The sequence below is a fragment of the Pseudomonas fluorescens genome, assembly GCF_902497995.1.
GTDB lineage: Bacteria > Pseudomonadota > Gammaproteobacteria > Pseudomonadales > Pseudomonadaceae > Aquipseudomonas > Aquipseudomonas fluorescens_BK.
Map to the genome: position 1 here is coordinate 171,468 of NZ_CABVII010000006.1, position 111,808 is coordinate 283,275.

A 111,808-nucleotide genomic window follows, 5' to 3' on the forward strand; every position below is an offset into this window, starting at 1 on the left:
GTTCAGGTCTGGTCCGGAGGAAGTGAGCTGTTTTTACCCTGGATTGGCGCATAAAAAATGCCCGTATCTTGCGATACGGGCATTTTCTTTAACCGGCCAGCAGATCGCCTGGTTTCACACCGCCTGAGCGATGCCGGTTTTTGTGTGTCTGCGAAGAAACGCTTAGATGGTCAGCGTCCAGTCGTAGTCCACGATCAGCGGTGCATGCTGCGAGAACCGCGGCTGACGTGGCAAACGTGCGCTGCGTACAAAGCGGCGCAGGCCCGGGGTCAGCAACTGATAGTCGAAACGCCAACCGAGGTTGAGCATTTCCGCCTGTTCGTTGTCCGGCCACCAGCTGTACTGGTCGCCTTCGCGGCTGACTTCTCGCAGGGCATCGACATACCCCATGTTGCCGACAATCTCGTCCATCCAGGCACGTTCAGGTGCCAGGAAGCCCGGGGATTGCTGGCTGTCGCGCCAGTTCTTGATATCCAGCTTCTGTTGCGCCACGTACAGCGAGCCACAATAAATGTACTCGCGACGTTTGCGCCGCTGTTTATCCAGGTAACGGGCGAAATCGTCCATTAGCTTGAACTTCTGGTTCAAGTCTTCATCGCCGTTCTGCCCCGAAGGGAGCAGCAAGGTCGCGATGCTGACCTTGTCGAAATCGGCTTGCAGGTAGCGCCCGTAGCGGTCGGCCGTCTCGAAGCCGAGACCGCTGATGACTGCCTTCGGTTGCAACCGCGAATACAAAGCCACGCCACCTTGGGCGGGAACTTCGGCTTCGCAGGCATAAAGGAAGTAGCCATCCAGTTGGAAGGCTGGATCGTCCAGTTCAAAGGCGGAGGCGCGGGTGTCCTGCAGGCAGATGACGTCGGCATTCTGTGCTTGCAGCCAACTGAGCAACCCTCGCTCCACTGCAGCCTGAATACCATTGACGTTCACACTGATGATCCGCATAAATGGCCCCAAAAATCGCGTGCGTGTATGATACACGGCGTCAACCTAATTAGCTAAATCCGTGGTATTTGGGGTTTTTTTCATGCAAGCGTATCAACGCGATTTCATTCGTTTTGCCATCGATCGCGGCGTTTTGCGCTTCGGCGAGTTCACCCTGAAGTCCGGGCGCACCAGTCCTTACTTCTTCAATGCCGGCCTGTTCAATTCAGGGAAGGCCCTGGCGCAGCTGGGTCGTTTCTATGCGGCAGCCATCGTCGAGAGCGGCATTCCCTTCGACGTACTGTTCGGTCCGGCCTACAAAGGCATCCCCTTGGCAGCGACCACTGCAGTGGCCCTGGCCGAACACCATGAGCGTGATTTGCCATGGTGCTTCAACCGCAAGGAGGCCAAGGCCCACGGTGAAGGCGGCAGCCTGGTCGGCGCGCCGCTGACCGGTGACGTGCTGATCATCGACGACGTGATCACCGCGGGTACCGCGATTCGTGAGGTGATGCAGATCATCGCCTCCCAGGACGGCGCCAAGGCGGCCGGTGTGTTGATCGCCCTCAACCGTCAGGAGCGGGGCAATGGCGAGTTGTCGGCGATCCAGGAGGTGGAGCGTGACTTCGGCATTCCGGTGATCAGCATTGTTTCGCTGAACCAGGTGCTGGAATTCCTGGCTGATGATCCGCAGCTCAAGCAACACCTGCCGGCAGTCGAAGCCTACCGCGCCCAATTCGGCGTCTGACCACAGGTATCGTAGGCAAAAAAAGACCCCGCTCAGTCTGGCTGAGCGGGGTCTTTTTTTGTGTGTTGCTTAAGGACGCTTGCGATTGCTGATCAGGGTGCCCACACCGGTATCGGTGAAGATTTCCAGCAAGATCGCGTTAGGAACCCGGCCATCGATGATCAGCGAACTGCCCACGCCGCCTTGCACCGCTTCCAGCGCGCAACGGATCTTCGGCAGCATGCCACCGTAGATAGTGCCGTCGGCGATCAGTTCGTCGACTTGCTGGGTGGTCAGGCCGGTCAGGACCGTGCCCGATTTGTCCATCAGGCCGGCGATGTTGGTCAGCAGCATCAGCTTTTCGGCTTTCAGTGCTTCGGCAACTTTACCCGCCACCAGGTCGGCGTTGATGTTGTAGGACTCGCCGTTGGCGCCAACGCCGATCGGCGCGATCACCGGGATGAAGTCGCCTTTGACCAGCAGGTTCAGCAAGTCGGTGTTGATCCCGACCACTTCGCCCACCTGGCCGATGTCGATGATTTCCGGCTGGGTCATCTCCGGCGTCTGGCGGGTCACGGTGAGTTTTTTCGCACGAATCAGCTCGGCGTCTTTACCGGTCAGGCCGATGGCGCTGCCGCCATGGCGGTTGATCAGGTTGACGATGTCCTTGTTGACCTGGCCACCGAGGACCATTTCCACCACGTCCATGGTCTGCGCGTCAGTGACACGCATGCCATCGATGAAGTGGCTCTCGATCGACAGGCGCTTGAGCAGGTCGCCGATTTGTGGGCCGCCACCGTGAACCACCACCGGGTTGATGCCGACGGCTTTCATCAGCACGATGTCGCGGGCGAAGCCGGTTTTCAGCTCCTCGCTTTCCATCGCGTTGCCGCCGTATTTGATCACCAGCGTCTTGCCGACATAGCGGCGGATGTAAGGCAGCGCTTCGGACAGGACCTTGGCGGTGTTGGCGGCGGCTTCGCGTTCGAGGGTCATTCAGGGCTCCGGCACTTCGATAAAAGGCGCTTTCAATAAATCAAAACGGTAGTTGGAGATCAGGTGCAACACGCTTCAACTGGACTTTGAACACGTCCTTGATGCGTTGCAGTTCCGCCTCGTCATCGGCCTCGAAGCGCAGCACCAGCACCGGTGTGGTGTTGGAGGCGCGAACCAGGCCCCAGCCTTTGGCGTAGTCGACTCGCACGCCGTCAATGGTGGTCAGGTCAGCGCCTTCGCCCCACTTCGCGTCGTGCAATGCATCAATGATGCTGAATTTGCTCTCTTCGGTCACATGGATATTGATTTCCGGCGTAGAAATATCGTTCGGGAAGGTCTCGAACAGCTCCTCCGCGGTGGATTTTTCCTTGCTGAGGATCTCCAGCAGCCGCGCGGCGCTGTAGATGCCGTCGTCGAAACCGAACCAGCGTTCCTTGAAGAAGATGTGCCCGCTCATTTCGCCGGCCAACAGGGCGCCGGTTTGTTTCATTTTCTTTTTGATCAACGAGTGACCGGTCTTCCACATTAGCGGACGACCGCCGTATTCCTTGATCAGTGGCGTCAGGCGGCGGGTGCATTTGACGTCGAAAATGATTTCCGCGTCCGGGTTGCGCGCTACCACGTCACGAGCGAACAGCATCAGCAGGCGGTCTGGGTAGACGATGCTGCCGGTGTTGGTCACCACGCCAACGCGGTCGCCGTCGCCGTCGAAGGCCAGGCCCAGGTCGGCGTTGGTTTCCTTGACCTTGGCAATCAGGTCGACGAGGTTTTCTGGCTTGCCCGGATCCGGATGATGGTTCGGGAAGTTGCCGTCGACTTCGCAGAACAGCGGGATGACTTCGCAGTTCAGGGCTTCGATCAGTTGCGGGGCGATCACGCCGGCCGCGCCGTTGCCGCAGTCGACCACGACTTTGAGGCGACGGGCGAGTTTGATGTCCTGGACGATTTCGGTGTTGTAGCGATCGAGGATTTCGACCTGGGTAATGCTGCCCTTGCCACTGCTCAGGTTGTTGGTCTTGAGGCGTTCGTGCAAGGCCTGGATCTGTTCGTTGGCCAGGGTGTCGCCAGCGATGACGATCTTGAAGCCGTTGTAGTTCGACGGGTTGTGGCTGCCGGTCAGCATGACACCGGATTTGCCGGCCAGTACGTTGGCGGCGTAATACAGCGCAGGCGTTGGCACCAGGCCGACGTCGCTGACGTGGCAGCCGCTGTCGGCCAGGCCCTTGATCAGTTGTTCTACCAGCTCCGGGCCTGACAGGCGCCCGTCGCGGCCAACCGAAACGTTGGGTTCGTCCTGGGCCAGGCTCTGGGAGCCGATGGCGCGACCAAGCCAATAAGCGGTTTCAGCGTTCAAGAATTCCGGGACGGTGCCGCGAATGTCGTAGGCGCGGAAAATGCTGTCGGGAAACTTGGGTGCGACTTGGGCTGGGGTGCTCATTACTGGGAATGCTCCATCTTTAAAGTGGCTGGACCTGCCTGCGAATAACTCGCCGGCTGGCTCAAACTGAAGGGTATGACGGCGTTTTCGGCAGAGAGTTCGTGGTGTGCAAAGGCCATGTCACCCGTATCGGCGAGCCAATGGCCGGCCAAAGCCTTGATTTTGAGCGGTAAACCTTCCAGATGGGTTTGTGCAATTTTCATCCGGAATCTAATGCCCGGGTTTTCGACCGGGCAGGGTACCCGGCCTGAAAACAGGCAATCAGTGGCTGCCGGAATGACCGAAACCGCCAGTGCCGCGCTGGGTTTCGACGAACTCTTCGACCATCTCGAAGTGCGCTTGAACCACCGGCACCAACACCAGTTGAGCCAGGCGTTCGCCGACCACGATGTTGAAATCGGTCTGACCACGATTCCAGCACGACACCATCAGCGGGCCCTGGTAATCGGAATCGATCAAGCCGACCAGGTTGCCCAGCACGATGCCGTGCTTATGACCCAGGCCGGAACGCGGCAGAATCAGCGCCGCCAGGCCAGGGTCGCCGATGTACACCGACAGGCCGGTAGGAATCAGCAGGGTTTCGCCCGGCTTGATCACGGTGTCTTTTTCCAGCATGGCGCGCAGGTCGAGGCCGGCGGAGCCAGGGGTGGCGTACTGCGGCAGCGGGAATTCGGTACCGATGCGGGGGTCGAGGATCTTGGCTTGCAAAGCGTGCATGTAAATTAAACCTGGTTCAGACGTTCGGCGATAAAAGTGATCAGCTGGCGGGCAATCTTGCTCTTGCTGGTCTGGGCGAAAAGTGTGGCATGTAACTGACGGTCGATCACGCTGCAGGCGTTTTCTTCGCTATTGAAACCAATGCTCGGGTTCGCGACGTCATTGGCGACGATCAAATCGAGGTTCTTGTCTTTCAACTTGCGGGCAGCGTAGTCGAGCAGGTGTTCGGTTTCGGCGGCGAAACCGACACTGAATGGACGGTCAGGGCGGGTGGCGATGGAGGCCAGGATGTCCGGGTTACGCACCATCTGTAGCAACAAGCCGTCGCCGTTCGTAGGATCTTTCTTGAGTTTCTGTGGGGCAACGACTTCCGGGCGGTAGTCTGCGACTGCTGCCGAGGCGATAAACAGGTCGCAGGGGATCGCGGCTTCACACGCGGCGAGCATGTCACGGGCGCTGACCACGTCGATGCGGGTGACGCGATCCGGCGTCGGCAGGTGCACCGGGCCGGTGATCAGGGTCACACGGGCGCCGGCTTCTACCGCGGCTTCGGCCAGGGCAAAGCCCATTTTGCCGGAACTGTGGTTGGTGATGTAGCGCACCGGGTCGATGTTTTCCTGGGTCGGGCCGGCGGTGATCAGCACGTGTTTGCCGGTCAGCGCCTGACGCTGGAAGCAGTCCGCCGCGCACTGGGCGAGTTCGATGGCTTCGAGCATGCGGCCCAGGCCGACGTCACCACAGGCCTGGCTGCCCGAGGCTGGGCCGAAGACTTTGAGGTCACGGTTTTCGAGGGTTTGCAGGTTGGCCTGGGTGGCCGGATCGCGCCACATCGCCTGATTCATCGCCGGGGCGACGGCGACCACGGCGTCGGTGGCCAGCACCAGCGTGGTCAGCAGGTCATCGGCAATGCCTTGGGCCAGACGGGCGATCAGGTCCGCGGTGGCGGGGGCGATCAGCACCAGGTCGGCCCATTTGGCCAGCTCGATGTGGCCCATGGCGGCTTCGGCCGCAGGGTCCAGCAGGTCGAGGTGGACCGGGTGCCCGGAGAGGGCCTGCATGGTTAGCGGGGTGATGAACTCACTGCCGCCGCGAGTCATGACCACGCGTACTTCGGCGCCCTGGTCGATCAAGCGACGAACCAGATCGGCGCTTTTGTAGGCAGCAATGCCGCCGCCGACGCCCAGAACGATGCGTTTCCGATACAGCCGCTGCATAGGTCTGCCTTTCAGTTCGTTGATGACTGCATGGCGATACCCCCTCCCCAGGGATGAAATCGCCCGCAAAAAAGATGGGCTACGATATCACAGCGACCGCTATGGAACAGCGGGCGCCCATATTCCAGGGAGGTGCTATGAGTATTCGCGATTGGCCGGCGGCCGAGCGGCCGCGGGAGAGATTGCTTGAACTGGGGGCCGCGAGTCTTTCGGACGCCGAACTGCTGGCCATTTTTTTACGAACCGGCGTGTCCGGCAAAAGCGCAGTGGACCTGGCGCGGCACTTGTTGAATCAGTTTGGCAGCCTGCGCTCGTTACTCGAGGCTGATCAGGCAGCGTTCAGCAGGCAGTTGGGGCTCGGGCCGGCAAAATTCGCTCAGTTGCAGGCGGCACAGGAAATGGGCAGGCGGCATTTGGCCGAACGTGCGCGCCAGAAATCGGCGCTGGAAAATCCGCAGGCGGTTCGTGATTACCTGACGTCGATGCTCCGCCACGAGCCTCATGAGGTGTTCGGCTGTCTGTTTCTGGACTCCAGGCATCAAGTGCTGTCCTTCGAGGCGTTGTTTCGCGGCTCGATCGACAGCACGAGTGTCCATCCCCGGCAGGTGGTCAAGCGGGCCCTGGCCCACAACGCCGCAGCGTTGATTCTCTGCCACAATCACCCGTCGGGTAATACCAGCCCCAGTCAGGCCGATCGCACGTTGACCAAGCGCCTGCAGGAGGCGCTGGAGTTGATCGATGTGCGGGTGCTCGACCATTTCATCATCGGTGACGGCGAGCCGCTGTCCATGGCCGAGTATGGGTGGATGTAGGCGAGGGGAATACGAATCCCATGTGGGAGCGGGCTTGCTCGCGAAAGCGGTGTATCAGGCGACATCAACATTGACTGGGCCGCCGTCTTCGCGAGCAAGCCCGCTCCCACAGGATTTGTGGCGACGCTGATTATTTGAGGTTGACCTTGGAGTAATCCTGGCGGCCGAACGGGCTGACCGAATACCCCTCGACATCCTTGCGTGTCAGTGCGAACGCAGTCGGATGAGCCAGTGGCAGCCAAAGCGCCTGCTGCTGGATCTGCGCCTGGGCCTGTTCGTAGAGCTTGGTGCGCACACCTTGCTCGCTGGTGGTCTTGCCGGCACTGATCTGCTTGTCCAGGTCCTGATTGCAGTAACGGGCGAAGTTGGTGCCGGACTTGAGGGCGGCGCAGGAAAACTGCGGCGTGAGGAAGTTGTCCGGGTCCCCATTGTCACCGGCCCAGCCCATGAACAGCAGGTCGTGTTCACCGGCCTTGGCGCGGCGAATCAACTCGCCCCATTCGATCACCCGAATCTCGGCTTGAATACCGATCTGCGCGAGGTCCGATTGCAGCATTTGCGCGCTGAGGCTCGGGTTCGGGTTGAGCAGGCTGCCGGAAGGTCGGGTCCAGATAGTGGTGTTGAAACCGTCCTTGAGCCCGGCCTTGGCCATCAATGCCCGCGCTTTTTCGACGTCATGCGGGTAGCCCGGCAAACCTTTGGCGTAACTCCAGGTGTTCGGCGGGTATGGGCCATTGGCGGGCTCGGCGGTGTCTTCGAACACGGCCTTGACGTAGTTGGCCTTGTCGAACGCGAGGTTGATCGCCTGGCGCACTTCAGGCTTGTCCAGCGGTGGATGCTGGCTGTTGATGGCGACGAACGCGGTCATGAACGCGTCCGTCTTTTCCACTTTCAAAGTGGGTTCCTTCAACGCCGATTGTACGTCCAGCGGCTTGGGCGACAGAGCGATCTGGCACTCGTTGCGGCGCAACTTCTGCAGGCGCACGTTGGCATCCGGGGTGATGGCAAAGATCAGCGGGTCCACCGACGGCTTGCCACGGAAGTAGTCCGGGTTGGCCTTGTAGCGAATCGAGGCATCTTTCTGGAAGCGCGTGAAGATGAAAGGGCCGGTACCGATCGGCTGGCTGTTGAGTTTCTCCGGGGTGCCGGCCTTCATCAGTTTGTCGGCGTATTCGGCGGAATAGATCGAGGCGAAGCCCATGCTCAGGGTCGCGAGGAAAGTCGAGTCGGGATGGTCGAGGGTGAAGCGCACGGTCAATGGGTCCAGCGCGTCGATCTTCTTGATCAATGCGGGCAACTGCATCGACTGGGCATGCGGGAAGCCACTCTGGGCCACTTTGTGCCACGGGTTTGCAGGGTCGAGCATGCGGTCGAAGCTGAACTTCACGTCTTCGGCGGTCAGATCGCGAGTCGGGTTGAAATAGTCGGTGTGGTGGAACTTGACCTTCGGGTGCAATTTGAAGACATAGGTCAAGCCGTCGGGCGTAACTTCCCAGCTGTCCGCGAGGCCGGCGACCACTTTGCCGCTGGCCGTATCGAAGTCCACCAGGCGGTTCATCAGCACATCGGCCGAGGCGTTGGTGGTGGTCAGCGAGTTGTATTGCACCACATCGAAGCCTTCAGGGCTGGCCTCGGTGCAGACGCTCAAGGCCGCGGCCATAGCCTGTGGGCTCAGCAGCAGCGGGGCAAGCAACAGCGGTAGGGCAGCGAGGCGCATGGTCGGATTCCTTTACAGATCGAAGGCCCATCTGCAAGTGCAGTCTGGAAAAGGCTTACCCTAGTAGGCTCTTTTGCAAATGACTATCCCCTTTTTCATTTTAAGGGGACTATGTGCGATTGATTCAGGTGTGCGGCGGTTGGCAAAACCCTGGATTGGTGGCTCTGCCGATTTTCTGCGACGAGTGGTCGCTATCGACGACAGCCTTTGTCTTGGGCACTCGGAGCCAGAAAAAACGGGTTTTTATCAACTCGGCGCACACGGAATGTTGTTGCTCTTCAGTCTTTCTGGTATAAAGCAGCGCTCTTTTCTAGGGGCCCGGTTCCTTCACTGTAGGTGTAGCCGGTAAGACCTCTAAAGAAACGCGGCGCCTGGCGCCAAATGACTGAGAGATTAAGCGGCCAACCCATGCCGGGTTGGGCATGTGGTTTTAGAGGGCTGAGGCATGTCGAGAGTATGTCAAGTTACCGGTAAGGGTCCGGTGACTGGGAATAACATTTCCCACGCAAACAACAAAACCCGTCGTCGTTTCCTGCCGAACCTGCAGCATCACCGCTTCTGGGTTGAAGAAGAGAAACGTTTCGTGCGTCTGCGCGTATCTGCCAAAGGCATGCGTATCATCGACAAGCGTGGCATCACTGTCGTGCTGGCCGAAATCCGCGCTGCTGGCAAGATCTAAGGGAGCTAATCATGCGTGAATTGATTCGTTTGATTTCGAGCGCCGGTACTGGTCACTTCTACACTACCGACAAGAACAAGCGCACTACTCCGGACAAAATCGAGATCAAGAAATTTGATCCGGTTGTTCGCAAGCACGTGATCTACAAAGAAGGCAAAATCAAGTAATTGATTTTTCCCTCTTACAAAAAAGGCCCGTATCGCGAGATACGGGCCTTTTTTGTTGGGCGCAAAAACTGCCGGTTTTTTCAGCCGCACTGAATGCTGACGATGATTTTGTCGGCATCGGTCAGCAGGCTGATACGACGGGGGACCCGTTTGCGATCCGATGCAAATCCTGGCCCAGTGACCCGGACCGGTGCGCCATTTGCCCTGGCGCGGACTTCTTCGAGCAATTCGGGGGTGTACATCTGGCCAATGGTGTATTGAGCGATCGTGACGTCGCATTGATCTGGATTGTCAGGCATGTTGCCTCCTTGCCAAACGAAACACTCGATGCAGGATATCGGGCGTTTCGTGTTGCTATAAGCGACTGGCCAGCCCACTCAGCCTCAGGGCTGAGCAGTGCAAGGTGCTGTGCAAATCAATTGCCCATGGTGACATGGGTGATGATTTCGTTTTCGACCAGCAGATTGATGCGTGCAGGGTTGTAGTCTTTGGTCATGATGAAGCCGATGCCTCTCGGTCGTACGGCCAGACCGGTCTTGTTGGCGAGTTCTGCACGCAGCTCCTCGGAGTATTGCCGTCCGAGGTACTGGTTTGCGGTGTCCAGGTGTTGTTGCAAATCAATGGTCATGTATTGCTTCCTTGCGATAGCTGGAATGAGCGATTGTGCTCCCGACATCCGTCATGGATGGCGTGGGGGAATAGTGGAATAGCCCCGATGATTTATCACCTGTCGGTCTGTGTCGCGATGTTTTGCCACCCGCCCGGCCAATTGAAAAGCCCATCACGAGGGATGGGCTTTCGGTAGCGCAATGGCTGGTTTCAGGCTTTTTGTTCGAACACCACGTAGATTTTGCGGCACGGTTCCAGCACTTCCCAAGTGCCCCTGAACCCGGCAGGGATCACGAAGCGATCGCCCACGCGCAAGGTCTTGCCGTTGCCGTCGTTATCGCGCAGCACTGAAACGCCCTGAACGATCTCGCAATATTCGTGCTCGGTGTAGTTCACATGCCACTGCCCGACTTCTCCCTCCCAAACGCCTGCACTCATCTGGCCGCAAGGGCTGTTGTAGTGGTTGTACACTGCTTGTTCGGGGTCGCCCTTGAGGACTTTTGCCGGGTCCGGCCGATAGCGATCGGGCTGGGTGGTAGCCTGGCTGAAGTCGACGATGTCCTGGATGCTCATTGTTGTAATCCCCCGTGATTGCGGCGCGAGTGGCTGTAAGGCTCAAAGTCTATGTTTATTAAAATGAACACTGCAACCCCGTTTACCGACCTTGTGTCAAATATATTGAAACAACCCCGGCCACTGGTTTAGGGTGGCAGTTGCCCTGGGCCGAAAGTGCAGGCTGGCCAGGCAGCATTCCTGAGATCGCCCGCGAAGTACGCGGGGCGTTCGCATCCTACAAGAGGAGGACACTCGTATGACCACCCTGACTCGTGCCGATTGGGAGCAGCGGGCTCGCGATCTGAAGATCGAAGGCCGCGCCTACATCAATGGCGAATACACCGATGCCGTCTCCAGCGAGACCTTCGAGTGCATCAGCCCCGTGGATGGCCGTCTGCTGGGCAAGATCGCCAGCTGTGACGCCGCCGACGCCCAGCGCGCTGTTGAAAACGCTCGCGCCACGTTCAGTTCCGGCGTCTGGTCGCGCCTGGCTCCGACCAAGCGCAAAGCCACCATGATTCGTTTCGCCAGCCTGCTGAAACAGCATGCCGAAGAACTGGCGCTGCTTGAAACCCTGGACATGGGCAAGCCGATCAGTGACTCCCTGTACATCGACGTTCCCGGCGCGGCCCAAGCCCTGAGCTGGAGCGGTGAAGCCATCGACAAGATCTACGACGAGGTCGCCGCGACACCGCACGATCAGCTCGGCTTGGTCACTCGCGAGCCGGTCGGTGTGGTCGGCGCCATCGTGCCGTGGAACTTCCCGTTGATGATGGCCTGCTGGAAACTCGGGCCGGCACTGTCCACCGGTAACTCGGTGATCCTCAAGCCGTCCGAAAAATCGCCGCTGACCGCTATTCGCATCGCTGCGCTGGCCGTCGAAGCCGGCATTCCGAAAGGCGTGCTGAACGTACTGCCGGGCTACGGTCACACCGTCGGCAAGGCCCTGGCGCTGCACAATGACGTGGACACCCTGGTGTTCACCGGTTCGACCAAGATCGCCAAGCAACTGCTGATCTACTCGGGCGAATCGAATATGAAGCGCGTCTGGCTCGAAGCCGGCGGCAAAAGCCCGAACATCGTGTTCGCCGATGCGCCGGACCTGCAAGCGGCCGCCGAATCTGCTGCCAGCGCTATTGCCTTCAATCAGGGCGAGGTGTGCACCGCCGGTTCGCGCCTGCTGGTCGAGCGCTCGATCAAGGACACCTTCCTGCCGCTGGTGATCGAGGCGCTGAAAGCCTGGACGCCGGGCAACCCGCTGGACCCGGCGACCACCGTCGGCGCACTGGTGGATACCCAGCAGATGAACACCGTGCTGTCGTACATCGAGTCTGGTCACACCGACGGCGCCAAGCTGGTGGCTGGCGGCAAACGTATGCTTCAGGAGACCGGTGGCACCTACGTTGAACCGACGATTTTCGACGGCGTCAGCAATGCGATGAAAATCGCTCAGGAAGAAATTTTCGGCCCGGTGCTGTCGGTGATTGCGTTCGATACCGCCGAGGAAGCTATCCAGATTGCCAACGACACCCCATATGGCCTCGCCGCAGCGGTGTGGACCAAGGATATTTCCAAGGCTCACCTGACCGCCAAGGCGCTGCGTGCCGGTAGCGTTTGGGTCAACCAGTACGACGGCGGCGACATGACCGCGCCGTTCGGTGGCTTCAAGCAGTCCGGAAACGGCCGCGACAAATCACTGCATGCGTTCGACAAGTACACCGAGCTGAAGGCGACCTGGATCAAGCTGTAAGCCAGTGAAGGAGCCCGGTAGTCAATCGGGCTCCTGAACAACGCAGATCCCTTGTGGGAGCGGGCTTGCTCGCGAAGGCGCCGTAACAGCCAACGATGATGTTGGATGTGATGGCCTCTTCGCGAGCAAGCCCGCTCCCACATTTGTTTTGTGTCGTCTGTGAAAAATAATATCCACAGGAGCGTGGAACATGCGTTGGGCGACTTATTTCGCCGTGTTGGCGTCTGTCTTGAGTGTCGGCCTGGCCCTGGGTGTCAGCATGCCGTTGGTGTCGTTTCGCCTGGAAGGCTGGGGTTATGGCTCGTTTGCCATTGGTGTGATGGCGTCCATGCCGGCCATTGGCGTGCTGCTGGGCGCGAAGATCTCCAGCCACCTGGCGGCGCATCTCGGTACGGCTAATCTGATGCGCCTGTGCCTGTGGGCCGGGGCGTTGTCCATAGGTTTGCTGGCGCTGCTGCCGAGTTACCCGGTGTGGCTGGTGCTGCGGCTGATGATCGGGGTGATCCTGACCCTCGTCTTCATTCTCGGTGAAAGCTGGATCAACCAACTGGTGGTCGAGCAATGGCGCGGCCGATTGGTGGCGCTGTATGGCAGCAGCTACGCATTGAGTCAGCTGGCCGGCCCCTTGCTGCTGGGCGTGCTGGGCACTGAGCATGATTACGGTTTCTGGGTCGGCGTCGGTTTGCTGACCGCGGCACCGTTTCTATTGCTGGGTCGCAGCGGTGCACCGACCAGCGAAGCCTGCAGCGTGACCTTCAGTGACTTGCTGGGCTTCTGCCGCGGCCTGCCGGCGATTGCCTGGGCGGTGTCGTTGTTTGCGGCGTTTGAAGCGATGATCCTGACCTTGTTGCCGGTGTATTGCCTGCGGCAAGGCTTTACCACCGACATTGCCTTGGCGATGGTCAGCACGGTGGTGGTGGGCGATGCCTTGCTGCAGTTGCCGATTGGCGCGCTGGCTGATCGCTTGTCGCGGCGTACGCTGTTCACCGGCTGCGCGGTTGTCTTGCTGGTGTCGAGCCTGGCGATTCCGCTGCTGATCGACACGCTGCTGATCTGGCCCCTGTGGGTGTTGTTTGGCGCCAGTGCCGGCGGTCTGTTCACCTTGTCACTGATCCTGATCGGCGAGCGTTATCGCGACGATGCGTTGGTGCGGGCCAATGCCCACATTGCGCAGCTGTGGGGGATCGGCTGCCTGATCGGCCCGTTGGCGGCAGGTGCCGGCAGTCAATGGATCAGCGGTCACGCCTTGCCGCTGTTGATGGCGGCCGGCGCGTTCGGATTGGTGATTCTGCTGTCGCGGCAAGGGGCGTTTGGCGCGGTCGCCGAGCCTGCTTGACGCAAAACTGTCAGTCAGCCCTATACCCTGTGGGAGCGGCGGTGCGGCGATCCGACTTGCTCGCGAAGACGGCGGCCCAGTCAATATTGATGTCGCCTGACACACCGCTTTCGCGAGCAAGTCGGATCGCCGCACCGCCGCTCCCACAGGGGTTACAACATGCGCTCCAGGCCGACCGTCGTACTGAGCCAGGAATTGAACCGCCGCCACCAGCTCCCTGGCTCTCTGGTCAATACGTGCATTTTGCCGTCGTCTTCAGTCGCCCAGACGACCCGGCCATTTTCCAGCTTCACCTGATAGCTCAGCGGCGGCGCCATACCCTCCAGCGCCGCTTTTTGCACATACGCGGCCAGTTCCGGGCTGTCCACCAGCACGCCGACTTCGGTGTTCCACAATACCGAGCGCGGGTCGAAATTGAACGAGCCAATAAAAGACTTCTGCTGGTCGAAAATCATCGCCTTGCTGTGCAGGCTGGAATCGGAGCCTCGGTAAGAGCTGCCGTAAAATACAGGCCCGCTGCCGCCGCCTTCGCCGGGCTGACGTCGCAATTCGTACAGCTTCACCCCATGCTCCAGCAACGCCTTGCGATAGGGTGCGTAGCCGCCATGCACTGCCGGTACGTCGGTGGCTTCAAGGGAGTTGGTCAACAAGCTCACCGACACCCCGGCATCGGCCCGGCCGGTCAGGTAAACCAGTCCCGGCTGGCCGGGCACGAAGTACGCCGAAATCATGATCAATTCTTTGCTGACACCCGTAAGCGCGGGTGCCAATTGGGTGGTCAGCAGCAAATGCGGATCGGGATCACCCTTCGACAGTACTTTGCTGGGGGCATCCCACAGCGCCTGGTTCCAGGCCCAGATCAATTCGCGGCGCCAGATGTCCATTCGTGGATTGGTGGTGAAGGTCATCAGTTGTTGATACAGCGCATGATTCTGTTTGCGCGTTTCTTCCAGCGATTCTTCCAGGCGGGTGCGGCTGTTCTGCAGATCCGTTTGCGTCGGTTTGTGCGACAGAAACTCATCGATCGGTTTGCTCAGCGCGCTGTTCCAGTATTGATCGAAGCTGTGTCCGAGTTGCTCGGCGACCGGGCCGATGCCGAGCATGTCGATGTCGGTAAAATTCAAGTTGGGCTCGGCATCGAAATACTCGTCACCCAAATTGCGCCCGCCCACGATCGCCGCGCTGTTATCCGCAAGCCACAACTTGTTGTGCATGCGCCGGTGTTGCAACGACAGGTCGAACAGCCGGCCCATGGCCCGCGTCACGCCCGTGGCACGGCCCAGGTGCAGCGGATTGAACAAGCGGATCTCAATTTGCGGATGCGCTGCCAGCGTGCCGATGGTCCAGTCCAGGCCGTCGCTGGTGGTGTCGTCGAGCAGGATCCTCACCCGCACGCCGCGGTCGGCAGCCTTGAGCAATTCGTCCACCAGCATCCGGGTGCTGATCCCGTCATGGACAATGTAGTACTGCAAATCGAGACTGCTCTGGGCGTTGCGAATCAGTTCGGCGCGGGCAGTGAAGGCTTCACTGCTGTTGGACAGCAAGCGAAATCCGGATTTGCCTTCATGGGAAGCCGCCTGGGCTTGAATCGAGCGACCGAACGCCGAGTCGCTGGCAGGCAGCGCCTGGCTCGGTTCGCGCTGAACGTCGAAGCTGGCGCAACCGCCCAGGAACGAGGCGAGTAGCAGAAGAGCGAGCAGGGGCTGTCTGAATCTCACGTGGGAACGTTCCGATTGGCGGCAGGTGTCGGCATATGGACGCTGGTTTCCCGATAAAGGTCAGTCAGTGATGCTGTCAGTTTCAGCGAGCAGCTTGATGGCGGCGGTGCCGACCTTGCGCACCGCTTCTTCGATCTGCGGTGTTGGTTTGGCAGCGTAGTTCATCCGCAGGCAATTGCGGTACTTGCCCGAAGCGGAAAAAATGCTGCCGACGGCAATCTGTACGCCCTGGTCGTGCAAGGCGCGATTCAGTTTCAAGGTGTCGAAGCCCTCTGGCAGTTCAACCCAGAGCATGAAGCTGCCTTGGGGGCGACTGGCCCGTGTACCCGCGGGAAAATAGCGGGTGACCCAATCGATCATCGCGTCGCGATTGCGCTGGTATTGGCTGCGCATCCGCCGCAAATGCGGTTCGAAGTGCCCGGCCTTGAGGAATTCGGCAATGGCGATCTGCGGTTGCGGTGCGGTGGAACCGGTGCTGATGTACTTCATGTGCAGCACCCGTTCCAGATAACGTCCCGGCGCCACCCAGCCGATGCGTAGGCCCGGTGCCAGGGTCTTGGAAAAGGAACTGCACAGCAGGACGCGGCCGTCCTCGTCGAAGGATTTGATCGTGCGCGGTCGCGGATAGGTGTAGGCCAGTTCGCCATACACATCATCCTCGATGATCGCCACGTCGAACCGCTGTGCCAGTGTCAACAGTGCGCGCTTTCGCGATTCGGGCATGATGTAGCCCAGCGGATTGTTGCAGTTGGGGGTCAACTGTATGGCCTTGATCGGCCATTGTTCCAGTGCCAGTTCAAGGGCGTCGAGGCTGATTCCGGTGAGCGGGTCGGTAGGGATTTCCAGGGCTTTCATGCCCAGCCCCTTGAGGGTCTGCATGGCGCCGTGAAAGCTTGGCGAATCCACGGCCACGATATCTCCCGGCTCGCAGATGGCACGGATGCTGGTGGACAGCGCTTCGTGGCAACCGGTGGTGACCACCAGGTCGCTGGCGCTAAACTGGCAGCCGGAGTCGAGCATCAATCGGGCGATCTGCTCGCGCAGTTCGAGGGTGCCGTGGATGTTGTCGTAATACAGACCGGGCATGTCCTGCCGCCGGCTGATCCGTGCCAGGCCGCGCAGCAGCGGTTTCAGGGTCGGCGTGGTGATGTCCGGCATGCCGCGACCCAGTTGCACCACGTCCTTGCGTGGCACCGCGCGAATCAACTCCAGTACCTGATCCCACTGGGAAATATCCACCGGTCGTTGCGCCGGACGGCCAATCGCCGGCAGCTCCGGCAGCTCGCGACTCACCGGCACGAAATAGCCCGACTTGGGTTTCGGCATCGCCAGGCCGCTGTCTTCCAGCATCCGATAGGCCTGTTGCACGGTGCTCAGGCTGACGCCGTGCTCGACGCTCAACGCCCGCACCGACGGCAGCCGGTCGCCGGGGCGATAGAAGCCCTGTTCGATACGCGTGCCGAGCAACTCGGCGAGGTTGACGTAAAGGGTCATGGCGCTGTCTCGGTGTGGGTGGTTCGGTTGACCAATACAGATGAGGCAAAAAATTGCGATTCAGAGGTTAATACAGCGATTCTGTATGGAATTAATACAATTGCGTTGCGTCTGTAATGCTTTTCGCCGTCCGCGCATCATGAAAGCTCTGGCTACCCAAGTAAACAGGAGCGATCAACATGAACGGCTTGAGCGATGTGCGGCTGACGTTACACGGTCAGGAACTGGCGGCAGGACAAAATAACGGTGCGCGCGAGGCGCTGATGCGCAACGCACCGTCCGGTCTGAGTCGCTGGGGACTGTTCTGGCATCGTCTTCACACGCGCAAGGCGTTGCTCTCGCTCACGCCGGAGCAGCTCAGGGATGTGGGGTTGAGTCGGGAGCAGGCGCGGGAGGAGGGGCTTAAACCCTTCTGGCGGATCTGAGTTCTGTGGTGGTCTTTAGATCCATTCGCGGGCAAGCCTCGCTCCTACAAGGACACCCGCAATCCCTGTAGGAGCGAGGCTTGCCCGCGAAGGCGTCCTCAAGAACACAAAATCTTTCAGACCAACTCTTTAAGCCGATGCCACAACATCCCCAACGCCAGCAACGGCGACCGCAAATGCTTGCCACCCGGAAAAGTAATGTGTGGCACCTGAGCAAACAGATCGAACCCACCACTGTGCTGCCCGCTGATAGCTTCAGCCAACAACTTGCCCGCCAAATGCGTGGCATTCACCCCATGACCCGAATAAGCCTGGGCGTAATACACATTCGGCTGATCCTTGAGCCGACCAATCTGCGGTAGGCGATTGGCGCCGATGCCGATCATCCCGCCCCATTGATAGTCGATCTTCACCCCGGCCAGTTGCGCGAATACCTTCAGCATCTTCGGCCGCATGTAGGCGGCGATGTCCTTCGGGTCGCGTCCTGAATAATGACAAGCGCCGCCGAACAGCAAACGTCGATCCGCCGAAAGTCGGTAGTAATCCAGCGCCACACGCTGATCACAGACCGCCATGTTTTGCGGCAGCAGTGAGTGGGCCAGTTCTTCGCTCAAGGGTTCGGTGGCGATGATGTAACTGCCGGCGGGCAGCACCTTGCCGCTGAGTTCGGGGTTGAGATCGTTGAGGTAGGCGTTGCAGCCCAGCACCAGGGTCTTGGCGCGAACCGAGCCCTGGGTGGTATGGATCTTGATCTCGGGGCCGTATTCGATGCGGGTGACGGCCGAGCGTTCGAACAGTTTCGCCCCCAGTTGCTGTGCGGCGCCAGCTTCGCCCAAGGCCAGATTGAGCGGATGCAAATGTCCCGAGCCCATGTCGATCAGGCCGCCCACGTAACGGTCGGAACCCACTACCGAGTGCATTTCGTTGGCTTGCAGCAACCGGGTTTCGTAACGGTAGCCGAGGCTGCGCAGTTCTTCGGCGTCTTCGGCAAAGCCTTCCAGGTCACGAGGTTTGTTGGCGAGATCGCAGTAACCCCAGGTCAGGTCGCAGGGAATTTGAAAACGCTCGACCCGCTGTCGGACGATTTCCACCGCTTCCAGCCCCATGAGTTTCATCTGACGTACACCGTCCGCACCGATCACGTTGGCGAACTGATCGAGACCATGGCCAACGCCGCGAATCAATTGCCCGCCATTACGGCCGCTCGCGCCCCAGCCGATCTTGTGGGCTTCGAGCAGGATCACGCTAAGGCCGCGTTCGGCCAGTTCGAGCGCCGTGTTCAACCCGGAAAACCCGCCGCCGACCACGCACACATCGGCTACCTGCTCGCCTGCGAGCACTGGATAATCGGGTTGCGGCAGGCTGCTGGCAGCGTAATAAGAGCCCGTGTGCTGATGGCTCGGGGCAGATGGCTGAGCACGTGCAGTCATGTGCGTGTTCCTGATTATTGCGTTTAGAAAATTTGACGGAGCATAAGCCGGACTTTCCGACACGGGCAACACTGGTCGGTTGTGGCTGTCTGATTTGGGGCTTTTGCGTCAGAATCCCGGTCTATTCCGCATTCGGTCAAGGCTTCGATGAGCTGCAACAGTCAGAAAATTCGCACCCTGCGCCAGCAGATTCCCTCGTTCGAGTGCGTTCCCGGTTGCCATGACTGCTGTGGGCCGGTGACCACCTCGCCGGAAGAAATGTCCCGCCTGCCGCGCAAGACCCGCGCCGAGCAGGATGCAGCGATGGATGAACTCAATTGCGTGCACCTGGGGCCCGACGGCTGCACCGTGTATGACGAGCGGCCGTTGATCTGTCGGCTGTTCGGCACCACCAAGACCTTGCCGTGCCCCAATGGGCGAGGGCCGGTGGAGCTGATTCATCCGCGTGTGGAGAAGCAGATTCATGAGTACATGGCCAACACTCGGCAGGTGTTGGTGTAGCGGCTGCGTTCCGTCAGTTGGACCGAGTCGCGGCCTTCGCGAGCAAGCCCGCTCCCACATTTGGTCCTTGCCGTACACAAATCCATGCCCACTGAAGATCGAATGTGGGAGCGGGCTTGCTCGCGAAAGCGGCCGATCAGGTTCCGCCTATCTTCAATCCGGAATCGGCAAATTCAAGCTCTCTTTGACCTCTTCCATCACGATATAGCTCTTGGATTCCCGCACATGGGGCAGCTTGAGCAAGATATCGCCCAGCAACTTGCGGTACGAAGCCATCTCGGAAATCCGCGCTTTCACCAAATAGTCGAAATCCCCTGACACCAAGTGGCATTCCAATACGTGGGGCAGTTTCAGCACCGCGCGTCGGAACTCTTCGAAAGTATCGCCGGATTTGTAGTCGAGGCTGATCTCGACGAACACCAGCAGGCTACCCTTGAGATGCTGCGGATTGAGCCGGGCGTTGTAGCCCATGATGATCCCTTCGCGCTCCAGCCGCCGGACCCGCTCGGTACAGGGCGTGGTCGAGAGCCCGACCTTTTCCCCCAGCTCGGTAAAGGAAATGCGCCCGTCCGCTTGCAGGATCCGCAGGATGTTGCGGTCGATCTTGTCCAGCTCACGTTTGGTCTGGGTGTTGGTACGCATAGGGGATGCGCCTCCGTGAAAAGGGTTCTTGCCGAGAATTGTCGCCAAATATAGGCATTTATATAGTGAAAAGCACTGGCTAATCTTTTTTAAACTGCCCACATCTACGGTCTGAACAACAAACGTCAGCGGCAAGCCGCGATGAGGGATATGAAAATGCGCGTTATGGTCTTGGGTAGCGGCGTCATCGGTACCACCAGTGCTTATTATCTGGCGCGTGCCGGGTTTGAAGTGGTGGTGGTGGACCGTCAGCCGGCTGCTGCCATGGAGACCAGTTTCGCCAACGCCGGGCAGGTTTCGCCGGGTTATGCCTCGCCGTGGGCGGCGCCAGGTGTGCCGCTCAAGGCCATCAAGTGGCTGTTGCAGCGCCACGCACCGCTGGCAATCAAGGCCACCGCCGACATCGACCAATACCTGTGGATGGCGCAGATGCTGCGCAACTGCACCGCCAGCCGCTATGCGGTGAACAAGGAACGCATGGTCCGCCTGTCCGAGTACAGCCGTGACTGCCTCGACGAGTTGCGCGCCGAAACCGGCATTGCCTACGAAGGCCGCAGCCTCGGTACGACACAGCTGTTCCGTACCCAGGCTCAACTCGACGGCGCCTGGAAAGACATTGCCGTGCTGAAAGAGTCCGGCGTGCCGTTTGAACTGCTCGACCGCGCCGGCATTGCCCGGGTTGAGCCGGCGCTGGCCAGCGTTACCGACATCCTCGCCGGTGCCCTGCGCCTGCCGAACGACCAGACCGGCGACTGCCAGATGTTCACCACCCGCCTGGTCGAAATGGCTACCAAACTGGGTGTGGAATTCCGCTTCGACCAGGACATTCAGCGCCTCGACTACGCCGGCGACCGCATCAATGGTGTATGGATCGACGGCAAGCTGGAAACCGCTGACCGCTACGTCCTGGCACTCGGCAGCTACTCGCCGCAACTGCTCAAGCCGCTGGGCATCAAGGCGCCGGTGTATCCGCTCAAGGGTTATTCGCTGACCGTGCCGATCACCAATCCGGCGATGGCCCCGACTTCGACTATCCTCGACGAGACCTACAAGGTCGCGATCACCCGTTTCGACAACCGCATCCGCGTCGGCGGCATGGCTGAAATCGCCGGTTTTGACCTGTCGCTGAACCCGCGTCGGCGCGAAACCCTGGAGATGATCGTCAACGACCTTTATCCTCAGGGCGGCGATCTGACCAAGGCGAGTTTCTGGACCGGTCTGCGTCCGACCACGCCGGATGGCACGCCGATCGTTGGCGCCACCCCGTTCAAGAACCTGTTCCTGAACACCGGTCACGGCACGCTCGGTTGGACCATGGCCTGCGGCTCCGGTCGCTTGCTGGCTGACCTGATGGCGAAGAAAACCCCGCAGATCAGCGCCGAAGGCCTCGATATCTCTCGTTATGGCAACAAAACCCAGGAGTCCGCAAAACATGTCAATCCAGCGCCAGCTCACCAATGAGCGCATGAGCCAGATCGTTGTCCACAGCGGCACCGTCTATCTGGCAGGGCAAGTCGGCGACGACATGAGTGCCGGGATTGAACAGCAGACCCGTGAAACCCTCGCCAACATCGAGCGCTTGCTGGACCTGGCCGGAACCGACAAGAGCCGTTTGCTGTCGGTGACGATTTACTTGAAAGACATCGACGCGCACTTCGAAGGCATGAACGCGGTGTGGGACAAGTGGCTGCCCAAAGGCGTCGCACCGGCTCGCGCGACGGTTGAGTCGAAGCTGTGCGAACCGGAAATCCTGGTGGAGCTGTCGGTTGTAGCCGCTCTGCCGTAACTGCTTTGACATAGCTGCTCTGAAATAACTGCTCTGGGATAAGTAGCTCAGAACGATCCCTCTCCCGGTGCTACTGGCGGTTTTATGCCCTCAGCCAGCGCCGGTTTTTCTTCCCATTGACCGACCAGAAGTCTGCCGCCATGCGTCCTGCCCGTGCCCTGATCGACCTTCAAGCCCTGCGTCACAACTACCAGATCGCCCGTGAAGTCACGGGTGCCCGTGCCCTCGCCGTGATCAAGGCCGATGCCTATGGCCATGGCGCAGTGCGTTGCGCCCAGGCACTTGAAGCCGAAGCGGACGGGTTCGCCGTGGCCTGCATCGAAGAGGCCCTGGAACTGCGCGCCGCCGGAATTCGTGCGCCGGTGGTGCTGCTGGAAGGTTTTTTCGAAGCCGATGAACTGTCGCTGATCGTCGAGCATGAGTTCTGGTGCGTGGTGCATTCGCTGTGGCAACTCGAAGCCATCGAGAAGGCAGCACTGAGCAAGCCGATCACGGTCTGGCTCAAACTCGACTCGGGCATGCATCGGGTCGGTCTGCATCCAAAGGATTACCAGGCGGCCTATCAACGACTGCTGGCCAGCGGCAAGGTCGCCAAGATTGTGCTGATGAGTCACTTCGCCCGCGCCGATGAGCTGCACAGTCAAGCCAGTTCCGAGCAAGTGGCAGTCTTTGAAGCCGCGCGCCAGGGGTTGTCCGCCGAGATCAGCCTGCGCAATTCACCGGCGGTGCTGGGTTGGCCGCAGATCCCGAGTGATTGGGTGCGTCCGGGCATCATGCTCTACGGCGCGACGCCTTTCGAGGAAACCAACGCGGTGGCGTCACGTCTGCAACCGGTGATGACCCTCGAATCGAAAGTGATTGGCGTGCGTGAACTGCCAGCCGGCGAGCCGATCGGTTATGGCGCGAAATTCATCACGCCTAAACCGATGCGCGTTGGCGTGGTGGCCATGGGTTACGCCGATGGATACCCGCGTCAGGCGCCGACCGGTACCCCGGTGATGGTCGCCGGGCAGCGCAGTCAGCTGATCGGGCGGGTGTCGATGGACATGCTGTGCATCGATTTGACCGATGTGCCGCAAGCCGGCCTCGGTTCGACCGTGGAGTTGTGGGGTAAAAACATCCTCGCCAGCGACGTGGCCAAGGCCGCCGACACGATTCCTTACCAGATCTTCTGCAACTTGCACCGGGTGCCGAAGCTCTATTGCGGGGCTTAGCCCAAAGCGCCGCGGACCGAAAGTCGCCTCGCCGAACAGGATTCAGGCCCAAGTGTTGTAAATACTGAACGCTGTCGCCATGATAACGCTCAATATTCCAACAACCTGAATCTTGGAGGCGCAAGCTTGGACGTCGGTGAACGACTGCAATCCATCCGTAAGCTCAAAGGCCTTTCCCAGCGTGAACTCGCCAAGCGGGCGGGCGTCACCAACAGCACCATTTCGATGATCGAGAAGAATAGCGTCAGCCCCTCGATCAGTTCGCTGAGGAAAGTGTTGGGCGGGATTCCCATGTCCATGGTCGAGTTCTTTTCCGAAGAGATCCTGCAGGAAAAACCGACTCAGATCGTCTACAAGGCCAACGAGCTGATCGATATTTCCGATGGCGCCGTGACCATGAAACTGGTCGGCCGGGCACACCCGAGCCGGGCTATCGCGTTCCTCAATGAAATCTACCCGCCAGGCGCCGACACCGGTGACGAGATGCTCACCCACGAGGGCGAGGAAACCGGGATTCTGCTTGAAGGAAGGCTGGAACTGGTGGTCGGGCTTGAAACTTTTGTGCTTGAAGCCGGCGATAGCTACTACTTTGAAAGCACCAAGCCGCACCGTTTTCGTAATCCGTTCGATGCGCCGGCGCGACTAATCAGCGCAGCTACACCCGCGAACTTTTAACAAAAGAGGCGCCCTGCCAGCATGGCGGAGGGACCCGAACTGTTTTTCCGCTGCACAACAAGACCCCTTCGACTTTGGGGTTGTTTCAGTGTGGCGGGCTTACCGTTATACTTGCGCCCGCCTGCGAACCGTGGCCGTGGGCGTGACTAGCCACCATTGAGGGTGAACGCGTGAATCTAATTATGAAAATGCTGGCTGCACCAGCAACCGTATTGGCCCTATGGGCAGTCAGCGCTCAAGCTGCGACTAACGATGAAATTGCCAAGCGCCTTGCGCCAGTCGGCCAGGTCTGTGTTCAGGGTCAAGAGTGCAAGGGCATGGAAGTGGCCGCTGCCTCGGGCGGCGGTGGTGGTGCCAAAGCGCCTAAAGATGTCATTGCAAAGCACTGCAATGCTTGCCACGGCACCGGCCTGCTGGGTGCACCGAAAATCGGTGACAAGGCTGCCTGGAAAGAGCGCGCTGATCACCAGGGCGGCCTCGACGGCATTCTGGCCAAGGCCATTACCGGTATCAACGCAATGCCGCCTAAAGGCACCTGTGCCGACTGCTCCGACGACGAGTTGAAGGGCGCCATCAAAGAGATGTCCGGCCTGTAAAACGCCTGCATCTCTCGCGAAAAAGCCGCTTGCGAGCGGCTTTTTTGTGCCTGCGATTTGCCCTTGGGACTATCCTTTGCAGCAAAGGCCCGGCAAGCCCAAGCGAATGCGGTCCACTGTAGGAGCGAGCTTGCTCGCGATGGACTCAAGAGCGCCGCGTTTAACCAGTAAATACGCGTTATCGTTAACGACCATCGCGAGCAAGCTCGCTCCTACAGTGAACGGCATTATGGCAAGCTCGGTCTAATCCCCATTCACGGAACGCAAGGGAGGATCAGATGGTGCAGCTGTGTTCTATCGAGCAGGCGGTCGATGATGTGTTGGCACGGTTGCCTGCGCATATCCACATGGGCTTGCCCCTCGGTCTGGGCAAACCCAACCACTTCGTCAACGCGCTGTTTCAGCGCATTGCACAACGGCCCGAACGGCAGCTGACCATCTACACCGCCCTGTGCCTGGGCCGCCCTTCGTTAGGCGACGGTCTGCAAAAGCGCTTCCTCGAACCCTTCATCGAACGGGTTTTCGGCGACTACCCCGAACTGGATTTCCTGGCAGATCTACATAAAGACAACCTGCCGTCCAACATTCATGTTCAGCAATTTTTCCTGCAGCCTGGCAGCCTGCTCAACAGTGCAGCGGCGCAGCGCGATTACGTCAGCAGCAACTACAGCCACGCCGCCCGGGACATCAACGCCGCCGGCTTGAACCTGGTGGCGCAGCTGGTAGCCAGTCACAGCGAGCATCCCGACCGCCTGAGCCTGAGCTGCAACCCGGACATCACCCTCGACCTGTTGCCGATGATCGCCAAACGCCGGGCAGCAGGGGAAACGATCCTGCTGGTAGGGCAGGTGCACAACGACTTGCCATACATGCCCGGCGACGGGGAAATCGGCATCGATACCTTCGACCTGTTGATTGACGAGAAAGACCGCACGACGCTGTTCTCCACGCCGAACATGCCGGTGGGTTTTCAGGATCACTTCATTGGCCTGCACGCCAGCACGCTGGTGCGCGATGGCGGCACCTTGCAGATCGGTATCGGCGCCATGGGTGATGCCCTGACCGCCGCGTTGCTGGCGCGACAAGCCGACAATGACGGTTACAAGGCATTGCTCGCGGACATCAATCTCAGTCAGTGGGCGCAACTAATCGATCGTGAAGGCGGCGTCGAACCCTTTGCCAAGGGCCTTTACGGTTGCAGCGAAATGTTCGTCAACGGCTTGCTGGTGCTGGCTGATGCCGGGATTGTGCGGCGTAAGGTCTACCCCGATGTGCCGACCCAGCAACAGGCGAATGCCGGCACCCTGGACGAGACCGCTCAGACTGACGGCATCTGCGTCCATGGCGGCTTCTTCCTCGGGCCGCGCACTTTCTACGAGCGCTTGCGCGAGTTGCCCCAGAGCAAGCGGCTCGCATTCAACATGACCCGCATCAGCTACATCAACGAGCTTTATGGTCAGGAAGAGCTCAAGCGTCTGCAGCGCCTCGATGCGCGCTTTATCAATACCGTGTTCACCATGACCCTGTTGGGTGCCGGGGTGGCGGATCAGCTGGAAGACGGGCGGGTACTCAGCGGTGTGGGCGGGCAATACAACTTTGTCGTCCAGGGCCATGCGCTGGAAGGCGCGCGTTCGGTGCTGCTGCTACGCAGTTGGCGCGAGTCGGGTGGTGAAGTCAGTTCGAACATTGTCTGGGAATACGGGCATTGCACGATCCCGCGGCACCTTCGGGACATTGTGGTGACCGAATACGGCATCGCCGATTTGCGCGGCAAGACGGATGCGGCAGTGATCGAGGCATTGCTGAGCATCAGCGACTCACGCTTTCAGCCGGGGTTGATCGAGCAGGCGCAGAACATTGGCAAGTTGCCGAAGAACTTCCGCCTCGATCCGCGGTTTGCGGATAACAATCCGCAGCGTTTGCAGGCGATTCAGGCGCAGCATCCGAATCTGTTTCCGGAGTATCCGCTGGGGTGTGATTTCACCGAGGTGGAGCGGGATGTGTTGCGGGCGCTGAACTGGTTGAAGAGCAAGTTCAAGCTCACGCAGATTTTGGAATTGGGCAAGGCTGCGCTGGATGCGCCAGAGCCTTCGGCGTTTCCCGGGCATCTGGAGCGGATGCAACTGACCAACCCGCAAGGGCTGAAAGAGGATCTGTTTCAGCGGCTGCTGCTCACCGGCCTCAAGGCCACCGCCATTTAGCGGCCAACATAAATCAAATGTGGGAGCGGGCTTGCTCGCGAAAGCGGTATATCAGTCAGGGAATATGTCGACTGACACTACGCATTCGCGAGCAAGCCCGCTCCCACACAAGTTCTGTGGTGTGGCGGCTTACTCGATAAAGGTCACAACGCCACCCGCCAGCGACTGAACGCGAGCCAGGGATTCAACGCGATATCCTTGGGCATCCAGCTCCGCACGCCCCCCCTGGAACGACTTCTCGATCACGATCCCCAAACCAGCCACGGTAGCGCCGGCCTGTTTGATGATCGAAATCAGCGCTTGCGACGCCTTACCGTTGGCCAAAAAGTCATCGATGATCAGCACGCGGTCGCTGCTGGTCAGGTGGCGCGGGGAGATCGCCACCGTGCTTTCGGTCTGCTTGGTGAACGAGTAAACGGTCGCCGACAGCAGGTTTTCGGTCAGGGTCAGGGACTGATGCTTGCGCGCGAAAATCACCGGCACGCCGAGGTTCAGACCGGTCATGATCGCCGGGGCAATACCCGAGGCTTCGATGGTGACGATCTTGGTGATGCCCGAGTCCTTGAACAGCGTGGCAAATTCATCGCCAATCAGCTTCATCAGGGCCGGGTCGATCTGGTGGTTCAGAAAGGCGTCGACTTTCAGGACCTGATCGGAAAGCACGATGCCTTCTTCGCGGATTTTCTTGTGCAGTGCTTCCACAATAGCTTCCTCTGTTGGCGCTACGGGCGCCGAAGGTAGATTGAAAATAGTCGATTCTAGCGCCTTAGCATCGCGCGTATATCCGCCAATGCCGAATTGCCGCGCACGGCTTTGACTTCGGTCGGGGTGTCATCGTTGCCTTCCCAGGCCAGGTCGTCCGGCGGCAGTTCGTCGAGGAAACGGCTTGGTGCGCAGTCGATGATCTCGCCGTATTGCTTGCGCTTGGCGGCGAAGGTGAAGGCCAGGGTCTGACGCGCACGCGTAATCCCGACGTAGGCCAGGCGGCGTTCTTCCTCGATGGTGTCGGCTTCGATACTGGAGCGGTGCGGGAGAATTTCCTCTTCCATGCCCATGATGAACACGTAGGGAAATTCCAGGCCCTTGGAGGCATGCAAGGTCATCATCTGCACACCTTCGGCGCCGTCTTCCTCTTCCTGCTGACGTTCCAGCATGTCGCGCAGTACGAGTTTGCCGATGGCGTCTTCGACGGTCATCTCGCCTTCTTCGTCTTTCTCCAGCGTGTTCTTCAACGCCTCGATCAGGAACCACACATTACCCATGCGGTAATCGGCGGCCTTGTCGCTGGAGCTGTTGGTGCGCAGCCAATTCTCATAGTCGATGTCCATGACCATGCTGCGCAGCGCCGAGATCGGGTCTTCGCCGGCGCACTGCTCGCGGACCCTGTCCATGAAGCGCTTGAAGCGCGACAGGCGATCGGTGAAACGGGCATCCAGGTGTTCGCCCAGGCCGATTTCGTCGGTGGCGGCGTACATCGAGATTTTTCGCCCGGTGGCGTAATTGCCAAGTTTTTCCAGCGTGGTCGAACCGATCTCCCGGCGTGGGACGTTGATCACCCGCAGGAAGGCGTTGTCGTCATCCGGGTTCACGATCAGGCGGAAGTAAGCCATCAGGTCTTTCACTTCCTGGCGTCCGAAAAAACTGTTGCCGCCGGACAATCGATAAGGAACCTGGTGATGCTGCAGCTTCAGCTCGATCAACTTGGCCTGGTAGTTACCGCGATACAGAATCGCGAAATCGCTGTACGGCCGGTCGGTACGCAGGTGCAGGCTGAGGATTTCCACAGCCACGCGCTCGGCTTCGGCGTCTTCGTTGCGGCAGCGGATCACGCGGATCTCGTCGCCGTGGCCCATCTCGCTCCACAGCTGCTTTTCGAATTCGTGTGGGTTATTCGAGATCAGCACGTTGGCGCAGCGCAGGATGCGGCTGGTGGAGCGGTAGTTCTGCTCGAGCATGACGACTTTCAGGGACGGGTAATCGTCCTTGAGCAACATCAGGTTTTCCGGGCGGGCGCCGCGCCAGGCGTAGATCGACTGGTCGTCGTCGCCGACCACGGTGAACTGGTTACGGGTGCCGATCAGCAGCTTCACCAGCAGATATTGGCTGGCGTTGGTGTCCTGGTATTCGTCCACCAGCAGGTAGCGGACTTTGTTTTGCCACTTTTCAAGGATGTCGGCGTGTTCCTGGAAGAGTTTTACCGGCAGCAGGATCAGGTCGTCGAAGTCCACCGCGTTGAACGCCTTGAGCGTGCGCTGATAATGGGTATAAACGATGGCGGCGGTCTGTTCCTTGGGGTTGCGCGCATTTTCCAGGGCTTCGGGCGGCAGGATCAGGTCGTTTTTCCAGGAGCCGATCATGTTCTTGATCTCGTCGACACCGTCGTCGCCCGAGTATTCCTTCTGCATGATGTCGGTCATCAAGGCTTTGACGTCGGTCTCGTCAAAGATCGAAAACCCCGGCTTGTAGCCCAGGCGAACATGTTCCTTGCGGATGATGTTCAGGCCCAGGTTGTGAAAGGTGCACACCGTCAGGCCGCGGCCTTCGCCGCCCTTGAGCAGGGTGCCGACCCGTTCCTTCATCTCGCGCGCGGCCTTGTTGGTAAAGGTCATGGCGACAATGTACTGGGCGCGGATGCCGCAGTTCTGGATCAAGTGCGCGATCTTGCGCGTGATCACGCTGGTCTTGCCGGAGCCCGCGCCGGCGAGCACCAAAAGAGGGCCGCCGACGTAGCTCACGGCTTCTTGCTGCCGGGGATTGAGTCGGGACATACGAAATCAGGGAGTCGTTTGCGAAATGGGCCGGCATTTTAACAGGCTCAGCGAATTGTGCTGCTCTCTCCGACTTGTGACGTAGCGCGCTTTCCTCAATTGCCGGTTTTGTTACTTTCACGCAGGATGCGCACTGAGTTTGCGCCTGATGTTCGACATTCGAATTCAAGGCCGCGTTTGACAACCGATGTCATTTGGTCATTGGTGACCGGCGCTGCATAATGCCCGCCGCCTACATCATTGCAGAGTCTAGGGAGCCAGCTTGTCTACGCCTGTCGAACCCTTGCGTTTGCTGCTACTGGCGGAAGAGCCGGCGTGGGCAGCGTTGTTGCGCGAGTGTCTGGCTCCGATGGGGAGCTCGGCAGTGCTGATCAGCGCGCCTAGCTGGGAGTCGGTCAGCAGTCTGTTCGATGACAACCGCAGCGCGGTGTTATTGACGATCCCGGCCCTTCAGCCTCTACCGGGTCGTTGCAGTCTGCCAACGGTATTGCTGCTCGAACATGAGCCGCTGTCGCCGCCCGATGGTGTGAGTGACTGGTTGGTGCGCGATCTGCTTGATCCGGGCATGTTGCGCCGTTGCCTGCGGCATGTGCGTGAGCGCGGTGTGCTGGAAAATACGCTGCAGCGCCTGGCCGAGCAAGACCCGCTGACCGGCATCGCCAACCGTCAGGGGTTCCAGACCTTGCTGGCGGCGCGGCTGGCGGAAAACGAAGGCCGCGGCCTGGCGCTCGGCCACCTCGACCTCGACAACTTCCGTCACGCCAACGACTCCCTCGGCCATCAGGCCGGTGACCGATTGATCCTGCAAGTGGTGGCTCGGCTCAAAAGCCAACTCGAGGTCGGCGATCAACTGGCCCGGTTGGGCAGCGATGAATTTGCCTTGTTGATCGACACCCGTCGCGCGCCCGAACGCGCCGAGTGGATGGCCGAGCGCATCACCGAAGCGCTGGCCGAGCCCTATTGGATCGACGGCGAAAGCCTGTTGATCGGTTCCAGTCTCGGTATTGCCCACGCCCGGGTCCAGGCCGGTGCCGACCCACTGATGTGGCACGCGCACATTGCCATGCAGCAGGCCAAGAGCACACAGGGCTGCACCTTTCATATCTTCAACGAACGCATCAATCGCAATGCCCGCAGCATGGCTGACCTGGAAAGTGAGCTGCGCCGGGCCTTGCGTCGCGATGAACTGGAGTTGCACTACCAACCACGGCTGAACCTCGAGGACGGGCAAATCGTCGGTCTCGAAGCCTTGGTGCGCTGGCGGCATGCTGAACGCGGCTTGCTGCCACCGAGCGAGTTCGTGCCGCTGGCCGAGCAAAGCGGTTTGATCGTGCCGCTGGGTTACTGGGTGATTTCCCGCGCCTTGCGCGACATGCAGGCGCTGCGCGAACGGGGTTTGCCGGCGCTGCACATGGCGATCAACCTGTCGTTCCGGCAGTTTCAGGACAGCCAATTGCTGTCGACCCTGAGCCGGCTGATTGCCGAGCGCGGCGTCGAGGCGCAGTGGCTGGAGTTCGAACTGACCGAAACTGCGGTCATGCGCCGCAGTGATCTGGTGAAACAGACCATGGATGCCCTGGGGCGCCTGGGCGTACGCTTCTCCCTGGACGACTTCGGCACCGGATTCTCTTCGTTCGTGCACCTCAACAGCCTGCCGATTGCCTTGCTGAAGATCGACAAGAGCTTTGTCGGCGGCATGGAACGGCGTGAAGAGAATCGCAAACTGGTGCATGCGATGATCAACCTGGCACACAACCTCAATCTCGAAGTGGTCGCCGAGGGTGTGGAAACGCCGGAGCAGCTGCAGCTGTTGCGTGGGTTTGGGTGCAATCAGGTGCAGGGGTATCTGATCAGCAAGCCGTTGCCGTTGGTGGAGTTGGTTGAGTATCTGACGTTTGGCGCCAACCAGCAGCCGATGCTGGAAGGCGTGAGCTAAACACAACGCCTTGTAGGAGCGAGCGGTGCGGCGATCCGACTTGCCCGCGAAGGCCGTTACGCGGTGTACCTGATACATCGTGCAATGGCCTTCGCGGGCAAGTCGGATCGCCGCACCGCTCGCTCCTACAGGTCTATGCGATCTCTAAATGCTGCTGCGGCGCCGGCTCCCGCTGAATCATCCGCTTCATCTTCCACTCAAACGCCAGCGTCAGGCTCACCGCCGCGCACGCCAGCCCCAGCGCCAGGCCCCACCAGACGCCAGTCGGCCCCCCATCCAAATGGAAGGCCATCCACCACGCGGCTGGCGCCCCAATCAGCCAATAGCAGCCCAGCCCGACCAGGAACGTGGTCTTGGCATCCTTGAGCCCGCGAATGCAGCCCATGGCGATGGTTTGCGTGCCGTCGAACAGCTCGAACCATGCCGCCACCGCCAACAGGCTCACAGCCAGGTTGATAACCTCGCGGAATGCCGGGTCGTTGTGGTCCAGGAACAGGCCGATCAACTGATTCGGCAGCAGCCAGAAGACCATCGCAAAGCCCAGCATCGCCGCCGCCCCGAAAACAATTCCGACCCGTCCGGCCAGCCGCGCGCCCAACAGTTGCCCCGCACCGTAGTGCTGGCCGATGCGCATGGTGATCGCATAGGAAAGCCCCGCCGGAATCATGAACGCCACCGAGACGATCTGCAGGGCAATCTGATGCGCCGCCAGTTGCGTACTGCCCATGGTGCCCATGCACAGCGCCGCAAAGGCAAACAATCCGACTTCCACCGCGTAGGTGCCGCCAATGGGCAGGCCGAGGCGCCACAGTTCCTTCAGATACTGACGGTTGGGCCGCGACAGGCCCTGGCGCAGTGGATAAGCGTCGTAGGCCGGGTGCCGACGGATGTGCAACGCCAGCGCCAGCGCCATGAAGTTGGCAACGATCGCTGTCACGAGGCCGATGCCCACCAGGCCCATTTTCGGCAAACCGAACATGCCGGTGATCAACGCATAATTGAGCAGGAAGTTGGCCACCGTGCCGCCGAGGCTGATGACCATCACCGGCGTCGCCCGGCCGATGGCGCTGGTGAAACCACGCAGGGCCATGAAGCTCAGGTAGCCGGGCAGGGCGAACGGCAGGACCAACAGGAACTGCCCGGCCGCCTCGACGTTGGTTTCGGTCTGGCCGAACAGCAGCAGCACCGGCTTGAGGTTCCACAGCAGCACACCCGCCACCAGCGCCATCAACCACGCCAGCCACAAGCCGGCCTGGGTCAGCCGCGCCGCGCCGACGATGTCGCCGGCGCCCTGACGGATCGCAACCAGGGTGCCGACCGCCGCAATGACGCCGATGCAGAAGATCGACACGAACGAATAACTGGCTGCACCCAGGCCGCCGCCAGCGAGTGCCTCGGGACTCAGGCGCGCCATCATCAAGGTGTCGGTGAGGACCATCAGCATGTGCGCCAACTGCGAGGCAATCAACGGCCCCGCCAGCCGCAGGATGGCCCAGAGTTCAATGCGCGCTGGATGCTGCATGGTCATCACGCTCGATCGATAAAGTAAGCAGGAAAGCGTCGATTCTCGGCGCTTTGCTGGGTTTTCACAAAGGGATAAAAAGGATGGGTGGCATGATTAAAACTCATGCTAAGAAGTTTCTGTTAACTTCATCTCATTACGCTGTAGGAGTCTTCCTGATGTCCCGTCGTCTTCCTCCCTTATATGCCCTTCGCGCATTCGAAGCAGCGGCGCGACATAGCTCGTTTACCCGCGCCGCCGAAGAATTGTCGATCACTCAAAGTGCGGTCAGCCGGCACATTCGTACGCTCGAAGAGCATTTCGCCTGCCGGCTGTTCCATCGCAGTGGACGCAATCTGCAATTGACCGAGTCCGCGCGGCTGATCCTGCCCGGCATCCGCGAAGGGTTCGCGGCACTGGAGCGCGCTTGCCACACACTGCGTGCCGAAGATGACATCCTGCGCATGAAAGCCCCGTCCACCCTGACCATGCGTTGGCTGCTGGCGCGGCTCAGCCGATTCCGGCATCTGCAATCGGGTAACGAGGTGCAACTGACCAGCGCCTGGATGGACATCGACTCGGTGGACTTCAATCATGAACCGTTCGACTGCGCCGTCATCCTCAGCAACGGGAATTTTCCTCCGGACTGGGAGGCCAGCTTCCTGTTCCCGGAGGAGCTGATCCCGGTCGGTGCGCCGAATCTTCTGAACGATCAACCGTGGGACCTAGCGCGCCTGGCCAATGCCGAACTGCTGCACCCGACACCGGATCGTCGTGACTGGCGCAATTGGCTGGAGCGCATGGGCCTGACCGATCAGGTGTCGCTCAAGGGCGGGCAGGTGTTCGACACGCTGGAGCTGGGCATGATCGCCGCCGCCCGCGGGTACGGCGTATCCATGGGTGATCTGCTGATGGTGGCGGAGGACGTTGCCCAGGGACGGCTGAGCCTGCCGTGGCCGACGGCCGTCGCCAGCGGTGAGAAATATTACCTGGTCTGGCCGAAAACACGCCCTGGGGGTGAGCGTATGCGTCGGCTCAGCGATTTCCTGCAGGGCGAAGTACGGGCGATGGAGTTACCGGAGGTGGAGCGTCTGAGCTGAATCGATGCGGTTTTGGTGGTCACACATCTTGAGCTCACCGCAAATTCCCTCCCTGTGGGAGCTTGCTCGCGATGGGATCGCCTCAACGTTCTGGGTTAACTCAAAGCTTCGAATCGACAGGCGTTCTTAATCTTGTGTGTAGGGCTTGATGAATCGTTTCAGCAGGTCTATAAAAATGGCACAACTCCAAGAAAGGCTGCTGCCATGACTCCGCTCAAACTCCTCATTAGCCTCGGCGCACTGTCCGCCGCCTCCCACGTGATGGCCTGGGACTACGTCCTGCTCGACACCGACAAGGCCGCCCAGAACTGGCAAATCACCAGCCAGCAACTCGGGGTAAAAACCGATAAACCCTTCTCTGTGACCTTGCGCACCTTGCACGGCGGTCGGCAGGAAGGCGTCAGCGTCGTCGACATCGATAACGGCACCATGAAACTTTCGGTGGTGCCGACACGAGGGATGAACGTCTTGCAGGCCTCGGTCGGCACTGTACGCATGGGTTGGGATTCGCCGGTCAAAGAGGTAGTCAATCCAGCCTTCATCGAACTTAACGGTCGCGGTGGCCTTGGCTGGCTGGAAGGCTTCAACGAACTGGTCACCCGCTGCGGCTACGAATGGGTCGGCCACCCCGGCATCGACAATGGCGAGCTGCTGACCCTCCACGGTCGCGCCGCCAACATCCCGGCCAATAAAGTCACCCTGCACATCGACGAAAAACCGCCTTACACCATCAGCCTGCGCGGCGAGCTGAAAGAGCAGGCGTTCAAGAAAGTCGACTTCTCTGTCGCGACCGAACTCGTCACCGAACCCGGCAGTGTGAGCTTCAGCCTCAATGACACCCTGACCAATAACGGCGACTATTCGAAGGAATACCAGGCGCTGTACCACAGCAACTTCAGCACCCCATTCCTCGAGCAGGGCGCCCGCTTTGTCGCGCCGGTGAAACAGGTATCGCCGTTCAACGACAAAGCCAAGGGTGATCTGCCGGACTGGCAAACCTACCGCGCACCCACCAAGGACTACGACGAAACGGTTTACAACGTGGTGCCTTATGCCGACGCCAAGGGCGATACGCTGACCGTGCTGCATAACAAGGCGGGCAGCCTGGGTGTCTCGGTCGGCTTCAACACTCAAACACTGCCCGTGTTCTCCCTGTGGAAAAACACCGATACCCAAGGGCAGGGCTATGTCACGGGTCTTGAGCCGGGGACGAGCTTTTCCTACAACCGCCGGTACCAGCGGCCACTGGGCCTGGTGCCGACGATTGGGCCGAAGGAGCAGAAGCAGTTCCTGATCAGCTACAGCTTGTTGGCGGACAAGGGCGCCGTGGATCAGGCGCTGAAGCGGGTGAGCGACATTCAGGCCGGGCGGGAAACTGAGGTGCGGCAAGTACCGTTGGTGGATCTCACTAAGGGATGACATTGAGTGGCGCTTAGAATCAGGTGAATTTCAACAACAAGCCTTATCTCTGCAAAAAAACGCTTACGAAATGAGGTTTTCCAGAAAAAACGTTTATACGACTATGGGTTCGACGGCCTGTATTGAAGCGCCTCAGCCAAATGTTCGCGTCGAATGCCATCGAGTTGCTCAAGGTCCGCCAATGTGCGCGCTACCTTGAGCAGCCGGTGGGCGGCTCGCAAGGACAAGGTCAAACGCTCGCAAGCGGTTTCCAGCCAGTTTTCATCGGCTGTGGATAGCTTGCAGTGTTTGCGCAGGCCCGGCAGATCAAGGAAGGCGTTCGCACAACCTTGGCGTTTCTGTTGCCGTTCTCGTGCGTTGGCTACCAGCACCGCGGCAGCGGCCGTACTGTCACCGGGTTTAGTCGCGGGATTCAACGCCGTAGTTTCGCGGGCGACTGTCAGGTGCAGGTCGATGCGATCCAGCAGCGGCCCAGACAGTTTGTTGCGATATCGCTGGACCATGTCCGGTGTGCAGGAACATCGGCCACTAGGCTCGCCAAGGTATCCACAGGGGCAAGGATTCATCGCGGCGACCAGTTGGAAGCGCGCCGGGAAGCGTACGCGGTCCCTGGCGCGGGAGATCACGATGTGGCCGGATTCCAGTGGCTCCCTCAGTACCTCCAATACCTTGCGATCAAACTCCGGGAGTTCATCGAGGAACAGCACGCCGTGGTGGGCGAGGGTGATTTCGCCGGGTTGAGGTTTCGAGCCTCCGCCCACCAGTGCCGGCCCGGAGGCGGAGTGATGGGGTTGGCGAAACGGTCGCTGCGGCCAATGGCTCAACGGCACACAACTGGCGACCGATTGAATCGCCGCGACTTCCAGCGCCTCGCTTTCTGCCAATGGCGGCAACAGCCCCGGCAGACGACTCGCCAACAGTGTTTTCCCCGTTCCCGGAGGCCCGCTGAACAGCAGGTTATGCGCGCCCGCCGCCGCAATCAGCAATGCACGCTTGGCCGCGAGTTGGCCCTGCACCTCGTTCAAATCGGGATAGGGTTTACTGGCATGCATCAAGCCATCCGAAACGTAAGGCTCGATGGGCATATGACCATTGAAATGCGCGACCGCTTCCAGCAGATGGTCCACCGCAATCACCTTCAACCCCGACGCCAGGCACGCCTCTTCGGCGTTAGCTCGCGGCACCACTAATGTCCGCCCGGCCTTGCGCGCTGCCAGTGCCGCCGGCAGCACACCGCGAACCGCCCGCACTGCACCGGACAGCGCCAATTCCCCAAGGCATTCCACATCGTCCAGGGTGAGCGTCGGCACCTGAACACTGGCCGACAGAATCCCCAAGGCAATCGCCAGATCAAATCGGCCGCCATCCTTAGGCAGATCAGCGGGAGCGAGATTCAACGTGATGCGCCGCGCCGGAAATTGCAGGCCCGAATTGATGATCGCACTGCGCACGCGGTCCTTGCTTTCCCTTACGGCTGTTTCGGGCAAGCCGACCATCGTCAGGGATGGCAAACCGTTGGCCAGATGGACTTCCACGGTGACGGCGGGTGCATCCACGCCAATCTGGGCGCGGCTGTGGACGATGGACAAAGACATGGTCGTTCCTTGATATGACGGGGGCCGCTTCCTGCGGTGTTTTCAAGGGTAGTCCGGTATGGAGTATTTGGCGGGAGGAGCCGGAGGAAGTTTTCACTGGATGTTGCGACTAGTTTTTCCGGAATTGCCGGTCAAAAAACTGTGTTGAGGATATGGTGGTTCGTTCAACCAGCAGAATTCAGGATTTTCCGCCCGCCAGAAGGCCACTTTGTTCGAGTTTTCTACCATGCGTTGCGGCTACTTCAAGAAAGTGCCGTTGATTGGCTGAAACTTTTCCAGCTAACCGAAACGCTTCGGCGTGAAATTCAACAATTTGGAGCACCCTTGTTATTCGCTTTTTTTGGTTCATACGCACCTCGTGCGATAGTTTGCTTTGTTTGATGATCAGTTGCTTTCCCTTTTCTTCTCATCGTTTTTTTCTGTTTGGATCTGACTGCAGAAGATAGATGAGGAAGCTGGGATTACGTAATCAGGCGAGGGGGACAGACTTTGTAGGAACATACTTACGTAACTGAAAGATGCCTCAGTTGGCCAGCGGGAAATTTCCTAGTGTTGTTTCCGCTTTTACGTAGGTCCAGAAAAGCCGGTATCGTTGATGGACCTACTCCGTCTGCAATTGATAGAATTCAATCAAGGGCTCTTATAGAGCAGGGGTGTTGAGGTTCACTACGATATTGCCTCAATACTGTGGATGTGCAGGATTCGTGGATCCTGTGGTAGCGGCAACCGGTAACAATGGTTGGCTTTCGACCCCTTTCGAGATACGTTTCTCGGACGTGCTAAGCGAGCGCTGCGACTACCAGCCCTGAATACATTGCACCCGAGTTTCAAGGCGAAAAAAGCGTAAAGAGCACGTGCTATCAATCAGGCCATGGAGCTGTTTTTGTAGGACCGTTCCTAAATAGATGAAGGAACCCGGTGAAAGAGCGAGGATGGGCTTGCCTGCTGACAATTGCTGCTTATGATCACGGATAAATGCGTCTTGTAGGAGGTGAAAATGGTCCGGATTGGAATGCGCCCGATTCATCCTGGTGAAATTCTCAGCGAGGAGTTTATGAAGCCGCTGGGCATTACAACGGCGGCTTTGGCTAGCTCGCTGAACGAGCCTGTGGCTGAAGTGAACGACGTTGTAAGGCGGCAGAGTGGAGTCAGTGATGGTCTGGCGAAGAAGCTATCCATGCATCTGAAGACCACACCCGAATTCTGGCTTAATCTGCAGTCAGCCTATGATTTTCGTACATTCCAGATAGAACGTGGTTGGACGGTTAGAGGCAAAGCGATCGCAGCATTCCCTAAGCTCAATTTCACCACGACGTATTGATTGAGTATCTTGGCTCCTCACGATTAGTGCGTGCGGCACGTCTTTCAGTCGAATCCACGACTAATTATCCAATATTAATTATCATTGATTATTTTGGTGAAGAAATCCTACAAGTCTACAAGTGCAGTAAATATGAGTATGGAAAAAATCCAAGGTTTGACTTTTTTGTTGGAGTCAGTTTATTTTGCGACAAAATAAAATGGATCCAATATTAAAGGCGGTGGCTTTGGACATATTGATGGGCTTGATTGCTGCATTATTTTGGGGCGGAACAGACTTTCTTGTAGGATTAAACGCACGTGCTGTCGGGGTAAAAAGAGCCGTGTTTTTCGGTCAGGCATTAGGTTTTATCTTGATGAGTGCTCTTCTGCTCCTATACCCGGCCTATCTTGCCAAGTCTTTGTCGGCTCCAGCGGAAGTCTGGATTTTGGGAGGCATCGCTGCTGTGTTAACGGTTGCCGGCGCCTTGGCTCTATCAAAAGCTTTTGCATTAGGTAAGGCAGCAATTGTTGCACCACTTGTAACGTCGTATGGCGTATTTACCACGGCGCTAGCGTGGGTCAGTGGGGATATTATTGTGCTCACACAGTTAGCCGGAATAGCCGTGTGCGTTGTTGGAGTACTTCTGACCAGTGCGCATAGCAACGCCGACGGTACTGTTAAACGTAAAAACAAGGTTTCAATAGTGTATGGTCTGCTTGCCGCGCTTTTGTATGGTGCAAGTTTCTGGGTTCAGGGGAAATATACCCTTCCCTTACTCGGGCCAATTACCATGTTGTGGCTTGGCTACGCGGTTGGTCTTTTCATTTTGTTCTTTCTGGTGCTGAAAGTCGATGCTGGCGTGAAATTACCTTCTGCGAAAAGTTTCGGTACCTTGACGAGTGCTAGCTTATTAAACTTGGGCGGTTTCTCGGCGTTTTCGTTCGGCGCGATCAGCGGTTCTGTATCGGTAGTGACAGTAATCAGCACATTGTCAGGTGGGATAGCGGCCGTGTTGGGTTATTTTTTCTTTAAAGAGCGTCTTGGCATCATACAGGTGGTAGGCATCATCCTGGTTCTGGTGGGTGCGATAATTCTACATTTGTTTCACTGAGTCTTAGCGCCGATTCTGTCCAAAAATGCTGATTGTTATATGTATGGCATTTCCTTTAAAGCATACGGATTGCTCTGTCAGACCCAACACGCTGCCAAGGAAGACCGACTACCACCACCTGAAGCTGCTCGGGACTCAACTCCATTTGTCCTCCGTATTGCTGGCCAGTCAGTGGCACTGGGTGGTGGATTGGCAAGCTCCGAAATGGGGCGTTTCAAGGAAGATTTACACTTGAAATATTGACTAGAGGTTGGCATTAACGGATCATCATTTTTGAGGACTGCAACTGCGCATTCGTCGGGACTGGGCACCAGCTAAGGCCCCCCCGCATTTTTGGCAGCAGAGAAAGCTGGTTTCTCTGAAGTAGTGACGACGGGCTCGCCTGTCGGATTCTGAACCCAAGGTCGCAAGGCTGGGAGCTAAAGAATCGCTGCGACTACTCCTCAAAATTATCTAAAAGGCGTCCGTTGGACGCCTTTTTTTTATTTCTGATTCGGTATTACTCGTGGTATCTGTCCGACTAGCGTTCCATGTGCACGCTTTTGCGGATACCAAGTCACTACGTAATAACCAAAGCCAGTGACGCGTTCGTGTCTCGGCTCTAGGATCAGTGTTCCCATGGATGTCCTCAATACTGCGATCCGATTTCCGCCGCGCTGTTCTTTGAACTCGCAGTAGATCTGCGCTCCCGGAACGATCATTTTCGACAGAAGAGCTGCTACCCCGTCGATCGTCTGACAGCCATGCTTGAGTAAGTCGGCCTTATGGGCTTCCCACACGTGTATTACGCCAAAACCGCTGTTCACTCGGCGATGAACACCTACACGCAGATAAATCTCCCCTCCCGGCAAGCCGAATTTCGGCATGTCGGGAATGGTGCCAAAGCTAAAACCGCCATCTGGGTGTGGTACTAACGCGTTTTCTTTACGTTTGAGCAGTTCAGACAAGAACAAATCCAGAGCCAGAATGACCGGTTGTATAGCGCCGGTCCTGAGGCGGAGTGATGGGTTGGCGAAACGCTCACTGTCGCCAATGGCTCAATGGCTCAACGGCACACGACTGACGACTGGTTGAATTGTCGCGACGTCCAGCGCCTCGCTTTCTGCCAGTGTTGATACCAGCCCGGGCACACGACTCACCAACAAGGTTCAGTTTCTTTTACCGGCCAGTAAACCAATTGGCTCAAGTTCTTTGCCGTGCTCGGCAGCGACTTTAAAAAAGCGGCGTTGATTGGCCGATATACTTCCGGCCAGCCGAAGCGCTTCGGCGTGAAACTCTGCAATTTGTAACAGTTTTGCCTTTCGTTTTTTTTGGCTCATACACACCTCGTGCGAGTGGCATTTTCTTCTCATTGCTTGCGTCATTGAATATCAAGGCGAAAAGCGTAAAGGAACGGGTGCGTATTGGTAAATCAGGCCATGGAGCTGCTAGTTGTAGGACCGTGCCTAGATCGATGAAGGACGCCGGACTCTGCAATCGACCTATGATTTGCTTACATTCCAATCGAGCATGATTGAACGGCTAAAGGTCAGAGCGATTGCAGCATCCGTGAAGCTCGTTTCCACCATGGAGCACTGACTGCGCGTCGTGGTTGTTCTTCTTCAGGAATTACGTGCGGAACATCCTGCAGCCGAATCCACGGCTGGTTGTTCCAGTGCAGCAAACTCAATGACATCTGCGGCCAATTCAGCCGGCTCAGAATCGGGCGTTCGGTTGAGGCGGGTTGCTGGGCGTCTCTGAGGGCTGGCACTACTTCGTGGGTCAGCCATTCGCGCAGGGCTCGGTATTCGGGGCAGTAGTGATAGACCAGTAGCGCGTAGACGCCGGATTCGCTGATCAGAAGGGTGTTTTCGATGCGGCCGTGGGTGAGTATTTTTGCGGTTTGGCGTTGGTCGGGGTCGAGTTTTCGGAGGGTGCGTTCGTCGAGGAAGAGACGGAGCAGTCGGCCGAGGTCGCGGGCGCTGAACCAGGGTTGGTTTTGCAGGAGGAGGGCGTGGAGGGGGAGTTTGTGACGGGTGAAGATGTGGGGGGTTAGGTAGTTTTCGTCCATCGTGCAGTTCTCGGATTCGAATGAAGAAAACTGCCTCTGATCGTCGCCAAACGAAAAGGGTGGCAGCTATGCGCGGGTTGGCGAACCGGTGAACCCCGAAAACCGGCAGACCCTAAGGTCTCCCACGCAAAGCCGCCATAATTCGAGATGAGGATAATTTCCTGGTTCGAACGTGGTCACGGTGCGTCGGGGCTTTCCGGGTCGCCAAACCCAGTGCTGAACATTCAGCATTGGGTGAGCTTAGGAACCTGGGCTTCGCGGCGCAATCGGACGGCGGTGGTGATGTTTGTAGGACGTTGCTGAGATGTTTGCGGGGCGTGAGATCAAGAGATCGTCCGAACGCGGCTCTAACCTTCGGCAGGTCCTACTGGGGTGGTCCAGCCAGTGTGGGGTGGCGGAAGACCGAGGTGACCCTATTCGCGGGCAAGCCCGCTCCCACAGGGATTGTGGGGTTATTCGGTTGGCGGGTTGAGCTTGGCTTCCAGCTCGGCCACTTTCGCCTCGAGGCTCTCCAGCCGTGCCCGGGTCCGTGCCAGCACTACCATCTGGCTATCGAACTCTTCCCGACTCACCAGATCCAGTTTGCTGAAGCCGCTTTGCAGCAAAGCCTTGAACTGGCTTTCGATTTCGTTTTTCGGCAGCGGAGTGTCGCCGCTGAAGAGCCGGGAGGCGGTGCCGGTCAGGGCGTCGAGGAAGTCTTTGGGCGCGAGCATGGGAAAGGTCCTGGAAACAATGGCGAGCAGTGTATCACGCAGTGTCTATAGTCAATTCCGACCGCAGGGATGCACGCTTTTCGCGCATGGGGACGGACGGCAGCGCACTGTTGTTGTGCGTAATCCTCGGGCCATTCTGGCGCAGGGTCAGCGGGTTGCGATCAAGCCATTGAATTCATGGGTTTTTGTGGAGATGGCAAGCTTTCTGCTTAGGCGGTAGTGACCCATGCACTGATGCAGTCGCTGTGACGAATGCAGTGCGCCAAGCGGAACGGGGAGTTTCGTGAGGAGCGGTTAGCTGGCGTCGGACGGGCAGGTAAGGCCGACGATGCGTTACAAAGCCAGGCACTGCGCTTAGACTTGAGTCGGGTTTGTTTTCCTGGGGCAAGTCCACCAATTCGGGAGAGAGTTTTCATGAAGCTAGTCACTGCCATCATCAAGCCGTTCAAACTGGACGACGTGCGCGAGTCGCTGTCCGAGATCGGCGTGCAGGGTATTACCGTTACTGAAGTCAAAGGCTTCGGGCGGCAGAAGGGTCACACCGAGCTGTATCGCGGCGCGGAATACGTGGTCGATTTTCTGCCCAAGGTGAAAATCGATGTCGCCATTGACGACAAGGATCTGGATCGGGTTATCGAGGCGATAACCAAGGCGGCCAACACCGGCAAGATCGGTGACGGCAAGATCTTCGTGGTCAATCTGGAACAGGCGATTCGCATCCGTACCGGCGAAACCGATACCGACGCGATCTAAGCCGCCACACACCCAACGCCCCAGGAGAAAACAATATGACTCTGCGTAAATTCGCAGGGCTAGGAGCCCTGTTGTCCCTCGTAATGCCCAGCCTGGTCATGGCGGCAGACGAAGTGGCGGCCCCAGTCCTCAATTCGGGTGACACTGCCTGGATGCTGACCTCGACAGCCCTCGTGCTGTTCATGACCATTCCCGGCCTCGCGCTGTTCTACGGCGGCATGGTCCGGTCGAAAAACATTCTTTCCGTGATGATGCAGTGCTTCGCCATTACCGGTCTGATCAGCGTCCTGTGGGTCATTTATGGCTACAGCATCGCGTTCGACACCACCGGCATGGAGCAGGGCGTCGTCAACTTCAACTCGTTCTTCGGCGGCATGGGCAAGGCATTCCTTGCCGGTGTCACGCCTTCGAGCCTGACCGGTCCTGCGGCACTGTTCCCTGAGGCCGTGTTCATCACCTTCCAGATGACCTTCGCCATCATCACCCCTGCGCTGATCGTCGGTGCCTTCGCCGAGCGGATGAAGTTCTCCGCCATGCTGATCTTCATGGGCATCTGGTTCACCCTGGTGTATGCACCGATCGCGCACATGGTCTGGTCCGGCAACGGCGGCCTGATGTGGGACTGGGGCGTGCTCGACTTCGCGGGCGGTACCGTGGTGCACATCAACGCCGGTGTGGCCGGTCTGATCTGCTGCCTGGTACTGGGCAAGCGCAAAGGCTTCCCGACCACCCCGATGGCGCCGCATAACCTCGGTTATACGCTGATGGGCGCTGCGATGCTGTGGGTCGGCTGGTTCGGCTTCAACGCCGGTTCCGCTGCGGCGGCCAACGGCACTGCCGGCATGGCGATGCTGGTCACCCAGATCGCAACCGCCGCTGCGGCACTGGGCTGGATGTTCGCCGAGTGGGTCACCCACGGCAAACCAAGCGCACTGGGCATCGCCTCGGGTGTGGTAGCGGGTCTGGTCGCGATTACTCCGGCCGCAGGCACCGTGGGCCCGATGGGCGCGCTGGTGATCGGTCTGGCAGCGGGCGTGGTGTGCTTCTTCTGCGCCACCACCCTGAAACGCAAACTGGGCTATGACGATTCCCTGGACGCCTTCGGCGTGCACGGCATCGGCGGTATCCTCGGCGCGATCCTGACCGGTGTATTCGCCGCTCCGGCCCTGGGTGGTTTCGGCACCGTTACCGATATTGGTGCACAGGTCTGGATCCAGCTCAAGGGCGTGGGTTTCACCGTGATCTACACCGCGATCGTCACCTTCATCATCCTCAAGGTCCTGGACGCCGTCATGGGTCTGCGTATCACCGAAGAAGAAGAGGCAGTCGGCATCGACCTGGCACTTCACAACGAGCGCGGCTACAACTTGTAAGAACGCGCATAAAAATGTGCCCGGCTTGCCGGGCATTTTTTTGTCTGGAGTTTGTCAGTGAAGCAACTGCTGAAAGGTTTTTTCGTACCCGTTCAGTGGCGTTTCCCGAGGGCGTTTTTGTGCGGCCAATGGCTTACATGATTGAAGGAATATTAGGGCCTTTGTTTTTTCCCAGAGCGCGCTAGAATGCGCCCCGAACGTGCGGAGAACTGTATGTGGCAACAGACTCTGATTACCTTGCGGGCGAGGCCCCGGGGCTTTCATCTGGTAACGGACGAGTTACTCGCCGGCCTGCCTGAAATCAAGGCATGTCGGGTCGGTCTGTTGCATTTGTGGCTACAGCATACCTCGGCGTCGTTGACCATCAACGAGAACGCCGATCCGGCGGTACGTCGCGACTTCGAACGATTTTTCAATCGTCTGATCCCACAAGGAACGGACGGCTATGAGCATAACGACGAAGGCCTGGACGACCTCCCGGCGCACTTCAAGGCCAGCGTGCTTGGCTGTCAGCTCAGTTTGCCGATTCAGGCAGGCCGATTGGCGCTGGGGACCTGGCAAGGCGTTTATCTGGGCGAGCACCGTGATCATGGCGGTGCTCGTAAAGTCCTCGCCACCGTGCACGGTGAAGAGGCATAAGCCGTTGGTCATCAACGGCGGTTGAATTTTTCCGGCAGCCATCGACAGACGGCGAAGCTGGGCTATAACTAATCTGCTTTTCGCAAGTCATGAGGTAGAACATGAGCGACGATGATCTGGAAAACGACGACCTCGAAGTAGGCGACGACGACGAAACCGAAGAAGGCCTTGAAGCGGCGGCAGAAGACGTCGCTGAAGACGACGGCGGTGATACGCCCGTTCCGACTGCCAAAGGCAAGGCCAAGGCTGCGGTGTCGGTCGATGAGCTGCCGAGCGTCGAAGCCAAGAACAAGGAACGCGATGCCCTGGCCAAGGCCATGGAGGAGTTTCTGGCGCGGGGCGGCAAGGTGCAGGAAGTGGAGGCCAATGTGGTCGCCGATCCTCCCAAGAAGCCTGACAACAAGTACGGCAGCCGGCCTATCTGAGCCTTTGCCCTTGCTTGCTGGAAAAGCCCGCCGTCGCTGCGGGCTTTTTCATGGGCGAAGATTAAAGAGGCCGAAAAGCTTCGCGGGCAAGCCTCGCTCCTACAGGATTTTCGTTGTGCGCGATATTTGCGAAAATCCTGTAGGAGCGAGGCTTGCCCGCGAAGGCGATCTCGAAGACGCTACGAAACCGAGTTCCAGCGCGCCAGCAACGCCGGCAAATCGCGCAGGCTACGAATCTCCGCGTCCGGCAAACGATCCGCTTCCCAGGCTTTGCCCGTCGGGTTAAACCAGATCGCCCGTAACCCCGCCTGCTGGGCACCGGCAATGTCATCCCCAGGATGATCACCGATATGCACCGCGGTCTCAGCCGTTGCCCCGCCACGCTGCAACGCCTCATGAAACAGTCGCGCGTCGGGTTTGGCGATGCCGATGTCTTCAGCGCACAAAGCAAACTTGAAGTAATCCGCCAGTCCTAATCGGCGCACATCGGCGTTGCCATTGGTGACCACGCCCAAGGCGTAGTGCTTGGCCAAAGTCTCCAGTGTCGGTTCGACTTCAGGGAAAACTTCGATCTGATGCCGTGCATGCAAAAACACTTCAAAGCCCTCGTCAGCCAGATCCGACGCCTGGCCATGGTCGTAGCCGGCTTCTTCCAGCGCGTGGAACAGCACCCGCCGACGCAGGGCGCTGATGCGGTGCTTGAGGCTCGGTTCGCTGCTCAGAATCCGTTCGCGAATCGTCCACAAATGCTCCACCGGCAGCGCACCCAGATGGGGGGCGTGCTCGGTCAGCCATTCACGCAATACGGCTTCGGCACTGACGATCACCGGGGCGGTGTCCCACAGGGTGTCGTCGAGGTCGAAGGTGATCAATTGGATGGTCATGAATCATCGCCTTTAATGCGTTTGGCCCGTGGGTGGGCGCTGTCGTAAACCGTGGCCAGGTGCTGGAAATCCAGGTGGGTGTAGATCTGGGTGGTCTTGATGTCCGAGTGGCCGAGCAGCTCTTGTACCGCTCGCAGATCCTGTGAGGATTCCAGCAAATGGCTGGCAAAGGAATGCCGCAACATGTGCGGGTGCAGGTTCTGTCCCAGCTCGCGTTCGCCAGCGGCCTTGACCCGCACCTGAATCGCCCGGGGGCCGAGGCGGCGACCTTGCTGGCTGACAAACACCGCATCGTCCGTCGGGTTGGTCATCGCCCGCAATGGCAGCCACTGCTCCAGCGCTTCGCGCGCTTTCTTGCCGATGGGCAACAGCCGCGTCTTGCTGCCCTTGCCGAGCACCTGGACCATCCCGTCCGCCAGGTCCAGCTGATCGAGATTGAGCCCGGTCAGCTCCGAAAGGCGCAATCCAGAGGAATAGAACAACTCCAGAATCGCCTGGTCACGACGCGCCAGAAAGTCATCTTCCACCGCGCCTTCCAGCAATTGCAGCGCGCGGTCGGTATCGAGGGTTTTCGGCAGGCGGCGTTCGCCCTTGGGCGGTGCCAGACCGTTGGCCGGATCGTGGTCACAAAGACCTTCTCGGTTCAGATAGTGATACAGCCCGCGCACTGCCGAGAGTAGCCGCGCCAGGCTGCGGGAAGATTGGCCTTGGGCGTGCAAGCGAGCGATCAGGCTGCGCAGGCGCTGGATGTCCAGGGCGGCCCAACTGTCGATGTTCTGTTTGACGCACCAGCCCAGCACTTTGTCGAGGTCGCGGCGGTAGGCGTACAGCGTGTGGGGCGACACCTGGCGCTCACTGCGCAGGTGTTCGCAGTAAGCGTCCAGTTGCCGTTCCACGATCAGCGTACCGTGCGCAGGGAGCTGTTGACCCGTGGCAGCACGCGCCCCATGACTTCGGCGATGTAGCTGAGGAACAGCGTGCCCACCGAACTCTTGTAGTGTTGCGGATCGCGGCTGGCGATGGCCAGTACGCCATGGATGCCTTGATGGTTGATGGCAACCACGGCGGTGGAGCCGATCTGCTTGCGCTGTTCTTCGCCGAACAGGAAGTCCAGTTCGTGCTCACGCAGGCTGCCGCTGACGCTTTTGTTTTCCGAGAGCAAGCCGCCAATGGCCGTTTGCGCGTCGGCATGGGTCACCCAGCGGCCGACCGGCATCGGGTTGTCACCCAGCAGGATCAGGCTGACAAAGGGCACCTGGAAGTCCTGGCGCAGGCTGTCTTCGACGCTGATCACCACGTCTTCCAGGCTGGTGGCATCCATCAGCGCGAGAATCAGGCGGCGGGTCTTGTCGAAGAGGCGGTCGTTGTCGCGAGCCACGTCCATCAAATGCGAGAGGCGATGACGCAACTCGATGTTGCGGTCGCGCAGGATGGTCATCTGGCGTTCGACCAGGGACACGGTGTCGCCGCGCTGGTGCGGAATGCGCAAGGCAGGGAGCAATTCTTCGTGCTCGACGAAGAAATCCGGATGAGCCTCCAGGTACGCGGCAATCGCCGCCGCCTCAAGGCTTTCGGAAGGGGATTCGTCGGGCTGTAGGGCGGGAACCTGAGGCTTATCTTTCATGGATTTGACTCTCTCAAAGACGCACTTGTCCTTCATAAACGCGCACTGCCGGGCCGGTCATCATTACCGGTTGGCCTGGGCCTGCCCATTCAATGGACAGACGCCCGCCAGGCAGGTCGATCAATAGGGGCGAATCCATCCACCCCTGGCTGATCGCGGCCACTGCGGCAGCACAGGCGCCGGTTCCGCAAGCCTGGGTTTCCCCGGCCCCACGTTCCCAGACGCGCAACTGCGCACGATTGCGGTCGATGACCTGGAGAAAACCGACATTGACCCGCGACGGAAAGCGCGGATGGTGTTCGATTTTCGGCCCCAGTTCATGCACCGGTGCGTTGTTGATGTCGCTGACCCGCAGCACGGCATGGGGATTGCCCATGGACACGGCGGCCAATTCGATCGCCGTACCCTCGACGTCAACCCGATAATTCAGGGCCTGTTCCGGCGCGTCGAACGGAATGTCGGCCGGCACCAGGCGCGGCGCGCCCATGTTGACACTGATCTGGCCGTCGCTGCGAATATCCAGTTCGATGATGCCGCTTTTGGTCTCGACACGGATCTGCCGTTTCGCGGTCAGGCGCTTGTCGAGCACGAAGCGGGCGAAGCAGCGCGCACCGTTGCCGCACTGTTCCACTTCGGAGCCGTCGGAGTTGAAGATCCGATAACGGAAATCCACCTCCGGGTTGCTCGGTGCTTCGACGATCAGCAACTGGTCGAAACCGATGCCCGTGTGCCGATCGCCCCATTGCTTTGCATGTTTGGGCAAAATATGCGCGTGCTGGCTGACCAGGTCGAGGACCATGAAGTCATTGCCCAGGCCGTGCATCTTGGTAAAACGCAGCAGCATGGTTTTACTCCGGCAGCAGGCTTTCGCCAGCGAACAACTCGGCTACCGTCTCACGGCGACGCACTTCAAATGCCTGATCACCGTCCACCAACACTTCGGCGGCACGGCCGCGGGTGTTGTAGTTGGAACTCATGACAAACCCATAGGCGCCGGCCGAATGCACGGCCAGCAGGTCGCCTTCTTCCAGGGCCAGCTGACGATCCTTGGCCAGGAAGTCGCCGGTCTCGCAGATCGGCCCGACGATGTCGTAGGCGCGGGCCGCGGTATTGCGCGGGCGCACGGCGGTGACGTCCATCCAGGCCTGGTACAGCGCCGGGCGGATCAGGTCGTTCATGGCCGCGTCGACGATGGCGAAATCTTTGTGTTCGGTGTGCTTGAGGTACTCGACCTGGGTCAGCAGTACGCCGGCGTTGGCGACGACAAAACGGCCCGGCTCGAACACCAGCGCCAGGTCACGACCGTCGAGACGTTCGCGCACGGCTTTGATGTAGTCGGCAGCCAAGGGCGGCTCCTCATCGCGATAACGCACGCCCAGACCACCACCGAGATCGATGTGATGCAGGTAGATCCCGCACTCGCCGAGGCGGTCGACCAGGCCCAGCAGGCGGTCGAGGGCATCGATAAAGGGCGGCAGGGTGGTCAGTTGCGAGCCGATGTGGCAATCGACGCCGACCACTTCCAGGTTGGGCAGCTGCGCGGCGCGGATGTACACATCTTCGGCGTCGGCGATGGCGATGCCGAACTTGTTCTCTTTAAGACCGGTGGAGATGTACGGATGCGTGCCGGCATCGACGTCCGGGTTCACACGCAGCGAGATCGGTGCGCGCACGCCCAGCTCGGCGGCGACAACCTGCAGGCGCTCCAGCTCGTCGGTGGATTCGACGTTGAAGCAATGCACGCCGACTTCCAGGGCGCGACGCATGTCGTCACGGGTCTTGCCGACGCCGGAGAACACGATCTTGTCGGCGCTGCCGCCAGCAGCCAATACGCGCTCCAGCTCGCCACGGGAGACGATGTCGAAACCGGCGCCCAGACGCGCCAGGACATTCAGTACACCCAGGTTGGAGTTGGCCTTGACCGCAAAACACACCAGGTGCGGCATGCCGGCCAGCGCATCGGCGAACGCCAGGTACTGGGCTTCGATGTGTGCGCGAGAGTAGACGTAAGTCGGTGTGCCAAAGCGTTCGGCGATGGCGGACAGGGCAACACCTTCCGCGAACAGCTCACCGTCACGGTAGTTAAAAGCGTTCATGATGTTCCCTTATTGGTAGACGTCGTGCTTGTGTGCTTTAGACGCAGGCTGCTGTTGCGATGACTTGGCCTGCTCGACAGGATCCTGGTTCTCATCAGGCAGGTACAGCGGGCCTTTTTGACCGCAGGCCGACACAAGGCAGGCGACCGCGGCGAGCGCAGCAAGGGAAGAGATCAGGCGCTTCATGGCGAAATCCTTGAAAATGCATTAATTGCGCCGGAGTATACCGGCCACCCGGCAGCTTGCCTATGCGACGGGGCTCCCGTCTGGCGGGGCTTGGGCTGCTGCCTGCCAGCCAGGTGAAATCCCCTGTGGGAGCGGGCTTGCTCGCGAAGGTGGAGTGTCAGTCGACATTGATGCTGCCTGACACGCCGCCTTCGCGAGCAAGCCCGCTCCCACAGGGAACGTGTTTGATGTACCTATATTGGCTGTTGATCGTTATCCTTTGCATTCGCCGTGGCTCGCCCGTATCTTGCGGCGCTTGAGCGTGAGTAGACACTTTTTCGAGGTTGCCGCAATGAGTTTGACCGAAGCCCGTTTCCACGATCTGGTCGATGCCACCCAGCAATCGTTGGAGGATATTTTTGACGAGAGTGACCTGGATATCGATCTGGAAAGTTCGGCCGGTGTGCTGACCGTCAAGTTCGAAAACGGCACGGCGCTGATCTTCAGCCGCCAGGAGCCGTTGCGTCAGCTGTGGCTGGCGGCAGTGTCCGGTGGCTTCCACTTCGACTATGACGAAGAAAGCGAACGCTGGATGTGCGACAAGAGCGAAGAGCAATTGGGCGAAATGCTCGAGCGCATCGTCAAGCTGCAGGCTGACGTCGAACTCGATTTCGAAGGCCTGTGAGACCGTGACCCAGCCTGCGCTCGTTCGTCCGCCCAAGCCGCTCTACAGCAATGTCAGCCCGGCGGTGCCTTCGCCGTGCAGCGGTGTATGTCGGCTGGATGAGCAGAAGGTCTGCCTCGGGTGTTTTCGCCACGTCGAAGACATCCGCGAATGGCGCTCGGCGGATGACGAGCGCCGGCGGGTTATCTGCGCCCAGGCTGCCCAGCGCAAATCCTGCGCCTGACGCATAACCATGTGGGAGCGGGCTTGCTCGCGAATGCGGTGTGACAGGCAAAATTGATGTCGACTGATACACCGCATTCGCGAGCAAGCCCGCTCCCACAGGGTTGCTACTTCGCCCGCCTGCAATTTCCTCTGTCGGGGCCGTGGTCGCCGCTCACTTGTATATTTATTGAGCTGTGGTAGTGTCCGGGTACGCCTCAACCCATCGAGGCTCGTGAAAACCCCGCCTTTTTCTGGCGGGGTTTTGCTTTTTTCGTGCAGAAGAAAGGAGTCTGCCCTGATCATGACCGCACCTTCCATCACCCTTACCCGTCTGGACGTACAACGTCTGGAGCGCCTGATCGACAGCCTGGATGACACGCTGCCGGGCGTTATCGCGCTGCAAACCGAACTGGATCGCGCCGATACCCTGGTCGGTCACGATGAAGTGCCCGCCGATGTCGTGACCATGAATTCCCGTGTGCATTGCCGTGAAGAGAGCAGCGGCAAGGATTACCACCTGACGCTGGTTTACCCCAAGGATGCCAATGCCGACGAAGGCAAGATTTCCATTCTGGCGCCGGTAGGCAGCGCATTGCTCGGCCTCAAGGTTGGCCAGCATATCGATTGGCCGGCTCCGGGCGGCAAGACCCTCAAGCTGACCCTGCTGGAAGTCGAATCACAGCCTGCCAATGGCGGCGCCTTCCCGGAATGACATGCCCCTCAGATCTGCTCGAGCGCTTCGTTCAATGCGCGCTCCAGATCGGCCTTGTAGCGCAAATACAGATTGCTTGAATGCTGACCATCACCGAGCAGGCCGGACAGGTCCAGGTCGGTGATGTAGCAACGGTAGCGCGCGGTCTCGCGACGCTGCCCGACGATTTCCCTGACGACCACGCTGAACAGCTGGTCGCCATGTTCCAGCTCTGAATACTCCCGCTGATTGCAATACAACGTGACCTGCACCTGCCCCGGTGCGGTTTTGCCGACGATCGCCTGCACGTCGTAGAACGGTTCGTTGGCCGGGGTTTGCGGCGCCGGCCGGGCTTCGACCCGACGGGCCCGCACGGGGCCCGAAGGCAGTAGCTGGAAATACAAGGTGTCCCGGCTCAGGGGCTGGGCCGCGTCCATCGGCAGCAAGGCGTCGCGCCGGAATTGGATCGATTGCAGGAATCTGTGCAACGGCACTAGCAGGCTTTGCTCATCGCGGTAGGGCACACGTTGGTGCCACAGGGCATTGAATTCATCCAGTACGTACAGATGGGCGTGGAACTCGCTGGTCCGGTAGAACACCTGAACGCATTCGGGCTGCCCCATCGGCAATACCAGCGCCAGATCCTGGTCTTCAAGTGCCATCGGGTCCAGGTGCAACGGGCTGTAGCTGGCGAGGTCTGCGCCCAGGTATTCGACCAGCGCCGGCAGCGAGGCGAGGACGACGTGGTTGACATGGCCGGGCACCAGTTCCAGCACGTGGAAATGCTGCTGGACCTGAATCAGGTAGCGCTGATTGAGTTCGCTCAGCAGCAGGTTCTGCGCGGTGTCGATAATTTCTTCGACCCGCCGGGCGATGAATTGCGCACGGTTGTGGCAGAAGCAATGAACCCGCAGCCTGGGCTGTGGCAGCCCCTTCGGCAGGTTGTTGAGGTAATCACGTACGCAGGCGAGCAAGGCGTGGGGGCCATCAAAACGGCTGATCAGTACCTCGTTCCAGCTGTTGAGCGTGACCTGGTCCAGGGTCAGCACCAGGTTTTCCCGAACCCCGGCATAACTCAGGGAATCGGTACGCTCGGTGGTCATCAGGATATTCAGGTCGCGGTGGTGCTTGAGCGGATCGATGCCGACGTTTACCAGGATCAGCACTTCGTTCGGCACACTCGCGCGCAATAGCGGTTCTTCGGCGACGGGCGCCAGGGGCAGGGCGATGCTCTGTTGCAGGCAGCCGAGCAGGTTGAACAGTTCGAATTCGCTCAGGTCGCTGCTGCCGGGATGCAAGGCCAGGCGGGTGCTGCTGTCGATGACGCCATTGCGGTGGCACCAGGTCAGCAGTTCCAGCAGTTGGCGGCTGCGCTTGATCGGCGCGAAATGCTCCCACTCATGGGCGGTCAGGCTGCCGTTATACAAACCCCATTGAGTTTGTCCGGACTCTTTCTTGTCCGGCGCCTGCACCAGGGTCAGGGTGTCTTCGGCCAGGTCCGGGGCGATGCCCGGGTTGATGAACTCGACCTTGTTCGCCTTGCGCTCGAAGGCCGCATACAGCCGTCGACCCAGCACGTTGAGCTCGCGTTTGTTGATCAGGCTGACGGTGTGTTCATGGCGGGCGAACCGGGTCAGGAAGCGGTAGCTGTAAGTGAGCTCATTGACCAAGGCTCGGCGCTCAGCGCCGACTTGACGAACCTTCCACTGGCTGCGGCTATCGAGCAGGGCCAACTGGCGCTGATCCCAGTGCCATTCGTGGGCCAGGCGCTCAAGCAGCGAACGTTGCCAGCTCCCGCTGCGACTGCTGCTGCCGGTAAGCTTGCGATTCACCTTCAAATACAGCGCGCGCCGCACCAGCTCCAGCCGTTCCGGCTCGTCACGGGCGCTGAGGTATTCCTCGAGGCGTCGGTAAAGCATGACGTAGGGATCCAGCTCATCGAGGTCGAGCTGGTTGGCGAATACGGCGTGTTTGAAGCGCAGGCTGAGGCACTGGACTTGGGGGTGTTCGCTGGCATAGACCTCGGTCAGCAGTAGCTTGAGCACCGACTTGTACGGCGATTCGATGCCCTTGAATAACTGCCACAGCCCGGCGCCGATGAATTCGCCGGGCGGAATGTACGCCAGGGGCCCCAGGTCCAGGGTTTCGTCGGCTCGAATGAAGCGTTTGGACAGCAATGCGTGGGTGTAGCGTTCGTAGGCGACCTCTTCGTAAACCGGTACCAGCCACCAGATGGGCGTGCGTCCGGCCAACCAGATCGCGGTGCGGTAGAACTCGTCCAGCAGCAGATAGTGCTGGGTGCTGCCGCAGTCTTCCGAGCTCAGTTGATTGTCGCGCTCGCCGAGCACGAAGCGGGCCGGGTCGATCAGGAAAAAATGCGCCTCGGCGCCTTGGCTGATGGCCCAGGTTTCGAGCAGTTGGCACTTTTTACGCAGCTCGGTCAGTTCGCTTTCGCTCAAATCCGGTGCGTGACAGACCCATACGTCCATGTCGCTCTGATCGGCCTGGGCCAGGGTACCGAGGCTGCCCATCAGGAACAGGCCGTGAATCGGTCGGGGCGGATTGCTGCCGTGGCGCGGTTTATAGGAAAACGAGCGGGTGAGGCGCTGGGCTTCGGCGAGGACGTTGGCGTCCGGGTCGTAGTTCGACAATCCGGCCGGCGTGCTGCCCGAAACGTAACCTGGCAGCAGCGGATGATTGACGTGAAAAAACAGCGGCAGCAGGGTCAGCACGCCTTGCTGGCGGGTTGAAAGCCCTCCCATGGCGCGCGCCATGCGGCCCTCATTGAGCTTCAGGAACCGTGCACGCAGTTGGCTCAGAACCTTACGGTCGATGCCTTCTTCCAGGTCGGGGCGGATTTCATGGGTGCGGGTCATGTCAGCTCAAACCGGCTCGATTGGCCCGGACGTGGAAGGCCTCAGGATGAGGGGCAGTTTAGCGCCTCGGCCCCGGGACTTTTAAGCTGATTTTTTTTGTTTTCCTGGCGTCAGATTTCTATCGTTGAGCGCGGCAGGTAGCCGGCAGGTAGCCATGCCGGTAAGCAGGTGTGCCCGCGGAAATCCCGTAACAGGGGTTTCCGTGGGCGACGCGGTGAAACTCAGGCTGTTTCCTGGACGCTCAGAATAGTCAGAACGGTTTGTATATTTTGCGCGGCATCACGGCCCAGGCTGGTCAGGTATCCGCCATCGGGCTGGTCGATCAGGTCTTTCTCGTACAGGCGTTGGGCGGCGGCAATGGCTTTCGGGGCAGCGGTCTGATGAATTTTCAAACCTTCCTGGGAACTGTCCAGGTTGAAGAGTGCGAGGATTTCCAGTTCGGCAACCAACTCAGGGGTAAGCGACATAAGGACTCCAGACTTTCTAGGAATTGGACGACAAGCGCCCCTAAGGTGAGCCCACTCGTGCCGCATGTCCAGTGCTCGCGACAGGGTTTTTTCAACTCGGCCGGCATTTCCCGATTGGGGGGCTGTAGGAGCGAGGCTTGCCCGCGAAGGCTTCACCGCGGTATGCCTGAGGAACCGCGTTATCGTTCTTCGCGGGCAAGCCTCGCTCCTACGGTCGGGGGGCGGGGGTTACTTCTTTTCCGGTGGCAGCTCTGGAAGAGCACGCAGCGCTGTTTCGTACCATTCGGTGTTGAACGCGCGGTCTTCTTCGAGGATCGCATCGATTTCCACCGCCAGGACATGGGCCATCAGATTGAGGATTTCCTCACGCTCGTAACCCACCAGGGTCAGCTTGTTGAAGGTCGCCTTGGCGGCCGGTGGATTGTCGCTTTCGATCTGGTTTTCGATGGCTTCGATCAGGGTGTTTTCGGCGAACTCTTCGTCGTCGATATCAATATCGTTTTGCTCGCTCATGGCAGGCTCCTCAAGGAAAGACCGCCAGTTTACCTGCATTCAGCGCTGTGATGCTGCTGGCAAGAAGCGCCCGGGCGTTCTATAACTGGCGTTGCCAACCCCTTGCACGGCCTGGAGGCTATGTGATGCTCAAGCTTTATGGATTTTGTGTCAGCAACTACTACAACATGGTCAAGCTGGCGTTGCTGGAGAAGGGATTGCCGTTTGAAGAGGTGCCGTTTTATGCCGGTCAAAGCCCCGAAGCGCTGACGATCAGTCCGCGCGCAAAGGTTCCGGTGCTGCGGGACGAGCAAGGTTTTATCAATGAAACCAGCGTGATTCTGGAATACATCGAGCAGAGCCAGAAAGGCACGCCGCTGCTGCCGAGCGATCCTTTCGAGCGGGCGCAGATTCTGGCGCTGGCCAAGGAAATCGAGCTGTACATCGAATTGCCGGGGCGTGCCTGCTATGGCGAAGCGTTCTTTGGCATGACCGTGCCGGACGCGATCAAGGACAAGACCAAAGCCGAGTTGCTGCTGGGCTTTGCCTCGCTGGCCAGGCACGGCAAATTCGCCCCGTACGTGGCAGGTGACAGCCTGAGCATTGCGGATTTGTATTTCCTGTACAGCGTGCCGTTGGCCTGTGCGGTGGGGAAGAAGCTGTTCGATATCGATCTGCTGGCTGAGATGCCGGCGGCCAAGGCGTTGCTGGAGCGGCTGGAGCAGAATCCGAACGTGCAGCGGATCGCGGCGGACAAGGAAGCGGCGATGCCAGCGTTTATGGCGATGGTTGCGTCCAAGAGGTAGGTTTTTAGCGTTTTTGAAATCGCTTTCGCGAGCAAGCCCGCTCCCACATTGGACCGTGTTGTTCACAGATTTTGTGTACGACACAGATCAAATGTGGGAGCGGGCTTGCTCGCGAAGCTTTTAGCTTTTAGCGGCTGGCGAGCAATGCGTGACCGCGCGCCACTGCCTTCGTGACCTGCGCCGGCGCAGTCCCGCCGATATGGTCGCGGGCGTTCACCGAGCCTTCCAGGGTCAACACGGCGAACACGTCCTGATCGATCTGGTCACTGAACTTGCGCAGCTCCTGCAGGCTCATTTCCGCCAGGTCCTTGCCGCTTTCCACGCCGTACTTCACCGCATGGCCAACGATTTCGTGGCAGTCACGGAACGGCAGGCCACGACGCACCAGGTAGTCGGCCAGGTCGGTGGCGGTGGAGAACCCGCGCAGGGCCGCTTCGCGCATCATCGCGTGCTTGGGTTTGATCGCCGGGATCATATCGGCAAAGGCCCGCAGCGAATCGCGCAGCGTGTCGGCGGCGTCGAACAGCGGTTCCTTGTCTTCCTGGTTGTCCTTGTTGTAGGCCAGAGGCTGGCCTTTCATCAGGGTCAGCAGGCCCATCAGCGCGCCGAACACGCGGCCGGTCTTGCCACGCACCAGCTCGGGTACGTCCGGGTTTTTCTTTTGCGGCATGATCGAGCTGCCGGTGCAGAAACGGTCCGGCAGATCGATGAACTGGAACTGGGCGCTGGTCCACAGCACCAGTTCTTCGGAGAAACGCGACAAGTGCATCATCGCGATGCTCGCCGCGGAGCAGAATTCGATGGCGAAGTCACGATCGGACACGTTGTCCAGCGAGTTGCCGCCGACGGCATCAAAGCCCAGCAGTTGGGCGGTGTATTCGCGATCGATCGGGTAGGTGGTGCCGGCCAGCGCGGCGCTGCCCAATGGCATGCGGTTGGTGCGCTTGCGGCAGTCGACCAGGCGCTCGTAGTCGCGGCTGAGCATTTCGAACCAGGCCAGCATGTGGTGCCCGAAGGTCACGGGCTGCGCGGTCTGCAGGTGAGTGAAACCGGGCATGATGCTGCCGGCTTCGCGCTCGGCCTGTTCCAGCAAGCCGGTTTGCAGGCGGGTGATTTCGGCAAGGATCAGGTCAATCTCGTCGCGCAGCCACAGACGGATATCGGTAGCGACCTGGTCGTTGCGGCTGCGACCGGTGTGCAGCTTTTTACCGGTCACGCCGATGCGGTCGGTCAGGCGCGCCTCGATGTTCATGTGCACGTCTTCGAGGTCGATGCGCCAGTCGAACTGGCCGGCCTCGATTTCACCCTGGATCGTCTTCAGGCCATCGGTGATGCTGTCGCGCTCGGCATCGGTCAGCACGCCGACCTTGGCCAGCATGGTGGCGTGGGCGATCGAACCCATGATGTCGTGGCGATACAGGCGCTGGTCGAAGGTGACGGAGGCGGTGAAGCGGGCGACGAAGGCGTCGACGGGTTCACTGAAGCGGCCGCCCCAGGACTGATTGGTCTTGTCAGTGCTCATGAATTCGCTCGTATCGGCTGAAGAAAGATGGCGTTGAAAGCTGTCGCGGATAATAACAGGGTTGCCAATCCTGTCGCTGACACTGGTCGACAGGTTTTTTTCTTGAAGCGTCAGTCCATACTTGAAACAAGCCACACGTAAATTGCGCAACGATATTTTTCAATTGAGCAATATCGTCCCGACAAACGTCTACAGTTGGACAGTAGGATCAGCGCACTTCCGGGCGCTGCAGCTGACCATAAAAAGAGGGGTATTCATATTGTGTATCAGAAAACCCTGTGGCGATGCCTCGCCAGTGCGGGCCCGGGCCGCCAAACGCACGCCAGATGAAAATTTAGCCGTCCGACCGGCGGCACTTTTTGGCTCTCGCGCTAGTCTTAGCGTGGATCGCGGTGACGGACGTCACTTCACCTGTCTACGCTATCCTTGTGCGAGACTCACGCAGGAATACAGCGCAATATGAATGTCCTGATCGTTGATGACGAACCCCTGGCCCGCGAGCGCCTGAGCCGAATGGTCGGCGAACTCGAGGGATACAGTGTCCTGGAGCCCAGCGCCACGAACGGCGAAGAGGCGTTGGCACTGATCGACAGCCACAAACCGGATATCGTGTTGCTCGATATCCGCCTGCCGGGCCTCGATGGCCTGCAAGTGGCTGCACGATTGTGCGAACGCGAAACCCCGCCCGCCGTGGTGTTTTGCACAGGGCCCGATGAATTTGCCGTGGAAGCCTTACAGGCAAGCGCCGTAGGCTATCTGGTGAAACCTGTGCGTACAGAACAGTTACATGAAGCGTTAAAGAAAGCCGAACGCCCCAATCGTGTCCAGCTCGCCGCCCTGACCCGCCCGGCTGCCGAGAGTGGCAGCGGCCCTCGCAGTCATATCAGCGCCCGTACCCGCAAAGGTATCGAACTGATCCCGTTGGGTCAGGTGGTCTACTTTATTGCTGATCATAAATACGTGACCTTGCGGCATGAAGGCGGCGAGGTGCTGCTGGATGAGCCACTCAAGGCCCTCGAAGATGAGTTCGGCGATCGTTTCGTGCGCATCCACCGCAATGCGCTGGTCGCCCGTGAGCGTATCGAACGCCTGCAACGCACGCCTCTGGGACATTTCCAGCTGTTCCTCAAAGGCTTGAACGGTGACGCGCTGATCGTCAGCCGCCGCCATGTGGCGGGCGTTCGCAAAATGATGCAACAGCTTTAATTCGCCGGTCCCAGGCGAATTTCACACCCGATTACCGGACATCCAGGGCCAGGGAGGGCAGGCATTATCCGATACAAGTCAAAGTGGATTTGGCTGAGCTGTTATTATCCGCCGTATCTATTCAGTACGGATTGATTGATCCATGTCCTCTCGCGAAATCCGCATCGCCACCCGCAAAAGTGCTCTCGCCCTGTGGCAGGCCGAATACGTCAAAGCCCGTCTGGAAGAGGCTCATCCCGGACTGCTCGTGACCTTGGTTCCCATGGTCAGTCGTGGCGATAAACTGCTCGACTCGCCCTTGTCGAAAATCGGCGGCAAGGGCCTGTTCGTCAAGGAGCTGGAAACCGCGCTGCTGGAAAACGAAGCCGACATCGCCGTGCACTCCATGAAGGACGTGCCGATGGACTTCCCCGAAGGCCTCGGTCTGTTCTGCATCTGCGAACGCGAAGACCCGCGCGATGCATTCGTCTCCAATACTTACGCGAGCCTGGATGAGTTGCCCCAAGGCAGCATTGTCGGTACCTCCAGCCTGCGCCGCCAGGCCCAGTTGCTGACCCGTCGCCCGGACCTGGAAATCCGCTTCCTGCGCGGCAATGTCAACACCCGGCTGGCCAAGCTCGATGCCGGCGAATACGACGCCATCATCCTGGCTGCCGCCGGCCTGATTCGTCTCGGCTTTGAAGATCGCATCACCTGCGCCATCAGCGTCGACGACAGTCTGCCGGCCGGTGGCCAGGGCGCAGTGGGCATCGAATGCCGCAGCGTCGACAGCGACATCCACGCCTTGCTGGCGCCGCTGCACCATCAGGACACTGCCACCCGCGTCACCGCCGAACGTGCCCTCAACAAGCACCTCAATGGCGGCTGCCAGGTGCCGATCGCCTGTTACGCCATCCTTGAAGGCGAGCAGATCTGGTTGCGTGGCCTGGTGGGCGATCCGAGCGGCGGCCTGCTGCTCAGTGCGCAAGCCCGTGCGCCACGCAGCGATGCCGAAGCCTTGGGCGTGCAAGTGGCCGAAGACCTGCTGAACCAGGGCGCCAACGACATCCTGAAAGCGGTCTACGGCGAGGCAGGTCACGAGTGACTGGCTGGCGCCTGTTACTGACACGTCCCTCGGAGGAGTCAGCGGCGCTGGGCAATGCTTTGGCGCAAGTGGGGATTTTCAGCAGCAGCTTGCCGCTTTTGGAGATCGATCCGATTCCTGTCTCTGACACAATGCGTGAGGTGATCCAGGGCCTGGAGCGCTATTGCGCGGTGATCGTGGTCAGCAAGCCGGCCGCCAGAATGGCTGTGGACCTGCTCGAGCAGTATTGGCCGCAACCTCCTTGCCTGCAGTGGTTCAGCGTGGGCGCGGCGACCGCGCAGATCTTCGAGGCTCACGGGGTGGGCGTCAGCTTCCCGGTCGAGGGCGATGACAGCGAAGCCTTGCTTGAACTTCCCAGGCTGCGCGAGGCTATCGCACGGGCCGATCCACGGGTGCTGATCATGCGCGGGGAGGGTGGGCGCGAGCTGCTGGCTGAGCGTTTGCGTGAGCTAGGTGCTAGTGTCGAGTACCTGGAGTTGTACCGGCGAAAACTGCCGCATTATCCGCCAGCGGCGCTGCCTGGGCGGATCCGGGCGGAACGCTTGAACGGGCTGGTGGTCAGCAGTGGACAGGGTTTTGAGCACCTGCGGCAGTTGGCCGGCGATACCTGGCCGCAATTGGCGCGGTTGCCGTTGTTTGTTCCAAGCCCCAGGGTTGCCGAGCTGGCACGTGCCGCCGGGGCCGAAAAAGTTGTGGATTGTCGTGGCGCCAGTGCCGCGGCTTTGGTAACGGCGTTGCGGGAGCATCCCGAACCCGTTCTCTAATGCAAAGGATGGATACGTGAGCGAAACAGCCTTGCCTAAAGATGATATCCGGCCAGTGCTTGATGCACCGGTTGAAACGCCTCCACCTGCTGACGTGCAGCGCCGAGGCAATGGGCTGGCCATTGTCGCGCTGCTGCTGGGCGCCGCCGGTGTTGCCGTGGGGGGATGGGGCGTCTGGCAGGTGCGTCACCTGCAAGCCAATAACCAGCAGCAACTGAATCAGGTGCAGGCGTTGAACGATCAGGCGCAGAGCCTGAAGCTCAATGAGCAACGCCTGACTGCGCGCCTCGAACAACTCCCCGCCGCCGACGAGCTTGAAGCACGCAGTCGTCTGGTGGTCCAACTCCAGGGCGATCAGCAACGCCTGAACCAGCGACTGGAAACCGTCCTCGGCGCCAGCCGCAAGGATTGGCGCCTGGCCGAAGCCGAGCATTTGTTGCGTCTGGCCAGCCTGCGGCTTTCCGCGTTGCAGGACATCAGCAGCGCCCAGGCCCTGGTGCAGGGTGCCGATGAAATCCTGCGCGAACAGAACGATCCGGGTTCCTTTGCCGCTCGCGAGCAGGTAGCCAAAACCCTGGTGGCGTTGCGCAGCACGGAACAACCGGACCGCACCGGGCTGTTCCTGCGCCTGGGGGCACTGCGCGATCAGGTGATCAGCCTCACCGAACTGGCGCCCGAGTACAAGGATCGTGGCGAATCCTTGCTGGGCCTGACCGCCGATGGCGATGGCGCCAGTCGCTGGGCGCAATGGTGGGATCAGATCTCGCGCTACATCCGCATCGATTTCAATGCCGACAAAAATGTGCGTCCGTTGCTGGCAGGGCAAAGCCTGAGCCAGGTGCGCCTGGCCCTGAGCCTGGCCCTGGAGCAGGCGCAGTGGGCCGCACTCAATGGCCAGGCCGCCGTTTACACCCAGGCGATGGCCGAGGCGCGGGACGTGCTCAAGGGCAACTTCAACCCGGACAACCCTCAGAGCAAAGTCATGCTTGAGCAGGTGGGTGAGTTGAGCAAGCAGCCGGTGAGCGTGGTCACACCGGATCTGACCGGTACGCTGAGCGCGGTCCAGGGTTATCTGGAGCGGCGTAATGTCAACGCCGAGGATTCGGTCAAGCCGATGGCCAAACCTGCCGCGCGCATCGAGCCGGAGACTACGCCATGAAACGCCTCTATGTGATCGTGTTCCTGGTCATCGCCGCTGCCGCCGCACTGGGGCTGGCGATTGCCGAGCATTCCGGCTACGTGCTGATCGCCTACAAGAGCTTTCGCTACGAATCGAGCCTGTGGGCGACGCTGGCCCTGGTCGCTGTGCTCTGGCTGGTATTCTGGGGGATCAAGGCATTGATCGAATTGGTGATGACCTCCAGCGGCGTGGTCAATCCCTGGTCGCGGCGCAATCGCAGTCGCCGGGTGCAAGTGGCGATCGAACACGGTCAGCTGGACCTGGCCGAGGGTCGCTGGGTCAGTGCACAACGTCATCTGCATCGGGCCGCCGAAGCCGAGCGCCAACCGCTGCTTTACTACCTTGGCGCTGCCCGCGCCGCGAACGAACAAGGTCACTATGAGGAATGCGACAAGCTGCTGGAGCGCGCCCTCGAACGACAGCCTCAGGCCGAGCTGGCAATCGCCTTGAGTCACGCTCAATTACAGACTGATCGCGGCGACACCGACGGCGCCCTGGTGACTCTGGAGGCCATGCACGAGCGTCATCCGCATAACGTCCAGACCTTGCGCCAGTTGCAGCGCCTGCATCAACAGCGCGGCGACTGGTCGGCGCTGATTCGCCTGCTGCCGGAACTGCGCAAGGACAAAGTCCTGCCCCCGGCCGAACTGGCTGAACTTGAACGCCGGGCCTGGGGGGAAAACCTGTCCCTGGCCGCGCATCGGGAAGAGGACGGAACGGTAGGATTGCAATCGCTCAACCGTGCCTGGCAGCAGCTCACCTCTGCTCAGCGTCAGCAGCCGCAACTGGTACTCGCCTATGCCGAGCAACTGCGGCAACTGGGGGCCCAGGTCGAAGCCGAAGAAGTCCTGCGCACGGCGCTCAAGCGTCAGTACGACAGTCATCTGGCGCGTCTGTACGGGCTGGTTCGCGGCAGTGATCCAGCGCGTCAACTGCACACCGCGGAAAGCTGGCTCAAGGATCATCCCGCCGACCCGAGCCTGCTGTTGACCCTGGGGCGCTTGTGTCTGCAAAGCAGTCTGTGGGGCAAGGCCCGGGACTATCTGGAGAGCAGCCTGCGCGTGCAGCGCAACCCGGAGGCTTGCGCGGAACTGGCGCGATTGCTGGCGCAACTGGGCGACACCAAGCGCAGCAACCAGCTGTTCCAGGAGGGCTTGGGCATGTTGGATGAGCGCCTGCTGGCGGCGCCGTTGCCGGTACCGGCCCACGCTTGATGCGTTCCGGGACCTGTAGGAGCTGGCTTGTCGGATCGCCGCACCGCAGCGAAGAGGCCATCACCTCCTACATTGATGTTACCTGACACGCCGTCTTCGCCAGCAAGCCGGCTCCTACCATCGTGCAGCGATGACTGACAGAAAACCTGTGGTGGGTGAACTCGCCACAGGCAAAATCCATATCGCAGAGTGTGCCTTTGGTGAGCGAATTTTTACCTTTTAGTCCGCCAGCGGAATAATCCTACAAAGGACTACACCTGATCCTCTCGCTTCTGTCGGGAATTCCCTACACATCTGCTGAACTGTCCCTGCCGGCCTGCCTTGAAAGGCTAACGCGCTTTACTCTACCGTAACCGCCTGTCTCCACTGTTACGGAAAAGCCATGTCTTTGGCCTGCTCACGCTCCTTGTTTTTCATGGCTTTCATTGCAGGTGCCCTGGCCCTGGGTGTTTCCTATTACCTGGAATATGCAGTCGGCCTCCAGCCTTGCGGGTTGTGTCTGTTGCAACGGATTTGCCTGGCGCTGCTCACGGGGGGCTGCCTGATGGCTTCGGTGCATGGTCCCGGACGCTTCGGTACTTTCATGTATTGGCTGCTCGGTCTCTGCTGCAGTCTGGCAGGTACGGTCGCCGCGTTGCGGCAGGTGCTGTTGCAAGGCGATCCGGTGCATCGGCTTTCGAACTGCATACCCAATCTGGCGGACCTGTTCGCAACCACGCCCTGGTTGTTCGTTGTGCAGCAGATGTTCGAAGGAACGGCCGAATGCACGCACATTTCCTGGACATTGTTCGACCTGAGCATTCCGGAGTGGAGCCTGCTGTTCTTCGTCGCGATGATGATCCTGGGTGTTTGCCAGCTGTTGCGGCTGGTCTGGGCCGCGTGTCGGCGACCGCTCAGCGGCGAGTCGTCGCACCGGGCATTGGTGGGTGATTAAACACTTGTATGAACTTTATCTCCTGCGTACCTTGAAGCCATTGTCGCGCGGGCATAATCTGGCCCGCACGTGTCATTGGAATTATGTTGCTCGAATGACGCTCTGCCTGGCCGATATTTGATGTTCAAGTGTGCGACAGGTGTAGGGCAGCATGACCCACAAGGGAAGAGAGACCGCCATGCTCGAAAGTTGTCAGAATGCTCAGGAACGTTGGGGTGGAGTTCATCTGCTGATCGACCGCTGGTTGCAGGAGCGTCACGAACTGGTTCGGGCCTATGATGCACTCGGCGCCAAGCCTGAGGCTCTGGGTGAAAACCGCAAACCGCTGCAGGAATTCTGCGGAGTGCTGGTCGACTATGTGTCCGCCGGGCATTTCGAGATCTACGAACAGCTGACGGGCGAAGCCAAGGCTTTCAACGACAAGCGCGGCCTGGAGCTGGCCGAGACGATCTACCCGCGCATCGACGTCATCACAGAGAAACTGCTCGCGTTCAACGACCTGTGTGATGCGGGTAAATGCGTCGCAGAGAAGTTCAAGGAGCTGGGTGGCCTGTTGCACGAACGCTTCGAACTGGAAGATTGCCTGATCGAAGTACTGCACACGGCTCACAAGGAAGAGGATCCGGTTCAGGCCTGAACCCTTTTCCGGCAAGACCTGCCTTCCTGCAAGAAGTTGAAAACGGTGCGCTATGCGCGCCGTTTTTCGTTTGTGCCAGTCAGCCCGTAGCCCCGCGCAATTCGACTTCGAACACCAGCGGCGTGAACGGCGCGATCAGGTCGCCAGCCCCGTCGGCACCATAGGCTTGAGCCGATGGAATCACCAATCGCCACTTGGCGCCGACCGGCATTCGTTGCAATGCACTGCGCCATCCGCTGATCACGCTGTCGAGACTGAACCATTGCGGCTGACTGTTCTGATCGAACACTGAGCCGTCGGGAAGGCGACCGATATACACCACCTGGACCTTGCCGTTCGGGCCGGCTTTTGCGCCCGTGCCCGGAGCCAGTTCCGTCAGCAATATTCCGTCTGCCAATTCGCGAACCCCGGGTTTGGCTTTTTCCTCGGCGAGAAAGCGCTGCTCTTTTTCAAGGGCGACTTCGCTTTGCGGTATGGCCGGTCGCTCGGCAACCTGGGCTTCGTGCTCGGCAAGAATCTGTTCGATTTGCTCGTCTTTCAGTGCCAGGGGTTTGCCTTGATAGGCTTGCTGCAAACCTTCGACCAGCGCTTGAAGTTGCAGGTCGGGGACCTCTTGGCGCAAGCGTTCGCCAAGGCTTGCGCCCAGGCTGTACGCGAGATCGCGGGCGTCGTTTTCCGTAGATTTTTCGGCGGCCTGGGCCACGGAAAAAAACACGCAAAGCGATAAAAAAAGGTAACGCGACATGGGCACTCTCCGACCTGAGATGCGATGGATTATGCCAGTGTGAATGCGCTTGCCGGTGAACTGGTTTTGCGCAAGCGCAGAACATTTTCCATCCGTAGCAACACAGTGCTTTCGATACTGTCAACATGCCCTAGCGGCGGTAGCAGCAGAGGTCTAGTATGACCGCACCCACGTCCGCCAGGAGGTAAACCATGTCGGCCACCAAGAAGCCTGTAAATACCCCGTTGCACTTACTCCAACAACTCTCGGGCAGCCTGCTCGAGCATTTGGAAACCGCTTGCTCCCAAGCCTTGGCTGATGCTGAAAAACTGCTCGCCAAACTGGAAAAACAACGGGGCAAAGCACAGGAAAAACTGCACAAGTCCCGCACCAAATTGCAGGACGCTGCGTCGGCCGGCAAGGCCAAGGCGCAGACCAAAGCCAAGGACGCAGTGAAGGAGCTTGAGGACCTGCTCGACGCCCTCAAGGATCGTCAATCCGAAACCCGCAGCTACATCCTGCAACTCAAGCGCGATGCTCAAGAAAGCCTGAAACTGGCCCAGGGCGTCGGTCGTGTACAAGAAGCTGTCGGCAAGGCGTTGTCCCTGCGCTCAGCCAAACCTGCTGCGGCACCTGCCAAGAAAGCCGCTGCCAAACCGGTTGCTGCAAAAGCATCGGCCAAGCCTGCTGCGGCTCCTGTTAAAAAAACCGCCGCCAAGGCACCGGTGAAAGCCGCAGCAAAACCAGCCGCTAAACCGGCGGCGAAAAAACCGGTTGCTGCCAGCGCTGCGAAACCAGCTGCTGCAACCACGGCTGCCAAACCTGCCGCCAAGCCAGCCGCTGCGAAAACAACGGCCGCTAAACCTGCTGCAAAAACCGCCGCTGCGAAACCGGCCGTGGCGAAAACCGTAGCTGCCAAACCTGCTGCTAAAACTGCCGCTGCGAAACCTGCTGCCAAGTCTGCCGCAAAACCAGCTGCAAAAACCGCTGCCAAGCCGGCGGCAAAACCAGCTGCAAAAACCGCTGCCAAAACAGCTGCCGCCAAGCCAGCGACTGCCGCGAAAACTGCCGCAGCAAAACCTGCCGCCAAGCCTGCAGCCAAACCGGCCGTGAAAAAACCGGCCGCCGCTACCAAGCCGACCCCTGCGCCCGCTGCCAAGCCAGTGACTCCAGCGCCGTCTCCTTCGGCTTCGCCTGCAGCAACCACCTCGACCACCACGCCTGCGCCAACGCCAGCCGCTTCGTCGAGCACCAGCACCACCCCAACCAGCGCTTCCTAAGTGCCGGTTGCCGCGACGCGCAGCTGATGCAGCGCGTCACGGCCCAGGTGGGCGGCGCCTGCCGTCACACCTTCCAGCCAGGCCGATAGATCGGTCGCCTCATTCTGCGGCCAACTGTGCGCCGATCGCTCCAGCCGCAATAACAGATGTCGCTCGGCTTCGAGCTCCAGTGCCTTCACCTGTTCGCGCAACGTATTCAGTTCCATGTCCTTGGCAGCAGCGGATTTCCACTGCGTGCGCAATGTCCGTAGCGGTTGTACAACATCTGAGTCCCATGGCTCGGCCACGTTGCGAAGCAGCTGCAATCGTTGCGCGTTACAGGCGACACCCCGCTGTGCCAACCACAGTCCACAGAGCAGCAGGCACACATTGACACCCGTCGACTGCAATTTCAGGCACGCGGCTTCGACGCCAGGACGGGCGTAAGTGTCAAGGGAAAAGCTCCACAGGTCAGAGGACATAGTGCTACTCGCGCCAGTTGCGAGCGAAGCTGGTAGACTCCGCCGCCATTATGATTCGACTTCAGAACCTGACTTTACAGCGTGGCCCGCAACGTCTGCTAGAAGACGCCGAGCTGACCCTGCACGCCGGCCACAAAGCCGGCCTCATCGGTGCCAACGGCGCCGGCAAATCGAGCCTGTTCGCCTTGCTCCTGGGTGACCTGCATCCGGACTCGGGTGATTGCTTCTTGCCGGCGGACTGGCGCATCGCCCACATGCGCCAGGAGATCGACACCCTTGATCGGATCGCGGTCGACTACGTGCTCGATGGCGACCTGCGCCTGCGCGAGGTGCAACGCGACCTCGCCGCCGCCGAAGCGGCCCATGACGGTGCCGCTCAGGCCCGCCTGCACGCTGAACTCGACAGTGCCGACGGTTACACCGCCGACGCCCGGGCGCGCAAGCTGCTGGCCGGTTTGGGGTTCACCAACGATCAGATGGATCGACAGGTAGGAGATTTCTCCGGTGGCTGGCGGATGCGTCTGAATCTGGCGCAGGCTTTGATGTGCCCCTCGGACCTGTTGCTGCTCGACGAACCCACCAACCACCTGGACCTCGACGCCATCATCTGGCTCGAAGAGTGGCTCAAAAGCTATCCCGGCACCTTGATGCTGATTTCCCACGACCGCGACTTCCTCGATGCCGTGGTCGATCACGTGGCCCACGTCGATCAGCGCAAGATCACCCTGTACCGCGGCGGTTATACCGCATTCGAACGCGCCCGTGCCGAGCGTCTGGCCCAGCAACAGCAGGCCTACGAGAAGCAGCAGGTGCAACGTGCGCACATGGAAAGCTATATCGCCCGGTTCAAGGCCCAGGCCACCAAGGCCCGACAGGCCCAGAGCCGGATCAAGGCGCTGGAGCGGATGGAAGAGCTGTCCGCCGCCCACGTCGATTCCCCGTTCGACTTTGTCTTCCGCGAGTCGACGAAGATCTCCAGTCCGTTGATCGACCTGTCCGACGCGCGTTTGGGTTACGGCGACAAAACCGTGCTGGAGAAGGTCAAGCTGCAACTGACCCCTGGCGCGCGAATCGGTTTGCTCGGCCCCAACGGTGCAGGTAAATCGACCCTGATCAAGAACCTCTCCGGCGAGCTCGAGCCCCTGGCCGGTCGTCTGACCCGCGGCGAGAACACCGTGGTCGGTTACTTCGCCCAACACCAGTTGGACTCCCTGGATTCCAAGGCCAGTCCGTTGCTGCACCTGCAGCGTCTGGCGCCGACCGAGCGCGAGCAGACCCTGCGTGACTTCCTCGGCGGTTTCGACTTCCGTGGCGCGCGGATCGACGAACCGGTGCTGAATTTCTCCGGTGGCGAGAAGGCCCGCCTGGCCTTGGCGTTGATCGCCTGGGGCCGGCCGAACCTGTTGCTGCTCGACGAACCGACCAACCACCTGGACCTGGAAATGCGCCTGGCGCTGACCATGGCGCTGCAGGAGTTCACCGGTGCGGTACTGGTGGTTTCCCACGATCGTCATTTGCTTAAAAGCACCACCGACAATTTCTACCTGGTGGCGGACGGCAAGGTCGAGGAATTCGACGGCGACCTCGAAGACTACACCCGGTGGCTGGTGGAGTACCGTCAGCGCAATGCTCCGGTCAGTAATACCCCGGTCAATCCCGACAAGACCGACAAGAAAGCCCAGCGCCAGGCGGCTGCGGCACTGCGTCAGCAGCTGGCACCGCACAAGCGTGAGGCTGACAAGCTCGAAGCCGAGCTGGGCAAACTGCACGAAAAACTGGCGAAGATCGATGCCAGCCTCGGCGACAGCGACATCTACGAACCGGCGCGCAAGAACGATTTGCGTGATCTGCTGGCTGAACAGGCCAAGCTGAAAGTGCGTGAAGCCGAACTGGAAGAAGCCTGGATGGAAGCCCTGGAGTTGCTCGAAAGCATGCAGGCGGAGCTGGAGGCGCTGTCCTGATGGAAGCCTTCAAACTGCCGCTGTCGGCAATGTGGATCGAGCCGCTCTGGCTCTTCGGACAAATCCTGCTGATTTTGTTGGCGGGTTATTTCGCCCAACGCTTCGTCGCCAAGTGCCTGACCCGCCTGGGCGAGCGCTATCCATTGCCGCCGCAGTTGCTGATGCCGCTGCGCGGTGGTCTGCGCTGGCTGATCATGGGCAGTGCGTTGATCTTCGTGCTGGAACGCCTTGGCGTGTCGGCCACGGTGCTCTGGACCGCGTTGTCCGGCTTTGTCGCAGTGGCGGCGGTGGCATTTTTCGCCATGTGGAGCGTGCTCTCCAACCTGCTCTGCGCCATTCTGATCTTTACCGTCGGCCCCTTCCGCATCGGTGACGTGGTCGAGTTGGTGGACACTACCGACAAGCTCGGGGTCAAGGGGCGGGTGGTGGCGATCAATCTGCTCTACACCACATTGATCGAAGCCGAAGAGCTCGGCACCGGCAGCGCCATGGTGCAAGTGCCGAACAGCCTGTTCTTCCAGCGTTCGGTTCGGCGCTGGCGTGGCAGTGATGTATTCCCTTCGAACGGGTTCGAAAAGTAGGCCGTCTGTTGTCTGATACACCGCTTTCGCGAGCAAGCCCGCTCCCACAGTTGACCGCGTTCCAATGTGGGAGCGGGCTTGCTCGCGAAGGGGCCCTCACAGTCGCAAACGCTGGTCGGCAGTTGCTCTGTCCTGCAAAAAATCGGTAGTCATCAGCCCAAAGCCGCATTAGCTTAGACATCTGTCACAAGTCCGAGTCGAGGTGTGCAATGGAGCTTCAAACATGGCTGGCGTTTTTTGCCGCCTGCTGGGTGATCAGCCTTTCTCCCGGAGCCGGCGCCATTGCGTCGATGTCCAGCGGCCTGCAATACGGTTTCTGGCGCGGTTACTGGAACGCCTTGGGCCTGCAATTGGGCCTGGCGGTGCAGATCGCGATTGTCGGCGCCGGTGTTGGCGCCATTCTCACCGCTTCGGCCACGGCCTTCTACGCGATCAAATGGTTCGGCGTGGCCTATCTGGTTTTCCTCGCGATCAAGCAATGGCGAGCGCTGCCCAGCGACATGAGCGATGACGCGGCCGTGCGGCAGATTGGCAAGCCGATGGCCCTGGTGTTCCGTGGTTTCCTGGTGAACATCAGCAACCCCAAGGCGCTGGTGTTCATGCTGGCGGTGTTGCCGCAGTTCATCGACCCTCACGCACCGCTGCTGGCTCAATACCTGATCATCGGTGTGACCATGGTCTTTGTTGACCTGATTGTCATGGCCGGTTACACCGGGCTGGCGTCCAAGGTGTTGCGGATGCTGCGCACCCCCAAGCAGCAACGACGCATGAACCGCACTTTTGCCGGGCTGTTCATTGGCGCGGCGGCGTTCATGGCGACGCTGCGCAAAGTGGCCGTCTGAATCTGTCAGGCACAAAAAACCGACCTTCGATGTAATACCCTGTAGGAGCGAGCTTGCTCGCGATGGTCTCAAGGGCAACGCGTTTATTCAGAACGAGCGCGTTATCGTTGACGTCCATCGCGAGCAAGCTCGCTCCTACAGGGTCGCTTTTCTATTCGTTTAATTTTTGCAGGCGTCGCGATATCAGCGAACAAAGCTTGAGTGAATGTCATTCGAAGTGAACAATATGTAACTTCGTATTTCCAATTGAGATTCATTTCATGATTGCCCCGTCCCGACTCCTGGCCTGGCTGCTATTTCCCCTGGCGGCCTTGTGCAGTTCCCAGCTGCTGGCCGACACCGTGGAAGGCGCACCGCAAGCGCTGCATTTGCTCGATTACATTGGCGCGGACTACCCGCAAACCGTGCAATCGGGCAAGGTCATCGACGAGTCTGAATACCGCGAGCAGCTGGAATTCATCAAGGTGCTGCAAGGCTTGATTGTCGCGCTGCCGGCCAAGCCGGAGAAGTCCGGGCTCGAGCAGGGTGTCAGTTCATTGCGCAGTGCGATCACAGCGCGTCAGGACGGCGCGGACGTCGCCCGCCAGGCACGGCAACTCGGCGCGAAGCTGGCGGTGGCCTATGAAGTCAGCCAGGCCCCGATCATCACCCCGGACCCGGCTCGCGCAGTGTCGCTGTACGCCCAGCACTGTTCGGTCTGCCATGGCGATACGGGTGCCGGCGATGGCCCCGCGGGCGTCGGCCTGATACCGCCGCCGGCCAATCTGCGTGATGCCGCGCGCCTGGACCACCTGAGCCTCTACGCCATCTACAACACCTTGGGCCTGGGTGTCGAAGGCACCGATATGCCAGCCTTCGCCGATCAGCTGGACGATCGCCAGCGTTGGGATCTGGCGACTTACATCGCCAGCTTCAGTGCCGATCCGGCCGCCGCCAAAAACGTGCAGGCCTACAACATCGCGGATCTGGCGCGTCAGACTCCGGCAGAAGTGCATGCCGCCGACGGCCCACAAGCCGCGGCGACCTTCCGTGCCCAGCGCGCTCAACCGCCACAGGTCAAGCGTGGTCCGGCGCAATTGCTCGACTACACCGCCGAGACCCTGGACAAGAGCCTCGCGGCTTATCGCGCCGGCGATCACGATCAGGCCTATGACCTGTCGGTGGCGGCGTACCTGGAAGGCTTCGAACTCGTCGAAAGTTCCCTGGACAATGTCGACGCCAACGTGCGTAAAGACACTGAAAAATCCCTGATGGCTTACCGTCAATCGTTGCAGGACGGACTGCCCGTGGCCCAGGCCCAGCTGCGCCTGGACGCGGCCAAGGCCAAGTTGAAGGAAGCCGCCGGCCTGCTGGGCAGCGATGGTTTGAGCTGGTCCCTGAGTTATATCTCCGGCTTGCTGATTTTGCTGCGTGAAGGACTGGAAGCGATTCTGGTGCTGGCGGCGATCCTGGCGTTCCTGCGCAATACCGGCCAGCAATCGGCGGTGCGCAGCGTCAACGTCGGCTGGGGCCTGGCCTTGTTGGCCGGCCTCGGGACCTGGGCACTGGCGGCGTACGTGATCGACGTCAGCGGCTCGCAACGGGAGTTGCTCGAAGGTGCGACGGCGCTGTTTGCCAGCGTCATGGTGCTCTGGCTCGGCGTGTGGATGCACGACCGTCGCCATGCAGCGGCCTGGCAGGATTACATCAAGAGCAGTCTGGTGGGCGGCGGCGGGCGTTTCGGGTTTGCGACCCTGGCGTTCTTCTCGGTGTATCGCGAACTGTTCGAAGTGATCCTGTTCTATGAAACCCTGTGGCTGCAGGCCGGCCCGGCAGGTCATGACGCGGTGCTGGCCGGTGGTGCGACGGCGCTGGTGTTGCTGGTCGGCCTGGCCTGGGTGATCCTGCGCGGCTCGGCGAAGCTGCCGCTGTCGTTGTTCTTCAGCATCAACGCCGGGCTGCTGTGCGCGCTATCGGTGGTGTTTGCCGGGCACGGCGTGAAGGCGTTGCAGGAAGCCGGGATCTTCGGCACGCGGCCGGTGCCGTTCTTTGACTTCGACTGGCTGGGAATCCACGCGGATGCGTATTCGCTGAGTGCGCAGGTGGTGGCGATCCTGGCGATCATCGTGCTGTACAGTCGTAGCCGGATGGCTGAGAAGCGGCGGGTGCAGGTTTCTTAAGGGCATTCGCTGCGCTCACATTCGCGGGCAAGCCTCGCTCCTACAGGTCAGCGTTGCACCCCACATTCGGTATGTCACGCTGACCTGTAGGAGCGAGGCTTGCCCGCGAAGCTTTTAACGGAGAAAAATGATGCGTGTCTGGATCGATGCCGACGCCTGCCCCCGGGCAGCCAAGGATCTGGTGGTGAAATTCGCCCTCAAGCGCCGGTTCGAAGTGGTGCTGGTGGCCGGGCAGCCGCAGATCAAGCCGGGACTGGCCCTGGTGAAGCTGATCGTGGTGCCCAGTGGTCCGGATGCGGCCGACGACTACCTGGTGGAACACGCGGTTCCCGGTGAGCTGGTGATTTGCAGCGATGTACCGCTGGCGGACCGGCTGGTGAAGAAGGGGGTTGCAGCGCTGGATCCACGTGGCAAGGAGTTCGATGCACAGAACATGGGCGATCGACTCGCGGTGCGCAATCTGTTCACCGATTTGCGCGAGCAGGGGCAGATGAGCGGCGGCCCGGCGCCGTTTGGCGAACGTGAGAAACAGGCGTTTGCCAATGCGCTGGACCGGATTCTCACCCGGCTATCGCGCAAATCCTGAGCTTGCTTGGATCAATGTGGGAGCGGGCTTGCCCGCGAAAGCGGTGTGTCAGACAACATAGATGTTGAATGTTAGACCGCATTCGCGAGCAAGCCCGCTCCCACATTTAAGCGGTGTCAGGCCTCGTTTTCGTGGGTCAGTTCGAGCACGCGGTCGACCAGTTTGTTGATGCCGGAAGCCGCCTCGCTAATCGATTGCGCCAGCATGTACGCCGGAGTACTGACCAGCTTGCGCGCCTTGTCTTCAACGATTTCAGTCACCGCGCAGTCTGCGTGTGTCGCCCCCATCTTGTTCATCGCGGCGGCAGTGTCGGCATCATTACCGATGGTGCAGGTCACGCCCGGCCCATAGATTTTCGCTGCCAGCGCCGGCGAGATGCAGATCAGCCCGACCGGTTTGCCCGCTTCGGCAAAGGCTTCGGCCAGCGCCAGGACTTCCGGTTGCACGGTGCAGCCCGCGCCTTCGGTGGCGAAGTTGGAGAGGTTCTTGGCCGCTCCGAAACCGCCAGGCACGATCAACGCATCAAATTCTTCAACGTCCGCTTCGCGAATATCCTTGATCTTGCCCCGGGCGATTCGCGCCGACTCCACCAGCACATTGCGCGACTCGGGCATTTCTTCGCCGGTCAGGTGGTTGATCACATGCAACTGCGTAATGTCCGGTGCGAAACACTGCACCTGGGCGCCACGCTGGTCCAGGCGCAGCAGGGTAATCACGCTCTCGTGGATCTCGGCGCCGTCGTAGACGCCACAGCCGGAAAGGATCACTGCAACTTTTTTGCTCATGGGCTTTTCTCCAGATTCATGGCGTTAAATGTCCACTAATTTGTCACTCGTTGCCATAGGGATAATTCGCGACTACAAATAGGATCTGTCCTCAAGACTCCGATCAGGGCGCGACATGGACTTCATTCTGTATGCGGTGCCGTTTTTCTTTGTGCTGATCGCCATCGAGCTGCTGGCCGACCGTTGGCGCGGGGTGAGCAATTACCGGGTGGCCGATGCGATCAACAGCATCAGCACCGGCGTCTTGTCGACCACTACCGGCCTGTTGACCAAAGGCGTGGGGCTGGTGACCTACGCATTTGCCCTCGAGTATCTGGCGCTGTTCGAGCTCTCGGCCGACCGCGTCTGGGTCTGGGTGTTCGCCTTTGTCCTTTACGACTTCTGCTACTACTGGCTGCATCGCCTGGGCCACGAGCGCAATATCCTCTGGGCGGCGCATTCGGTGCATCACCAGAGCGAGGAATACAACCTCTCCACAGCCCTGCGCCAGACCAGCACCGGCTTTCTCCTGAGCTGGATCTTCTACCTGCCCATGGCCGTGCTCGGCGTGCCGCTGCTGGTGTTCGTCAGCGTCGCCGCGTTGAACTTGCTGTATCAATTCTGGGTGCATACCCGGCACATTCCCAAGCTCGGCTGGTTCGAGTGGTTCTTCGTCACACCGTCCAATCATCGGGCTCACCATGCACAGAACGCTCTCTACATGGATCGCAACTACGGCGGCGTGTTCATTATTTGGGACCGTCTATTTGGCTCGTTCCAGGAAGAGGACGACAAAGAGCCGGTGATTTTCGGCGTGACCACGCCGCTGGCGAGCTGGAATCCGTTGTGGGCGAACGTGCAGTTCTACGTGCAATTGTGGGATGACGCACGGCGAGCCGGGAGCGGGTGGGACAAGTTGCGGATCTGGTTCATGCGCACCGGTTGGCGGCCGGTGGATGTGGCGGCGAAGTACCCGATGAACAAGCCGGACCTGAGTCAGTTCCGCAAATTCGAGGTGCCGCTGGACGGGCGACAGCAGCTTTACGTGGCGTTGCAGTTTTGCGTCTACATCGCGCTGGGCAGCTACTTGATGAACCTTGCGCAGCATCTGCCGACAGCCGCCCTGATGCTCGGCTGGAGTGCCGTGGCGCTGGGTTTGTTCGTGTTGGGCGTGGCCCTGGAGAATCGCCCGTGGGCGTTGAAGCTGGAGCTGTTGCGACTGGCATCGAACCTGCCGCTGGTATGGCTGGCGCCAGGGGTCGGGCTGTGGCCGGCCAGTGCGGTGGGCTGGGTCGGGCTGCTCAGCTACAGCCTGCTCAGCGTTATCGGGCTCTACTGCTGCAGAAGCCGCGTCACTCGACTGGCGTCGTAGGACCGTCGGCTTTGGTTTGTTCGGCTTTCAGGGCTTGCTCGTCGGCGTAGATCTTCTTCGCCAGGCGGGCATTCTTGAAGCGCCGCCGCAGCCACAGGCAAAAGCCTACGACCAGCAGGGCGCCCAGCACCCAAAGTTCGTACTTCTTGACGCTGCCAAGCATGCCTTCGAGCACCGCGCCGAAGTGATAGGCCGCGGCCGCCAGCGCGGCAGCCCAGATCGCGGCACCGATCCCGTTGAGCAGCAGATAACGTCCCGGCGGATAGCCCGACAGGCCGATCGCCACCGGCATCACCGTGCGCAGTCCATAAACAAAGCGGAAACTCAGCACCCAGATGTCCGGGTGCCTGCGGATATGTTCCAGCGCGCGGTCGCCCAGCAATTGCCAGCGCGGTTTGCGTGCCAGCAACTTGCGGCCGTGTTTGCGCCCCAGGAAATACCACAGCTGATCACCGGCATAACTGCCGAGGAACGCCACGATCATCACCACTTTGAGGTCCATGTATCCGCGGAACGCGAGGAAGCCTGCGAGCACCAGAATGGTTTCGCCTTCGAAAAACGTGCCGAGAAAAAGGGCGAAGTAGCCGAATTCCTGAAGAAATTGTTGGAGCATTGTCTGGATGCTGGCGAAATGAACGCGCAGCCTAACCCTTCGTGCACATTCATGAAAGTGTCCAAATGTGTCTCGACGTGAACATTTCCTACAAGGAGAATGGAATGCGACTACCTGTCAAGGGTGCACATAACTGTAATACGACGGTCATAATGGTCGCTTATAACTGTCACGCTCGCCCCCAGCGCGGGCTCAGGAGTCTGCCGTGAGCTTTACCCCCGCCAACCGTTTGTTTCCTGCAACCCGTCTGCGTCGCAACCGTCGTGATGATTTCTCGCGTCGCCTGGTCCGTGAAAACGTTCTGACCGTCGACGACCTGATCTTGCCGGTGTTCGTGCTGGACGGTGAAAACCGTCGCGAATCGGTGGCCTCAATGCCGGGCGTCGAGCGCCTGACCATCGATTTGTTGCTGGAAGAAGCGGCCAAGTGGGTCGAGCTGGGCATTCCGGCATTGGCCCTGTTCCCGGTGACGCCACCCGAGCTGAAATCCCTGGACGCCGCCGAGGCCTGGAACCCCGAAGGCATTGCCCAGCGCGCCACCCGCGCACTGCGTGCGCAGTTCCCTGAGCTGGGGGTGATCACCGACGTTGCCCTGGACCCGTTCACCACCCACGGTCAGGACGGCATTCTCGACGAAGAAGGCTACGTGCAGAACGATATTACTGTCGACGCACTGGTCAGGCAGGCCCTGTCCCACGCCGAGGCCGGCGCTCAGGTGGTTGCCCCGTCGGACATGATGGACGGTCGCATCCAGGCGATCCGCGAAGCCCTCGAGCTGGCCGATCACGTCAACGTGCGGATCATGGCTTACTCGGCGAAGTACGCCAGCGCCTATTACGGCCCGTTCCGCGATGCGGTCGGTTCGGCGCTGAACCTGGGCAAGGCCAACAAGGCCTCCTATCAGATGGACCCGGCCAATAGCAATGAAGCCCTGCACGAGGTCGCGGCGGACTTGTCAGAAGGCGCGGACATGGTCATGGTCAAGCCAGGCATGCCGTATCTGGACATCCTCTATCGGGTCAAAGAAGAATTCAAAGTGCCGACTTTTGTTTATCAAGTCAGCGGCGAATACGCCATGCACATGGCTGCGATTCAGAATGGCTGGTTGAGCGAAGGGGTTATCCTCGAATCCCTGACCGCTTTTAAACGTGCAGGCGCTGATGGCATCCTGACTTACTTTGCCGTCCGCGCCGCTCAATTGTTACGAGAGCAACAATAGCCCTCCCAGGAACATTCCATGACTACCGAAGGACTCACTGAAGTCGCCGTAAAAGAGGCTCAACCTGTGGTGGAGCAAATCGACGAAACCCCGCCGGAACTGGAGCCTGCTCCCTCCGCGGTGGTGGCCGAGCCTGTCGCGGCGACGCCGGCGATTGCCATCCCCGGTCTGGATGACAGCAGCCTGTACATCCATCGCGAGCTATCGCAACTGCAGTTCAATATCCGCGTGCTGGAACAGGCGCTGGATGTGTCCTACCCGTTGCTGGAGCGGCTGAAATTTCTGCTGATCTTCTCCAGCAACCTGGACGAGTTCTTCGAAATCCGTGTGGCCGGCCTGAAGAAGCAGATCACCTTCGCCCGTGAGCAGGCTGGCGCCGATGGCCTGCAACCGCATCAGGCCCTGGCCCGCATCAGCGAACTGGTACACGGTCACGTCGACCGCCAGTACGCGATCCTCAACGACATTCTGTTACCGGAACTGGAAAAGCATCAGGTCCGCTTCATCCGTCGGCGTCACTGGACCACCAAGATCAAAACCTGGGTACGTCGCTATTTCCGCGACGAGATCGCGCCGATCATCACCCCGATCGGCCTCGACCCGACGCACCCGTTCCCGTTGCTGGTGAACAAGAGCCTGAACTTCATCGTCGAGCTCGAAGGTATCGACGCCTTTGGTCGCGATTCCGGTCTGGCGATCATCCCGGCACCCCGTCTGCTGCCGCGTGTCATCAAGTTGCCGGAAGAAGTGGGCGGCGCTGGCGACAATTATGTATTCCTGTCGTCGATGATCCACGCTCACGCCGATGACCTGTTCCAAGGCATGAAGGTCAAGGGCTGCTACCAGTTCCGCCTGACCCGAAACGCCGACCTTTCCGTCGACACCGAAGATGTCGAAGACCTGGCTCGCGCCCTGCGCGGCGAGTTGTTTTCCCGACGCTACGGTGACGCGGTGCGTCTGGAAGTCGCCGACACCTGCCCGAAACATCTGTCCGACTACTTGCTCAAGCAGTTCAACCTGCACGAGACCGAGTTGTATCAGGTCAACGGTCCGGTCAACCTGACCCGTCTGTTCAGCATCACCGGCCTGGACAGCCAGCGCGAGCTGCAGTACCTGCCGTTCACGCCGCAGATCCCGAAACTGCTGCAGAACAGTGAGAACATTTTCAGCGTGATCAGCAAGCAGGACATTCTGCTGCTGCACCCGTTCGAGTCGTTCACCCCGGTGGTCGATCTGTTGCGCCAGGCTGCCAAGGACCCGCACGTCCTGGCGGTGCGCCAGACCCTGTACCGCTCCGGCGCCAACTCGGAAATCGTCGATGCACTGGTCGATGCGGCGCGCAACGGCAAGGAAGTCACCGCGGTGATCGAATTGCGTGCACGCTTCGACGAAGAGTCCAACCTGCAACTGGCCAGTCGTCTGCAAGCGGCCGGTGCGGTGGTGATTTATGGTGTGGTCGGTTTCAAGACCCACGCCAAGATGATGCTGATTCTGCGTCGCGAAGCCGGGGAAATTGTCCGCTACGCCCACCTGGGTACCGGCAACTACCACGCGGCCAACGCCCGTCTGTATACCGACTATAGCCTGCTGACGTCCGACGATGCCTTGTGCGAAGACGTGGGCAAACTGTTCAGCCAGCTGATCGGCATGGGCAAGACCCTGCGCATGAAGAAGTTGCTGCACGCGCCGTTCACCTTGAAAAAGGGCATGCTCGACATGATCGCCCGGGAGACTCAGTTCGCTCTCGACGGCAAACCGGCGCACATCATCGCCAAATTCAACTCGCTGACCGATCCGAAGATCATTCGCGCGCTGTACAAGGCCAGTCAGTCCGGGGTGCGTATCGATCTGGTGGTGCGCGGCATGTGCTGCCTGCGGCCGGGTATCGCCGGGGTCTCGCACAACATCCACGTACGCTCGATCATCGGGCGTTTCCTGGAACACACCCGGGTCTTCTACTTCCTTAACGGCGGGGAGGAGCAGATGTTCCTGTCCAGTGCCGACTGGATGGAGCGCAACCTCGACAAGCGCGTCGAGACTTGCTTCCCGGTGGAAGGCAAGAAGCTGATCATGCGGGTCAAGAAGGAGCTGGAGCTGTATCTGACCGACAACACCCATAGCTGGAGCCTGCAGGCGGACGGTCGCTACATCCGCAACACACCGACCGGCAACCAGAACCCGCGCAGTGCGCAGGCGACGCTGCTGGAGCGTTTGGGCAGCCCGATTCTGGCCGTCCGATAACACGCAAAACCTGTGGGAGCGGGCTTGCTCGCGAAAGCGGAGTGTCAGTCGACATCAATATTGACTGACACTCCGCTTTCGCGAGCAAGCCCGCTCCCACATTTGAATTGCATTGCCTGATGAATCGTGGGCAAAAAAAGGCCTTCCGAAGAAGGCCTTTTTTAGTTTCAGCGCACGTTCAGCACAAAGCCCACCCGGGTCAGCCATTCCGCTTCGAGACCGAAGTCGGCCTGGGTCAGCTGATTTTCGTCCAGCCAGTTGTCCGGGAACAGCACATCAAGGCTGTCGCCGTTGGCGTGCAGCACGACCTGAGGCATTTGCTGGGTGCCGCGGATGTGATGGAACAGGATCGCAAAGCGCAGCAGCACGCACAGTCGAATCAGCTTGATGCCTTCATCGCCGAACTCGGCAAACTTGTCCCGGGGAATATTGCGCCGGTGACCGCGGACCAGCAATGCGAGCATCAGCTGGTCTTCGCGGGAGAATCCCGCCAGGTCCGAATGCTCGATCAGGTAGGCGCCATGCTTGTGGTAGTGATAGTGAGCGATGTCCAGGCCCACTTCATGAACCTTGGCGGCCCAGCCCAGCAGTTCGCGCCAGATGCCGTCATCCAGGCCCCAATCCTCGGCCACCTGATCGAACGCGTGCAACGCCTTGCGTTCGACCCGCGCCGCTTGTTCCAGGTCGACGTGATAACGCTCCATCAGCGAGCTGAGGGTGCGCTCACGGACGTCTTCGTGATGATGGCGGCCCAACAGGTCATAGAGCACACCTTCGCGCAGGGCGCCTTCGCAGTGGTCCATGCGTTGCAGTTCGAGGGCGTCGAAGATGGCTTCGAGAATCGCCAGGCCGGCCGGGAAGATCGCCCGACGGTCAGGCTTGATGCCGTCGAAGTCGATCTTATCGACGTCGCCGAGCTTGAACAGTTTGCGCTTGAGCCAGGACAGGCCTTCGGCGTTCACTTCGCCCGCACCATGCCCACCGGCCTTCAGTGCCAGGCCAATGGCGCGAATGGTGCCCGAGGAGCCGATGGCTTCATCCCAGGTCAGGCGGTGCAGGGCGTGCTCGATGCTCATGATCTCCAGCCGCGCCGCCGTGTACGCCTGGGCGTAGCGGGCCGGGGTGATCTTGCCATCCTTGAAATAGCGCTGGGTAAAACTGACGCAGCCCATCTGCAGGCTTTCGCGCAGCAGCGGCTCGAAGCGCTGGCCAATGATGAACTCGGTACTGCCGCCGCCGATGTCGGCCACCAGGCGCTTGCCCGGCGTGTCGGCGAGGGTGTGGGAAACGCCGAGGTAGATCAGGCGCGCTTCTTCACGGCCGGAGATGACTTCCACCGGGTGGCCGAGGATTTCTTCGGCGCGGCGGATGAATTCGATGCGGTTACGGGCTTCACGCAAGGCGTTGGTCCCCACGATTCGCACGGCACCGGTCGGCATACCGTTAATCAGTTGGGCAAAACGCTTGAGGCAATCTAGCCCGCGTTGCATGGATTCTTCGCTGAGCTGGCGCTCTTCATCGATGCCGGCGGCCAGCTGAACCTTCTCCCCGAGACGTTCGAGAATACGGATTTCGCTGTTCTGGGCCTTGGCCACGACCATGTGAAAGCTGTTGGAGCCCAGGTCGATTGCGGCGATCAGGGACAGATTCTTGGCTTGGGATTGCGGCATGGTCAGGGGGTCTCGGTCGATAACCCTCACATCGTGCCACGATCAAACGCTGGCGCCAACGCGTAGGAGCTGCCGAGAGCTGCGATCTTTTACCACGGGGGCATTTGCAGTGCTGCTGATGGCCTCTTCGCGAGCAAGCCCGCTCCCACAGGTTTTTGCGTCGAACACATGATTGCGTTCCAACAGAGAACCCTGTGGGAGCGGGCTTGCCCGCGAAGGCGGCCTCAAAGGCACTAAATATCCTTCAGCCTGCCGCTTCCACCGTCCCGATGAAATTCGCCAGCTCCGCCGTCTGCGGATTGGCAAACAGAATCTTCGGATCCCCAGCCTCATGCACCTTGCCCAGATGCATGAACACCAACTTATCCCCGACCTCCCGGGCAAAACGCATTTCATGGGTGACCATGATCAGCGTCATGCCCTCTTTGGCCAGCTGCCGAACCACGCTCAGCACTTCATTGACCAGTTCCGGGTCCAGCGCCGAAGTAATCTCATCACAGAGCAAAACCTTCGGCGACATCGCCAACGCCCGGGCAATCGCCACTCGCTGTTGCTGCCCGCCGGACAGCCGATCCGGAAACGCATCGAATTTTTCCCCCAGTCCAACCCGTTCCAGCATCTCCCGCGCCAGTTCAGCGGCCCTGGCTTTTGGCACTTTCTGCACCACTTGCGGTGCAAGCATGACGTTTTCGCCCACGGTGAGGTGCGGGAACAGGTTGAACTGCTGGAACACCATCCCGACTTTCTGCCGCAGGCTGCGCAGGTCGGCGCGGGCGGCGTCGAGGTATTCGCCGTCGACTTCGATCACGCCGTCGTTGATCGATTCCAGGCCATTCAATGTCCGCAACAAGGTGGACTTGCCCGAGCCGCTGCGACCGATGATCGCCACCACCTGGCCTTCCTCGACACTCAGGTCGATGCCTTTGAGCACATGGTGGTCGCCGTAATATTTATGCAGGGCCGAAATTCTAAGCAGAGGCATGCAGTCTCCTTTCCAGATAGCGCGCACTGAGGGACAAGGGGTAGCAGAGCAAGAAGTAACCGAGCGCTACCAGGCCATAGACCATGAAGGGTTCGAAGGTCGCGTTGGCGAGCATGCCGCCGGTCTTGGTCAGTTCGGTGAAGCCGATGATCGAGGTGACGGCGGTGCCTTTGACCACCTGCACCGAGAAACCCACGGTCGGCGCCACGGCGATGCGCAGCGCCTGTGGCAGGATCACGTGGCGCAGTTGCTCCAGCGGGTCGAGCGCCAGGCTCGACGAGGCTTCCCACTGGCCATTGGGGATCGACTCGACACAACCGCGCCAGATCTCAGCCAGGTAGGCACTGGTGAACAGCGTCAGGGAGATTGCCGCGGCCATCCACGGCGAAATCTCCACCCCGGCCAGTGCGACGCCGAAGAACACCAGGAACAGCTGCATCAACAGCGGCGTGCCCTGGAACAGTTCGATGTAAGTGCGGGCGAAATTGCTTGGCAGGGATTTTTTTGAAATGCGCATCACCATGATCAGCAAGCCGATCAGCCCGCCGCCGACAAACGCCACCAGCGACAGTGCCAACGTCCACTGCAGGCCCGTGAGCAGGTTGCGCACGACGTCCCAAAACGTGAAATCGCTCATTGGCTGGTCCTTGCGCTGCTTCTTGATATAAACCGGCGACCGAGCCAGTTCAGCAACTGGCGGATCAATAAAGCCATGCACAGGTAAAGCAGGGTGGTCAGGGCGTAGGTTTCGAAGGCGCGGAAGTTGCGCGACTGAATGAAGTTGGCAGCGAAGCTCAGCTCTTCGGTGGCGATCTGCGAACAGACGGCCGAGCCGAGCATGACGATGATGATCTGGCTGCTCAGGGCCGGCCAGACCTTGCCCAGCGCCGGCAGCAACACCACGTGGCGAAAGGCTTCGAAGCGGCTCATCGCCAGTGCGGCGGCGGCCTCCAGCTGACCGCGGGGGACCGCTTGAATGCCGGCGCGGATGATCTCGGTCGAATAGGCCCCGAGGTTGATCACCATCGCCAGCACCGCGGCCTGCCATTCGGAAATCTGCACACCCAGGGACGGCAGGCCGAAGAAGATGAAAAACAACTGCACCAGAAACGGCGTGTTGCGGATCAACTCGACGTAGACGCCGAAAATCGCGGAGAACGGGCGAATGTTCCACGCCCGCACCAGCGCCCCGACAATGCCCAGGCCTACCCCGAGCACGGCACCGATGGCGGTCAGTTCAAGGGTGAACAGGGCGCCGTGCAGCAGCAGATCGGTGTTTTGCACCACTGGAATGAAATCGAACTGATAGGACATATTCAGTCTCCCCTGCGGCGATCAGAGATCGGCCGGCAGCGGCTCTTTGAGCCAGGTCCGGGAGTTCTTTTCCAGCGCACCGTCGGTTTTGGCGGTGGCGAGGATCTGATTGACCTGGCCCAACAGCGCGGGCTCGTTCTTGTTAACGCCGACGTACACCGGCGAATCCTTGAGTTTTACTTTCAGCGCCGGCACGCGTTTCGGGTTGCGCTCGCTGATCGCCACCATCACCACGTTGCCGCTGGCGATCAGGTCGACTTGCCCGGCGAGGTAGGCGGCGATGGTCGAGTTATTGTCTTCGAAGCGCTTGATGATCGCGCCTTCGGGAGCGACTTTGCTCAGCTCGATGTCTTCGATGGCACCACGGGTGACGCTGATGGTCTTGCCCTTGAGGTCGTCCAGGCTTTTGATATCGGCGTCTGGCGGGCCGAATACGGCGAGGTAGAAGGGTGCGTAGGCGCTGGAGAAGTCGATGACTTTCTCGCGCTCGGGGTTCTTGCCCAGGCTGGAAATCACCAGATCCACCTTGCCGGTGGTCAGGAACGGGATGCGGTTGGTGCTGTTGACCGGGGTCAGTTCGAGTTTGACCTTGAGTTGGTCGGCCAGCAGTCTGGCGGTGTCGACATCGAGGCCGCGTGGCTTCATGTCCGGGCCGACCGAGCCGAACGGCGGGAAGTCCTGGGGCACGGCGACCCTGAGGACGCCGCGTTTGACCACATCTTCCAGGCCATCGGCGTGGGCGGGGGCCTGACTCAGCATCAGGCTGGCAAAAAAGACAGCGAGGAGGGCGCTGTAACGCTGGGTCATGACAAATCTCCGAATTGGCGGGAAGTGATTTCTGCGATTCAACAGAGCACGGGTCGTGCCAAGAGTGGGTTCCAGGGGTTCCAGGCCGCGGTTTTACTGGGATTGTCGGTCTTACTGGTCTGAACAGTTGTGGCGCCTTGCGCACCCTCCTGGCGCATTGGTGAAAGGCACCGAACCCCCATGGGGCACGACTTGCCGGGCGTCGCGAATAGCTTTACAACTAACCGCTCATTTGCCTGGTTCGTCTGAAAACCATGAACTCGATCTCCCAAGCCGTACCTGAAGTGGCGCTGCAAGCCATCCGCAAACTGATCACCGAACAAGGTTTCGGACCGGGGGACGCGCTGCCTTCGCAACGGGACCTGGCGCTGCAATTGGGGGTCAGTCGGGCGTCGCTGCGCGAGGCATTGTCGTCCTTGAGTGCCCTGGGAGTGATCAGCGTCCAGCCGGGCAAAGGGGTGTTCGTGCAGTCACCGGTTGATTTGCCGCGAGGTGATGCGACGCTGAGTTGGCCATTTGCGGCGCAAGCCTCGCCCCTGGATATATTCCAGTTGCGCTATGCCCTGGAAGGCTTTGCGGCCGGCTTGGCGGCGGTGACCCTGAGCACTCACGAGCTCGATGCGCTGGACGATAATGTCGCCGCCATGCGCATCGACTTGAAGGCCGGCGACTTCGAGGCAGCGGCGCGACTGGATTTCGAATTTCACCGGCGCATCCTGTTGGCCAGCGGTAATCAGGCGATGCTGAGCATCCTGACCGCCAGCGCCGACATCTTCCTGGAGAGCCAAAAGCTACCGTTCATCCGGGCCGAGCGGGCCATGGAAACCTGGCAGGAGCACCGTAAAATCCTCCGTGCACTGGCCCGGCGGGCATCCGGTGCCGCGCAGAAGGCCATGCAAGAACATGTGCGAAACGCAGCCCTGCGCACTGGAATTGCCTTCGTCGCTCCCGCCACCTCATGACTTGAGCTATACCCAAACTCATGCACCACCATAGCGAGACTCAATCATCTGCGGCTTCCTGAACAGGGGAAGGGCGGCTATGATGGGCCACGTTTTTTATTGCTTATAACCCGGAGACATCCATGAGCAGCGATCTTATCAAGCACGTCACCGACGCAAACTTCGAAGAAGAAGTACTGAAGGCTGCTGGCCCTGTGCTTGTTGACTACTGGGCTGAGTGGTGCGGCCCTTGCAAGATGATCGCTCCGGTTCTGGACGATATCGCCAGCACCTACGCTGGCAAGCTGACCGTTGCCAAGCTGAACATCGACGAGAACCAGGAAACCCCGGCCAAGCACGGCGTACGTGGTATCCCGACCCTGATGCTGTTCAAGAACGGCAACGTCGAAGCGACCAAGGTTGGCGCACTGTCGAAGTCGCAGCTGGCGGCTTTCCTCGACGCCAACATCTAAGCGTCGTTATAAAGTGTCCGAAAAAGGCCCCGCAGTTTGCGGGGCTTTTTCGTTATTGAGGGCTAGACGCTCCGAAACTCAGGTGGTACATTCGGCCCCGCACTGGTTTCTCCAATGCCCCCTGCTAGCCGTCGCCGACGCACTCCTTTTCGAATTAGTTCGCGATCCTGTCGCCTTCTCTGCGGCGCGGCCTCATTAAGCCAAAAGCTTAATTTCCCCCCTCCATAAATGATTACGTCATTCCTATATGAATCTGACTGAACTCAAGCAAAAGCCGATTACCGAACTGCTCGAATTGGCCGAACAGATGGGCATAGAAAATATGGCCCGTTCGCGCAAGCAGGACGTGATTTTCTCCCTGCTCAAAAAGCACGCGAAAAGCGGCGAGGAAATCTCCGGTGATGGCGTGCTGGAGATTCTCCAGGACGGCTTCGGCTTCCTGCGCTCCGCTGACGCTTCCTATCTCGCCGGTCCGGACGACATTTACGTCTCGCCGAGCCAGATCCGTCGCTTCAACTTGCGCACCGGTGACACCATCGTTGGCAAGATCCGCCCTCCAAAGGAAGGCGAGCGTTATTTCGCACTGCTCAAGGTCGATACGATCAACTACGATCGTCCCGAGAACGCGAAAAACAAGATTCTCTTCGAGAACCTGACCCCGCTGTTCCCGACCGTGCGCATGAAGATGGAAGCCGGCAACGGTTCCACCGAAGACTTGACCGGTCGTGTCATCGACCTGTGCGCCCCGATCGGCAAAGGCCAGCGCGGTCTGATCGTTGCACCGCCGAAAGCCGGTAAAACCATCATGCTGCAGAACATCGCAGCGAACATCGCACGTAACAATCCTGAAGTTCATCTGATCGTCTTGCTGATCGACGAACGTCCGGAAGAAGTGACCGAAATGCAGCGCACCGTGCGCGGCGAAGTGGTTGCCTCCACGTTCGACGAGCCGCCGACCCGCCACGTGCAGGTTGCCGAAATGGTGATCGAGAAGGCCAAGCGCCTGGTCGAACACAAGAAAGACGTGGTGATCCTGCTCGACTCCATCACCCGTCTGGCCCGTGCCTACAACACCGTGATCCCGAGCTCCGGCAAAGTGCTCACCGGTGGTGTCGATGCCCACGCCCTGGAGAAACCGAAACGTTTCTTCGGCGCCGCGCGGAACATCGAAGAAGGCGGCTCGCTGACCATCATCGCCACCGCGCTGGTTGAAACCGGCTCGAAGATGGACGAAGTGATCTACGAAGAATTCAAAGGCACGGGCAACATGGAACTGCCGCTGGATCGTCGTATCGCTGAAAAACGTGTGTTCCCGGCCATTAACATCAACCGTTCCGGCACCCGCCGCGAAGAGTTGCTGACGGCCGACGACGAGCTGCAACGCATGTGGATCCTGCGCAAGCTGTTGCACCCGATGGACGAAATCGCTGCCATCGAGTTCCTGGTCGACAAGCTGAAAACGACCAAGACCAACGATGAGTTCTTCCTGTCGATGAAACGCAAGTAAATCGCAGAAAGTCAGCAAAAGCCGGGGAAACCCGGCTTTTTGCTATCTGATTTTTGATGAACCGGCAGTTCGTGGTTCTGAATAGAGGGGTTCGGCGCTAAACTGCCACCCCCGAACGGCACGGCCAACACGAGGCTCACGCATGCAGTATCGCGACTTGCGCGACTTTATCAGCGGTCTGGAAAAGCGCGGCGAACTCAAGCGCATCCAGGTTCCGGTGTCCCCAGTGCTCGAAATGACCGAGGTCTGCGACCGCACCCTGCGCGCCAAAGGTCCAGCCCTGCTTTTCGAAAACCCCACGGGTTATGACATCCCGGTGCTCGGCAACCTGTTCGGCACCCCTGAGCGCGTGGCGCTGGGCATGGGCGCAGAAGCGGTCAGCGAATTGCGCGAGATCGGCAAGCTGCTGGCGTTCCTCAAGGAACCCGAGCCACCGAAAGGCCTGAAAGATGCCTGGTCCAAGCTGCCGATCTTCCGCAAGATCATTGCCATGGCGCCGAAGGTGGTCAAAGACGCGGTGTGCCAGGAAGTGGTCATCGAAGGCGACGACGTCGACCTCGCCATGCTGCCGGTGCAGACCTGCTGGCCGGGCGACGTCGGCCCGCTGATCACCTGGGGCCTGACCGTCACCAAAGGTCCGAACAAGGATCGCCAGAACCTCGGCATCTACCGTCAGCAAGTGATTGGCCGCAACAAGGTCATCATGCGTTGGCTGAGCCACCGTGGCGGCGCGCTGGATTACCGCGAGTGGTGCGAGAAGCATCCTGGCCAGCCGTTCCCGGTGTCCGTGGCCCTGGGCGCTGACCCGGCGACCATTCTCGGTGCCGTGACGCCGGTGCCGGACAGTCTCTCCGAATACGCCTTTGCCGGACTGCTGCGCGGCAATCGCACCGAGCTGGTGAAGTGCCGTGGCAACGACCTGCAAGTGCCGGCCACCGCCGAGATCATCCTCGAAGGTGTGATCCATCCGGGCGAAATGGCCGACGAAGGCCCGTACGGCGACCACACCGGTTACTACAACGAAGTCGACAGCTTCCCGGTGTTCACCGTCGAGCGCATCACGCACCGGATCAAGCCGATTTACCACAGCACCTATACCGGCCGTCCGCCGGATGAGCCGGCGATCCTCGGCGTGGCGCTGAATGAAGTATTCGTGCCGATCCTGCAGAAGCAGTTCCCGGAGATCACCGACTTCTACCTGCCACCCGAAGGCTGCTCCTACCGCATGGCCATCGTGACCATGAAAAAGTCGTATCCCGGTCATGCCAAGCGGGTAATGTTGGGTGTCTGGTCGTTTTTGCGACAGTTCATGTACACCAAGTTCGTTATCGTCACTGACGACGACATCAACGCACGGGACTGGAACGACGTGATCTGGGCCATCACCACGCGCATGGACCCCAAGCGCGACACGGTGATGATCGACAACACGCCGATCGACTACCTCGACTTCGCCTCGCCGGTTTCCGGCCTGGGTTCGAAGATGGGGCTCGATGCCACGCATAAATGGCCCGGCGAAACCACTCGCGAGTGGGGCCGGGTGATCGTCAAGGACGAAGCCGTGACCCAGCGGATCGATGCCATCTGGAATCAGTTAGGAATAGATTGATGCGTGTAACCTTGCAGCCCTCTGGAGCAGTGCTGGATATTCTGCCCGGCGAGCGGATTCTCGATGGCGCGCGGCGCCTGGGCTATGAATGCCCGCAAAGCTGTCGAAACGGCAATTGCCACGTGTGCGCCGCACTGCTGGTGGAAGGGCGGGTCGAACAGACCGGTAATGTGCGCGATCATGGCGAGTTCTACACTTGCATAGCCGAGCCGCTGGAAGACTGCATCGTGCTGTGGGATGGCGTGCTCGCGCTGGGAGAACTGCCGGTGCGCAGCTTGTCGTGTCAGGTCATTGAATGCAGGGACGTCGGCGGCGATACCTTTCGCGTGAGTCTGCGGGCTCCGGCCGGCAAACCGCCACGCTATCACGCCGGCCAGTACCTGATGATCGAGCGCGAGAATGGCGAGAAATCGGCGTTCTCCCTGGCCTCGGCCCCCCATGGCGGACGCGACCTGGAAATTCACGTCTTGGCGCGCGAAAGCAGTGCGCTGAGCCTGATCGAACAGCTGCAACGTAACCCGATGGTGCGGATCCAGATGCCGTTTGGCGATACCCATCTGGCGGAGTTGCCGGACGGCCCGCTGGTGCTGATCGCCGCGGGTACCGGCATGGGTCAGATTCATAGCCTGATCGAGCATTGCCGCGCCACGGGCTTCAAGCACCCGGTGCACCTGTATTGGGGCGTGCGTCGTCCTGAAGATTTTTATGCCATCGAACATTGGGATGAATGGCTGCAACTGCCCAATCTGTTCCTGCATAAAGTCGTCAGCGATCAATGCGGCTGGCAGGGGCGCTGCGGCATGTTGCATGAAGCGGTGTGTGAGGATTTCCCTGATCTGAAACCCCTGCATGTGTACGCCAGCGGCTCTCCGGCGATGGTCTACGGCACGCTGGACGCCTTGGTCGAAGCGGGAATGGATGCCCATCAGATGCGTGCGGATGTGTTTGCGTACGCGCCTCGATCTTGATCCGCGATTTTGATCCGCGATCTTGATTGTGTTTAATCCTTATACCTTTCTATATAGCCGATCGGTATTTATAAATTTTTATAAATACCGGTAGGTTATATATCAGACAGGCACTTATTAAAAAATGTGCCATGGCATTTAAATTGCCTCGAAACATATGTGCCTTATTGTTACAGCGCTGCGTTCTATTAAGTAATCTTGACCCGCGGGGAGCTGAACGCAATTCGCCATGAGCGCCATTGAATCTGCTTTTTTGAATCTGGCTTACCCTCCGCGGCTCGATCTGGGGCCGCAGCTTACGCACGAACAATTGCTCAGCTCGATGCAAACGACCATGGCGCGCCATAAGGGCGGGCCGGTGTGGCTGTTCGCCTACGGCTCGCTGATCTGGCGCCCTGAATGCCCGGCAGTGGAGCGCGTACGCGGTCGGGTGCATGGCTACCATCGTGGTTTGTACCTGTGGTCCCACGAGCATCGCGGCACGCCGGAAGTGCCTGGCCTGGTGTTCGGCCTGGATCGCGGCGGTTCTTGCAGCGGGTTTGCCTATCGCTTGCCCGAAGAACAACTCGACGCGTCTCTTTACGCACTTTGGCAACGCGAGATGCCATTCCCGTCCTATCGCCCACACTGGCTCAACTGCCGTCTCGAAGACGGAAACCAGGTTCAGGCATTGGGATTCGTTTTGGAGCGGCACCTGCCCAGCTATGCCGGCAACTTGCCGGATCATGTGCTGAGCCATGTGTTCGAAAACGCTTGCGGGCGTTACGGCACTACCCGCGATTATGTCGAGCAGACCGCCAGCGCCCTGCGTAGCCACGCCATGCCAGACCGGAATCTGGAGGCGCGGCTCAAGCGCTGCAAATCAGCGGCCGATCAGGCGAGTGCTTCGCGGCTCTGACTGGCGACTTGTTTGTGCCACAGGGTCGGGGCGAGGAAGGCCATCGCCAGCAGGCACGCGCCGATCAGCAAGACGAAACCGCCGTCCCAGCCGAAGTGGTCCACGGTGTAGCCCATGGCTGCACTGGCCGCGACCGACCCCCCCAGATAACCGAACAGCCCGGTGAAGCCCGCCGCGGTACCGGCCGCTTTCTTCGGTGCCAACTCCAGGGCTTGCAGGCCGATCAACATTACCGGGCCGTAGATCAGAAAGCCGATTGAAACCAGCGCGATCATGTCGACGGTCGGGTTGCCGGCCGGGTTGAGCCAGTAAACCAGGGTCGCCACGGTGACCAAGGCCATGAACACCATGCCGGTCAGGCCACGGTTGCCACGGAAGATCTTGTCCGACATCCAGCCGCACAGCAGCGTGCCCGGAATCCCCGCCCACTCATAGAAAAAGTACGCCCACGAGGTTTTATCCACGGTAAAGCCCTTGGCTTCCTTGAGGTAGGTCGGTGCCCAGTCCAGCACGCCGTAGCGCAACAGGTAGACGAAGACGTTGGCCAAGGCGATGTACCAGAGCATTTTGTTGCGCAGCACGTATTTGACGAAGATTTCCTTGGCGCTGAATTCTTCTTCGTGGCTGGCGTCGTAGCCTTGCGGGTAGTCGTTCTTGTACTTCTCGATCGGCGGCAGGCCCACCGATTGCGGGGTGTCACGCATGGTGACGAAGGCAAACACCGCCACTGCCAAGGCGACCGCCGCCGGCACGTAAAACGCCGCATGCCAGTCATTGAACAGGCCCATGCCGAGCAGGAACAGCGGGCCGATCAGGCCACCGCCAACGTTGTGCGCCACGTTCCACAAGGACACCACGCCACCGCGTTCCTTCTGCGACCACCAATGCACCATCGTCCGCCCGCTCGGCGGCCAGCCCATGCCTTGGGCCCAGCCGTTGATGAACAGCAGGATGAACATGATGGTCACGCTGGAGGTTGCCCAGGGCGCGAAGCCGAAAATGAACATCACACCGGCCGATACCAGCAGGCCGAAGGGCAGGAAGAAACGCGGATTGGAACGGTCGGACACGATGCCCATCAGGAACTTGGACAGGCCGTAGGCAATGGCGATGGCCGACAGCGCCAGGCCCAGCTCGCCGCGGGTATAGCCCTCTTCGATCAGATAGGGCATGGCCAGGGAGAAGTTTTTGCGCAGCAGGTAATAGCCGGCGTAGCCGATAAAAATCCCGGCGAAGATCTGCCAGCGAAGGCGTCGGTAGGTGTTGTCTATTTTTTCTTCAGGCAATGGAGCCTGATGTGCGGCAGGACGAAAGAAAGCAAACATTCAAAAGCTCCAGATTTGTTGTTTTGACTGCGGATGCGAATGTTACAGTTTCGTTACTGAAAATAGCATCGCTTCGCAGTGGCCAAACAGTGGAAATTTTGGAGGTCGTGTGTTCTTTTGCGAACATGTCGCTCAGATGTAGGTGAAGGACGTTGTAGGAAGGGTTACCACGCCGATCTTTTGCGCCGGATGCGTACTTGTTTTTGGGAAGCGTCCTTCGTTCAAAGGAGAGGTTGCGACGTTCTGTTTCAGGTCGCTGCTGCGTAAGCTTTTTAAGGGAGTTCTGGTGTTTCGATCATGGAGGGAAGGGGTTATGCGGTGGTTTGCGTTTGTACTGTTGCTGGGTTTATCGGTTGATGCCAGGGCAGGGGAGTTCTTTCTGATACCGGTAAACAACCCTAAGCCGATTTATCCCGCGGCGCTTCTGAGGGCTGGCATAACCGGCAATGTCCGAGTCGAGTTCACCGTGAATGCCGATGGTTTGGTCAACAAGGTGAGAATCCTGGAAAGCGATCATCCTGATCTGGCCGAAGCGTCCAGAGTCGCGATAGAGCAGTGGCGGTTCAAGCCCTGGGTGGTGGATGACGACAAGCCTGCGAAGCAGGAAATTATCGCACCGATGGTATTCCGCCTGGATCTCGACTCGCCGATCCACACCAACCTGTGGCTCAAGAAATTGAAATGTAGCGACGTCAATGAGCAACTGCTGAATGTCCCGGAGCATGCATGGGTGGATGCCGCGCCGTTTCATTACACCCGGGCGTATCTGTCGAACGTGTTTCACATCACCCAATTGCCGAAGGAACAACGCCTGGAATGGATCGCCAAGCTGAACAAACGCGTGCCGACCATTGTCAGGAGTTGCCGCAGCGGCCCGGTGCGCAAATACATGAGTTTGCTGCCGGAGGAGATCCGCAAGTTGCTGTAGCTCCCAGTTCGTGATGAGGCGGTCTGAACAACTTTTCGAAGTTCAGCCCGCACCACTGGATTCAGCGCACCTGCACCACCACTTTGCCGACTGCCTTGCGCTGGCCCAGATCATTGATCGCCTGCGCCGCATTACTCAGCGGATACACCTGCGACACCAACGGCTTCAACTTGCCCTCGGCGAACCAGCCAAACAATTGCTGGAAGTTCGCTGCATTGTCCTGTGGCTGACGCTGGGCAAAGGAACCCCAGAACACGCCGACCACCGCGGCACCTTTAAGCAGGGCGAGGTTCACCGGCAGTTCCGGAATGCGTCCGCTGGCGAAACCGACCACCAGCAGGCGGCCGTTCCAGGCGATGGCGCGGATGGCCTGGTCGAACAGGTCGCCGCCAACCGGATCGTAGATTACGTCGGCGCCCTGGCCGTCGGTCAGCCGCTTGATTTCGTCCTTGAGACTGGTTTCGCTGTAGTTGATCAGCTCATCGGCGCCGGCCGCCTTGGCCACGGCGAGTTTTTCCGCGCTGCTGGCGGCGGCGATCACCCGGGCGCCCATGGCTTTACCGATCTCCACCGCGGCCAGGCCGACACCGCCGGACGCGCCGAGTACCAGCAGGGTTTCACCCGGTTGCAGATGGCCCCGTTGCTTGAGCGCGTGCATCGAGGTGCCGTAGGTCATGCTGAAGGCGGCGGCGGTGTTGAAGTCCATGGACGACGGGATCGGCAGTACGTTATAGCCCGGCACCGCGACTTCTTCGGCAAAGCTGCCCCAGCCGGTCAGGGCCATGGCCCGGTCGCCGACTTTCAGGTGGCTGACCTTTTCGCCCACTGCACTGACCACGCCCGCCGCTTCGCCACCGGGGGAAAACGGGAAGGGCGGCTTGAACTGGTATTTGCCCTCGATGATCAGCGTGTCCGGGAAGTTCACCCCGGCGGCGTACACCTCCAGCAGGATTTCATTGTTCTTCGCGACAGGGCTGGCGACGTCTTCCAGCACCAGCGATTCGGCAGGGCCGAAGGCTTTGCACAGCACGGCTTTCATCAGGGCTATTCCTTTGGGAGTGATGGCCGATAAGTGTAGGTGTGTGAATCGAAGGGTCAACGAGCATGCCCCGCCCTGATAGGCCGCCATAAGCTTGTGCTGGTGCGGCGGGTCGATATGCTAGGCCGCAAACCGGATAAGGAGCGAAGTGTGAAAACGTGGATCATGTTGTTGCTGGCCCTGTCGCTGCCCGTGGCAGCGGTGGCCGAAGAAGCCGGGGAAGGTGAAGCGCCGAAGGTCAATTACATCACCTTGAGCCCGCCGTTCGTGGGTAACTATGGGCTGGACGGTACGCCGAAGCTCAAGGTCTACAAGGCTGATGTGGCGTTGCGGGTGACCGGGGATGAGGCGACCAGGCTGGTAAAAGCCAACGAACCGTTGATTCGTAATCAGCTGGTGGCGCTGTTTGCGCAGCAGACCACCGAGGCGATGAACAATGTCGAGGCCAAGGAGAAGCTGCGCCAGGAGGCCTTGAAGCAGGCTCAGCAAGTAATGAACGACGAGACGGGCAAGCCGGTGGTTGAGGATTTGTTGTTCAACAACCTCATCATTCAATAAGATTTTCGCTGTCCTTGCGGGCCTCTTCGCGAACAAGCCCGCTCCCACATTTGGTCTCCAGTGGTTGCAAGTTTTGCATCCGGCACAGAGCTAATGTGGGAGCGGGCTTGCTCGCGAAGGCAATCTTGCAGTCACCGCATGATTCAAGGCCGTAATGCAATCACCGCTGCCCATTGCTCAGCGGTAACCGGCATCACCGACAACCGCGACCCTTTCTGCACCAGCGGCATCTCGGCCAACGCCGTCTGCTGTTTCAGATAATCCAGCTTCAACACCCTGGTAAACGTCTCCACATGCGCGACATCAATCGCGCTCCAGGCGTTTTTCTCTGCCGTTGCCTTCGGATCGTAGTAATGACTTTCCGGCTCCAGCGCCGTCGGGTCCGGATACGCGGCTTCGATAATCTTGCCGATCCCGGCAATTCCCGGCTCGGGGCAGCTGGAGTGATAGAAGAAAAACTCATCGCCTACCGCCATGGCCCGCAAAAAATTACGCGCCTGATAGTTGCGAACCCCGTCCCAGCGCGATGTGCCGAGCTTCTCCAGATCCTTGATCGAGAATTCATCGGGCTCGGATTTCATCAGCCAATAGGCCATGGTTTTTGCTCCTTGCGAGGTGAGTTGGCAAGTTGTCCGGCAATTTTATGACAAACCGACGGTCGGTTGGCGCCAGTGTTTGCGTGTCGGTTCACGTTGTCGCAGAATGCGCGCCTTCTCAGCTAGACGCTGCTGCACGGCCATAACGGAAACCGCTGCTGTCATCGTGTTGATGTGCCTTTGGGAGGGCAATCGATGAAACGCAAACCGGATTTACTATGGATTTTGGTGATTATGTTCGGCCTCGGCATGGTGACCACCGGCTATGCCCAAAGCCTGTGGAACAACACGCCCGATGCACCGATCGAGATCGCGCAGCAACAGCCGTCGGCCTTCAAGCGCTAAAGCTGTCTTTCGACGCCGCTGATAGCAGTGGCGTCTAGCCTGCGTAATACCAGGCCTTGTCCGTCACCGTTCCCTGCAACGACACATCCCAGCTCGCCTGAGCCAATCGCTCGACCTTCTGACATTCATGGGCCAGCCCCAATAACGTCGGCTTGCGCCAGTTTTTGCGCCGTGCCAGGTACGCCAGGCTTCGATCGTAGAATCCGCCGCCCATGCCCAGGCGTCCGCCGACATCGTCAAACCCGACCAATGGCAATAGCACCAGGTCCAGCGCCCAGACTTTGCGTTGCCGGGCGAGGTTGTGCCGGGGTTCAAGAATGCGGAAACGATTGGGTTTGAGCTTTTCGCCAGGGCGGATTCGCTGGAACACCATTTTGGTGCGCGGCCAGGCACTGAGCACCGGCAAATAAGTGGCCTTGCCTCGACGCTGTGCTGCTCGCAGCAGCACACGCGGATCAATTTCACCGTCGGTAGGCAGGTACAGGGAGATATGTTTGGCGCGCCGGAACAATGGTTGCTGGGCCAATTGCTTGTACAGCCCGCGAGCAGCCTGGCGCTGTTGACCGGGAGTCAATGCGCGGCGGGCCTTGCGCAGCATGCGTCGAAGTTGCGGGCGGGGCAGCAGCGCAGGTTCGGTCATGGATTCGGGCTTCGACAGGTCGGGTATGCAAAGCGTACCCGTAAAAAAGCCGATGCCGGTATTTAAACCGGCATCGGACTGCAATCAGGCTCCCCGGATGTACCGCTGCTGACTTAGCCCTTGAACCCGAAAGTTCAAGGTGGAAGATGCAGTAGGCTTTAAGGCTTTCCGTCTAGCGGACATGCACACCAGCCCAACGTGCAACCTCCAGGGTAGTGCGAATCGGCTCAGGGACGTGGTCAACTGGCAAGCACCCCAGGGAGTGTTGCGAGTATACCTCAAGCGGTGAGACGAATCAGCCCTTGGTTGCGTCCGGATCGGTGGCGAGCACCAGATCGACGCGATCCAGCAGGTCGCGAACCTGCTCACGGGTCGAGCCGCTGGCCTGCACATCCGGTCGTTCTTCCTTGTGCAGGAGGTCGTGAGTGATGTTCAGCGCAGCCATCACGGCGATGCGATCGGCGCCGATGACTTTGCCGCTGCTGCGGATTTCGCGCATCTTGCCGTCCAGGTAGCGGGCGGCGCTCACCAGGTTGCTACGCTCTTCCTGGGGGCAAATGATCGAATATTCTTTGTCGAGGATCTGCACGGTAACGCTATTGCTTGAACTCATGAGTCTTGCTCCAGGGCTTTGAGGCGCGAAATCATCGACTCGACCTTACGCCGGGCGATTTCATTTTTTTCAACGAGGTGCGCTCGTTCCTCGCGCCAGGTCTTTTCCTGAGCTAATAAGAGTCCGTTTTGACTCTTTAGTTGCTCGACGCGGGTAATCAGCAGTTCGAGTCTAGCCATCAGCGCTTGCAGGTCGGTGTCTTCCATTGTCTTCACTGTCTGATGGGGGTTGGACTGTAGGAGCGAGCTTGCTCCGGGCGGCGATCCGACGATGAGCCCGAGAACGCCGCGGGGTGTCAGGTACCCAGCGTTATCGTTGGCGACCATCGCGAGCGTGCTCGCTCCTACAGGTGTAGTCGATGTAGGATACAAGGCCTTCATTCTAGACATAGCGCCGTCTGGCGCCTAGCTGCCCATATGCCCATTCAGAATTCCCCGTACCAAGCCTTCGCCACCCTGCTGACTTCCAGCGGTCATAACGTCTCGCCTGCCGAACTGCATGGCCTGCTGCTCGGCCGCAGTTGCGCCGGTGCCGGTTTCGATGTCGAAGGCTGGCTGATCGATGCTGCCGAACTGCTCGAAAACGAGCCGCAGGATAATGTCCGCAACGCCCTGATCGGCTTGCAGGAGATGGTCAAAGGCGAGCTCACTGGCGACGACGTGACCGTCGTTCTGCTGCTGCCGACCGACGACGAGCCGCTGGCTGACCGTGCCGCTGCACTGGGCCAATGGTGCCAGGGCTTCCTCAGTGGTTTCGGCCTGAACTGCCGTGACAGCAGCATGTTGAGCACCGAGGCGACCGAAGTGTTGCAGGATCTGGCGGCCATTTCTCAGGTGCAAGACGCCCTGGAAGAGTCCGACGATGGCGAGAGCGACTACATGGAAGTCATGGAATACCTGCGCGTCGCGCCGCTGCTGCTGTTCACCGAAACCAAGAAGCCGGACGCGCCGGCTGCCGCCAAACCGTCGTTGCATTGATCGCGAGCCAGGAATAGCCATCTGCCCATGATTCATATCCCGAAATCGGAATACAGCCGGCGCCGCAAGGCCCTGATGGCGCAGATGGTACCCAACAGCATCGCCATCCTGCCCGCCGCCGCGGTAGCCATCCGCAACCGCGACGTCGAGCACGTCTACCGTCAGGACAGCGACTTCCAGTACCTCAGCGGGTTCCCCGAGCCGCAAGCCGTCATCGTGCTGATGCCCGGTCGCGAACATGGCGAATACGTGCTGTTCTGCCGTGAGCGCAATGCCGAACGCGAGCTGTGGGACGGCCTGCGTGCCGGCCAGGAAGGCGCGATCCGCGACTTCGGGGCTGACGACGCCTTTCCCATCACCGACATCGACGACATTCTGCCGGGCCTGATCGAAGGTCGCGACCGGGTGTATTCGGCCATGGGCAGCAATCCTGAATTCGATCGGCACCTGATGGACTGGATCAACGTGATCCGCTCTAAAGCGCACCTCGGCGCCCAGCCGCCGAACGAATTCGTTGCCCTGGATCATCTGCTGCACGACATGCGCCTGTATAAATCGGCGGCAGAGGTGAAGGTGATGCGCGAGGCTGCTCGAATTTCCGCCCAGGCCCACATCCGCGCGATGCAGGCCAGCCGGGCCGGGCTGCATGAGTTCAGCCTCGAAGCCGAGCTCGATTACGAGTTCCGCAAGGGCGGAGCGAAAATGCCGGCCTACGGTTCGATCGTCGCCTCGGGGCGCAACAGTTGCATCCTGCATTACCAGCAGAATGACGCGGTGCTCAAGGACGGCGATCTGGTGCTGATCGATGCCGGTTGCGAGATCGATTGCTATGCCAGCGACATCACTCGCACCTGGCCGGTCAACGGTAAGTATTCGCCCGAGCAGAAGGCGATCTACGAGTTGGTGCTGGCGGCTCAAGAAGCCGCCTTTGCTGAAATCGCCCCGGACAAACACTGGAACCAGGCCCACGAAGCCACGGTCCGGGTGATTACCGCCGGGCTGGTCAAGCTGGGCCTGTTGCAAGGTGACGTCGACGAATTGATCGCCCGCGAAGCCCATAAAGCTTTTTACATGCACCGCGCCGGCCACTGGTTGGGCATGGATGTGCACGACGTCGGCGAGTACAAGGTCGGCGGCGAATGGCGTGTGCTGGAAGTCGGCATGGCGCTGACCGTGGAACCGGGCATCTACATTGCCCCGGACAATCAGAACGTGGCGAAGAAATGGCGCGGCATTGGCGTGCGCATCGAGGACGACGTAGTGGTCACCAAAACCGGCTGTGAAATCCTGAGCCATGGCGTGCCGAAAACGGTCGCCGAGATCGAGGCCTTGATGGCCGCCGCACGGACACGAGCGGCATGAGTCGAGTCAATCTGGCAATCATCGGTGGCGGTCTGGTCGGCGCCAGCCTGGCGTTGGCCTTGCAGGCCGGGGCCAAGGCCCGTGGCTGGAAGATCGTGCTGATCGAACCCTTTGCTCCGGGCGACACCTACCAGCCGAGCTACGATGCCCGTTCTTCGGCGCTGTCGTATGGCGCTCGGCAGATTTATCAACGGCTGGGCGTGTGGCAGGAAATTTCCCGCCGCGCCGAGCCGATCAAGCAGATTCATGTCTCCGATCGCGGACGGTTCTCCACCGCGCGCCTGTCGGCGATGGAAGAGGGCGTGCCGGCGCTGGGCTATGTGGTAGAAAACGCCTGGCTCGGCCAATGCCTCTGGCAAGGCCTGGACAAGGACGTGATCAGCTGGCGTTGTCCGGCGGAGGTCACGGGCATGGAGCCGTTGACCGATGGCTATCGCCTTGTCCTCAATGATGAAACCATCCTGGAATGCGACCTTGCAGTACTCGCGGATGGCGGCCGTTCCGGTCTGCGCGAGCAATTGGGGATCGGCATCAGGAAACGCCCCTATAACCAGAGCGCGCTGATCGCCAACGTCACCACGAGTGAAGCGCACAACGGCGTGGCCTTCGAGCGTTTCACCGACGACGGCCCGATGGCGTTGCTGCCATTGCCGGACAACCGCTGCGCTTTGGTCTGGACCCGGCTGGGCATGGACGCGCAACGGCTGGCGGCGCTGGATGAGCGAAGTTTCCTCAGCGAGTTGCAGGGCGTGTTCGGTTATCGTCTCGGTACCTTGAAGCAGGTGGGCGTACGGCATCTGTATCCGCTGTCATTGATCGAGGCCGAAGAGCAGGTGCGTCCGCATCTGGCGATTCTGGGCAACGCCGCTCACAGCCTGCACCCGATTGCGGGGCAAGGTTTCAATTTATCCCTGCGCGATGCCCAGGCATTGGCCGATGCGCTGCTGACCAGCGAAAACCCGCCCGGCGATTTCGCCACCTTGCAGGCCTATCGGGAACGCCAGCGTCTGGATCAGAGCCTGACCGTGGGCTTCTCCGATCAGGTCACCCGCTTGTTCGGCAGCACCCAGCCGCTGGTTTCCCTGGGGCGCAATATCGGCCTGCTCGGTCTCGATCTGCTGCCACCGGCCAAGCGCTGGTTCGCGCGACAGGCCATGGGCCTGGGTACGCGTCCTGATGTTTAAGTATTTGCAGGTCGATATTCACGACGGCTCCGGCACTCTGGTGGCGCGGGCCGAGAAAACCCTTTACGTGCGGCTCAAGCCGCAAGCGAGACAGGCTTAAAGCATGGAAATGCGCGCAGATCTGCTGATTGTCGGGGCCGGAATGGTTGGCAGCGCCCTGGCGCTGGCGTTGCAGGACAGCGGGCTGGAAGTCTTGCTGCTGGACGGCAGCCCGATGAGCGTCAAACCTTTTGACGCACAGGCTCCGTTCGAGCCGCGGGTGAGCGCGTTGTCGATCGCCAGCCAGCGGATTCTCGATCGCCTGGGCGTCTGGGACGGTATTGCCGAACGACGCAGCAGCCCTTACACCGACATGCATGTCTGGGATGGCAGCGGTACCGGGCAGATCCATTTCTCGGCGACCAGCGTGCATGCGCCAGTGCTCGGGCATATCGTCGAGAACCGTGTGGTGCAGGATGCCTTGCTCGACCGCCTGCACGACTGCGACCTGGGGATGCTGGCCAATGCGCGCCTGGAGCAGATGCGCCGCTCCGGTGACGACTGGCTGCTGACGCTGGCCGATGGCCGCACCTTGCGCGCGCCGTTGGTCATCGCCGCCGATGGTGCCAACTCGGCCGTGCGGCGCCTGGCCGGCGTAGCGACCCGCGAGTGGGATTACCTGCACCACGCGATCGTGACCAGCGTGCGCAGCGCCGAACCTCATCAAATGACCGCCTGGCAGCGTTTCACCGATGACGGTCCACTGGCGTTTCTGCCGCTGGAGCGTGACGGTCAGCAGGACTGGTGTTCGATCGTCTGGTCTACCACTCCGAGCGAAGCGGAACGTCTGATGGCGCTGGACGACACAGGCTTCTGCAAGGAACTGGAGCGCGCCTTCGAAGGCCGGCTTGGCACGGTGCTCAGCGCCGACCCGCGACTGTGCGTGCCGCTACGTCAGCGCCATGCCAAGCGCTATGTGGCCGAAGGCCTGGCGTTGATCGGCGATGCGGCCCACACCATTCATCCGTTGGCCGGGCAGGGCGTGAACCTTGGTTTCCTTGATGCCGCCGTCCTGGCCGAAGTGCTGTTGCAAGCGGCTGCCCGTGGCGAGCGCCTGGCGGATGTGAAAGTGCTGAGTCGTTATGAGCGTCGGCGCATGCCGCATAACCTGGCGTTGATGGCGGCGATGGAGGGTTTCGAGCGCTTGTTCCAGGCCGATCCGTTGCCGGTGCGCTGGTTGCGTAATGCGGGGTTGAAGATGGTTGACCAGATGCCGGAGGCCAAGGCGTTGTTTGTGCGCGAGGCGTTGGGGTTGATTGGGGATTTGCCGGCGTTGGCCAAGGCCTGAGATCTTCGCTGCGGCTGATGGCCTCTTCGCGGGCAAGCCTCGCTCCTACAGGTTATGTGCTGTTTTCACTGCGCAGGAAATACCTGTAGGAGCGAGGCTTGCCCGCGAAGGCGTCGGCACATCCACCACAAATTTCAAACCGTGCAACATCTGGTAACTCCTCTAGCAACTGTTCGATTGAGAAGGTAAATGTGAGTCCTTATCATTTGGCCTCACTTCTTCAATCGAGAGACCGCCCCCATGTTGGCACCCAAGCGTCTATTGACCGCACTGGCCCTGACCCTGATCGGCAGCACCATTGCCCAGGCCGCCGACGAGGTGGTGGTTTACTCCTCGCGTATCGACGAGCTGATCAAGCCGGTGTTCGATGCCTATACCGCGAAAACCGGCGTGCAGGTGAAGTTCATCACCGACAAGGAAGCGCCGCTGATGCAGCGGATCAAGGCCGAGGGCGAGAATGCCACCGCCGACCTGCTGCTGACCGTCGATGCCGGCAACCTCTGGCAGGCCGAGCAGATGGGCATCCTGCAGCCCTTCACTTCGAAAACCATCGACGCCAACATCCCGCTGCAATACCGCTCTTCCACCCACGCCTGGACCGGCTTGAGCCTGCGGGCGCGGACCATCGCCTACTCCACCGATCGGGTGAAACCCGGCGAGCTGACCACCTACGAAGGTCTGGCCGACAAGAACTGGGAAGGTCGCCTGTGCCTGCGCACGGCGAAAAAGGTCTACAACCAGTCCCTGACCGCCACCATGATCGAAGTCCACGGAGCCGACAAAACCGAGAAGATCCTCAAGGGCTGGGTCAACAACCTGTCCACCGACGTGTTCTCCGATGACGTTGCGGTGCTGGAAGCGATCAATGCGGGCCAGTGCGACGTGGGCATCGTCAACACCTACTACTACGGCCGTCTGCACAAGCAGAAGCCTGACCTGGCGGTGAAGCTGTTCTGGCCCAACCAGGGTGATCGCGGCGTGCACGTCAACCTGTCGGGCATCGGTCTGACCAAACACGCTCCGCACCCGGAAGCGGCCAAGGCGCTAGTCGAGTGGATGACCACGCCTGAGGCGCAGAAGATCTTCGCCGACGTGAACCAGGAATTTCCGGCCAACCCTGCCGTGCAGCCTTCCGCTGAAGTGGCGAGCTGGGGCAAGTTCGTCGCCGATACCTTGCCTGTGGAAATTGCCGGCAAGCGTCAGGCAGAAGCGATTCGCATGATGGATCGGGCTGGCTGGAACTGAGTCCGCCGTTATACTGCGCGCCTTTGCGACCCTGATCGTTCCCACGTTCCGCGTGGGAATGCATCCACCGACGCTCCGCGTCGAATCGTGACGCAGAGCGTCATCAGATGTATGCCCACGCAGAGCGTGGGCATAATCATTTAAACGAGAGCTTTTCCTTGGCCCACCCCGCCCAACGTCGCTGGTATCCCCTGGTCTTCGCCATCGCTGCGCTGGTCCTGCTGCCCCTCAGTGTCTTGCTGTTGTCATGGCAAACCATCGACCAACAGATCTGGTCCCACCTCTGGGATACCCAGATGTCGCGCCTGCTGGGCAACACCCTGACGTTGGTACTCGGCGTCGGCATCGGCGTAACGCTGGTGGGCGTGAGCCTGGCCTGGCTCACCAGCCTCTGCGAATTCCCCGGCCGGCGTTGGCTGGACTGGGCCTTGATGCTGCCGTTCGCGATTCCCGCTTATGTGTTGGCATTCGTTTTCGTTGGGTTGCTGGATTTCGCAGGCCCGGTGCAAACCCTGCTGCGCGAATGGTTCGGCAGCGCAATCAGATTGCCGCGGGTACGCTCCACCGGCGGTGTGATTCTGGTGCTGGTGCTGGTTTTCTATCCCTATGTGTACCTGTTGGCGCGGACCGCATTCCTGGCCCAGGGCAAAGGGTTGATGGAGGCGGCGCGGGTTCTCGGGCAATCGCCGTGGCAGGCATTCTGGCGGGTGGCCTTGCCGATGGCTCGCCCGGCCATCGGTGCAGGCGTCGCGTTGGCGCTGATGGAAACCCTGGCCGATTTCGGCGCCGTATCGGTGTTCAATTTCGACACGTTCACGACCGCCATCTACAAAACCTGGTACGGCTTTTTCAGCCTTTCGACCGCCGCGCAACTGGCCAGCCTGCTGTTGCTGGTGGTGATGGTCGTGTTGTACGGCGAGCGTCGTGCTCGCGGGGCGAACCGGGCGAGCAACGAGCGACCTCGGGTCAAGGCGTTGTATCACCTGCATGGCTTCAAAGCGCTGGCCGCCATGAGTTGGTGCGGCCTGGTATTGGCCTGTGCCTTCGTGATTCCGATGCTGCAACTGGTGGTGTGGTTCTGGCAGCGCGGGCGCTTCGATCTGGATGAGCGTTACGCCGGGCTGATCGTCCATACCTTGTACCTGGGTGGCATGGCGGCGCTGATCACCGTCGGTGTCGCCTTGGTGCTGGCGTTTGCCCGTCGCCTGGCACCGAGCCGGGCGATCCGGTCCGGCGTCAGCCTGGCCAACCTCGGCTACGCCTTGCCCGGTTCGGTGCTGGCAGTGTCGATCATGTTGGCGTTCAGTTACCTGGATCGCCAGCTGGTGATTCCGCTCTCGAGCTGGCTCGGTGGCGCCGGTAAACCCTTGCTGCTCGGCAGTCTGTCGGCATTATTGCTGGCCTATCTGGTGCGTTTCATCGCCGTGGCTTACGGACCGCTGGAAAGCAGCCTGGCGCGAATACGGCCATCTTTGCCTGAAGCGGCACGTAGCCTAGGCGTGAGCGGGCCACGACTGTTTTTCAAAGTGTATCTGCCGTTATTGCTGCCCGGCACCTTGAGCGCCGCGTTGCTGGTGTTCGTCGACGTGCTCAAGGAAATGCCTGCAACCCTGCTGATGCGCCCGTTTGGCTGGGACACGCTGGCGGTGCGTATCTTCGAAATGACCAGCGAAGGGGAGTGGGCGAGGGCGTCGTTGCCGGCACTGACGCTGGTCCTGGTCGGCTTGTTACCGGTCATCGGATTGATAAGACGGTCGGCACATCGAAACAGCTAGGTGTCAGTCCTACACCTTGAGGCTACAATGCGCGGCATTCGGTGCGGTCCGTCCTACGGACCCGGTAGCTTAAATCGGCTGAAAGCCTTTTATTTCAAGGCATTCACCCCGTGCAGCACCTGTCTGCACCTTCGCCACGCCCGGAAGGAGAAACCCATGGGACAGCGTACGCCTTTGTATGACCTTCATCTCGCCCTCGGCGCGAAGATGGTCGATTTTGGCGGTTGGGATATGCCCTTGCATTACGGCTCGCAGGTCGAGGAACACCATCAGGTGCGCCGCGATTGCGGGGTTTTCGATGTATCCCACATGACCGTGATCGATGTCCTAGGCCCCCAGGCCAAGGCCTGGCTGCAGTATTTGCTGGCCAACGATGTCGAACGCCTGCACAGCCCCGGCCGTGCCTTGTACAGCACCATGCTCAATGAGCGCGGGGGCATCGTCGACGACATGATCGTCTATCGCCTCGAGGACGGTTATCGGCTGGTGGTCAACGCCTCCACTCGAAATCAGGACCTGGCCTGGATGCAAGCCCACCTCGGCGACTATGAAGTCCAGCTCAATGAGCGCTCGGAGTTGGCGATGCTGGCCATTCAAGGTCCCCAGGCCCGGCAAAAAATTGCTGAACTGGTGACCCAGTCTCGCGGCAACCTGATCGAGCTGCTCAAGCCGTTCGAAGGCCAGTCCGACGGCGACTGGTTTATCGCGCGCACCGGTTACACCGGTGAAGATGGTCTGGAAATCATTTTGCCGGCCGACCAGGCGCCAGGCTTCTTCAACGATCTGGTGGGTGCGGGCATTTCCCCGATCGGCCTCGGCGCACGGGATACCTTGCGTGTCGAAGCCGGCATGAACCTTTACGGTCAGGACATCCATCAAGACGTTTCACCGCTGGCCTCCAACATGGCCTGGAGCATTGCCTGGGAGCCGGCCACACGTCAGTTCGTTGGTCGCACCGCCCTGGAAGCCGAGCGGGCCGGTGGCGTACAGCATAAACTGGTCGGTCTGGTCCTTGAGGAACGCGGGGTTTTGCGCGCTCATCAGGTGGTTCGCATCGCCAATGTTGGCGAAGGGGAGATCACCAGTGGTAGTTTCTCTCCTACGCTAAGCAAGTCGATAGCACTGGCGCGCGTGCCGATGGCAACTGCCGACCGCGCCGAAGTGGAAATCCGTGGCAAATGGTACCCGGTCCGAGTGGTCAAACCGACCTTCGTACGCCATGGCAAAACCTTGATCTAACCTTTTCTGGCGGGCAACGACCGCTGACATTTTTCTTGAGGACACAGAATATGAGCGATATCCCTGCCGACCTGCGTTTTGCCGAAAGTCACGAATGGGCCCGCCTGGAAGCCGATGGCACCGTCACCGTGGGCATCAGCGATCACGCTCAGGAAGCCTTGGGCGACGTGGTGTTCGTTGAGCTGACCGAAGTCGGCACAGTCTTCGCTGCCGGTGATCAATCCGGTGTGGTGGAGTCGGTTAAAGCCGCGTCCGATATCTATTCTCCGGTTGCCGGTGAAGTGATCGCGATCAACGAAGACCTGAGCGCTTCCCCGGAACTGCTCAACTCCGATCCGTACGGCGCGTGGATCTTCAAGCTCAAGCCAAGCAACGCCGGCGATCTGGACACGCTGCTCGATGCGGCTGGCTACAAGGCTGCCATCGGCGAATAAGCGCCAAGCATCATCCCCAAAGCCCCGACTCGTCGGGGCTTTTTTGTGAGCGCTGAAGATCCAGTGTGGGAGCGGGCTTGCTCGCGAAGGCGGTGTATCAGGCAGCATTTATGTTGACTGACACACCGCCTTCGCGAGCAAGCCCGCTCCCACAGAGTAAGTGTCAACCTCCACAGGTTCGCTGTCGGCAGTGACTGCTATGCTGGTTTGACCGTGTTGCATCGACGTTGAGCGCCAGTCAAGAGAGAGCCCGTCATGTCCCAGTTGCCGTCCTTGAGCCAGTTACGCGACCCCAATGCCTTCCTCCGCCGCCACCTCGGGCCCGATGCCGCCGAGCAGCAGGCAATGCTCGACAGCCTCGGCCTCGGCAGCCGGGTCGAGCTGATCGAGCAGACGGTGCCGCCCGGAATCCGCCTGAACCGGGCGCTGGACCTGCCCCCCGCCCTCGACGAAGAAGCCGCGCTGGCCAAGCTGCGGGGTTACGCCGAGCAGAATCAGGTCTGGACCAGTCTGATCGGCATGGGTTACCACGGCACGCTCACGCCCACCGTCATTGTGCGCAACGTGCTGGAAAATCCCGGCTGGTACACCGCCTACACGCCCTATCAACCGGAGATCGCCCAAGGGCGGCTCGAAGCGCTGCTGAATTTCCAGCAGTTGACCATCGACCTGACGGGGCTGGAACTGGCCAATGCCTCGCTGCTGGATGAAGCCACCGCAGCGGCGGAAGCCATGGCACTGGCCAAGCGTGTTGCCAAGTCCAGAAGCAACCTGTTCTTCGTCGACGAAAACTGTCATCCACAGACGATTTCCGTGGTGCAGACCCGTGCCGAAGGTTTCGGCTTCGAACTGATCATCGACACTGTGGATAACTTGAAACAGCACCAGGTATTCGGCGCGCTGCTGCAGTACCCCGATACCCACGGTGAAATTCGCGACCTTCGGCCGTTGATCGACCACCTGCATGCCCAGCAAGCCCTGGCCTGCGTCGCCACCGACCTGCTGAGCCTGCTGTTGCTGACGCCGCCGGGAGAGTTGGGCGCCGACGTGGTATTCGGTTCGTCCCAGCGCTTTGGTGTGCCCATGGGTTACGGCGGTCCACATGCGGCATTTTTTGCCAGTCGTGACGAGTACAAGCGGGCGATTCCCGGGCGGATCATTGGTGTTTCGAAAGATGCTCGCGGCAACACGGCGTTGCGAATGGCCCTGCAAACCCGCGAACAACACATCCGTCGGGAGAAGGCCAACTCGAACATTTGCACCGCTCAGGTGCTGCTGGCCAACATCGCCAGTTTCTATGCGGTCTATCACGGTCCCCAAGGGCTGAAACGGATTGCCCAGCGCGTCCACCGACTGACCTGCATCCTGGCTGCCGGCCTGGAGCGACACGGCATAACCCGCCTCAACCAACACTTCTTCGATACGCTGACCCTGGAGGTCGGCGGAACCCAGACGGCGATTATCGAAAGCGCCCAGGCGGCACAGATCAACCTGCGCATTCTCGGGCGCGGGCAACTGGGTTTGAGCCTGGACGAAACCTCTGACGAAAGCACAGTGGCGAAGTTGTTCGATGTATTCCTCGGCGCTGATCATGGGTTGAACGTCGAGGAACTGGATGCTGAAACATTGATCGGTGGCATTCCCGCGGGGCTGCTACGGACCTCACCTTATTTGCGTCATCCGGTATTCAATGCTCATCACAGCGAAACCGAGATGCTGCGTTACCTCAAGCAACTGGAGAACAAGGACCTCGCGCTCAACCAGTCGATGATCCCGCTGGGCTCCTGCACCATGAAGCTCAATGCCACCAGCGAAATGATCCCCATCACCTGGCCGCAATTCGCCAATTTGCACCCGTTTGTGCCAAAAGAGCAGGCAGTCGGTTATTTGCTGATGATCGAGGAACTCGAGCGCTGGCTCTGCGCGATCACTGGTTTCGATGCGATCTGCATGCAACCCAATTCAGGCGCCCAGGGCGAATACGCCGGATTGCTGGCGATTCGCAAATACCATGAGAGCCGTCACCAGGGCGCCCGGGATATCTGCCTGATCCCGTCCTCGGCCCACGGCACCAACCCCGCCTCGGCGCAAATGGCCGGGATGCGGGTGGTGATCGTCGAGTGCGACGAGGCGGGTAACGTCGACCTCGACGACCTGAAAGCAAAAGCCACGGACGCCGGGGACAAACTCGCCTGCCTGATGGCGACGTATCCTTCGACCCACGGCGTGTACGAGGAAGGCATCAGCGAGATCTGCGAAGTCATCCACAGTCATGGTGGCCAGGTGTACATGGATGGCGCCAACCTCAATGCGCAGGTCGGGCTCGCCCGGCCGGCGGACATTGGCGCCGATGTGTCCCACATGAACCTGCACAAGACCTTCTGCATTCCCCACGGTGGAGGCGGGCCCGGAATGGGACCGATTGGCGTGCGCGCACATCTGGCGCCGTTCGTGGCCAATCACCCGGTGGTACCGATCGAAGGGCCACTGCCGGAGAACGGCGCAGTCAGCGCGGCACCCTGGGGCAGCGCGAGCATTCTGCCGATCAGCTGGATGTATATCGCCATGATGGGCCCGCAACTGGCGGATGCCAGCGAGGTGGCGATCCTCGCCGCGAATTACCTCGCGCAGCATTTGTCCGGTGCTTTTCCGGTGCTCTATACAGGACGCAACGAACGGGTGGCCCACGAATGCATCCTCGACCTGCGACCGCTCAAAGTGTTGACCGGGATCAGTGAGGAGGACGTGGCCAAGCGCCTGATGGATTACGGTTTCCACGCGCCGACCATGTCGTTCCCGGTGCCAGGGACGTTGATGGTCGAGCCGACCGAGAGTGAATCGAAGGCCGAGCTGGACCGTTTTATCGCAGCGATGCTGAGCATCCGCGCGGAAATCACCGAGGTGCAGAACGGCAACTGGTCGGCCGAAGATAACCCGCTGAAACGTTCGCCGCACACCTTGGCTGACATCACCGGGGTGTGGGAGCGGCCTTACAGCATTGAGCAGGCGGTGACGCCGGATGCGCGCACCAAGGCGCACAAGTATTGGCCGGTGGTGAATCGGGTCGATAACGTCTATGGCGACCGCAATCTGTTCTGTGCGTGTGTGCCGGTGGATGAATACCGCTGAAATTCCGGTACACCTAACCTCTGTGGGAGCGGGCTTGCCCGCGATGAGGCCGGTACAGTCAATATCTCTGGTGACTGACATATCGCCATCGCGGGCAAGCCCGCTCCCACAAGGTTTTGCGTCGGGCAAAAAAATGCCGCACATGTGAGCGGCATTTTTTGTTCAGCAGTAAAGCTTATTCCGACGCGACCGCATTCTTCGCCAGGATCGCATTGGCCAATTCCATGTCCGTGGCCTGCAGGCCCGGGTTGTCGGCGCGGACCTTCTGCATCGCAGCTTCCAGATACGGGCCGCGGATGCCGCCGTCACTGGCAACGAAGCTGCCGGCATCGTCCTGGGCGGCAATGATCAGCTTGTGATCCTTGAAGGTCAGGTAAGTCGAGCCGGTGGTCGCACCGGAAGAGATGACGTTACGCCAAAAGCTATCGGCCATCGCCGAACCTACAGGAAGGGACAGCAATGCGATGGTAGCGACAGCAAGTTTGAGACGCATATTGGGTGACTCCACTGGGTTAACTGGCGGATTTGATTGCCAATCACCCTGTCGAGTTCCATCACCCCCCTTGTCCCTCCAGACTATTTCTGTTCACTCTGCGGCGTCACCCGCAGCACTTCTTCGATCGTCGTCAAACCCGCGGCCACTTTCTGCGCCCCCGACAGCCGCAGGCTGCGCATGCCTTCCTTGAATGCCTGGCGTCGTACCGCCATCAGATCGGTGTCGGGGTTGATCAGCGCTTTGACCCCGTCAGTCAGCTGCATGATTTCGTATACCCCGGCACGCCCGCGATAACCGGTGTCGCGGCATTCCAGGCAGCCGATGGCGCGTTGGGCGTTGCCGGGTAATGGCGCTTGCCAGGGTCGGGTCAGGGTTTGCCAGTCTTCTTCACTTAATGCCAGCGGTGCCTTGCAGTGCGGGCACAAGGTCCGGACCAGTCGCTGAGCCATGACGCCGAGCACGGTGGCCTTGATCAGGTAATGGGGCACGCCGAGTTCCAGCAGACGGCTGATGGCGCTGGGCGCGTCGTTGGTGTGCAACGTCGAGAGCACCAGGTGACCGGTGAGGGCCGCCTGGATCGCCATTTCCGCGGTTTCCAGATCGCGGATCTCGCCGATCATGATGATGTCCGGGTCCTGGCGCATCAGCGCGCGCACACCGGCGGCGAACGTCAGGTCAATGTTGTGCTGGACCTGCATCTGGTTGAAGGCCGGCTCGACCATTTCGATCGGGTCTTCGATGGTGCAGAGGTTGACCTCAGGCGTCGCCAGTTTCTTCAGGGTGGTGTAGAGCGTGGTGGTTTTGCCCGAACCGGTCGGCCCGGTCACCAGAATGATGCCGTTGGGCTGGCTCGTCATGTCCTGCCAGCGGCGCAGGTCGTCGACTGAAAACCCAAGCTGGTCGAAATCCTTGAGCAGCACTTCCGGGTCGAAGATCCGCATGACCATTTTTTCGCCAAACGCCGTCGGCAACGTCGACAGACGCAGCTCGACTTCGCCGCCGTCCGGGGTCTTGGTTTTCACCCGGCCGTCCTGGGGTTTGCGTTTTTCCGCGACGTTCATTCGCCCCAGGCTCTTCAGGCGGCTGACAATGGCCATGGTCACCTGCGGCGGGAACTGATAGACGTTGTGCAGCACGCCGTCGATGCGAAAACGCACGGTGCCTTGCTCGCGCCGGGGTTCGATGTGGATATCGCTGGCCCGCTGCTGGAAGGCGTACTGGAACAGCCAGTCGACGATGTTGACGATGTGCGCATCGTTGGCGTCCGGCTCCTGGTCGCTGGCGCCGAGGTTGAGCAACTGTTCGAAGTTGCCCAGGGTGCTCGTTTGCTGGTCGGCATTGGTCGCGCCGCTGACCGATTTGGCCAGGCGGAAGAACTCCACGCTGAAGCGCTGGATGTCCACCGGGTTGGCCACCACGCGCTTGATGGGCAGTTTCAGCACATGGGTCAGGTCCGCTTCCCAACCGTTGACGTATGGCTGGGCGCTGGCCACGGTCACCGCCTCCCGGTCGACGGAGACGGCGAGAATCTTGTGGCGCTGGGCGAAGGCATAGGACATCAGCGGAGTCACGGCCGCGACGTTGATTTTCAGCGGATCGATGCGCAAGTAAGGCTGGCCGGCCTGCTGCGACAGCCACAGGGTCAGGCTTTCCAGATCCAGGTGTTTGCCGGGCCGGCTGAGGTCATCCAGATGCTGGCTGGCGATGAATTCCAGCGGGTGCATCTGGCCGTTGGCGGCGTGGCGGCGTCGGGCATTGAGCGCGTGCTCGGCCGAATCCTGGCTGATAAAGCCTTGGGCAACCAACTCACGCAGTAACTCATTGAGATCCAGCCAGCGGTCCTGAATGGCAAGTTGAACGGACATGCGGGCTCCTCGTGAACAACAGTTCGCAAAGGATAGTCGCGGACCCGCACACCGTTGGGCCACTACCCGACGAAGCCGTGTCAGGTTTTTTCAGCCTACTGCCTGAGCCGCTGCGACCCACGCCGAATCAGCCGTTTGCAGATCCACCGAGCGGACGCTGATCAGGTTACGCAGTTTTTCCGCGATCGCCTGGGCACGGTGCCAACTCACTCAACGCCCACG

Annotated in this window: 110 protein-coding genes, 1 other RNA gene and 4 pseudogenes (1 of these 115 running past the window's edge); 64 read left to right on the plus strand and 51 right to left on the minus strand. The window is 60.0% G+C overall.

Translation table 11 applies throughout. From position 1 onward, the window contains the following. Positions 1–162: 162 nt before the first annotated feature. A complete protein-coding gene (locus tag F8N80_RS09475) occupies positions 163–942 on the minus strand; it encodes an exodeoxyribonuclease III (RefSeq protein ID WP_007934608.1) in 780 nt (259 codons plus the stop codon). Between the two features lie 82 nt (positions 943–1,024). Here F8N80_RS09475 and pyrE point away from each other — a divergent pair, with 82 nt between their 5' ends. After that, the gene (gene pyrE / locus F8N80_RS09480; RefSeq protein ID WP_064680437.1) at positions 1,025–1,669 is read left to right on the plus strand and encodes an orotate phosphoribosyltransferase; all 645 of its coding nucleotides are present in this window, start codon (positions 1,025–1,027) and stop codon (positions 1,667–1,669) included. A 69-nt stretch (positions 1,670–1,738) separates the two neighbouring features. Here the strand turns inward: pyrE and argB are convergent, their stop codons facing one another. From argB to coaBC, 5 genes and pseudogenes are all read right to left on the minus strand, one after another. Next, on the minus strand, positions 1,739–2,644 hold the full coding sequence (argB, locus tag F8N80_RS09485) for an acetylglutamate kinase (protein WP_045059191.1): 906 nt from the start codon (positions 2,642–2,644) through the stop codon (positions 1,739–1,741). 40 nt (positions 2,645–2,684) lie between these two features. After that, positions 2,685–4,088 (minus strand): annotated as a pseudogene (locus tag F8N80_RS09490) (phosphomannomutase/phosphoglucomutase); the annotation flags it as partial. Next, complete coding sequence (locus F8N80_RS09495) at positions 4,082–4,285, minus strand: hypothetical protein (protein WP_191632890.1); 204 nt, start codon at positions 4,283–4,285, stop codon at positions 4,082–4,084. The pseudogene F8N80_RS09490 and the gene F8N80_RS09495, both read right to left, overlap by 7 nt. A 58-nt stretch (positions 4,286–4,343) precedes the next feature. Then, positions 4,344–4,799: a dUTP diphosphatase gene (dut, locus tag F8N80_RS09500; RefSeq protein ID WP_019580468.1), complete on the minus strand. Its 456-nt coding sequence runs from the start codon at positions 4,797–4,799 to the stop codon at positions 4,344–4,346. 5 nt (positions 4,800–4,804) lie between these two features. Beyond that, on the minus strand, positions 4,805–6,013 hold the full coding sequence (gene coaBC / locus F8N80_RS09505) for a bifunctional phosphopantothenoylcysteine decarboxylase/phosphopantothenate--cysteine ligase CoaBC (protein ID WP_150745151.1): 1,209 nt from the start codon (positions 6,011–6,013) through the stop codon (positions 4,805–4,807). Positions 6,014–6,150: 137 nt separating this feature from the next. On the opposite strand from coaBC, the gene radC reads away from it, so the two are divergent. After that, positions 6,151–6,825 (plus strand): RadC family protein, encoded by a 675-nt coding sequence (gene radC / locus F8N80_RS09510; RefSeq protein WP_150745152.1) that lies wholly within the window; start codon positions 6,151–6,153, stop codon positions 6,823–6,825. Positions 6,826–6,955: 130 nt separating this feature from the next. Here the strand turns inward: radC and F8N80_RS09515 are convergent, their stop codons facing one another. Continuing rightward, positions 6,956–8,542: an ABC transporter substrate-binding protein gene (locus F8N80_RS09515; protein ID WP_150745153.1), complete on the minus strand. Its 1,587-nt coding sequence runs from the start codon at positions 8,540–8,542 to the stop codon at positions 6,956–6,958. A gap of 445 nt (positions 8,543–8,987) precedes the next feature. On the opposite strand from F8N80_RS09515, the gene rpmB reads away from it, so the two are divergent. Continuing rightward, on the plus strand, positions 8,988–9,221 hold the full coding sequence (gene rpmB, locus F8N80_RS09520) for a 50S ribosomal protein L28 (protein ID WP_003176907.1): 234 nt from the start codon (positions 8,988–8,990) through the stop codon (positions 9,219–9,221). 11 nt (positions 9,222–9,232) lie between these two features. After that, positions 9,233–9,388: a 50S ribosomal protein L33 gene (gene rpmG, locus F8N80_RS09525; protein ID WP_007894709.1), complete on the plus strand. Its 156-nt coding sequence runs from the start codon at positions 9,233–9,235 to the stop codon at positions 9,386–9,388. A gap of 80 nt (positions 9,389–9,468) precedes the next feature. Here the strand turns inward: rpmG and F8N80_RS09530 are convergent, their stop codons facing one another. The 3 genes from F8N80_RS09530 to F8N80_RS09540 all read right to left on the minus strand — a co-directional run bounded on the left by F8N80_RS09530 (position 9,469) and on the right by F8N80_RS09540 (position 10,570). After that, positions 9,469–9,687: an I78 family peptidase inhibitor gene (locus F8N80_RS09530; protein ID WP_150783750.1), complete on the minus strand. Its 219-nt coding sequence runs from the start codon at positions 9,685–9,687 to the stop codon at positions 9,469–9,471. Positions 9,688–9,803: 116 nt separating this feature from the next. Beyond that, positions 9,804–10,016, minus strand: coding sequence for a hypothetical protein (locus F8N80_RS09535; protein WP_150745155.1), 213 nt, complete (start codon positions 10,014–10,016; stop codon positions 9,804–9,806). Positions 10,017–10,207: 191 nt separating this feature from the next. Next, positions 10,208–10,570, minus strand: coding sequence for a cupin domain-containing protein (locus F8N80_RS09540; RefSeq protein ID WP_150745156.1), 363 nt, complete (start codon positions 10,568–10,570; stop codon positions 10,208–10,210). Between the two features lie 238 nt (positions 10,571–10,808). Between F8N80_RS09540 and F8N80_RS09545 the strand changes: the two genes are divergently transcribed. Both F8N80_RS09545 and F8N80_RS09550 read left to right on the plus strand, forming a co-directional pair. Next, positions 10,809–12,302, plus strand: coding sequence for an aldehyde dehydrogenase (locus F8N80_RS09545; protein ID WP_150745157.1), 1,494 nt, complete (start codon positions 10,809–10,811; stop codon positions 12,300–12,302). A gap of 190 nt (positions 12,303–12,492) precedes the next feature. Next, positions 12,493–13,638 (plus strand): MFS transporter, encoded by a 1,146-nt coding sequence (locus F8N80_RS09550; RefSeq protein ID WP_150783751.1) that lies wholly within the window; start codon positions 12,493–12,495, stop codon positions 13,636–13,638. A 152-nt stretch (positions 13,639–13,790) separates the two neighbouring features. Here F8N80_RS09550 and F8N80_RS09555 read toward each other — a convergent pair whose 3' ends face one another. Both F8N80_RS09555 and F8N80_RS09560 read right to left on the minus strand, forming a co-directional pair. After that, a complete protein-coding gene (locus F8N80_RS09555; RefSeq protein WP_150745159.1) occupies positions 13,791–15,356 on the minus strand; it encodes a phospholipase D family protein in 1,566 nt (521 codons plus the stop codon). Positions 15,357–15,416: 60 nt separating this feature from the next. Then, the gene (locus F8N80_RS09560) at positions 15,417–16,850 is read right to left on the minus strand and encodes an aminotransferase-like domain-containing protein (RefSeq protein WP_150783752.1); all 1,434 of its coding nucleotides are present in this window, start codon (positions 16,848–16,850) and stop codon (positions 15,417–15,419) included. 179 nt (positions 16,851–17,029) lie between these two features. Between F8N80_RS09560 and F8N80_RS09565 the strand changes: the two genes are divergently transcribed. After that, the gene (locus tag F8N80_RS09565; protein ID WP_150745161.1) at positions 17,030–17,275 is read left to right on the plus strand and encodes a DUF1127 domain-containing protein; all 246 of its coding nucleotides are present in this window, start codon (positions 17,030–17,032) and stop codon (positions 17,273–17,275) included. Positions 17,276–17,391: 116 nt separating this feature from the next. Here the strand turns inward: F8N80_RS09565 and F8N80_RS09570 are convergent, their stop codons facing one another. Next, positions 17,392–18,705: an NAD(P)/FAD-dependent oxidoreductase gene (locus tag F8N80_RS09570; protein ID WP_150745162.1), complete on the minus strand. Its 1,314-nt coding sequence runs from the start codon at positions 18,703–18,705 to the stop codon at positions 17,392–17,394. Between the two features lie 147 nt (positions 18,706–18,852). Here F8N80_RS09570 and F8N80_RS09575 point away from each other — a divergent pair, with 147 nt between their 5' ends. Further along, positions 18,853–19,206 (plus strand): YkgJ family cysteine cluster protein, encoded by a 354-nt coding sequence (locus F8N80_RS09575; RefSeq protein ID WP_150745163.1) that lies wholly within the window; start codon positions 18,853–18,855, stop codon positions 19,204–19,206. A gap of 153 nt (positions 19,207–19,359) precedes the next feature. Here the strand turns inward: F8N80_RS09575 and F8N80_RS09580 are convergent, their stop codons facing one another. Then, entirely contained in the window at positions 19,360–19,848 is a 489-nt protein-coding gene (locus F8N80_RS09580; RefSeq protein WP_003206849.1) for an Lrp/AsnC ligand binding domain-containing protein, read from the minus strand. Positions 19,849–20,004: 156 nt separating this feature from the next. Between F8N80_RS09580 and dadA the strand changes: the two genes are divergently transcribed. The 6 genes from dadA (at position 20,005) to F8N80_RS09610 (ending at position 26,320) form a co-directional block, all read left to right on the plus strand. Beyond that, on the plus strand, positions 20,005–21,309 hold the full coding sequence (gene dadA / locus F8N80_RS09585) for a D-amino acid dehydrogenase (protein ID WP_150745164.1): 1,305 nt from the start codon (positions 20,005–20,007) through the stop codon (positions 21,307–21,309). Further along, a complete protein-coding gene (locus tag F8N80_RS09590; RefSeq protein ID WP_109626698.1) occupies positions 21,281–21,634 on the plus strand; it encodes a RidA family protein in 354 nt (117 codons plus the stop codon). The genes dadA and F8N80_RS09590 overlap by 29 nt, the downstream gene beginning before the upstream one ends. Before the next feature lie 140 nt (positions 21,635–21,774). Further along, a complete protein-coding gene (gene alr / locus F8N80_RS09595) occupies positions 21,775–22,848 on the plus strand; it encodes an alanine racemase (RefSeq protein WP_150745165.1) in 1,074 nt (357 codons plus the stop codon). Positions 22,849–22,974: 126 nt separating this feature from the next. Beyond that, positions 22,975–23,523 carry a cupin domain-containing protein gene (locus F8N80_RS09600; protein WP_008150195.1) on the plus strand — a complete coding sequence of 183 codons (549 nt, stop codon included), beginning with the start codon at positions 22,975–22,977 and terminating at the stop codon, positions 23,521–23,523. Between the two features lie 182 nt (positions 23,524–23,705). Continuing rightward, positions 23,706–24,119 (plus strand): c-type cytochrome, encoded by a 414-nt coding sequence (locus F8N80_RS09605; RefSeq protein ID WP_150745175.1) that lies wholly within the window; start codon positions 23,706–23,708, stop codon positions 24,117–24,119. Between the two features lie 278 nt (positions 24,120–24,397). After that, positions 24,398–26,320: an acetyl-CoA hydrolase/transferase C-terminal domain-containing protein gene (locus tag F8N80_RS09610; protein WP_150783753.1), complete on the plus strand. Its 1,923-nt coding sequence runs from the start codon at positions 24,398–24,400 to the stop codon at positions 26,318–26,320. Between the two features lie 129 nt (positions 26,321–26,449). Here the strand turns inward: F8N80_RS09610 and F8N80_RS09615 are convergent, their stop codons facing one another. Both F8N80_RS09615 and rep read right to left on the minus strand, forming a co-directional pair. Further along, positions 26,450–27,022, minus strand: a complete 573-nt coding sequence (locus F8N80_RS09615; protein WP_020799401.1) for a xanthine phosphoribosyltransferase — start codon at positions 27,020–27,022, stop codon at positions 26,450–26,452. A 56-nt stretch (positions 27,023–27,078) separates the two neighbouring features. Then, positions 27,079–29,088, minus strand: coding sequence for a DNA helicase Rep (gene rep / locus F8N80_RS09620; RefSeq protein ID WP_150783754.1), 2,010 nt, complete (start codon positions 29,086–29,088; stop codon positions 27,079–27,081). 262 nt (positions 29,089–29,350) lie between these two features. On the opposite strand from rep, the gene F8N80_RS09625 reads away from it, so the two are divergent. Further along, positions 29,351–31,024, plus strand: a complete 1,674-nt coding sequence (locus tag F8N80_RS09625) for a putative bifunctional diguanylate cyclase/phosphodiesterase (RefSeq protein ID WP_150745169.1) — start codon at positions 29,351–29,353, stop codon at positions 31,022–31,024. Positions 31,025–31,157: 133 nt separating this feature from the next. On the opposite strand, the gene F8N80_RS09630 is transcribed toward F8N80_RS09625, so the two are convergent. Beyond that, entirely contained in the window at positions 31,158–32,546 is a 1,389-nt protein-coding gene (locus F8N80_RS09630) for a NorM family multidrug efflux MATE transporter (RefSeq protein ID WP_150783755.1), read from the minus strand. A 158-nt stretch (positions 32,547–32,704) separates the two neighbouring features. Here F8N80_RS09630 and F8N80_RS09635 point away from each other — a divergent pair, with 158 nt between their 5' ends. Together F8N80_RS09635 and F8N80_RS09640 are read left to right on the plus strand one after the other, a co-directional pair. Next, entirely contained in the window at positions 32,705–33,625 is a 921-nt protein-coding gene (locus tag F8N80_RS09635; RefSeq protein WP_150783756.1) for a LysR substrate-binding domain-containing protein, read from the plus strand. 204 nt (positions 33,626–33,829) lie between these two features. Then, positions 33,830–35,044, plus strand: a complete 1,215-nt coding sequence (locus tag F8N80_RS09640) for an aldose 1-epimerase family protein (RefSeq protein WP_150783757.1) — start codon at positions 33,830–33,832, stop codon at positions 35,042–35,044. Between the two features lie 101 nt (positions 35,045–35,145). Here F8N80_RS09640 and F8N80_RS09645 read toward each other — a convergent pair whose 3' ends face one another. After that, the gene (locus F8N80_RS09645; protein ID WP_150783758.1) at positions 35,146–36,639 is read right to left on the minus strand and encodes a YifB family Mg chelatase-like AAA ATPase; all 1,494 of its coding nucleotides are present in this window, start codon (positions 36,637–36,639) and stop codon (positions 35,146–35,148) included. Positions 36,640–36,817: 178 nt separating this feature from the next. Continuing rightward, positions 36,818–36,988 (minus strand): hypothetical protein, encoded by a 171-nt coding sequence (locus F8N80_RS31145; protein ID WP_191632891.1) that lies wholly within the window; start codon positions 36,986–36,988, stop codon positions 36,818–36,820. 648 nt (positions 36,989–37,636) lie between these two features. Here F8N80_RS31145 and F8N80_RS09650 point away from each other — a divergent pair. Beyond that, the gene (locus tag F8N80_RS09650; protein WP_150783759.1) at positions 37,637–37,960 is read left to right on the plus strand and encodes a HigA family addiction module antitoxin; all 324 of its coding nucleotides are present in this window, start codon (positions 37,637–37,639) and stop codon (positions 37,958–37,960) included. Between the two features lie 238 nt (positions 37,961–38,198). Next, the gene (locus F8N80_RS09655; RefSeq protein WP_150783786.1) at positions 38,199–39,053 is read left to right on the plus strand and encodes a DMT family transporter; all 855 of its coding nucleotides are present in this window, start codon (positions 38,199–38,201) and stop codon (positions 39,051–39,053) included. 482 nt (positions 39,054–39,535) lie between these two features. Here the strand turns inward: F8N80_RS09655 and F8N80_RS09660 are convergent, their stop codons facing one another. The 4 genes from F8N80_RS09660 to F8N80_RS09670 form a co-directional block, all read right to left on the minus strand. Beyond that, the gene (locus F8N80_RS09660) at positions 39,536–40,000 is read right to left on the minus strand and encodes a hypothetical protein (RefSeq protein WP_150783760.1); all 465 of its coding nucleotides are present in this window, start codon (positions 39,998–40,000) and stop codon (positions 39,536–39,538) included. Positions 40,001–40,201: 201 nt separating this feature from the next. Next, positions 40,202–40,372, minus strand: coding sequence for a hypothetical protein (locus tag F8N80_RS31150; RefSeq protein WP_191632892.1), 171 nt, complete (start codon positions 40,370–40,372; stop codon positions 40,202–40,204). 209 nt (positions 40,373–40,581) lie between these two features. Next, entirely contained in the window at positions 40,582–41,103 is a 522-nt protein-coding gene (locus F8N80_RS09665; protein WP_150783761.1) for a BRO-N domain-containing protein, read from the minus strand. 452 nt (positions 41,104–41,555) lie between these two features. Continuing rightward, on the minus strand, positions 41,556–41,816 hold the full coding sequence (locus F8N80_RS09670) for an accessory factor UbiK family protein (protein WP_150748691.1): 261 nt from the start codon (positions 41,814–41,816) through the stop codon (positions 41,556–41,558). Positions 41,817–42,230: 414 nt separating this feature from the next. On the opposite strand from F8N80_RS09670, the gene glnK reads away from it, so the two are divergent. The 4 genes from glnK to sutA all read left to right on the plus strand — a co-directional run bounded on the left by glnK (position 42,231) and on the right by sutA (position 45,006). Beyond that, positions 42,231–42,569 (plus strand): P-II family nitrogen regulator, encoded by a 339-nt coding sequence (gene glnK / locus F8N80_RS09675; RefSeq protein ID WP_002555808.1) that lies wholly within the window; start codon positions 42,231–42,233, stop codon positions 42,567–42,569. 35 nt (positions 42,570–42,604) lie between these two features. Beyond that, complete coding sequence (locus F8N80_RS09680) at positions 42,605–43,942, plus strand: ammonium transporter (RefSeq protein ID WP_150783762.1); 1,338 nt, start codon at positions 42,605–42,607, stop codon at positions 43,940–43,942. A gap of 213 nt (positions 43,943–44,155) precedes the next feature. Next, the gene (locus F8N80_RS09685) at positions 44,156–44,581 is read left to right on the plus strand and encodes a secondary thiamine-phosphate synthase enzyme YjbQ (protein WP_150748693.1); all 426 of its coding nucleotides are present in this window, start codon (positions 44,156–44,158) and stop codon (positions 44,579–44,581) included. A 101-nt stretch (positions 44,582–44,682) separates the two neighbouring features. Beyond that, positions 44,683–45,006, plus strand: a complete 324-nt coding sequence (gene sutA / locus F8N80_RS09690; RefSeq protein WP_090178135.1) for a transcriptional regulator SutA — start codon at positions 44,683–44,685, stop codon at positions 45,004–45,006. 179 nt (positions 45,007–45,185) lie between these two features. Here the strand turns inward: sutA and F8N80_RS09695 are convergent, their stop codons facing one another. The 6 genes from F8N80_RS09695 to lptM are packed head-to-tail and all read right to left on the minus strand — an operon-like array spanning position 45,186 to position 49,796. Beyond that, positions 45,186–45,890 (minus strand): HAD family hydrolase, encoded by a 705-nt coding sequence (locus F8N80_RS09695; RefSeq protein WP_150748694.1) that lies wholly within the window; start codon positions 45,888–45,890, stop codon positions 45,186–45,188. Continuing rightward, positions 45,887–46,786: a tyrosine recombinase XerC gene (gene xerC, locus F8N80_RS09700; protein ID WP_150748695.1), complete on the minus strand. Its 900-nt coding sequence runs from the start codon at positions 46,784–46,786 to the stop codon at positions 45,887–45,889. The genes F8N80_RS09695 and xerC overlap by 4 nt, the downstream gene beginning before the upstream one ends. A gap of 2 nt (positions 46,787–46,788) precedes the next feature. Next, positions 46,789–47,514 (minus strand): DUF484 family protein, encoded by a 726-nt coding sequence (locus tag F8N80_RS09705; RefSeq protein WP_150783763.1) that lies wholly within the window; start codon positions 47,512–47,514, stop codon positions 46,789–46,791. Positions 47,515–47,527: 13 nt separating this feature from the next. Further along, the gene (dapF, locus tag F8N80_RS09710) at positions 47,528–48,358 is read right to left on the minus strand and encodes a diaminopimelate epimerase (RefSeq protein WP_150748697.1); all 831 of its coding nucleotides are present in this window, start codon (positions 48,356–48,358) and stop codon (positions 47,528–47,530) included. Between the two features lie 4 nt (positions 48,359–48,362). Beyond that, the gene (gene lysA / locus F8N80_RS09715) at positions 48,363–49,610 is read right to left on the minus strand and encodes a diaminopimelate decarboxylase (protein WP_150748698.1); all 1,248 of its coding nucleotides are present in this window, start codon (positions 49,608–49,610) and stop codon (positions 48,363–48,365) included. Positions 49,611–49,619: 9 nt separating this feature from the next. Further along, entirely contained in the window at positions 49,620–49,796 is a 177-nt protein-coding gene (lptM, locus tag F8N80_RS09720; RefSeq protein ID WP_150748699.1) for an LPS translocon maturation chaperone LptM, read from the minus strand. 331 nt (positions 49,797–50,127) lie between these two features. Between lptM and cyaY the strand changes: the two genes are divergently transcribed. The 3 genes from cyaY to rnk all read left to right on the plus strand — a co-directional run bounded on the left by cyaY (position 50,128) and on the right by rnk (position 51,376). Then, positions 50,128–50,460: an iron donor protein CyaY gene (gene cyaY, locus F8N80_RS09725; protein ID WP_150748700.1), complete on the plus strand. Its 333-nt coding sequence runs from the start codon at positions 50,128–50,130 to the stop codon at positions 50,458–50,460. A gap of 4 nt (positions 50,461–50,464) precedes the next feature. Beyond that, the gene (locus tag F8N80_RS09730; RefSeq protein ID WP_150783764.1) at positions 50,465–50,683 is read left to right on the plus strand and encodes a DUF1289 domain-containing protein; all 219 of its coding nucleotides are present in this window, start codon (positions 50,465–50,467) and stop codon (positions 50,681–50,683) included. Between the two features lie 282 nt (positions 50,684–50,965). Continuing rightward, positions 50,966–51,376 carry a nucleoside diphosphate kinase regulator gene (gene rnk / locus F8N80_RS09735; protein ID WP_150748702.1) on the plus strand — a complete coding sequence of 137 codons (411 nt, stop codon included), beginning with the start codon at positions 50,966–50,968 and terminating at the stop codon, positions 51,374–51,376. A gap of 8 nt (positions 51,377–51,384) precedes the next feature. On the opposite strand, the gene F8N80_RS09740 is transcribed toward rnk, so the two are convergent. The 3 genes from F8N80_RS09740 to F8N80_RS09755 form a co-directional block, all read right to left on the minus strand. Further along, a complete protein-coding gene (locus tag F8N80_RS09740) occupies positions 51,385–54,231 on the minus strand; it encodes a class I adenylate cyclase (RefSeq protein WP_150748703.1) in 2,847 nt (948 codons plus the stop codon). Between the two features lie 221 nt (positions 54,232–54,452). Then, complete coding sequence (locus F8N80_RS09745; RefSeq protein ID WP_150748704.1) at positions 54,453–54,698, minus strand: TIGR02647 family protein; 246 nt, start codon at positions 54,696–54,698, stop codon at positions 54,453–54,455. A 228-nt stretch (positions 54,699–54,926) separates the two neighbouring features. After that, the gene (locus tag F8N80_RS09755) at positions 54,927–55,211 is read right to left on the minus strand and encodes a hypothetical protein (protein WP_150748705.1); all 285 of its coding nucleotides are present in this window, start codon (positions 55,209–55,211) and stop codon (positions 54,927–54,929) included. A gap of 125 nt (positions 55,212–55,336) precedes the next feature. On the opposite strand from F8N80_RS09755, the gene F8N80_RS09760 reads away from it, so the two are divergent. After that, entirely contained in the window at positions 55,337–55,996 is a 660-nt protein-coding gene (locus tag F8N80_RS09760; RefSeq protein ID WP_150783765.1) for a glutathione S-transferase family protein, read from the plus strand. Positions 55,997–56,123: 127 nt separating this feature from the next. On the opposite strand, the gene argH is transcribed toward F8N80_RS09760, so the two are convergent. Further along, positions 56,124–57,518: an argininosuccinate lyase gene (gene argH / locus F8N80_RS09765; RefSeq protein WP_150783766.1), complete on the minus strand. Its 1,395-nt coding sequence runs from the start codon at positions 57,516–57,518 to the stop codon at positions 56,124–56,126. 343 nt (positions 57,519–57,861) lie between these two features. Between argH and F8N80_RS32140 the strand changes: the two are divergent. From F8N80_RS32140 to rsd, 8 genes and pseudogenes are all read left to right on the plus strand, one after another. Further along, positions 57,862–57,981, plus strand: a pseudogene (locus tag F8N80_RS32140) (sensor histidine kinase); the annotation flags it as partial. Next, positions 57,978–58,724, plus strand: coding sequence for a LytR/AlgR family response regulator transcription factor (locus tag F8N80_RS09770; RefSeq protein ID WP_150748708.1), 747 nt, complete (start codon positions 57,978–57,980; stop codon positions 58,722–58,724). The pseudogene F8N80_RS32140 and the gene F8N80_RS09770, both read left to right, overlap by 4 nt. A gap of 142 nt (positions 58,725–58,866) precedes the next feature. Further along, positions 58,867–59,808, plus strand: coding sequence for a hydroxymethylbilane synthase (gene hemC / locus F8N80_RS09775; protein WP_150783767.1), 942 nt, complete (start codon positions 58,867–58,869; stop codon positions 59,806–59,808). After that, positions 59,805–60,572, plus strand: coding sequence for a uroporphyrinogen-III synthase (locus F8N80_RS09780; RefSeq protein ID WP_150783768.1), 768 nt, complete (start codon positions 59,805–59,807; stop codon positions 60,570–60,572). The genes hemC and F8N80_RS09780 overlap by 4 nt, the downstream gene beginning before the upstream one ends. A 16-nt stretch (positions 60,573–60,588) precedes the next feature. Beyond that, complete coding sequence (locus tag F8N80_RS09785; protein ID WP_150783769.1) at positions 60,589–61,731, plus strand: uroporphyrinogen-III C-methyltransferase; 1,143 nt, start codon at positions 60,589–60,591, stop codon at positions 61,729–61,731. Then, entirely contained in the window at positions 61,728–62,966 is a 1,239-nt protein-coding gene (locus F8N80_RS09790; protein WP_150748712.1) for a heme biosynthesis protein HemY, read from the plus strand. The genes F8N80_RS09785 and F8N80_RS09790 overlap by 4 nt, the downstream gene beginning before the upstream one ends. A gap of 382 nt (positions 62,967–63,348) precedes the next feature. Continuing rightward, on the plus strand, positions 63,349–63,900 hold the full coding sequence (locus tag F8N80_RS09795) for a disulfide bond formation protein B (protein WP_150749160.1): 552 nt from the start codon (positions 63,349–63,351) through the stop codon (positions 63,898–63,900). A gap of 178 nt (positions 63,901–64,078) precedes the next feature. After that, a complete protein-coding gene (rsd, locus tag F8N80_RS09800; RefSeq protein WP_150749164.1) occupies positions 64,079–64,537 on the plus strand; it encodes a sigma D regulator in 459 nt (152 codons plus the stop codon). Between the two features lie 79 nt (positions 64,538–64,616). Here the strand turns inward: rsd and F8N80_RS09805 are convergent, their stop codons facing one another. After that, on the minus strand, positions 64,617–65,282 hold the full coding sequence (locus tag F8N80_RS09805) for an FKBP-type peptidyl-prolyl cis-trans isomerase (RefSeq protein ID WP_150749161.1): 666 nt from the start codon (positions 65,280–65,282) through the stop codon (positions 64,617–64,619). A gap of 191 nt (positions 65,283–65,473) precedes the next feature. Here F8N80_RS09805 and F8N80_RS09810 point away from each other — a divergent pair, with 191 nt between their 5' ends. After that, positions 65,474–66,541 (plus strand): AlgP family protein, encoded by a 1,068-nt coding sequence (locus F8N80_RS09810; RefSeq protein ID WP_150783770.1) that lies wholly within the window; start codon positions 65,474–65,476, stop codon positions 66,539–66,541. On the opposite strand, the gene F8N80_RS09815 is transcribed toward F8N80_RS09810, so the two are convergent. Next, entirely contained in the window at positions 66,538–67,002 is a 465-nt protein-coding gene (locus F8N80_RS09815; protein WP_150749163.1) for a TIGR02444 family protein, read from the minus strand. The two genes, F8N80_RS09810 and F8N80_RS09815, sit on opposite strands and share 4 nt — an antisense overlap. Before the next feature lie 50 nt (positions 67,003–67,052). On the opposite strand from F8N80_RS09815, the gene F8N80_RS09820 reads away from it, so the two are divergent. The 5 genes from F8N80_RS09820 (at position 67,053) to F8N80_RS09840 (ending at position 73,131) form a co-directional block, all read left to right on the plus strand. Further along, a complete protein-coding gene (locus F8N80_RS09820) occupies positions 67,053–68,963 on the plus strand; it encodes an ATP-binding cassette domain-containing protein (protein ID WP_150783771.1) in 1,911 nt (636 codons plus the stop codon). Further along, the gene (locus F8N80_RS09825; RefSeq protein WP_150747930.1) at positions 68,963–69,544 is read left to right on the plus strand and encodes a mechanosensitive ion channel family protein; all 582 of its coding nucleotides are present in this window, start codon (positions 68,963–68,965) and stop codon (positions 69,542–69,544) included. Before F8N80_RS09820 ends, F8N80_RS09825 begins: the two co-directional genes overlap by 1 nt. 209 nt (positions 69,545–69,753) lie before the next feature. After that, positions 69,754–70,386, plus strand: a complete 633-nt coding sequence (gene rhtB / locus F8N80_RS09830; protein ID WP_150747929.1) for a homoserine/homoserine lactone efflux protein — start codon at positions 69,754–69,756, stop codon at positions 70,384–70,386. 260 nt (positions 70,387–70,646) lie between these two features. Beyond that, a complete protein-coding gene (locus F8N80_RS09835; protein WP_150783772.1) occupies positions 70,647–72,545 on the plus strand; it encodes a cytochrome c/FTR1 family iron permease in 1,899 nt (632 codons plus the stop codon). A gap of 130 nt (positions 72,546–72,675) precedes the next feature. Continuing rightward, positions 72,676–73,131, plus strand: a complete 456-nt coding sequence (locus tag F8N80_RS09840) for a YaiI/YqxD family protein (RefSeq protein ID WP_150747927.1) — start codon at positions 72,676–72,678, stop codon at positions 73,129–73,131. 116 nt (positions 73,132–73,247) lie between these two features. On the opposite strand, the gene elbB is transcribed toward F8N80_RS09840, so the two are convergent. Then, a complete protein-coding gene (gene elbB / locus F8N80_RS09845; protein WP_150783773.1) occupies positions 73,248–73,916 on the minus strand; it encodes an isoprenoid biosynthesis glyoxalase ElbB in 669 nt (222 codons plus the stop codon). Positions 73,917–74,031: 115 nt separating this feature from the next. On the opposite strand from elbB, the gene F8N80_RS09850 reads away from it, so the two are divergent. Further along, complete coding sequence (locus F8N80_RS09850; protein WP_150783774.1) at positions 74,032–75,267, plus strand: sterol desaturase family protein; 1,236 nt, start codon at positions 74,032–74,034, stop codon at positions 75,265–75,267. Here the strand turns inward: F8N80_RS09850 and F8N80_RS09855 are convergent. Further along, positions 75,248–75,880 carry a DedA family protein gene (locus tag F8N80_RS09855; RefSeq protein WP_150765595.1) on the minus strand — a complete coding sequence of 211 codons (633 nt, stop codon included), beginning with the start codon at positions 75,878–75,880 and terminating at the stop codon, positions 75,248–75,250. The genes F8N80_RS09850 and F8N80_RS09855 overlap by 20 nt on opposite strands. A 205-nt stretch (positions 75,881–76,085) precedes the next feature. Between F8N80_RS09855 and hemB the strand changes: the two genes are divergently transcribed. Both hemB and ppk1 read left to right on the plus strand, forming a co-directional pair. Then, on the plus strand, positions 76,086–77,099 hold the full coding sequence (gene hemB / locus F8N80_RS09860; RefSeq protein WP_150783775.1) for a porphobilinogen synthase: 1,014 nt from the start codon (positions 76,086–76,088) through the stop codon (positions 77,097–77,099). Between the two features lie 18 nt (positions 77,100–77,117). Further along, positions 77,118–79,340, plus strand: coding sequence for a polyphosphate kinase 1 (ppk1, locus tag F8N80_RS09865; protein WP_150747922.1), 2,223 nt, complete (start codon positions 77,118–77,120; stop codon positions 79,338–79,340). A gap of 167 nt (positions 79,341–79,507) precedes the next feature. On the opposite strand, the gene ppx is transcribed toward ppk1, so the two are convergent. From ppx to F8N80_RS09895, 5 genes are all read right to left on the minus strand, one after another. Next, the gene (ppx, locus tag F8N80_RS09875; protein WP_150783776.1) at positions 79,508–81,010 is read right to left on the minus strand and encodes an exopolyphosphatase; all 1,503 of its coding nucleotides are present in this window, start codon (positions 81,008–81,010) and stop codon (positions 79,508–79,510) included. A 244-nt stretch (positions 81,011–81,254) separates the two neighbouring features. Beyond that, a complete protein-coding gene (locus F8N80_RS09880; protein WP_150783777.1) occupies positions 81,255–81,992 on the minus strand; it encodes an amino acid ABC transporter ATP-binding protein in 738 nt (245 codons plus the stop codon). Beyond that, positions 81,979–82,629, minus strand: coding sequence for an amino acid ABC transporter permease (locus F8N80_RS09885; protein WP_150783778.1), 651 nt, complete (start codon positions 82,627–82,629; stop codon positions 81,979–81,981). The genes F8N80_RS09880 and F8N80_RS09885 overlap by 14 nt, the downstream gene beginning before the upstream one ends. Next, a complete protein-coding gene (locus F8N80_RS09890; RefSeq protein ID WP_150747918.1) occupies positions 82,626–83,306 on the minus strand; it encodes an amino acid ABC transporter permease in 681 nt (226 codons plus the stop codon). Before F8N80_RS09890 ends, F8N80_RS09885 begins: the two co-directional genes overlap by 4 nt. 21 nt (positions 83,307–83,327) lie before the next feature. After that, positions 83,328–84,113, minus strand: coding sequence for a transporter substrate-binding domain-containing protein (locus tag F8N80_RS09895; RefSeq protein ID WP_150783779.1), 786 nt, complete (start codon positions 84,111–84,113; stop codon positions 83,328–83,330). A 254-nt stretch (positions 84,114–84,367) separates the two neighbouring features. On the opposite strand from F8N80_RS09895, the gene F8N80_RS09900 reads away from it, so the two are divergent. The 6 genes from F8N80_RS09900 (at position 84,368) to F8N80_RS09925 (ending at position 90,509) form a co-directional block, all read left to right on the plus strand. Continuing rightward, positions 84,368–85,075, plus strand: a complete 708-nt coding sequence (locus tag F8N80_RS09900; RefSeq protein ID WP_150747916.1) for a FadR/GntR family transcriptional regulator — start codon at positions 84,368–84,370, stop codon at positions 85,073–85,075. 122 nt (positions 85,076–85,197) lie between these two features. Then, complete coding sequence (trxA, locus tag F8N80_RS09905) at positions 85,198–85,527, plus strand: thioredoxin TrxA (protein ID WP_150747915.1); 330 nt, start codon at positions 85,198–85,200, stop codon at positions 85,525–85,527. A 247-nt stretch (positions 85,528–85,774) separates the two neighbouring features. Next, positions 85,775–87,034 (plus strand): transcription termination factor Rho, encoded by a 1,260-nt coding sequence (gene rho / locus F8N80_RS09910; protein ID WP_007942421.1) that lies wholly within the window; start codon positions 85,775–85,777, stop codon positions 87,032–87,034. A 142-nt stretch (positions 87,035–87,176) separates the two neighbouring features. Beyond that, on the plus strand, positions 87,177–88,643 hold the full coding sequence (gene ubiD, locus F8N80_RS09915; protein WP_007899385.1) for a 4-hydroxy-3-polyprenylbenzoate decarboxylase: 1,467 nt from the start codon (positions 87,177–87,179) through the stop codon (positions 88,641–88,643). After that, complete coding sequence (locus tag F8N80_RS09920; protein WP_150783780.1) at positions 88,643–89,611, plus strand: CDP-6-deoxy-delta-3,4-glucoseen reductase; 969 nt, start codon at positions 88,643–88,645, stop codon at positions 89,609–89,611. Before ubiD ends, F8N80_RS09920 begins: the two co-directional genes overlap by 1 nt. A 229-nt stretch (positions 89,612–89,840) precedes the next feature. Beyond that, a complete protein-coding gene (locus tag F8N80_RS09925; protein WP_150747913.1) occupies positions 89,841–90,509 on the plus strand; it encodes a gamma-glutamylcyclotransferase in 669 nt (222 codons plus the stop codon). On the opposite strand, the gene glpT is transcribed toward F8N80_RS09925, so the two are convergent. Then, positions 90,485–91,834, minus strand: a complete 1,350-nt coding sequence (gene glpT / locus F8N80_RS09930; RefSeq protein WP_150747912.1) for a glycerol-3-phosphate transporter — start codon at positions 91,832–91,834, stop codon at positions 90,485–90,487. The genes F8N80_RS09925 and glpT overlap by 25 nt on opposite strands. 313 nt (positions 91,835–92,147) lie before the next feature. On the opposite strand from glpT, the gene F8N80_RS09935 reads away from it, so the two are divergent. Beyond that, complete coding sequence (locus F8N80_RS09935; RefSeq protein WP_150783787.1) at positions 92,148–92,762, plus strand: energy transducer TonB; 615 nt, start codon at positions 92,148–92,150, stop codon at positions 92,760–92,762. Positions 92,763–92,823: 61 nt separating this feature from the next. On the opposite strand, the gene F8N80_RS09940 is transcribed toward F8N80_RS09935, so the two are convergent. Further along, the gene (locus tag F8N80_RS09940; RefSeq protein WP_150747911.1) at positions 92,824–93,801 is read right to left on the minus strand and encodes an NADPH:quinone oxidoreductase family protein; all 978 of its coding nucleotides are present in this window, start codon (positions 93,799–93,801) and stop codon (positions 92,824–92,826) included. A 150-nt stretch (positions 93,802–93,951) separates the two neighbouring features. Between F8N80_RS09940 and F8N80_RS09945 the strand changes: the two genes are divergently transcribed. Further along, positions 93,952–94,359, plus strand: a complete 408-nt coding sequence (locus F8N80_RS09945; RefSeq protein ID WP_150747910.1) for a flagellar basal body-associated protein FliL — start codon at positions 93,952–93,954, stop codon at positions 94,357–94,359. 143 nt (positions 94,360–94,502) lie between these two features. On the opposite strand, the gene F8N80_RS09950 is transcribed toward F8N80_RS09945, so the two are convergent. Continuing rightward, the gene (locus F8N80_RS09950; RefSeq protein WP_150747909.1) at positions 94,503–94,955 is read right to left on the minus strand and encodes an EVE domain-containing protein; all 453 of its coding nucleotides are present in this window, start codon (positions 94,953–94,955) and stop codon (positions 94,503–94,505) included. A 195-nt stretch (positions 94,956–95,150) separates the two neighbouring features. On the opposite strand from F8N80_RS09950, the gene F8N80_RS31155 reads away from it, so the two are divergent. After that, positions 95,151–95,300 (plus strand): hypothetical protein, encoded by a 150-nt coding sequence (locus F8N80_RS31155; RefSeq protein WP_191632893.1) that lies wholly within the window; start codon positions 95,151–95,153, stop codon positions 95,298–95,300. A 34-nt stretch (positions 95,301–95,334) separates the two neighbouring features. Here the strand turns inward: F8N80_RS31155 and F8N80_RS09955 are convergent, their stop codons facing one another. From F8N80_RS09955 to F8N80_RS09970, 4 genes are all read right to left on the minus strand, one after another. Next, positions 95,335–95,940: a 5-formyltetrahydrofolate cyclo-ligase gene (locus tag F8N80_RS09955; protein ID WP_150747908.1), complete on the minus strand. Its 606-nt coding sequence runs from the start codon at positions 95,938–95,940 to the stop codon at positions 95,335–95,337. Between the two features lie 86 nt (positions 95,941–96,026). Further along, a non-coding RNA gene (gene ssrS / locus F8N80_RS09960) (6S RNA) lies at positions 96,027–96,205 on the minus strand. Between the two features lie 30 nt (positions 96,206–96,235). Further along, entirely contained in the window at positions 96,236–96,553 is a 318-nt protein-coding gene (locus tag F8N80_RS09965; RefSeq protein ID WP_150747907.1) for a cell division protein ZapA, read from the minus strand. Further along, positions 96,550–96,759: a TIGR02449 family protein gene (locus tag F8N80_RS09970; RefSeq protein WP_150747906.1), complete on the minus strand. Its 210-nt coding sequence runs from the start codon at positions 96,757–96,759 to the stop codon at positions 96,550–96,552. The genes F8N80_RS09965 and F8N80_RS09970 overlap by 4 nt, the downstream gene beginning before the upstream one ends. 210 nt (positions 96,760–96,969) lie before the next feature. Between F8N80_RS09970 and F8N80_RS09975 the strand changes: the two genes are divergently transcribed. The 10 genes and pseudogenes from F8N80_RS09975 (at position 96,970) to gcvP (ending at position 109,225) form a co-directional block, all read left to right on the plus strand. Continuing rightward, entirely contained in the window at positions 96,970–97,530 is a 561-nt protein-coding gene (locus F8N80_RS09975; protein ID WP_150747905.1) for a YecA/YgfB family protein, read from the plus strand. Positions 97,531–97,557: 27 nt separating this feature from the next. Beyond that, positions 97,558–98,892 (plus strand): Xaa-Pro aminopeptidase, encoded by a 1,335-nt coding sequence (gene pepP, locus F8N80_RS09980; protein WP_150783781.1) that lies wholly within the window; start codon positions 97,558–97,560, stop codon positions 98,890–98,892. Continuing rightward, a complete protein-coding gene (ubiH, locus tag F8N80_RS09985; RefSeq protein WP_150783782.1) occupies positions 98,889–100,076 on the plus strand; it encodes a 2-octaprenyl-6-methoxyphenyl hydroxylase in 1,188 nt (395 codons plus the stop codon). The genes pepP and ubiH overlap by 4 nt, the downstream gene beginning before the upstream one ends. Positions 100,077–100,080: 4 nt before the next feature. Continuing rightward, positions 100,081–100,176, plus strand: a pseudogene (locus F8N80_RS09990) (tetrameric acyl-CoA thioesterase); the annotation flags it as partial. A gap of 9 nt (positions 100,177–100,185) precedes the next feature. Then, positions 100,186–101,403, plus strand: coding sequence for a 2-octaprenyl-3-methyl-6-methoxy-1,4-benzoquinol hydroxylase (locus F8N80_RS09995; RefSeq protein ID WP_191632896.1), 1,218 nt, complete (start codon positions 100,186–100,188; stop codon positions 101,401–101,403). Positions 101,404–101,643: 240 nt separating this feature from the next. After that, complete coding sequence (locus F8N80_RS10005; RefSeq protein ID WP_150783783.1) at positions 101,644–102,648, plus strand: extracellular solute-binding protein; 1,005 nt, start codon at positions 101,644–101,646, stop codon at positions 102,646–102,648. Positions 102,649–102,806: 158 nt separating this feature from the next. After that, the gene (locus F8N80_RS10010) at positions 102,807–104,423 is read left to right on the plus strand and encodes an ABC transporter permease (RefSeq protein WP_150783784.1); all 1,617 of its coding nucleotides are present in this window, start codon (positions 102,807–102,809) and stop codon (positions 104,421–104,423) included. A 156-nt stretch (positions 104,424–104,579) separates the two neighbouring features. Then, complete coding sequence (gcvT, locus tag F8N80_RS10015; RefSeq protein ID WP_150747898.1) at positions 104,580–105,662, plus strand: glycine cleavage system aminomethyltransferase GcvT; 1,083 nt, start codon at positions 104,580–104,582, stop codon at positions 105,660–105,662. A gap of 50 nt (positions 105,663–105,712) precedes the next feature. Beyond that, positions 105,713–106,096, plus strand: coding sequence for a glycine cleavage system protein GcvH (gene gcvH, locus F8N80_RS10020; protein ID WP_150747897.1), 384 nt, complete (start codon positions 105,713–105,715; stop codon positions 106,094–106,096). Positions 106,097–106,351: 255 nt separating this feature from the next. Further along, positions 106,352–109,225 carry an aminomethyl-transferring glycine dehydrogenase gene (gcvP, locus tag F8N80_RS10025; protein WP_150783785.1) on the plus strand — a complete coding sequence of 958 codons (2,874 nt, stop codon included), beginning with the start codon at positions 106,352–106,354 and terminating at the stop codon, positions 109,223–109,225. Between the two features lie 175 nt (positions 109,226–109,400). Here gcvP and F8N80_RS10035 read toward each other — a convergent pair whose 3' ends face one another. Both F8N80_RS10035 and F8N80_RS10040 read right to left on the minus strand, forming a co-directional pair. After that, positions 109,401–109,718, minus strand: a complete 318-nt coding sequence (locus F8N80_RS10035; protein ID WP_134420813.1) for a DUF2388 domain-containing protein — start codon at positions 109,716–109,718, stop codon at positions 109,401–109,403. Between the two features lie 83 nt (positions 109,719–109,801). Further along, a complete protein-coding gene (locus F8N80_RS10040) occupies positions 109,802–111,586 on the minus strand; it encodes a GspE/PulE family protein (protein WP_150747146.1) in 1,785 nt (594 codons plus the stop codon). Between the two features lie 209 nt (positions 111,587–111,795). Between F8N80_RS10040 and F8N80_RS10045 the strand changes: the two are divergent. After that, positions 111,796–111,808 (plus strand): annotated as a pseudogene (locus F8N80_RS10045) (Lrp/AsnC ligand binding domain-containing protein) (its annotated part continues 239 nt past the right edge of the window); the annotation flags it as partial.

Coding starts and splice junctions, on each gene's coding strand:
- sutA (WP_090178135.1), top strand. CDS start 44,683: ATGAGCGACGATGATCTGGAAAACGACGACCTCGAAGTAGGCGACGAC.
- F8N80_RS09825 (WP_150747930.1), top strand. CDS start 68,963: ATGGAAGCCTTCAAACTGCCGCTGTCGGCAATGTGGATCGAGCCGCTC.
- F8N80_RS09920 (WP_150783780.1), top strand. CDS start 88,643: ATGCGTGTAACCTTGCAGCCCTCTGGAGCAGTGCTGGATATTCTGCCC.
- lptM (WP_150748699.1), bottom strand. CDS start 49,796: ATGAAGCGCCTGATCTCTTCCCTTGCTGCGCTCGCCGCGGTCGCCTGC.
- F8N80_RS09670 (WP_150748691.1), bottom strand. CDS start 41,816: ATGCTCGCGCCCAAAGACTTCCTCGACGCCCTGACCGGCACCGCCTCC.
- F8N80_RS09630 (WP_150783755.1), bottom strand. CDS start 32,546: ATGCAGCATCCAGCGCGCATTGAACTCTGGGCCATCCTGCGGCTGGCG.
- ubiD (WP_007899385.1), top strand. CDS start 87,177: ATGCAGTATCGCGACTTGCGCGACTTTATCAGCGGTCTGGAAAAGCGC.
- gcvT (WP_150747898.1), top strand. CDS start 104,580: ATGGGACAGCGTACGCCTTTGTATGACCTTCATCTCGCCCTCGGCGCG.
- F8N80_RS09640 (WP_150783757.1), top strand. CDS start 33,830: ATGACTCCGCTCAAACTCCTCATTAGCCTCGGCGCACTGTCCGCCGCC.
- F8N80_RS09475 (WP_007934608.1), bottom strand. CDS start 942: ATGCGGATCATCAGTGTGAACGTCAATGGTATTCAGGCTGCAGTGGAG.
- F8N80_RS09925 (WP_150747913.1), top strand. CDS start 89,841: ATGAGCGCCATTGAATCTGCTTTTTTGAATCTGGCTTACCCTCCGCGG.
- F8N80_RS09805 (WP_150749161.1), bottom strand. CDS start 65,282: ATGTCGCGTTACCTTTTTTTATCGCTTTGCGTGTTTTTTTCCGTGGCC.
- F8N80_RS09540 (WP_150745156.1), bottom strand. CDS start 10,570: ATGAGCATCCAGGACATCGTCGACTTCAGCCAGGCTACCACCCAGCCC.
- F8N80_RS09655 (WP_150783786.1), top strand. CDS start 38,199: ATGGGCTTGATTGCTGCATTATTTTGGGGCGGAACAGACTTTCTTGTA.
- argB (WP_045059191.1), bottom strand. CDS start 2,644: ATGACCCTCGAACGCGAAGCCGCCGCCAACACCGCCAAGGTCCTGTCC.
- rsd (WP_150749164.1), top strand. CDS start 64,079: ATGCTCGAAAGTTGTCAGAATGCTCAGGAACGTTGGGGTGGAGTTCAT.
- F8N80_RS09575 (WP_150745163.1), top strand. CDS start 18,853: ATGAGCTGCAACAGTCAGAAAATTCGCACCCTGCGCCAGCAGATTCCC.
- pyrE (WP_064680437.1), top strand. CDS start 1,025: ATGCAAGCGTATCAACGCGATTTCATTCGTTTTGCCATCGATCGCGGC.
- glpT (WP_150747912.1), bottom strand. CDS start 91,834: ATGTTTGCTTTCTTTCGTCCTGCCGCACATCAGGCTCCATTGCCTGAA.
- F8N80_RS09885 (WP_150783778.1), bottom strand. CDS start 82,629: ATGAGCGATTTCACGTTTTGGGACGTCGTGCGCAACCTGCTCACGGGC.
- F8N80_RS10005 (WP_150783783.1), top strand. CDS start 101,644: ATGTTGGCACCCAAGCGTCTATTGACCGCACTGGCCCTGACCCTGATC.
- rep (WP_150783754.1), bottom strand. CDS start 29,088: ATGTCCCGACTCAATCCCCGGCAGCAAGAAGCCGTGAGCTACGTCGGC.
- F8N80_RS09565 (WP_150745161.1), top strand. CDS start 17,030: ATGAACGGCTTGAGCGATGTGCGGCTGACGTTACACGGTCAGGAACTG.
- rnk (WP_150748702.1), top strand. CDS start 50,966: ATGACCGCACCTTCCATCACCCTTACCCGTCTGGACGTACAACGTCTG.
- coaBC (WP_150745151.1), bottom strand. CDS start 6,013: ATGCAGCGGCTGTATCGGAAACGCATCGTTCTGGGCGTCGGCGGCGGC.
- F8N80_RS09745 (WP_150748704.1), bottom strand. CDS start 54,698: ATGTCGCTTACCCCTGAGTTGGTTGCCGAACTGGAAATCCTCGCACTC.
- F8N80_RS09530 (WP_150783750.1), bottom strand. CDS start 9,687: ATGCCTGACAATCCAGATCAATGCGACGTCACGATCGCTCAATACACC.
- hemC (WP_150783767.1), top strand. CDS start 58,867: ATGTCCTCTCGCGAAATCCGCATCGCCACCCGCAAAAGTGCTCTCGCC.
- rpmB (WP_003176907.1), top strand. CDS start 8,988: ATGTCGAGAGTATGTCAAGTTACCGGTAAGGGTCCGGTGACTGGGAAT.
- F8N80_RS09995 (WP_191632896.1), top strand. CDS start 100,186: ATGCGCGCAGATCTGCTGATTGTCGGGGCCGGAATGGTTGGCAGCGCC.
- F8N80_RS09645 (WP_150783758.1), bottom strand. CDS start 36,639: ATGTCTTTGTCCATCGTCCACAGCCGCGCCCAGATTGGCGTGGATGCA.
- F8N80_RS09570 (WP_150745162.1), bottom strand. CDS start 18,705: ATGACTGCACGTGCTCAGCCATCTGCCCCGAGCCATCAGCACACGGGC.
- F8N80_RS09755 (WP_150748705.1), bottom strand. CDS start 55,211: ATGAGCGAGCAAAACGATATTGATATCGACGACGAAGAGTTCGCCGAA.
- F8N80_RS09550 (WP_150783751.1), top strand. CDS start 12,493: ATGCGTTGGGCGACTTATTTCGCCGTGTTGGCGTCTGTCTTGAGTGTC.
- elbB (WP_150783773.1), bottom strand. CDS start 73,916: ATGAGCAAAAAAGTTGCAGTGATCCTTTCCGGCTGTGGCGTCTACGAC.
- dut (WP_019580468.1), bottom strand. CDS start 4,799: ATGCACGCTTTGCAAGCCAAGATCCTCGACCCCCGCATCGGTACCGAA.
- F8N80_RS09650 (WP_150783759.1), top strand. CDS start 37,637: ATGGTCCGGATTGGAATGCGCCCGATTCATCCTGGTGAAATTCTCAGC.
- F8N80_RS09610 (WP_150783753.1), top strand. CDS start 24,398: ATGGTGCAGCTGTGTTCTATCGAGCAGGCGGTCGATGATGTGTTGGCA.
- F8N80_RS09560 (WP_150783752.1), bottom strand. CDS start 16,850: ATGACCCTTTACGTCAACCTCGCCGAGTTGCTCGGCACGCGTATCGAA.
- F8N80_RS09850 (WP_150783774.1), top strand. CDS start 74,032: ATGGACTTCATTCTGTATGCGGTGCCGTTTTTCTTTGTGCTGATCGCC.
- ubiH (WP_150783782.1), top strand. CDS start 98,889: ATGAGTCGAGTCAATCTGGCAATCATCGGTGGCGGTCTGGTCGGCGCC.
- F8N80_RS31150 (WP_191632892.1), bottom strand. CDS start 40,372: ATGAGCCAAAAAAAACGAAAGGCAAAACTGTTACAAATTGCAGAGTTT.
- F8N80_RS09835 (WP_150783772.1), top strand. CDS start 70,647: ATGATTGCCCCGTCCCGACTCCTGGCCTGGCTGCTATTTCCCCTGGCG.
- F8N80_RS09940 (WP_150747911.1), bottom strand. CDS start 93,801: ATGAAAGCCGTGCTGTGCAAAGCCTTCGGCCCTGCCGAATCGCTGGTG.
- F8N80_RS09680 (WP_150783762.1), top strand. CDS start 42,605: ATGACTCTGCGTAAATTCGCAGGGCTAGGAGCCCTGTTGTCCCTCGTA.
- F8N80_RS09855 (WP_150765595.1), bottom strand. CDS start 75,880: ATGCTCCAACAATTTCTTCAGGAATTCGGCTACTTCGCCCTTTTTCTC.
- radC (WP_150745152.1), top strand. CDS start 6,151: ATGAGTATTCGCGATTGGCCGGCGGCCGAGCGGCCGCGGGAGAGATTG.
- rpmG (WP_007894709.1), top strand. CDS start 9,233: ATGCGTGAATTGATTCGTTTGATTTCGAGCGCCGGTACTGGTCACTTC.
- gcvH (WP_150747897.1), top strand. CDS start 105,713: ATGAGCGATATCCCTGCCGACCTGCGTTTTGCCGAAAGTCACGAATGG.
- F8N80_RS09900 (WP_150747916.1), top strand. CDS start 84,368: ATGAACTCGATCTCCCAAGCCGTACCTGAAGTGGCGCTGCAAGCCATC.
- F8N80_RS09740 (WP_150748703.1), bottom strand. CDS start 54,231: ATGACCCGCACCCATGAAATCCGCCCCGACCTGGAAGAAGGCATCGAC.
- F8N80_RS09795 (WP_150749160.1), top strand. CDS start 63,349: ATGTCTTTGGCCTGCTCACGCTCCTTGTTTTTCATGGCTTTCATTGCA.
- pepP (WP_150783781.1), top strand. CDS start 97,558: ATGATTCATATCCCGAAATCGGAATACAGCCGGCGCCGCAAGGCCCTG.
- ppx (WP_150783776.1), bottom strand. CDS start 81,010: ATGCCGCAATCCCAAGCCAAGAATCTGTCCCTGATCGCCGCAATCGAC.
- F8N80_RS09890 (WP_150747918.1), bottom strand. CDS start 83,306: ATGTCCTATCAGTTCGATTTCATTCCAGTGGTGCAAAACACCGATCTG.
- F8N80_RS09590 (WP_109626698.1), top strand. CDS start 21,281: ATGTCAATCCAGCGCCAGCTCACCAATGAGCGCATGAGCCAGATCGTT.
- F8N80_RS09760 (WP_150783765.1), top strand. CDS start 55,337: ATGCTCAAGCTTTATGGATTTTGTGTCAGCAACTACTACAACATGGTC.
- rhtB (WP_150747929.1), top strand. CDS start 69,754: ATGGAGCTTCAAACATGGCTGGCGTTTTTTGCCGCCTGCTGGGTGATC.
- F8N80_RS09635 (WP_150783756.1), top strand. CDS start 32,705: ATGTCCCGTCGTCTTCCTCCCTTATATGCCCTTCGCGCATTCGAAGCA.
- F8N80_RS09695 (WP_150748694.1), bottom strand. CDS start 45,890: ATGACCATCCAATTGATCACCTTCGACCTCGACGACACCCTGTGGGAC.
- F8N80_RS09685 (WP_150748693.1), top strand. CDS start 44,156: ATGTGGCAACAGACTCTGATTACCTTGCGGGCGAGGCCCCGGGGCTTT.
- F8N80_RS09815 (WP_150749163.1), bottom strand. CDS start 67,002: ATGTCCTCTGACCTGTGGAGCTTTTCCCTTGACACTTACGCCCGTCCT.
- rho (WP_007942421.1), top strand. CDS start 85,775: ATGAATCTGACTGAACTCAAGCAAAAGCCGATTACCGAACTGCTCGAA.
- glnK (WP_002555808.1), top strand. CDS start 42,231: ATGAAGCTAGTCACTGCCATCATCAAGCCGTTCAAACTGGACGACGTG.
- F8N80_RS09790 (WP_150748712.1), top strand. CDS start 61,728: ATGAAACGCCTCTATGTGATCGTGTTCCTGGTCATCGCCGCTGCCGCC.
- F8N80_RS10040 (WP_150747146.1), bottom strand. CDS start 111,586: ATGTCCGTTCAACTTGCCATTCAGGACCGCTGGCTGGATCTCAATGAG.
- alr (WP_150745165.1), top strand. CDS start 21,775: ATGCGTCCTGCCCGTGCCCTGATCGACCTTCAAGCCCTGCGTCACAAC.
- F8N80_RS09895 (WP_150783779.1), bottom strand. CDS start 84,113: ATGACCCAGCGTTACAGCGCCCTCCTCGCTGTCTTTTTTGCCAGCCTG.
- F8N80_RS09515 (WP_150745153.1), bottom strand. CDS start 8,542: ATGCGCCTCGCTGCCCTACCGCTGTTGCTTGCCCCGCTGCTGCTGAGC.
- argH (WP_150783766.1), bottom strand. CDS start 57,518: ATGAGCACTGACAAGACCAATCAGTCCTGGGGCGGCCGCTTCAGTGAA.
- F8N80_RS31155 (WP_191632893.1), top strand. CDS start 95,151: ATGAAACGCAAACCGGATTTACTATGGATTTTGGTGATTATGTTCGGC.
- F8N80_RS09840 (WP_150747927.1), top strand. CDS start 72,676: ATGCGTGTCTGGATCGATGCCGACGCCTGCCCCCGGGCAGCCAAGGAT.
- F8N80_RS09665 (WP_150783761.1), bottom strand. CDS start 41,103: ATGGACGAAAACTACCTAACCCCCCACATCTTCACCCGTCACAAACTC.
- F8N80_RS09880 (WP_150783777.1), bottom strand. CDS start 81,992: ATGCCTCTGCTTAGAATTTCGGCCCTGCATAAATATTACGGCGACCAC.
- F8N80_RS09605 (WP_150745175.1), top strand. CDS start 23,706: ATGAAAATGCTGGCTGCACCAGCAACCGTATTGGCCCTATGGGCAGTC.
- F8N80_RS09950 (WP_150747909.1), bottom strand. CDS start 94,955: ATGGCCTATTGGCTGATGAAATCCGAGCCCGATGAATTCTCGATCAAG.
- F8N80_RS09580 (WP_003206849.1), bottom strand. CDS start 19,848: ATGCGTACCAACACCCAGACCAAACGTGAGCTGGACAAGATCGACCGC.
- F8N80_RS09705 (WP_150783763.1), bottom strand. CDS start 47,514: ATGAAAGATAAGCCTCAGGTTCCCGCCCTACAGCCCGACGAATCCCCT.
- F8N80_RS09545 (WP_150745157.1), top strand. CDS start 10,809: ATGACCACCCTGACTCGTGCCGATTGGGAGCAGCGGGCTCGCGATCTG.
- F8N80_RS09535 (WP_150745155.1), bottom strand. CDS start 10,016: ATGACCATTGATTTGCAACAACACCTGGACACCGCAAACCAGTACCTC.
- F8N80_RS09935 (WP_150783787.1), top strand. CDS start 92,148: ATGCGGTGGTTTGCGTTTGTACTGTTGCTGGGTTTATCGGTTGATGCC.
- F8N80_RS09955 (WP_150747908.1), bottom strand. CDS start 95,940: ATGACCGAACCTGCGCTGCTGCCCCGCCCGCAACTTCGACGCATGCTG.
- F8N80_RS09965 (WP_150747907.1), bottom strand. CDS start 96,553: ATGAGTTCAAGCAATAGCGTTACCGTGCAGATCCTCGACAAAGAATAT.
- F8N80_RS09820 (WP_150783771.1), top strand. CDS start 67,053: ATGATTCGACTTCAGAACCTGACTTTACAGCGTGGCCCGCAACGTCTG.
- F8N80_RS09495 (WP_191632890.1), bottom strand. CDS start 4,285: ATGAAAATTGCACAAACCCATCTGGAAGGTTTACCGCTCAAAATCAAG.
- F8N80_RS10035 (WP_134420813.1), bottom strand. CDS start 109,718: ATGCGTCTCAAACTTGCTGTCGCTACCATCGCATTGCTGTCCCTTCCT.
- F8N80_RS31145 (WP_191632891.1), bottom strand. CDS start 36,988: ATGAACCAAAAAAAGCGAATAACAAGGGTGCTCCAAATTGTTGAATTT.
- gcvP (WP_150783785.1), top strand. CDS start 106,352: ATGTCCCAGTTGCCGTCCTTGAGCCAGTTACGCGACCCCAATGCCTTC.
- F8N80_RS09810 (WP_150783770.1), top strand. CDS start 65,474: ATGTCGGCCACCAAGAAGCCTGTAAATACCCCGTTGCACTTACTCCAA.
- F8N80_RS09970 (WP_150747906.1), bottom strand. CDS start 96,759: ATGGAAGACACCGACCTGCAAGCGCTGATGGCTAGACTCGAACTGCTG.
- lysA (WP_150748698.1), bottom strand. CDS start 49,610: ATGAACGCTTTTAACTACCGTGACGGTGAGCTGTTCGCGGAAGGTGTT.
- cyaY (WP_150748700.1), top strand. CDS start 50,128: ATGAGTTTGACCGAAGCCCGTTTCCACGATCTGGTCGATGCCACCCAG.
- trxA (WP_150747915.1), top strand. CDS start 85,198: ATGAGCAGCGATCTTATCAAGCACGTCACCGACGCAAACTTCGAAGAA.
- dadA (WP_150745164.1), top strand. CDS start 20,005: ATGCGCGTTATGGTCTTGGGTAGCGGCGTCATCGGTACCACCAGTGCT.
- ppk1 (WP_150747922.1), top strand. CDS start 77,118: ATGACTACCGAAGGACTCACTGAAGTCGCCGTAAAAGAGGCTCAACCT.
- F8N80_RS09975 (WP_150747905.1), top strand. CDS start 96,970: ATGCCCATTCAGAATTCCCCGTACCAAGCCTTCGCCACCCTGCTGACT.
- F8N80_RS09770 (WP_150748708.1), top strand. CDS start 57,978: ATGAATGTCCTGATCGTTGATGACGAACCCCTGGCCCGCGAGCGCCTG.
- dapF (WP_150748697.1), bottom strand. CDS start 48,358: ATGCTGCTGCGTTTTACCAAGATGCACGGCCTGGGCAATGACTTCATG.